The organism is Leptospira idonii, from assembly GCF_004770995.1.
GTDB classification, from domain to species: Bacteria; Spirochaetota; Leptospiria; order Leptospirales; family Leptospiraceae; genus Leptospira_A; species Leptospira_A idonii.
On record NZ_RQHW01000028.1, the window covers coordinates 57,672 to 173,014 of the forward strand.

A 115,343-nucleotide genomic window follows, 5' to 3' on the forward strand; every position below is an offset into this window, starting at 1 on the left:
CTTCACATATTCAGGTTTCTTTTCTTGAGAGGGTAACTTGTATTGGTTCATAAAAGGTTGTTACATCCATGAATTGGACATTTTCCGTTTCGGCAAATTTCATTTTAATTATTTTATTCACTTTTTCGGTATCTTCCCTTGCCATTTTTTTATTTTGCCTGAAAGAGCTGAAGGCGCTTTCTAAAAAAACCGATGTCCCTTTGACGGAAGAAAAATTGGATCTGTATCTTTCCGGGATCGAACGATGGTCCAATTGGCTTCCTACTTCCGCCTCCTTATCTATGTTACTCGGTCTTTTGGGAACCGTTATGGGAATTTATTCCTCATTCGGAGAAATGCAAAGTTCAGGGAAGGCAACGATCGAAGTTTTAGCGGGAGGGATTAAGGATGCTCTTGTCACTACCATCGTGGGATTGTCCGTTGCCATTCCTTCCCAATTTTTTCATCAGATTGTGGAAAATGCGGTTCAAAAATTATCAGAAACTTTCGTGGAAAAAAATCTGAATCGCTAAATGAAAGTTAGAAGACGCAGAAAAAATAAACAGATAGAGATCAGCAGTCTCATCGATATCTTATTCATTCTTCTTATTTTCCTGATGCTTTCCGTGCGTTTTACGGAGACTAGATCCTATCTGGAATTGGATCTTCCCGATTCCCGTCTCAGCCAAGTAGGGGATTTCGAATCGGTCGTTACAATTTCTTCGGACTCTCAAGGGATTTGGTACTGGAACGGTAAACCTGAATCGAAAGATTCGGTTCTTTCTAAAATCGAATCTTTTTCCGAAAAGGAAAAACAAACAAAGATTATATTGGATCTGGATAAAAAATCGGAGTTCGGACATTTTTTTCTGATCACTGAAAAACTAAAGGAAAAGAAGATCAATCAGGTGGAGATTGCCACGAAACTAAAACGTTAAGTTTAAGTTCCTTGGATGAAATCTATCAGGAATTTGAATTTTTTATCCTGCGCTTTTTGTAAAAGTATATTTCTTCCTTCCAACTCCGATTCGTTTAATTCCAGCGTGGAGATTAACTTTTGGAAATTTTGGATTCGAATCAATCGAAGTATTTCCAATCTTCTGTCTTCCGGAAGCGAATGAATGTAATCCGATATCTTTTTTTCTTCGTTTTGATCCGACTGTTCCATTCCTACCAGTTCTTTGGAACTGACAGGTCCCAATGTATGAATTTGAGAAGGAGAATCCTCGTTCATTTTAACGACTGCTAGTGGAATCTTAAATGAGAATGTGGAACCTTTTTGTAGTTCACTTCGTACGGAAATATTTCCTCCCATAAATTCCACCAATTGATGGGAGATAGCAAGACCAAGTCCAGTTCCTTCCTGGTATGAGGAACCTTGTTCCGTTTGTTGAAACGCTTCAAAGATGATATCCAATTGGTCTTTAGGGATTCCTATTCCTGAATCGGACACAGTGAATTCCACCAAATCGAAAGGAAGAGAGGAGTAAGGATTCGATTCAATGATCACTTCGAAAGACACTTCCCCTTTCTCCGTGAATTTCAATGAATTTGCCAAAAGGTTCACCAACACTTGCCGGATCTTTTGAATGTCTCCCTGGTAGTACTTTCCCAAAATCGCTTTCGGATTGGCAAGATGGAAGGTTAGTCCTTTACCCAAAAATCTATAGGCGAACATAGAGAACAGATTGTCCCACAATTGAACGAGAGAAAACGTCTCTTTGCTTTCCGTCATTTTTCCCGCTTCAATTTTGGAAAGATCCAATATGTCGTTGATCATACTGAGTAGATGCACTCCGTTTTGGTGGAGTGAATTCACATAACCTTTCAAGTGACCGGGAAGATGAGGATCTTTTTCCAGAATTTGAGAGAATCCTATGACTGCGTGCAGCGGGGTTCTCAATTCATGAGTGATTTTGGAAAAGAATATGGATTTGGATCTGTTTGCTGACTTCGCTTCTTCCACCGCTTTCTGTAACTTTTTGTTTTGCTGTTCTATTTTTTGAGAATAGTCGCTTAATTGAGATTCGGCGGCTTTTCTTTCCGTGATGTCGAAAATGGTAGCTCTGCTGACTGTGAAGTTTCCTTCCTTATCGTAGGATGCGGTCGAGTTCAAACTGATGATAAAAACGGAACCGTCTTTGCGTATGTATTCGTATTCGATTCCACTGACAGAACCGTCCCTTTTGAAATTTTCATATAAGGAGTGATAGGTTTTTTTGCTTTCCCCAGTAAGAAGAGTTTCGAATTTCATTCTTCCGATCACTTCGTCTCTTTCATAACCTAACCAAGACAATTCGGTATCGTTCATGGAAACGATGATTCCGTCTTTATCCTGCGAATGGTAACCGCAAGGAGCGTTATTGTACAAATCTAAAATTCTTTCGTAAGACTTCAGTAGATTTTCTTCCGCTACTTTTCGGATTGTGATATCGTTCCCTATGGAAAGCACTTCGAAAGGATATCCGTAGTCGTCTTTTAGGATTCGATTCGACCAGCTGATGGTTCTTCTTTCCTGATTGGAAAGGAACACATCGTACTCTTGCCGGATGAATTGTTCCGGTCTGTGGAATATATTCCACAACTGAGACTTCATCACATTGATCTCGTCTCCTTGCAGATGGAATAAATCGATGACTAAGTCTTTACCTTCCAATTCGAATCGATTGACTCTGAAAAATTCTTCCGCATAAGGATTGATGGAATGGATGACGAAGTTGGGGCTCCATCGTATGATGATCGAGTTTGCAGTATCGTAGATGTCTTGGTATTGTTTCTCTTTTTCGATGAGAATTCTTTCGATTTCGGTCGATTTTTGCAGGTTTTTGGAAAATAGAATGAGCCTTAGTTTTTTTTCCTTTTTGTAGAGGAAATACCAAGCGATGGAGAAAAGGCCGCAGACGAAACAAAAAACTAAATATAAAAAATTCATGATTCTATTTCTAAAAGCAACATGGTCATATCGTCCGCAATTTTGCCTTTAGAATGTTCCAATACCTTCGTTTGAATTTGATCCAGAAATTCCCTTCCTTTCAAATCGGAAAACTCCTTAGTAAGTTCATAAAAAGTATTTTCTCCCAGATAGTTCTCTTCCTCATCCGGAACTTCGAACATTCCGTCCGAAAACAAAAACAAACGATCTCCTTTTTGAAGAAATACTTCCTGGTTCTCCGTCATCAATTGTGGAAACATCATTAAACAAAAACCTTTCGTGCCGAGGCGAATCAATTCTTTGCCTCTCAAAAGAATCATACAATGATGTCCCGCCATGGAGAAGGAAAGCAGTTTGTTCTGAGCATTGTATCTCATATAAATGCCGCTGATGAAATGAGTGGAGATCATGGGACTAAGAGTGTTGTGAATCCAATACAAGCACTCGCTAGGTGTTAGAAACGATTTGTTCATCGTTTTGAACGTAATGATCGCCATCAAGGAAACCATCGCTGCGGCAATTCCGTGCCCTGTTACGTCTCCGAACAATATGTCCAAATCACCTGAAGGGAGCAGATCGAAAGTGATGAGGTCTCCTCCCACCAGATCCATAGGTTTATAAGAGGAATAAATTTTATATTCGGGAGAAGGGGGGAAGTGGAAACTAACAAGGTTTTGTTGATTGGCTCTCGCCAATTCAAGGTCTTTTTGGATCGAATGCAGAAGATTGACTCTTTCCCTTTCCAATTGTTTGATCGTGATATGAGTTCGGATTCTTGCTAGAATTTCAGCTTCTTGGAAAGGTTTGGTGATATAGTCGACTGCTCCTGTTTCCAAACCGGTAACGATGTCTCTTGTTTCGTTCAAAGCGGATAAAAAAAGGATGGGAATGTTCTTCGTTTTATCTTGGTTCAGAAGTTTTTTGGCAACATCCAAGCCGCTGATGCCAGGAAGAAGGATGTCCAAAAGGATGAGATCTAGATCGAGTGCCTCCGCAAGTTCCAGTGCATATTCTCCGTCGTATGCGACTGCGACTTCGTAACCTTGTTTCAAAAGAATATGAGTGATGATTTCTACGTTGGTTTCATTGTCATCGACTACTAATATTTTCGAGGCAACTTGTTTCACCTCTGAGTAGGTTAATTCCGAAAAAACATTTGGCAAGATATTTTTAAGAACGTTTATGGAAGAGGCCGAGGGAATTTTTTTTGAGAAAAATCATCCACATCGACATGGACGCTTTTTATGCTTCCGTGGAACAAAGAGACCACCCTGAGATGAGAGGAAAACCCGTTGTAGTAGGTGGTCCTCCGAATTCCAGAGGAGTGGTCTGTGCTGCCAGCTACGAAGCGAGAAAGTTCGGAGTGAGATCCGCTATGTCTTGTTATCAGGCGTTTCAACTTTGCCCGGAAGCGATTTTCACTCCTCCTCGTTTCGATGCCTATCGAATGGTATCCTCCGAGATCAGAGCCATCTTTCACGAATACACCGATTTGGTGGAACCTCTGTCCCTGGATGAAGCTTATTTGGATGTCACTGAAAACAAAAAAGGAATCCCGCATGCAAGTGTGATCGCCAGAGAAATCAGAGAAAAAGTATTTCGCAAAACAGGAGTTACTTGTTCTGCGGGGGTTGCAGAAAATAAATTTTTGGCAAAAATGGCATCCGAAAAAAACAAGCCGAACGGGCTTTTTGTCATTCTTCCTGAGGAAGGTGCCGCCTTTTTGGAAAATCTAAGTTTGGATAAGTTTCACGGAATCGGAAAAAAGACTTATGAAAAGATGTTGGCTTTGGGTTGGAAAACGGGAAGAGATCTAAAACAATCCAAGGAAGAAGAACTCACCAAACAATTCGGTAAAATGGGAAGGTATTACTTTCAAATGGTGAGAGGTCTTGATGAAAGACCTGTGGTTTCTTTTAGAGATCCTAAATCCATCGGAGTAGAGACCACCTTCGAAAAAGACAGCATGGATTTGAATCATCTCACTTCCGTTTTAGAATCCATTGCGGAAGAGGTGGAAGAAAGGCTTGGTCGCAAAAATAAAAAAGGAAAAACGATCACTCTTAAAATCAAATTCGCCGATTTCACTGCGAAGTCCAGAAGCGTTACAGTAGAAAAATTTTTATTCTTGGCTTCAGATTTATTGGAACAATCTTCGATTTTATTGACAGGTGTTTGGAAAGAGAACATCAACCCCGTCAAAAAAGTAAGACTCATAGGCATCTCCGTTTCCAATCTGGATCTTTCCAAAAAAGAGGACGACAACCAATTGAGTTTATTTGCCGAATAGGAATTATATATGTTAGATGACGCTGAAGATCAGTTAGAAACTTTAGGACCTCTGCAGGTTCTGCGTGTGAAGGGAGATCCCGATGCTCCTACCATCGTTCTTTTTCACGGATATGGAGCTAGTGCCTTCGATTTATTTCCCATCCACGACGTTTTAGTTACGGATCAAAAATTCAACTGGATCTTCCCGCACGGACATCTTCAAGTTCCGATTATGCCAGGTTATACGGGAAGGGCTTGGTTTCCCATCGACATGGTTGCCTTGCAGGAAGCGATTCGTAACAACGACTTCCGTAATTTCGCAAACAGGGATCCGGAAGGACTGGATGTAGCAAGGGAAGCATCTCTTCTTATGCTTCAGGCTTTGGGAGTCCCTTGGGACCAGTTGATTTTGGGAGGTTTCTCTCAAGGGGCTATGTTATCTACTGACATTACTTTAAGAAATGAAAAGACTCCCAAAGGGCAAATCATACTTTCCGGTTCTTTGGTGAATGAAGCCTTATGGAGCACTCTCGCTCCCCAAAAATCCAATCTGCGTTTCTTCCAATCTCACGGAGAACAAGACCCTATTCTAGGTTATGCGAATGCCAAAAAATTGGAAAAGCTGCTTCGTGATTCGGGGTTGCTGGGGGAATTCATCGGATTCCCGGGCGGGCATGAGATCCCTCATATAGTGCTGCAGGGAATGAGCAGATATCTGAATAGTCTGTCATAAATCTTTCCGAAAACAAAAAGATAGGCGGGTAAAATGCTTGCCTGTTTTATTTTTCGAATGTATGTTATGGGATTGAATTCTTATGAAACGATCCCTATTGATTTCCGTCTTTTTTTCTTTCGTGACCGGAAGCGTTTTGGCGCAAGGGTTCGACCATTCTCATAAGACCTGGGACAGTTTGTCCCATAAATATGTTGTGAACGGGCTTGTTTCCTACAAGGGGATTGCTTCTTCCGACCAATCGGTTCTTAAATCGTATTTAGATTCTCTCTCCCAAGTTTCCGAAACAGAATACTCTAAATTTACAAAAGAAGAAAAATTAGCCTTTTTGATCAATGCCTACAATGCGTTCACTGTGCAGTTGATTTTGGATCATTATCCTTTGAAGAGCATTACCGATATAGGTGGTCCTTTTTCCAAATTGAACCTTCTTCGGGGTCATCCTTGGAAAAAAGAATTCTTCAGCTTACTGGGAAAAACGAGAACATTGGACTGGATCGAACACGAAAAATTAAGGAAAGATTTTTCAGAACCTAGAATTCATTTTGCGATTGTATGTGCATCTATAGGTTGTCCTACTTTGATTTCGGGAGCATACATTCCTTCTAAATTGGAGCAACAATTACAATCCGCAAAACTGGGTTTTTTAAAAAACCCTTCTAAAAATTCCTATGACAAAGAGAAAAATCTTTTGAGGTTAAGTCCCATCTTCCAGTGGTTCCAAGAAGATTTCACGAAAAAAACCACATTGATTGAATTTATCCAGGAAGGGTTTTCTGAAAAAGTCCGCCCGGATGCCCTCATCGAATACAGCGATTACAGTTGGAAACTGAACGAACTAAAAACGAATTAACAAAAACTAGGCGATTAACTCGAACTCGTAAGTGATGGTCGCTGTTTTTTCCAGGGTTTTGGCAACGGAACAATATTTTTCCAAGCTTAAATCGATCGCTCTTTTTACCTGATCCTTCTCAAAACCTCCCTTCACTTTGAACTTCAGATGGATGTTTTTAAATAGAGAAACCTGATCCACCTTTTCTCTTTCCGCATCGACTTCCACGGAATAGTCCAAAATTTCGATTTTTTGTTTCTGAAGGATCATAATCACATCGATGCTGCTGCATCCTGCAAGACCCATAATCAAAAGTTCCATAGGTCTAGGTCCAGAATTAGCTCCACCTATCTCCGGTGAGGCGTCGATAATGATTTTATTTCCGGATTCGTTTTCCGTTTCCAATACGAAAGGAGGAGTGACTCGTTTGAGTTTGATCTTCATTCAGGCCTGCACTTAAAATTTAGGGGAATAAAAAAAGGAAAGGCGGGAAATTTCCCGCCCGATTCACAGAATCAAATTACTTATTCGGTTGTGGAGTGTAACGCAAATAAGGTTTAATTGTGCGGAAACCTTTTGGAAATTTTTTCTTTGCATCTTCATCGGAAACGGAAGGAACGATGATTGTATCTTCTCCGTCTTTCCAGTTTGCAGGAGTTGCCACGCTGAAATTGGAAGTAAGTTGGAGAGAATCGATCACTCTAAGAAGTTCGTCGAAGTTTCTTCCTGTAGAAGCAGGGTAAGTAAGAGTTAATTTTACTTTTTTATCCGGACCGATCACGAAAACGGAACGAACTGTAGTTGTTTCGCTTGCGTTCGGGTGGATCATATCATAGAGATTGGAAACTTTTTTATCAGCATCCGCAATGATAGGATAGTTGACAGTTGTGTTTTGTGTTTCGTTGATATCGGAGATCCAACCTTTATGGGAATCGACCGGATCAACAGAAAGTGCGATCACTTTCACATTTCTTTTTTCGAATTCCGGCTTAATTTTGGATACATAACCAAGTTCAGTTGTGCAAACCGGAGTATAATCTTTAGGGTGAGAGAAAAGGATTCCCCATCCGTTGCCTAGGTATTGATGGAAGTCGATTTTGCCTTCTGAGGTTTCGGCTTGAAAATTGGGCGCTTCATCGCCAAGTCGTAGTGCCATGTTCTTTCTCCAATGGTTGATTAGGTCAATCTTTTAGAATCCCTATTATCATTTCAACAATTATTTCAATTTATTGGACAAGTAGTTTATCTTAACGAATATATGCCGAAGGAATTGTGCAAAATGGTCAATCTTTTCGCAGCCGCAGAGCATTGAGAACTACTGTCACAGAACTCAATGCCATGGCGGTTCCTGCCACCCAGGGAGCTAAAAATCCTGAGGCGGCGACCGGAATTCCTATGATATTGTAGGCAAAGGCCCAAAATAAATTTTCTCGAATGTTTCGAACTGTCGCCTTTCCAATGTGGATCGCTTCCGCCAAACGGAGAAGATCTCCTTTTACGAGTACAACTCCCGCAGTTTCCATAGCGATGTCCGTGCCGTTTCCCATCGCAAAACCGACGTCAGCTTGAGCTAATGCAGGAGCGTCGTTGATTCCGTCTCCCGCCATTCCTACTTTTTTACCTTCATTCTGCATCGATGTCAGTTTTTTGAATTTATCTTCGGGGAGTAGGCCGGATAAGATTTCAGTGATTCCTAATTCTTTTCCTATTTTCTCTGCAGTTTTGCTTTTATCACCCGTGAGCAGAACCGTTTCCAAGTTCATGGATTTTAATTCATCAATCGCTTGTTTTGTGGTGGATTTTAGTCTGTCTTCTAAAGCAATCAGGATCCAAGATACGGTTTCCCCTTCCATTCTTCCCCAAACAACGGTTTTTGTTTCTTCCCATGTTTGGGAAAGCAGAGAGAGTTCTTCCGGTAGAATCGCTCCGCTTGATTTTAAAAATTCTGAATTTCCCAAGAGGATCAATTCCTCTCCTACATGAGCGCGGATTCCCCCTCCCGGTTCCGCTTGCAGATTCTTTAAAGGAAGAAGTGATAATTTTTGGGATTCAGCTTCTTTCACGATCGCTTTTGCCAAAGGATGTTCCGAACCCGACTCTGCACTTGCCGCCTTTTGCAGGATTGTTTCCGCTTCTCCGCCTAACACTTTAATCTCGGTAACGAAAGGTTTTCCTTCCGTAAGAGTTCCGGTTTTGTCGAAGGCGATTGTATCCAAGGATGCGGTTAACTCTAAACTTGTGATATTTCTAAATAAAATTCCTTTGGCTGCCGCTTTTCCGGTACCTACCAAAAGGGAAACGGGAGTGGCAAGTCCCAACGCACAAGGACAGGCAATCACTAAAATGGCGATTGCTTTTTCCAAAGAGGAGTTTGTGTTCCCTGGCTCTAAAATAAAATACCAAAGTAAAAAATCGAAAAAAGAAATGGCAACGACTGTAGGCACAAAAATAGAGGACACTTTGTCCGCAATTTTTTGAATCGGCGCTTTCGTGCTTTGCGCTTCCTCCACAGTGCGGATGATGGAGGATAATACCGTATCGGAACCTGTTTTTTCCGCCTGCATAATGAGGATTCCGTTTCCGTTGACGGTGCCTCCCAAAAGAGAACTTCCTTTTTGTTTGTCTACGGGGATACTTTCTCCGGTTAACATAGATTCATCGACAGAACTGAAACCTTCCGTTACGATTCCGTCCGTAGGAATTTTTTCTCCCGGACGAACTCTGACGATTTCTCCCGGTTTCAGGTATTCACTGGGAACTTCAACCCAATCGTCTCCTCTTTTTACTGTTGCCAAATTGGGTTTCAATTGAAGAAGAGCTCTGATGGATTGGGAACTTTTTCCTTTTGCAATGGTTTCCAGCCATTTCCCACCTAAAAGAAAAGTAAGTAAAACCGCAGAGGTTTCGTAATAAAGAGGAGGGAAGTGCGTATGAGAGGAATGAATCACTGAACCGGAGGAAGTTTCCGTCCACCATCGGATGCTTACCGCCAAACTATAACCAAACGCAGCTGAGGTTCCTAAGGCCACAAGCACGTCCATGTTCGCGGCTCCATTTTTCAAAGCTCTGTAAGCGCCTTTGTAAAAAGGGAAACCGATTCCGAATTGGATCGGTGCCGCCAAAACGAATTGCCAAATAGGATGCATCAATAAATCGGGAAGAGGTAAAAAGGAAAGAAATTGGAAGTGAGAAACCATCGCATACAAAAGTGGAAACGAAAGTAGTGAAGAGATTAAAAATCGGATCTTTAAGTTTCTATTTTCCCGTTCGTGTTCCTTTGTTGTTTCTTCCGCATTGGAAGAAGTTTGTTCCGTAGCTTTGTATCCTAAGGATTCTACTCGATCCAGAAGTTGATTCATATCTACGGAAGGTTCGTATTCTACATACGCAGTTTCCCTCGCAAAGTTCACTCTCGCTTCCTTCACACCTGGAACTTTATTTAATCCTCTTTCGATCCTCAGTGCACAATTGGCACAAGTCATTCCGAATAAATTTAAGGTAGCTGTATCCGTATGTGAACTTTCCATAGAACCATTCCTAGTTTCTGAACTATTTCTGTAATGAGTAACCTTCTTCCGAAAGAAGATCTCGGAATCGGTTCCATTTTTCCTCGTCTAACGGAACTTCCAGTTCCACAGATTGGGAGCTGAGATCTGCTTTGGCGGAGATCCCTTCGTTTGCGAAAATTTTTTGCACTGTGAGGACACAATGTCCGCAAGTCATCCCATCTAATTTGTATGAAGTCATATATACATCTCCTTAAGGAATCTTGATGAAATCGAAACGAATAGATGCATCGTTTGTGATTGTTTCGAAATCCAAAACCTCTTCCATATAAAAAATTCCAGTATCGTCTCTAAAGAACACTTCTTTTGCAGCCAAAGCAGTGATTTTTCCTGTCATTTCTCCTTCTTTGGTTCCTGCAACGATGGCTTCTTTTGTTTCGGTACCTTCTTCTTTTTGGACGTTGATCTTTACATGTAAGGCGTAGTCTTCCGAGCCTATATGAATGTTTTGGAATAGGAATACGAAAAGATTACGAATCCAATTGATTCTAAGAATCGAAAAAACTCCTAATTTCTTCAGCACTGCGATGGAATTTGTGATGAATCCAGAATCAAAACTCAATCTTGTGGAAACGGAATCCAAACGCAAAGTTTTAGGAAGTATATGTTGGTCGCAGAAATCAAATCTGTAAGCGGTTTTTGTTCCTAATTTTGCTCCGAAGTCCGCTTTTTTCGGGTCAGTGAAACTGGAAACCTTTTTGGGAATTCCTTTTTCTAATACGAAATAGTCTTTATTCAAATTATCTATCGTCCATTCGATGGCGGCTTTCCCGTGATTTTCACCTAATCCAAGTAAAACGGAAATATCTACGGAGTCGATTTTGCCGGTAGAGGGTCGTATTAAATGTTTTGTAAGTAAATTCGTAAGACCTGGGGCAAGCCCCACTCCTAATACGGCAATAGAACCTGGAGTTTTCTTTTCCGTTCTATATTTTTCGGCAAGAGAGATAAAGGAAGAAGAGGCGGAAATATCCAAATAACGGATTTGGTTTTCCATACAATAATTTAAAAAATCAGTATCGTTTTGGTCCAGGCAAACAACGACAAGGCGAGTGTCGGAAGGAATTTTGTTCCAATCCTGCTTATTTTTTATGTTTAGGGAGATTCTTTTTAAGTCGGGATAAAAACTTTCTTTTTTCTCAATACTTCCGGAGGATCTGCTGGCAATCATCAATTGGTTTTTGAATTCGGGATACAGTCTTTCAATGACAACTTTTCCTACCTGTCCATTCCCTCCCAAAATCAGTATTTTATCTTTTGCATACATATCGATCGGTACTTTCATACTTCTATTCTAAACCTTCCAACGATTGGAAGGTCAATACCCGATTCCGAAAAAAGCGAAAGAATAAAAAAAATATTTCCATAACCTTCTCATCATGTTAAGGTTGAAAAAGATGAATATCGGAGAAATCGCAAAAGTTTCAGGGATCAACGCCAGGCTGGTTCGACATTACGAATCCATAGGTTTGATTCCCAAAGCCTCCCGAAAGGATTCGGGTTACAGAGTTTATACGGACACGGATGCAAACGTATTGAAATTCATCAAAAGCGCAAGAGGGTTGGGGTTTTCTTTGGGCGAAATCAAACAATTAATAAGCCTTTGGAGAAACAAAAACAGATCCAGTGAACAGGTGAAGTCTCTTGCAAAAAACCATCTGAAGAGGCTGGAATCCAAAATCCAGGAATTGGAAAGTATGGCATCCACTCTCAGGCATTTGGCAAAATGCTGTCAGGGAGACAAACGACCGGAATGTCCCATTTTGGATGAATTAGAGAAAGGATAATCTCCCTTTTTTAAATCGGAGCTCCCTCATTTTTCCTTCGCAAAAACAAAAGAACGGGGAATTTTACTGAATTGCTTGTCTTTCCTTCTTTTGTTTGGGATAACGTAGTAACAAAGATTTCTCACACCTATGTCCATCAATCGATTCGATATCATTGCCATCGGCGGCGGTCCAGCCGCACAAAAATGTGCCATCCAGGCAACAAAAATGGGGAAAAAAGTAGCCCTCATCGAAAAAGACCCTTATTTGGGAGGAGGGTGTGTCCACTACGGAACCATACCTTCCAAAGCTCTGCAAGAGACGAGCAGGTTCTATCGAAATCTGAATCTTTCCACTGTGCATGGACTTCAAACCCCTCATATTGACCAGCTCACCTTATCCGAGTTAATGCATAGAGCTTCTACAGTCATCGAAAAAGAAGAAGATGTAACTAGAGAACAGATGATCCAAAACCGGGTGACGACTCTTACTGGCTGGGGAAAAATTTTAGACCCTCATAAAGTAGAGGTTACTGACTCCGGTGGGAGAAAAAAAATCTACGAAACAGACTACATTTTGGTCGCAACAGGAAGTTCCCCTAGACGACCGGCTAACGAGAATATTCCCTTCGAAGATGGATTGATCTACGACAGTGACGGTCTTTTTTCCATTAAAAATATGCCATCTTCCATTGCAGTGATCGGAGCGGGGATCATCGGTTCCGAATATGCGACTATCTTTTCTCATATAGGAATCAAAGTTCATCTTTTCGATTCCGCAGACCGCATTTTGGGATTTTTGGACAGAGAGATTTCGGAAGCTATGACCGGTTATATGAAACATGCCGGAATTCTAATCTATACGGGAAGATCCATCCAAAACTACAATAAGCTTCCTGACGGGAAAGGAATCGAACTCACAACCAACAAAGGGGAACAGATCACAGTGAATCAGGTTCTAATTTCCAGAGGAAGAGTGGGGAATGTGGACAATCTAGGATTAGAAACGGTGGGAATCTCTGTCAATGACCGCAAACAAATCGTGGTGAATGAAAATTACCAAACGAATGTTCCCAATATCTATGCTTGCGGAGACGTCATCGGATTTCCTTCCTTAGCCTCTGTGTCCATGTACCAAGGAACTTATGTAGCCAAACATATATTTGGTGGAGCTCCTCATCCTGTGGACTCCGATGATTTCCCTATCGGAATTTACACACTGCCTGAAATCGCAACCATCGGTCCTTCCGAAGAAGTACTGAAAGAAAGAGGAATCGATTACGGTGTGGGGATTGCCAAATTCGATACAATCACTCGGGCGCAAATCAGCGGAGATTCCGACGGAATGGTGAAAATTCTATACGATAAACCTACCAGAAGAGTGCTAGGAGTGCATATTATTTCCGACAAAGCCACGGAACTCATTGCTCTAGGGCAGTGCATCGTCAACCTAAAAGGTCCGATTGAGTATTTTACCGAACATATTTTCAATTATCCGACGATGATCGGAGCGTACAAAAATGCGGCATTTGATGCACTTCATAAAGAAAAATAGCATTTTTGTGAGAAAAGCTCTCTTCTAATTTGTCATCATTCATAGAGAAGAAAATAGATTTTACTTGTCAGAGCATCGATTCCTGAAACACACTTACCTTGTGTCAGAGAATCAAATCTCTATGAGCCAAATTTATGAAAAAAGTCATAAAAGGATTTATGACTTTCTCTATAAATACACCCAGAACGCGGATACGGCAATGGATTTGATGCAAGATAGTTTTCTTAGCTTTCACAAACATTATAGCAACTCCGGACTTTCGGAAGAAAAGTCAGTGATGGTTCTGTACACAATTGCACGCAATCTTTCTATCAACTATGCTAAAAAGTTTTCTACAACCAAGGAGATTTATTCGGAAGATATAGATCTACACAGCCACAATCCTAAATTGGAAAAACAGGCGGAATACCAAGATTTGGAAGACCGTCTTTACGGTTTTTTAGGAGAATTGAAAGAAGACGAACGATCTGCACTCCTTTTGAAGAATGTGGAAGGGTTCCAACTTTCTCAAATTGCGGAAATTTTGGATATTTCCGTCTCGACTGCTTCGCGTTTGGTGATACGCGGAACGGAGAAAATCCTTTCGATCGCCCAAAGAGAGAACTTGATTCCGGACTAACACATGAACGAAAATTTTGATTCAGAAAAACTCCGGTCTTTAGAAGAAAGGTTGGCCAAACCGGCAAAAGCCACTCTTCAACAGTCGTTTCCTTCTTGGGAAGAAATTTCCAAAAAACAAATGAAGTATGAGGATGTACCTCCTCCTTCTGCAAAGCCAAAAGTCATTTCTTTTCCTTATCGCATTCCTGTAGCAGTGGGGGCGGCAGTTTTAGCGGCGGCGTCTCTGTTTTTCGTATTTCTTCCTGCCCAAAAAGAGATGCCTTCCGGGGAAGAAGTGGCGGGGAAAAAAGGAAATCTTCCCGCACCTATTTACGATATTTTAAAAGGAACCGTACTTGCCGTCCAGGGAAACAACTTCGTTCTTCCAGTAGGTGGGACGGACAAAAAACCTCTGCAAAAAGGCCAATCCATCGCAGAAGGGGATCAAATCCTGACTGCATCCAACGGAAGCGTTGATATTGATTTTGAAAACAAAACATGGATTCGAATCGCAGGCGGTTCCGAAATCGAGATAGGAGAAATTAAAAAATCAAATTCCTCCTCCCGACAAATCCTGAAAGTCGCCAAAGGCAAGTTACTTGCTATGATAGGCAAATTAAAAAAAGATTCCCTCTTCCAAATCGCTTCCGGCGATGTTGAAACAACAGTTAGAGGGACCACTTTCAGCGTAAGTTATGACGGATCCCAAAGTATCGTTGCGGTGAAAGAAGGGGAAGTTGAAGTCAAAAGAATGGAAACTGCGGCAGAAACATCCATAATAAATGCAGATCATCAATTGACAGTTCCTCAAACGAAAATAGAGGGAAATCCCCAAATTCTTCCTTTGGAGAAAAAGACATTTAAAGAATTAGAATCAATGCAAATACAAATCACTCGCAATTTGGAGAACCTTCTTTATCAAGAATTTTCCCGATTGGAGCTGGTTCGATTAGAGAATGGAAAGGAATTAAGAGGAGTCATCTTAGGACAAACCGATTCTCATATTCAATTACAAACGGCGGAAGAGGGAATCATCGAAATTCCTATCTCTGAAGTATTAGAAACAGAAAAAATTAGATAAAAATAAGAAGTTTTTTGACATTTCTGTCTTGTATGACAGTCTTTCCTGAAGAGAAATTCCAGGAGAACGCTCCATACATGTCGAACGACTATAAAAAAGCATTTCGGTTTCGATACATTATCGATAAAGAGTTCCAATTTAAATTTTTACTGCATTATTCACTTCTTTTCATCTCCGGCGTGGTGGTGACTCTGGGATTTCTGTATTGGCTCAATAAATCGAAGTTTGACGGAGGTGCCGTTTTCCGTCTGCGCCAAGATGCACAAACAGTCTATTGGAAAGTAGAAAACGACGAAGCCACTACGGAAGAAGAAAAATTCAAATTTGTTCCTAGAGAAATTTATCTGCCGAATTACGATCATCAGTTGAATATGTATACGATTCAATTCGATGCGGTCGTTACTTTATCCGTCCTTTATTTAGCTCTCATCACTATCTTTTCCATCTTTAAATCCCATAAAATGGCGGGACCTATATACAGCATCAAACGTTCTCTTCAAAGGCTTGCTTCCGGAGATCCGATCGAAAAAATCCGCATCCGCAAAGACGATGAATTTCAGGAATTGGTGGAAGTTCTCAATGAAGTGATTCAAAAAAGAATGGCTTTGGTGGGAAAAGAAGCGAACGACAAAAAATAACTTTTTTTAAAAACCCTCCTTTTTAAAGCCTTGCACATCTTCTTCGTGCAAGGCATCATTATCTCTGAAAATTCTAAATTTATGAAACTCTTAAAAAGATTTTTGATCGTCTTTTCTATTCTTCTTATCGGCGGACTTGCAGTCGGTTTTTTCTGGCTTCGTTCTCTGTTTCAAGAACAGAGCGCATCGGAAGTGTTCTCTTTGAACGAATCTCTATCTTCTCGAAGAATTTTAGGAGTATTTGCTCATCCGGACGACGAACAATTGGTAAACAGTGTTTTCGTACGGGCCAAAAAATCCGATCCGAACACATTCACTGCCTTAGTGACCGCAACGAAAGGAGAAGCGGGAGAGCAGGTTCCGGTAGTCGCCAGACAAAAGGAATTAGGAATCATCCGCAAAGCGGAAGCGCTTAAAAATGGTTTTGCGATGGGAATCGATGAGCAGGAAGTTTGGGACTATCCGGACAGCGGTGTTCCGGAAGTTCCTATCCAAGAACTGAAAGAAAAAGTGAAGGCTTCCTTCGAAGCCTATCGTCCGGAAATTCTAGTTACTTTCTGGCCGGAAAGCGGTGCTACAGGGCACAAAGACCACAGAAGAATGGGACTTGTTGCCACTGAAGTCGCAAAAGAATGGAAATTTAATTCCAAAAACAGAAGTTATCCGGGGCCCAGATACATCGCTTATGTGATTACCCCCAGAAAAGCATTTCTTACGTTAGGCGGAGAAATCGGAAAGTTCGTTGCTGAAAACCAGCCGGATCCAACTCATTCTTTAGGAAGCGAAACGGACTCCAAACTGAAAGGTTGGGAAATCCATGCATCTCAAGGAGACTATGTTCGGGAAGCGTATGGAATTCCCGCAAGAATCCTCTATATGATATGGGACAAAGAGTTCTATTACGTTGTGGATTTGGAAAAACAATAAATGTTTCGTTTTGAAATAAATTTTAAAATATTTAAATAAATCCTTACTGCTTGGGCTGCATCGTACCCAAAATCTCCTTCTTCTATTACAGTTCTAAAATTATAAACCAGGCGGATCTCAATGCAATGGGCAAAAATCCCGTTTATACGGTTCAAAATTCCTGTTCGCCAAATCCGTAATCACTCCCAATCTCTATTCCTTCTGGAGTGATGGATCAATTTGCCCTTTTTATCGTAGATGATATTAGTCAAGGTGTAATTACAGAACTAGAAATTGTTTTCGAAGCTCACTTAATCAATGATTTAGGATTAACAGAACAGCAAATCCTAGATTTAATTTATTGCAAATGATCGCATATAAAATTGCTTCTTCATAAGAGGTAGATAAAGTCCCGCCATAAGCGGACGGAACCTCAAATAGTGGAATGGAATGTAGTGTTACCTATGTGACTTGCCATACAAAACGATAAATTCGCAATGCGACATAATGTGAATTATGGGAAGTAGCATATTGCCTCATAATAGATAGTATCTGAAATCAAAATAAAGCTTCAAAAGGAAAAGTATTCGAAACCATAGCCCCATTGCATCCTTGTAGGCACATTGCAAGATTCACAGATAAGACCTGATTTATTTGTAGTGAAATACAAATGATTTAAGAATATTTCCTTTGTGAGTTCTTTCGTAAAAGAAAACTATCCGATCCATTCGTCTCTTCCTGAAATTTTATCCTCTCTTCAAAATCATTCTCTTACCATTCTGGAAGCTCCTCCCGGGTCCGGAAAAACCACCGTGTTGCCTTTGGAAATTCTAAACACTGAATTATTGGGAGAAAAGAAAATACTCATTTTAGAACCGAGGCGGATGGCTGCAAGAAACGCTGCCTTACGTATGAGCGGTTCTCTCGGCGAAGAAGTCGGCCAAAAGGTTGGATACCGAATTCGTTTCGAAACAAAAATCAGCAAAAATACTCGTATCGAAGTCATCACGGACGGGATTTTTTCCAAAATGTTATTAGATGATCCTGAGTTGAAAGATTACGGTTTGGTTTTGTTCGATGAATTTCACGAACGAAATTTGGATTCTGATTTTTGTTTCGCACTCTGCAGAAGAACTCAGGAATTATTTCGACAGGACTTGAAATTGATGATCATGTCCGCAACCTTGGACGGATTTTCCCTCCCAACCCAAAATCAGGAACATTCCCAAGTAAAGTCTGAAGGAAAGATGTTTCCAGTGGACATACGTTATCTGGGAGATTCTTCCAAAAGGCTCAGTGAAAGATTGGCGGACATTCTTCCCAAAGTGGCCGACCAAACGGAAGGCAACATCCTTGTATTTCTCTCCGGCGTGGGAGAGATTTTGGAAGCGGAAAACCTATTGTTCGGAGAAAGAAGTAAACTCTCTAAAGAAATCAAAGTTCTCAAATTGTACGGAGAAATGAATTTCGAAACGCAGAAAGAGATTTTCATTCGCTCTCCGGAAAGAAGAATCATACTCTCCACAAATATCGCAGAATCTTCGGTAACCATTCCGAATGTCAGAGTCGTGGTAGATTCAGGATTTTGTAAAAGAGCCGTGTTCGATCCAGGATCGGGACTGACTCGCTTGGAAAGAAAAAGGATCAGCCTTGCATCCGCCAAACAAAGGTCAGGAAGGGCAGGGAGAGAAGCGCCAGGAATTTCCATTCGGATGTGGTCTGAAGAGGAGGAAAAAAATTTCATCACTTCCCACCCTCCCGAAATCCTGGAAGGAGACATTTCCAAAGCGGTTCTTATGTCCAAACAATGGGGAGAAGAAATCTACGACCTTCCCTTAGTCAGCAAACCTTCTTTAGGTGCAATCAAAGAGACGGAAAAACTTCTGACTCTCTTGGGATTACTAGATGAAAAAAATAAAATCACCGAACTGGGAAAATATGCACTGAAACTGCCATTGCATGTTCGTTTGGCGGGAATGTGCCTTCTTATGAAAGGAACAAATTCTGAATTTTCCGTCTCCGAACTTGCTACTTTGATTTCCGAAAAAGACATACTCGGATCCGGTTCAGAAAACCCCGATTTTTTATTGAGATGGGAGAAATGGAAAGAAAAAAGAAGCCTCCCCTCTTCCTTAGTTTCCAAAATGGAGCAGTCTTCCCGACAATTGGATTTACTCCTCAAAGATATACCTTCCATTTTCGATCTATCGAACAAATTGTCCGGTTTTAAGATCGGGATTGCAGGCGTTCTTTCTCTCGCTTATCCCGATAGAATCGCCAAACAAAGAATCAGCGGATCAGGCAGATACAAATTGTTCAACGGCAAAGGAGGGTTCTTAAAAGAAGGAGTCCTAAACGATTATCCCGAATACATTGTAATATTGGATTCGGACGGACATCCTGTAGATGCGAAGATTTACTCTTATCTTGCCGTATCGGAAAAAGAACTTCTAATGCTTCATTCCGAAAAAAGAACCAAACGAACCGTAGCTGTTTTAGAAGAAAAAGAAAAAAATCAAAAGGTTCTGCAATACTTCGAAGAGGAAACTTGGGGAGAAATTTCCATTCAAAAAAATAGAATCTCTTCCCCTTCCGATTCGGAAAAAGAAAATGCGATTTTAAATTTTTGGAAATCTTACGGAATTTCGCGTTATCTGAAAGAGAACGATTCTTTGAAACAACTGGTGCATCGAATGGAGCTTTTGATTCAAAACGGTTTTGCTCTCCCTTCTTTGGAAGAAGATGTTTTGATTGCCGGTTTGAAAGAATGGCTTCTTCCATTTTATTCCTTTAACTCAGGGAAATTGGATCTTTTCGGAATCGATTTCAAAGAAGCGCTGCTTTCCCGTCTCAACCATTCGGAAAGAGAGATCTTAAACAAAGAAGCTCCTTCCTTACTCATTGTACCCAGTGGATCTTCCATTCCGATTTCGTACGAAGATTCGGGTCCTGTTTTGGCAGTGAAACTTCAGGAAGTTTTCGGGATGAAAGAGGTTCCTAAGATTGCAGGAAAAAACGTGGCAATCACATTACATTTATTATCTCCTGCCAAACGCCCCGTGCAGGTAACTAAGGATTTAAAGAATTTTTGGGACAGTACGTACCATGAAGTCAAAAAGGAACTGAAAGGAAGATATCCGAAACATCCTTGGCCGGACTCCCCTTGGGAAGCTGTGGCAAGTAAGGGAACCAAAAAACAACAATTAAAGTAATCGTTCGTATGTGGAGATCCATCCCTTGTAATTGACTGCGAACTTAGCTTGGCAGCTTGGGCAAGAGTGGTCTCCTTTGCTTTGCCAACGAAGAGTCTGTCCGCATTCCGGACATCCGATCCTTTTTTCCCCTTCGATGGAAACATCTCTCATTTCATTGGCAGGATTTTCCGTGCTAAGATGAGTTTCCAAGGCCAGTTTGGCTTCCAAAATATCGGAAAAAAGAGAAAAGGTGTCTGCCATTTGGTGGCTTTCTAAAATTTGTTTCCATTCGGGTGAAATTCCGGAAAGAGCCACTTTAGAACCTGTGGCTTTGGCACGGTTGGAGATTTTTTTGAGGTATTCTACCCCTACTTCATCAATGGAAGCAAGCTCGGAAAAATCCAAACAGAATAAACTAGGTTCGGAACTGGTCTCTTTGATGTTTAAGTATAAATCGGAACCCATTTCCGCAGAAAGATGACCTGAAAGACGAATCAAAAGAGACTTCAATGAGCTTTTTCCTCTTTTCTGATCTTCGGTAGAGATTCTGTATTTACAAGGAATTTTGCAGAAATTACATTATTTCTTAGGTATGAATTTTATCCCGAAACGTTACTGGGTTTTTCCTGTAGACATCAGCTTTATGGTGCTGTCCTATTTTCTAGCACATGTGGTACGTTTTGAAGACTTTCGATTTTTAGACAATCGGGAGGAATTCTGGACTTGCACCGCTATCGTTGTGCTCAGTAGAACAGTCGTTTTCTATTATTCTGGAATCTACCGCTCTCTTTGGTCTTACGCTTCCTTACATGATCTTTTGGAAATCATCAAAGCGACCCTTCTTTCTTCCTTAGTCGCTACCATAGCCATTTTATTCTACAATCGTTTCTCTCAGTTGTCCCGTATGGTTCCTATTTTGGACACCTTAATTTTGTTAGGTTTTCTTTGTTTGAGAAGTTTAAGCTGGAGAATGATCCGGGACCAAATCTTTCAATCCAGAACCAAAGACGGAACCCCTATCCTGCTGGTCGGTGCAGGGAAGTTAGGTGCTACCTTTCTTTCAGAAATCAGAAGGCACAATGAATTGGATTTAAATCCGATCGGCTTTTTGGATGACAACGATTCCAAAGTAGGAGGATACATCCAAGGGATTCCTATCCTTGCCGTATCTACGGAAGCGGAAGAAATCATATACAAATACGGTGTGAAAAAAGTCATTATGACCGCTTCCCAGCCTGACGGGCGTGTGGTGAGCAAACTGATGAAAGTCTGTGAAACTGCGGGGATCGAATTCAAGATTCTTCCTTCCTTCGGGGAATATCTTTTGGAAAAACCGAAAATCACCCAATTGAGAGAAGTGCAGGTAGAGGATTTATTGGGAAGACCCACTGTGGATTTGGAAATAGAATCCATTCGATCCTACTTGGAAGGAAAAGATATTTTAGTCACAGGTGCAGGCGGATCTATCGGATCCGAAATTTGCAGACAAGTGGCGCTCTTTCGTCCCAAAAGTTTAACTCTTTTGGATGCCGCAGAAACTCCTCTCTATGAAATCGATTACGAACTTAGGAAAAATTTTTCCAATCTAGGCATAGAATTCAAACCTGTCATTGCGGACGTAAAAAATCTATCCCGCATTTCCGCAGTGTTCGAAGAACACAGACCTTCCGTAGTCTTCCACTCCGCAGCATACAAACATGTTCCTATGATGGAGATCAATCCTTCCGAGGCCATCCTCAATAACGTAATGGGAACAAAAAACGTAGCAGACGTTTGTCGATTGATCGGAGTAGAACGTTTTGTACTCATTTCCACGGACAAAGCGGTGAATCCAGTGAACGTAATGGGGGCTACCAAAAGAGCCGCTGAAATTTATTTACAACATATCTCTCAAAATTCAAGAACCAAATTCATTACGGTTCGGTTCGGAAACGTTTTAGGATCGAACGGATCCGTCATTCCCAGATTCAGGGAACAAATCAAAAGAGGCGGTCCGATTACTGTAACCCATCCCGAAGTCATTCGTTACTTTATGACCATCCCTGAAGCGACCCAGTTGGTGTTGCAAGCTGCCTCTATGGGAGAACACGGAGAAATTTTTATTTTGGATATGGGAGAACCTGTGAAAATTCTCTCTTTGGCGGAAGAAATGATCCGGCTGTCGGGATACACTCCTCACAAAGATATTAAAATCGAATTTTCAGGTCTTCGTCCCGGAGAAAAACTCTTCGAAGAACTTCTATTAAACGAAGAAGGGATCAAAAAAACCCATCATCCTAAAATCAGAATCGCAGCTCCTTTGGAAAATTATAATTTGCTTCTTTTCCAAAACAAAATCAATAAGTTGTTCTCATTAGCGAAAGCGAATAAAAATAGAGAAATATTCCCTGCCATCAAAGAGATCATTCCCGAATACAAAATTCACGACGAATATTTGGAATGGGAAACCAATGCAGGAAAAAGGAATTTATGAGTCAGTCTTTAAGCCCGGAAGAAATTACCACACTGAGAGAATTTAAAAGGGATCTTTTCAATTTATATTGGGAAAAATTCGGGGTGTTTTATATCCATGTGATGCCTCATCCCAAATTGGAAATCGGAAAAAGAGGTCTCATCAATGCGGAAAAAGAATCTGGAATCGTTTTGGTATTCGGAGACAAAGCTGTAAAGGTTTTAGACAGCCAGCCCGATTACCTATTCGCCGAACTTCAATTCGGTTCCGCTTGGGAACCTACCATCATTCCTTGGGATGCGGTGTTTCGCATCTACGATAAATACCAAAACTCCGCTTCCCAATTGAGATTTTTACAATTGGATTCGGGACTTGATGTGGCAGCGGGCAAAGATCCTGCGAAACCTAAGGAAAAACAAGAACATTCTAAATTAGATTATTCTGAAGAAGGAAATGTAATACGGGTCGATTTCGGAGGTAAAAAACAAGAATGAACTATTTTTCAGTCACTCGCGGAGATATTGACGGCTTTTTCGGGCTAATGGTGGACAATCTCATTCAGCTTCTTGTTCTTACAGGTTTATGCATCGGTTTATGCGGCTTCCCTCTCGATTTCATCACTTCCGTAGTGCTTCCCGGAGCTGCCATTTCCCTTTTGGTAGGAAATTTATTTTACTCCTGGCAGGCTTATAAATTAGGAATTCGATTCCAACGAACAGATGTTACGGCTCTTCCTTACGGAATCAATACTGTTTCCCTATTCGCTTTTTTGTTTTTCATTATGCTGCCGGTGTACCAATCCACCGGAGATTATAAATCCGCTTGGAAAGCCGGTCTACTTGCTTCTTTCGCATCCGGTTTGATCGAAGTTTTAGGTTCTTTTTTTGCCGAAAAAATCAGAAAGTCCACTCCTAGAGCGGCACTTCTTTCCGCACTTGCGGGAATCGCTGTCACTTTCATCTCCATGGATTTTCTATTGAAAACCTTTGAACATCCATTAGTTGCTTTTCTTCCTTTAGGAATCATTCTTTTACAGTATTTCGGAAAGGTAAAATTCCCTTTCGGAATTCCAGGAGGACTCGTTTCCATTCTTTTAGGAATCGGTTTATCTTATTTATCCGGTCTTTTGGGAAGTCCCATTTACCAGGAAGGGGGTTTGGAAAGAGGAGTTTCCACGATCGGTTTTTATCTTCCCTATCTAGCATTAGGTGATCTTATCGATGTTTTAACTCTCACCAATATAAAAGCATATTTCGCAGTCATCCTACCTATGGGAGTCTTCAATGTGATCGGTTCCCTACAAAATATAGAATCTGCGGAAGCTTCCGGAGACAGTTTCGATACGAAATCCTCCCTTCTTGTCAACGGACTGGGAACCTTGGCAGGGTGTTTATTCGGATCCCCTTTCCCTACTACGATCTATATCGGTCATCCTGGATGGAAAGGACTGGGGGCCAAACACGGATATTCTGTGTTAAACGGAATTTTTATCACATTCATCAGTTTGTTCGGACTGATGGGAATTTTACAGGCTTTGATTCCGATTGAAGCGGGAATGGCGATCGTACTTTGGATCGGTATCATCATTGCGGCGCAGGCCTTCCAAACGACACCGAAACATCACTCTCCTGCTGTTGTCATCGGGCTTCTTCCTGCTTTTGCAGGCTGGGCGGTGCTCATCATCCAAAACGTATTTATGTTTCTGGACGGAAAACTGCAAGGTATCTTACAAGAATTAGGTGCCGCAAAATCGTTCCATTTTTATCTTTCCGATCTTTCTCCTCATCTTCCTTTTTTGCCCTATGCACTGGGAGGGATTCTCTCTCTTTCCCAAGGATTTTTACTCTCTTCCATGGTTTGGGCTTCTATGGTGGTTTTTCTATTGGATCGAGAGTTTGCAAAGGCGGGAATTTGGGCGCTTATCGGTGCGGCTCTTTCTTTATTCGGATGGATTCATGCGTATGAATTGGCAGGCAATGCGATTTTAAATCAATTCACTTCCATCGCCTCTTGGCACTTCCCTGTCGCTTATGCAAGTTTAGCAGCATTGTTTTTTCTCACTCATTTTCTGCAGAAACCGCAGAACCGGGCCAATCCTTCTTAAAAAGGGTTGTAATATTTAAGAAAATAGGCACCGTAACAGGTCTAAATAGAAAAGAGAAATCGATAAAACCCGGTTTCTCAAGGAGAACGTAGTTTCTATGACTTGGATCAAACGTATCGGTTTTTTCCTACTCACAAATATATTGGTGATGGCCACCTTTTCCATAGTAACGAACATTGCCGGTTACTTTGGATTCAGCTTACATGCATTCGGATTAGACTTAGGTAGACTTCTGATCTTCTGTTTTACATGGGGTATGTTAGGGTCTCTTATTTCCCTATTCTTATCCAAGTTCATGGCAAAATGGATGATGGGTGTACAAATCATCGATCCTAAAAAAGCTTCCGCAGCGGAAATGGAAGTATATCGTAAAGTTGAATCTCTTGCACAAAGAGCCCACTTACCGATGCCAGAAGTAGGGATTTATCATTCAGAAGAAGTAAACGCATTCGCAACAGGACCTAGCAAATCGAGCGCTCTAGTAGCGGTTTCCAGCGGCCTTTTGAACAGAATGAACTCTCAGGAATTGGAAGGAGTGTTAGCTCACGAACTATCTCATATTGCCAACGGAGATATGGTGACATTGACTCTCATTCAAGGTGTGATCAACGCCTTCACAATGTTTATTGCTCGTATCATTGCCATGTTGGCCGCCAATGCGGTGCGCGGAGGAAGTGATGATAGAGAAGGCAATCATGGGACGGCTGCCATCGTACAGTTCGTCGTGACCATCGTTCTGGACATTGTGTTCTCTATCTTGGGATCAATCGTTGTCGCTTATTTCTCAAGACAAAGAGAGTTCCGTGCGGATGCAGGAAGTGCAAAACTTGCAGGAAGAGAATCCATGATTCGTGCTTTGGAGAGTTTGCGAGGTTTGTCGGGACAACCTGAAGATGAAAGAGGAGCGGCGATCGCTTCCTTCAAAATCTCCTCTCATAAAGGAGGATTCTTCTCTTTATTTGCAACCCACCCTCCTCTGGAAGAACGAATTGCAGCCCTAAAAGCGGCAAGATAAACCTCAAATTTCCAGATTCCTGAATGAAAAGGCCGGATTCTTCCGGCCTTTTTGCTTGTCATATCCCAGCGAAATCAGATTCCATTCTCTTATGTCGATTGTAAAATCCAAGATCCGAACCATTCCCGATTACCCGAAACCAGGCATTCTCTTCAGAGACATCACTTCCCTTCTTATCGATCCGGAAGGCTTTCGACTTACCATTGGAATGTTCGTAGAAAGATACCAAAAAGAAAACATTCAAAAAATCGCAGCAATTGATGCGAGAGGGTTCATCACAGGAGCCGCACTTGCTTTTCAATTGGGAGTTGGATTCGTTCCCATCCGTAAAAAAGGAAAACTTCCAGGCACTACAATCTCTCAATCTTACTCTTTGGAATACGGAGTCGACCATGTGGAGATCCACGTAGATGCGATCGCTCCAGGAGAAAAGGTTTTGATTATGGACGATTTAGTGGCGACCGGAGGGACTTTGGAAGCTTCCATCAAACTGGTGCAAAGTTTGAAAGGGGTGGTTCATGAATGCGCAACAATCATCGACTTACCGGATCTAGGCGGAGCCAAAAGAATCAAAGAACAATTCGGAGTGAATGTTTACTCCATTTGCCAATTCGAAGGCCATTAAGATTCACTCACTAAGACAAAGTTAGGGGAAACTTTTCCAGTTTTCCCCTTTCGTCTTATCCACTCGGATACTCACTTCATTTCCCAAAAAATTCCAACGAACCGTAAATAGTTTCTTTAAGATGTGAATTCCTCTTCCAGTAGGAATGAGTTTGCGATCCATCTCTAAGGGACTAGGAACTGCTCTAGGATTAAAACCTTTCCCTCTATCGATCACATAAACATCTATATAACGGGAAGATTCGAACACATGTACCGTGATGGTATCATCGCCTCTTTTCCCTCCGTGCTCCAGCGCATTGTCTAAGGTTTCATCCACTAAGATTTGAAACCAAAACGAATCCATAAGTTGTTTCCAATCCCTCTGGTCGTACAACTTCCAAAGTTTTTCCTTCAACTCTCTCGAACCCTGCATGGTGGCGACATTACTCGATTCGAAAATTTTCTGACTCGATTCGAAGATATAGGAAAATGGATGTGTCAGATATTCACTTGCAAAAGAAAAATGAATCAGAAAAGCGAAAAAACAAAGCAGGAAATACAAATCACTGAATACTAGAAAATGCAGATAATAACGTTTGAAGTTGGGAACCCATGTGTCCGACTGAAATAAGAAGATAGATATAAACAATGTTAGCAGGATGCATCCGTAAACACTGTACATAAAATCTTGGATGGCGGGAAAACTAAACTTGAGTTTGATGGAGATTACTGAAATTAAAATGATGAACGAAACAGTATAAAAGACGGGATAAAAATATTCCAAAAGAATTTTACTCGCAAGAGGATTCATTTCGTTGGAAAGACCCCAGTCGATGAGAAGAAGCATCGAACCGGCCCCGAAAACAACCGCTACAAAAATGGACAATAGGGGATAATTTCTGAAATAAGTGGGGAATTGAAGTCCGAAAAAAAGCAAAGAATAGGTGAAGAATACAAGAAAGGTTGGTACTGTGTGAGGGTTTTCCAGAGAATGGAAATGAAAAAAAGTAGAATCCACGAGAAAGCCGAGATTCCCTAGAAAAAAGAACCCTGCCAGGATCGAAAAACTAGTCTTCATCGGTGTGCGCGGGTTTTTGCTGAAAGATACAATCCCTGCGATGGCAGAAATCAGTGTGGTCAAAACAACAATGCACGACTCAAAGAAACTCATAAAGATTCAATACAAAAGCTTCCTAATTAGATTTGCCATTGCCAGCATTATTTTTCAAACTTCCGTTTTTGTTTTTCCGAACGACTTGGGTTCCGAAACGACAAAACAACCGAGTATGGATACTGTCAGAAAAGGAGTCGTACAAATCAGAGTTTTTTCCCAAGCGAACGATCCCTACTCTCCCTGGCTTTCTTCCAATATTTCCGGCTCCACAGGAACCGGTTTTTTAATCGGTAAAAACAGAATATTAACAAACGCTCATGTTGTTTCCAATGCCAAATTCATAGAAGGGCAAAGGCACAACCAAACCGAATGGTTTCAGCTAAAAACGGTCTTTGTCGCCCATGACTGCGACCTGGCCATTTTGGAAGCGGACTCTTCGAGCTTTTATCAGGACAGTTATGATTTTACGATCGGCTCCATCCCCGAATTAGGATCCCCTATCGACATCATCGGTTATCCCATCGGAGGAAGTAAAATTTCGATCAGTAGGGGAATCGTTTCCAGAATCGAACAATCCACATACGCCCACTCACAGGTTGACAGCCATTTGGTGATCCAGGTTGATGCGGCGATCAATCCGGGAAACTCTGGAGGTCCTGCCTTACAAAACGGAGAAGTTGTAGGAGTCGCTTTTCAGGCAGCCACCAAAGGAGAAAACATAGGTTATATCATTCCCACAAAGGTAATACAACATTTCATCAAGGACGTGGAAGACGGGCATTATGACGGTTATGTGGAACTGGGAGTCCATGTTCAGCCTTCTTATTCCAATACGCAGAGAAAGTTCAAAAAAATCCCCAAGGATTTAGAGGGAGTTTTTGTAACTAGTGTGATCCGAGGAGGATCTGCGGAAGGTTTTCTGCGTCCTGGAGATTTTTTGGCTTCCATCGACGGTCTTTCCATAGGTAAAAACGGAACGGTGAGTTATGATTCCGAATCCAGGATCGATTTCGTAGAGATTGTGGACAATAAGTTCGCAGGAGAAGAGATCAAATTCGAAGTGATCCGAGATGGAAAGGAAATCACAGTGACTTTCCCCGCCAAAAGAATGACCTCCATGGATTTTATGCGTTCCAAATACGATGAACCCTTCCCCTACTTCGTTTTCGCAGGATTAGTATTTCAACCGATGAACCGAGATGTATTGGAATCCTGGGTTCGCACGGGACAAGCGACAGGGAACAGTCAATTTCTATACCGGTTTCAATACTTTCCTGAGATCAGGGAAACAGAAATAGAAGATGTGGTTTTGTATAGGAAACTTTCTCATCCGATCAATTCTTCCTTGGACTATTTTCTGAATATGACCGTAGATTCGGTGAATTTCAAAAAGATAAACAGTTTGAACGATCTCAAACAAGAACTCACAAATTCTAAATCCAAATTCATCACAATCCGATTCAAAGACTTGAACCTTCCTCTGGTTTTAAATAGAGAAGAAGTTTTGGCAGCCAATCAAGAAATTGCAAACGGTTATCATCTTGTAGGTAAAGAATAATGAATCGTAATTCTTCCATATCCCTTATCACTCTCTTTCTTTGTTTCGTTTCTTTACCTATATTCGGAAAAACATCCGCAGTAGAGAAAGAAGACAACTCCATCGTACAAATCAAATCCACAGTGCAATACCCCAATTTTGCAGAACCTTGGAGATACAAACATCCGGAAACAAGAACCTCTTATGGAGTCGTGATCGGAGAAAATCTAGTTCTCACTACCGCTCAAACAGTCTATTACCAAACAAATATAGAGATTCAAAAATTCGGATCTTTAAAAAACTTTTCAGCAAACATAGTTAAGTTGGATCCGGATCTGGGTTTGGCCATTCTAAAGGTGGGGGATTCCGAATTCTCCTCAGGGCTCAAAGCAGTCAGTTTTCCTTCGGAAGTATTTCTTCCCTCTTCCGGACTTGTCATCGAATACCAGGAATACCGAAACCTATCCGAAAAAAAGATCAGAAGCATCAAACTGGACATAGACCAATATACGAACGGTTATGTGGAACTTCCTTATCTGGAAGTTCAATCCGACGAAAAGATGGACGGAATCGGAGAATTGGTCGTAGAGGAAGCATCCCGCATCCCTCAAGGAATACTCATCCAATTCAAAGATTCCAGTCATTCGGGCAAATTGATACCCAGCTTCACCATCAAACGATTCATTGAATCGACTGAAAAAAACGCATTCTCCTACAAGGGATTTCGTTATCGCTCATTAGTCGATAAAACCTCCAGAGAATTTTACGGAGTGAAAAAAGAAGACCAAGGGATCATTGTCGCAGAAATTTATCCTGGCACTCCCGCATCTAAACTACTGAAGTTGGAAGACGTAATCGTGGAAGCGGGTGGATACAAAATCGATCCGAAAGGATACTTCGACCATCCAAAATACGGAAAGATATCTTTGGCTTATCTATTTCACTCAGGAGATGATTTAGGTTTTAAATCAGGGAAAAAGATTCCTCTTAAAATCATCCGAGCCAAAAAAATGGTACAAGTCCAAATGGAACTTGCCCCCTTCCCCGAATCCGCAGTTAAAATTCCTTACGGGAATACCAGATACAGAATTCCGAATTATATTATGTTAGGTGGAATTGTTTTTCAGGAACTGACAGAACATTTTCTTATGGAGCAGGGAAATCAATGGAGAGCAAGAAGCAATAAAGAGCTACTATATTTAAACGACTACCATAGAATTCAGAAAGAAGAATCCGAAGAGAAAGTTCTTTTATTGTCTCATGTATTTCCTATTCCGGGAAATCAGGCTTATCATTCCTTACGTCAATTGATTCTTAAATCGGTAAATTCCGAGAAGGTGAAAAATTTAGCGGATCTTCAAAGAATCGTTTCCGCAAACCAGAAAGACTTTCTGGTTTTGGAAACGGAAGATGGAACCCAAATCGTATTCGGCAAGGAAGAACTCGGAAAACTCAATGAAGAGGCAATGAAAATTTTCCGAATCGCTAAGTCTACGAATCTATAAACTAACCGAGTCCGATCTGATAGAGCATAGGCTTTGTAATAAACAAAGCCTTGATCAGAAATAACCCAAGTAAGGCGATTGTAAGAAGAATATATTCTTTTTTGATAAGAGATCTATCTTCATCTGCCAGTAAAATCAACGCAGGCAGAGAAAGAGTGAACATTCTGGAAACGTTTTCATACACGGACCAAAAATGATAAAACCCTGCCGTTCCGATCATAAACATAACCAGTAAAAAAGAAATCCTAAACTCCCAGCCTTTTTTGATCTTTCCGGTAAAAGGAAGAAAACTCCCTAACATGAATAATACGACCAAAGGAAATCTGGACAAAAGTCTTGCCGATTCCTTCCAAGAAATTTGTGCGGAAAAACTTGTAAAAATGGATTCGAAATAACGAATCATTCCTTCAAAAGGGAGAATAAACTCGGTTAAACGAGCGGCTCTCCAATTGGGGAAACGATAAGATAAATACAAATGCCAGGCAACAGGAATGACTAAAGTAGCCGCAATCAATGCCGCTTTTTTAATGTCTTTCTCCCAAACGGCTTTTAGGCCTAAAGGGAATAAAAAGAAAAGCGCAGGTTCTTTCGTTAGGATCGCCAAACTGGAAAGCAGAACGAAAAAAAGATTTTTCTCTTTTTTAAGACAGTAATAGGCTAAAATCACAAGAGATACCATAACGGAATCGCTTACCAAAACATAATAACTTCCCAAAGCGAACGGACTTAACAAGTACAATACGGATAGATGTTTTGAATCCTCCGAAAGCAAATTTCTAAGCGCAAAAAAAGAGAGAAGAATCAAAAACAAATTCCAAAAATACATCCCTAAAATCGAAAAGTATTTACCGAAAAATCCGAATAAGGAAATCAAAAAAGGATAACCGATACGAGGAGCTCTGTAGGATTCGTCGAATCCTTTCGGCCAATTCAATGTTAGGTTGGAAAGAGAACGAGAAAAATAATAGAAGATTTGCCCGTCATAACCCGCACCCAAATCTCCTTCTTCTCCTTTGAATAGAATTGCGGAAGAAGGAGTTTCTCCCTGATTTTGAAGAGCGAACTCTTTTCCGAAATTCACCATGGACGTCGGGTTCCATTCGTATTTTTTCCAATAACTGAGGGTAGTCACACCCCAAATGACTGCAAAAACGATCATCAAAACTTTTAAGTTTTTATCTAGGAACTTAAAACCGAACTCGACCTGGCTGTACAGTTTTTGCATAAAGAAACTCCTAACGATTCAGAGAAGATGAAATGATTTGTTCGAGTGTAGGTTGAAAAGCGTACGCACCGTCATACGTCATATGATGAGGATCGAAGAACATTTGTTTTACGGAAGAAAAATCCACTTCATTGTGGAAATTCTGACCGTTGGATTCTATATGAGTGCGTAAATGAGTCGTCATGCCCTGAAACCATTCACTTTTCGTATATAAAACGGATTCTACGGGGTTTTCGGGAGCAAGCACCAAAACGAAAGGAATATTTTTTTCCTTAAAGTAATCGGAGATTTCAAGAACTCTTGTGTATTCCATCCATGCTTCGAATTTGGTGGTACCGATTTTCTTTTTATTTTGCCTTAGTACATTCAAACGATACAATTCGTTCCTTTGATCCGCTGATTCCAACATCCTTTGGAAATAATCTTCATCGTATTCCTCGGAGGTCATTTCCGTAAACCGTACCTCATCATAGTAAGGTTCTCTCAGATAAGAACGATCCGCATAACTAGGTTCTTTGCAGAAATAATGGGACAACCGAACCCCTACAGGATAATCTTTTCCCGTTCTAAAAAGGTCGGCAGCTTTGGCGGTAGTATCCCCTTCCAGAACTTCTAATTTCAAAAAATAAGATTGAGAAGAAGGAAGAGAAAAACTTTTCCAAGCGATTCCCACCCAACCAGATTTGGAAAAAATGCGTTCTTCCGAATGAACGAGAGGAAGTTTTTTGAATGCATCCTCTTCGGTTTGATAAAAGGAAAACTTAATTTTAGAATGATTGCGTGAGAAGAAGATAGAGTCTTCTTCCTTTTTAGAAATATCACACTGCATAGATGCGGAAAGTTTTGTCCAACCTTTGGACCAAATCCCTTCTTTAGGAAGAGACCCCTGGTATTTATTATAACTTCTTCCGCTTCTGAAATGATTTTCTATATAAGTATCGATGGGATCCCAGAAGAACACTCTGTATCTACTGGCATAAAACAAAGATTTTGCGGCCAATTTAGAGATTTTTTTGCGGCCAATATCGAAAAAATAATCTTTTAGAAACTCAAGAGGATAAAACAATTTTGCAGGATATCTATCTGCGAACTCATCGATCCAAAGTTTTTTCTCAAAACGGAATTTTCCATTTTCGATAAACACATATTCCCATTGGAAGTCGGCAAGATTCAAAACATACATCACCATTTTAGGATTCGTTTTGACGATATCTTCCTTATAGTAGTACAAATCGGAAGGAGCCATTGCCACATGGGAATAAAAATCAACATTGTACGAGCCGTTCGCTCTTCGATTCAATACATCCGGCAGAACGGAATAAAGAGCAACGGAGCTTCCTGTCACAATGACTTTGTTCGGCGAAGAATCGGCTTTCAGATCTTTTCTTTTTTTCTCGAAATTGTACCAAGGAGAGGTATCCCACTCCATCTCATTCGGGAGATAAAAATAAAGCTGATTAAAAACCAAATAATCCAAAACGAGTGTTGCACCGAATAACAACACGAATAGAGCGAAAGCTCTTGCTTTGAGTGAAGTGCGGAAAAGATTCACGGGTATTTAGGAATGAATTTCAGTTTACGATAGAGTAATTTTTTAGCGAAGTCGATCGCGAGTTTCAAAACTTTAGAATTAAAAGAACTGTTAGAGAACACATAAGTGATCGGAAGCTCCTTAATGGTTCCGCCTTGCAGAGACACGATGGAAAGAGCTTCCATATGAAAGTCGAATGCTACGGATTCCAAAGGATAAGATGCGATTTTCTCAAAAGCCCATTTTGAATATCTTCTGTACCCGGAAGTACAATCTTTGATATTAGGCCCGATGATATTAAAAAGACCTTTCGACAAACAATAATTCATTGCTCTTGCCGCCAAAAAGGAAACCACTTTACGATAAAACGGCACGTTCACGGTGGATGTTCTGCTTCCGATCACCAAATCGCAATCAGGAAAGGCGATGAAGTCTTTCAAACGATTGGCATCATGAGAAAGACCGGCATCCATAGTGATGACCCAATCGTATTTGGAGGCGACGGCATATTTCATACCGTCCTGAATCCCTCCGGGGATATGAGTGTTCTTTTCATGGCGGATGACGTTCAGTCTTTTGCCGAACTCCGATTGCAATTTCTTCAAAATTTGAGGAGTTTGATCCTTCGATGCATCGTCCGTAACGGAAACATCCGCATATTGGATGGCTCCTCTTACGACTTCCTCAATCGTAGATTCTTCGTTATATGCAGGAATTACAACTAGAGTTTTGGCTGCCATATTATTTGCCGGCGATGTTGAATACTTCTTGGTTCGCCTCAATCCACTTCAGAAGTCGAGTAACGCCTTCTTTCGGTTTGATGGTAGGAGCGAAGCCGAATTTTTTAGCTTCCGTAATATCGCAGATGAAATATCTCATATCTCCAGGTCTTTCCACTTCGAACAATATCTCTTGTTTTTTACCTAAGATCTCTCCGATCAATTGGATACATTCCAAAAGGGAGATTTTATGAGGGCTAGCTCCTCCGATATTGTAAACTCCAGGAATCGGATTTTTGAAATAAGCCAGATAGGATTGTGCTCCGTCTTGCGCATGTAAGATGTCTCTTGTTTGTTTTCCCGTACCGAAGATACGAAGAGGAAGGCCGAAATGAGAACGAATTGCGAAATTCGCCACCCAACCGTGATCTTCTCCACCAAACTGACGTTCTCCGTAAATTCCAGTGAATCGAAAACTTGCAGCCTTGATTCCATACATATCCGTATAAGCTCTTACATAATGTTCCGCACTCATTTTAGAAGCATGGAGAGGGGAAATCTGACCCACCATCGTAGGTTGTGTTTCGGGAATCTCTACGGGAGATCTTTCGTATGCGGAAGTGCCTTCTTTCAAACTGTCGTTGATCGAGTTTCCGTAAACGTGAATGGAAGAAGTATTAACTACAGGGATCTTTCTTTTTCTGGCAACTTCCAAAACATTGAAAGTCCCGAGCACATTTGTGGAATAATCGAGTTCAGGATCTTCCCAAGAGATGGTCATCGCAGGTTGAGCCGCAGTATGAACGATATAGTCGCATCCTTCGGTTCTATCGGTAAGATGTTCCAAATTACGGATATCTCCCTTCACCATAGTCACACCAAGTGACTTCAGATAATTCCAGTTATAGTCTCTAGTTGCATCCGTTCCGTAACCGGTTCTTTTCAGTTCGTATTTAGTCATGCTGTCATAACTAACCACGTCCCAACCTTCTTTTCTGAATAACTCACAAACATGAGATCCCAAAAACCCACAACCACCAGTTACTAAAACCTTATTAGCCATTACGCTCTTCTCCTAGAAAAAACTTCTTTGTAATAATTAATTTATAAATGCTGAAAGCGTCCCGAACCATATCTGCAAAACTGTATTTTTTGCCGGAAACAGGTTTGAAATAAGAAACAGGAATTTCAATGCATCGCATATGGGAACGAACGATCTCGATCATCAGTTCCACCACGTACTTTCTGTCCTGAGCTCTTAATTGTTGTTTGGTTTGAGCATAAGACTCTTTCCAGATCGAAAAAAAGTGACAATCCGCATCCGTGAATCTAGGCTCTTGCCCCCACCAGAATATCTCCACCATTTTACCCATAAACAGATTCACCAATCTATACAAAGGACTTAGGTTGGAGCCTTGTTCGATCATCTGTCTTGTGGTTCTGGTACCGATCACCATATCGGAATCTTTCATGTATTCCAAAAGTTTCGGGAAATCTTTCGAACGGAAAGACCCGTCCGGAGAAACAACAACGATGATATCACCTGTTGCTTGTTCAATGCCTCGGCGAACCTGCTCTCCCAAACGACTCGCATCTCCGTCTCCCGGAAAAGTATAAACTTTTACCTTTTCCTTTTTACTCAAAGCGACAGTAGCGTCCGTTGACTCATTGTCGATCACAACGATTTCATGGAATTTATCCTTAAAATCGACAATCACATCCGTGATCGATCTTTCGTTGTTATTGGTAGGAATCACTAGAGAACATTTAAACTTGGAAAAAAGATCGTTTCTTACTTCATACACCGCATGATAGTAATCTTGCATGGAGTTGATGTTGAAATATTCGCATGTTAGGTGAGTTGCGTAAACTCCGCCTTCCGATTCTTTTGCCATCTTGTCGATGACGTCCGTGATTTCGATCACTCCCGATTTGGCGGCAGGAGGAGTTTGTTTGAAATATTCAAAATAACGAGGAGTGAAAAGATAGGATCCCAATCCCAATAGTTCGTTAGGCGGATCTTCCGGTTTTTCCACAAGATTGAGGATTTTATCCTCTTTTAATTCCACTGAATAATTCTTTCTGATGCGGGAAAGAAGAGAGGTTTTCACGATCCCGATGGAGGCGCAAAGTTTAGGATGCGTTTTTAGAGTTTTTAGAAATAATTCGTGATCGGTTTTATAATAGAATTCATCACCGAGTATGGTTAAAAAAGGTTCATTGATGAATTTTTCCAAACTGGCGATATCGGAAGCCAAACCTTTTTCCGTCCAGTGCGCAGGTTCGATGACGATTTTAGGCAATGCCTGACGGATGACCGCAATCTCCTCTAAGATTTGTTCCTTGAGGTGACCTACCAGAATGTATACTTTTTCCACTCCGAAGGTTTTGTACAATAACTCCACATTTCTATGTAGGATGCTTTTTCCTTCGATGACAAATAGAGGTTTGGGGATGAAACTAGTTCGCGGATAAGCGCGGGTGCCTTTTCCGGCAGCGGCGATGACCCCGATTCTGATCTTTTTCAATGTAAATCGAAGGTCTCGGCAACTAGGTTCTCGGTCAATTAGAAAAGGTTCTTCTCCACCTATAGATAGAGTAATCAAAATCCGGTTCCGGTGCCATAAACCGGCTCCAAATCGCCCAATTTTGCTTCTTGTGGTCCCAAATTTGGATCGGGTTTTTGTTCCCTAAACCGTTCAAATGGAACCCCCAAATTCCCTCTTCTCCGCTCGGCAGCGGGAAAGAAATTCCGATCGGCTCCCCGGAAACCCCCTCTAAAAAATAAGGAAGGGGAACATTCGTAAATGTTCCGAACAAACTGGAGGAAAGATTCCGATTTTCTCCCTTTCCATGAATTTGAAACGAAAGATGTTCACAATCGAACCGACGGAGCAGCCCTTTTTTCGTCTCAAATAATAAGCTGGAACGGACTTGGCAGGATTTAGGAAATAAATTCCAGATCTCTTCCTTCTTTTCCGCTCTTCCGGAAAACAATACCTCTTCCCAACCTCTCTCGGAATGGTATCTCAATTCCTGGGCTAAAAAAGAGGATTCTTTTTGATTGGAAATCAAATCCAAACCTAAGATCAAAAATCCATGTTCCGTTTTCATTTTGGAAGAAAGATAAATTCCGGAAGAAGGATTAGCGTTGATACTAATAGTGGAAAAAAGAAATTGAATTCCCCAGATAAGAAAGAGAAGGTTTTTCATAGAATGGTTCGTGATCGAATTCCTAAAACTTGGATCTCAGGTTGGTTTTTGTCTATCTGTTTCCTCTTGCCTTTTTCCTTCTGTAATATCATCCCTGGCCTACAAAAGCAGGAATCGAATCATAACAATCTTCTTCTTGGATTAGCCGCCTATACCTATCTCACTTCAGGCAACTGCGAAACGGGAGGAGACATTTGGGCCAGGAACATTCAAACACAAACAAGCTATTGTGTTCCTGTCGAACTTGTGGCATCCCAACCCAATGTGGAAGTGTACAGACAAAAAAATCTATCGGTTAACTATGATCTACAGGCTTTCGCAGTCGAATTCAACGACCAAACCTATCCTAAGTTAGTTTCCGCATTCGGAGCGCCTTCCGATGTGGACAAAAACGGTAAAATTAAAATCTTAGTATTGGATATCATCGACGGAGCGAAAGCAAACACTTCTTATGTGGCAGGTTTTTATGATCCTATCAATTATTTTCCGGATCAAAAACAATCTTCGTTACGTTCCAATTATGCGGAAGTTCTTTACTTAGACGGTAAGGAACTCATCGACAGCTTGGTCAGGGATCCTACAGCATTTTCATCCACAGCTGCGCACGAATTTCAACATTTGATCCGTTATCCTTTTATGGTGGAAACGAGAGCCACCGATGATCTTTGGATCAACGAAGGAACCAGCGAAGTCGCAAGTGATATCGCAGGTTTCGGGCCGCAGAAATACAGGATCGAATGTTATAGAGGAACCGATTCCGCACGTTGTCCGAACGGAGCGAACGGGGTATCCTTACTCAATTGGTCCAATCAAACCAATTCCAGCACAATACTCAAACAATACGCACTGGCCTATGTCTATATGAGATATATTTACGATATCTCGGGAAGCACGGATGCGGAACGAAATTCCTTTTTCAAAAAAACGGTACAAGGAAACAGCATAGGAATCAGGGCGGGGTATGCAGGCCAGCTTATGACAGTTTTGCGAGATATGCCCGCTTATAACTCGGGTTTACTTGGCGCAACGGATACGGAAGCTTTTTTCAGAACCTTCATTCTTCTTATGGGACAGACAAGTGCAGCGACTAACTTTTCTAATGTGGAAAGAGTTACTGCTACCAGCCCGATAACAACCAGCATCGTGGACCTATCGGGAGCATATACAATGTATCCTTTGGGAAGCAACTTGGCAGATCTTGCCACCACACCGATCGTTCCAGTTCCTGTCGCAAATTCTGTTCTTACCACAGGTTCAGCAAATAGCTATGCAATTAATTTTTCCAATTTCTCTACCTTGCCATATATGAACATCGCAACTGTCAAAAATTCGGGGAATACTAGAACTGTTCTTGCTTGGGGTGCCTACTCCGCAAGTTCTACTTCTTCCATCAGGGAACTTACCGCAACGAAAGAAAGCGCGGAAAGCAGATATAAAAGTTTGATTACGGAAGGAGAAAGATCGGAGAAAGGGGCTTTACCCCTTTGCGGAACAGGATTTATAAACGATGAGTTTCATAACGTCGGAAGTATTCCAGTTGAACCGCCCGCATCAAAGAATGATAACACTCCTTAGCGATATGGCCTCCGTCTGCGAAAGCATTACAAGAATAATTAGGATCTTCCTTTAATTTCAAAATCGACTGATCGAACTTCCCCGAGACGGATCCGATTTTTTCTTCCCAAGCGGAAACAGCCTTTTCTTTGCTAATCAAATCTTCAAAGTTAGGTGAAGATGTCGGCCAAACGATGATGGCACGGATATTGTCCGACTTCAATCGAGTTAGGATTTTTTCATAGAACCCGTATTGCATTTCACTGGGAACATAAGAAGCAAACAGCCAATCTAAAGTCCTGTGACTCGTCAAATCCAGAAGATTCGCATCTTTCTCCACATAATTATCAATAGGCGAAAGACCGTGCCCGTTGTTTTGGACGATAAAATCGAACGTAGTTTGGTTCATGGAAACGAAACTTTCCAAATTCGGATTTTTATAATTTCTCCACATCTGATCCAGATAGGGTTTGTATGTTCCCACTGCGAATATCTTTCTACCTAAGAAAAAACTCACATTGTCTTTCCCAAACAGCCAAGCATTGGATAAAACATAAGGAAGATCGAAACTATAAGTTAGGTTGGAGATTTTAAAGATGGAGTTTTGATTGAATTGATTGGGATCTGTCTCCATTAAAACCAAATCGGGACGAATGCCTGCATCCAGAATGCGAGTGAGTTGGTAATCGTAATAAGCGGGGGTCGTGACCGCAGAAGAAAGATTATAAATTTCCCAGTCAGGATAAAAAGACTTCAAATCTTCCGCATCGAAATAAAGAAGTCTGGAAGATCCTAAGATCAACATCAGTTTTTTATCAGACTTTGTTTTCTTTTCGGAGATTAAATTCTCCAATAAGGTTCTTTTTGCAGAATAATTAACAGCAGTTAGATCGAGTTTTGTGAGAAGCTGAACGAAAGGGATACGAAAGATGGAATCGACTAAAAGTAAAAATCCAAAAAGAATGACCGGATAAAATAAAAAGGGTTTCCCTCGCATAAGGTAAAAGGAACAAAAACGGGGATTAAAAGTAAAGCCAATTGATCGGCATGAGGAACCTCTCTGGGATTTTCCCAGAGAGTAAAATTTAAGCTACTTGTGTTCTAAGTATCTTGCGGCGTTTTTTTAGATTGAGGAACCAGTCGTCTGCTTGGCGCGTATGGCTGACCAATTTTTTGACATATTCCCGATTTTCAGGATTTAAGATTTCTCTCGCCTCTTGAATGATTTCTTCTACCGTCTTTACGTGGAATGTGAAGTAACTGGTAAACAGATCATAATATTCTCTTTCCGTCGTTTCCCAAGAGTATTTTTGAATGTCTTCAAAAAACTCATATAACATAGGAATGTCGGCTTCCGGAGTCGCATCGAAGTGATTATTCATCATGGCAACTCTATCAGTGATGTCTGTCAGTTTTTGAAAATAGGTTTCTAGTGCAGGAAATTCCAAATGACCCCTCCTTATAACCCTTACTTTTACCAGGATTTTAGAAGGAGTCGAGAGATCAAGTTTTTTTTGCAAATTTTGTGAAGTCCGGATTTTCTTTTAGAAAGGAAACAAGATGAGTCACTTGTTCTTCCCAGCCCTCTTTGGCACCGTTCATCCAAACATCGAAGGCATCCGAATTGGGATATCCCCCATTAACCACAGTTAGCCTGGATTTCCCGGGAGCAGCAGATTCGAATAACAACTGCAAAAAAATATCTCCCGCAGGATGGTCTTTCCATTCCATAATCAACTCTTTGCCGGGAACGATTTTTTTATAGGTTCCGTGAGTGGTAAAATCCCCTTCGATTCCCAATTTCCAAGTCCAGGAGAAATCTCCTCCTTCTTTCGGCCTGCCACGAACCTCGTCCGCAAGCCAGTGAGTTAACACTTCATAAACGGTAATGGCAGACCAAAGTCTTTCAATTGGTTCGTTGAAATCAAAAACGGATCGAGTTTCCCTCATACGTCAAAGGTTGGGGCCTCTACGATCCTTTGGCAACCCGTTTTTCATAAAGACAGATGGACAGAAGAAGATGAAACTCTTATCCTCGTTATTTAGATTCTGACAACATAGGACGGATACATGCGTTCCCTTTTTATTTTTCAATTTATTTCCTCCGTCATTTGTATTTTCACTTTAGGGGCGCAATTGGCCTTGTCTCTCACGGTTGCGGAAGACAGAGGGAGTTCTTACGGTTTAGCGGTCATAAATTATTTCAGTTATATGACGATATGGACCAATATATTAATTGCTGCCTACTTTTTCCTGCCTCTCACCTTCCCTAAATCTAAGTTAAACGAATTCCTTCACAGATCCACGGTAGAGACAGGAATATTAGTATATATTCTAATTGTGGGGATCGTGTATCATCTTCTTCTTTCCGGAGTCTGGAATCCTCAAGGTCTACAATACATCGTAGACATCAATCTTCATTCCACGGTGCCCCTGCTTTATATCGTTTACTGGCTGATGTATATAGAGAAGGGAAATCAAGTTTATAAGAACGCTTTTTTCTGGCTTTTATATCCGATGATTTATGCAATTTATATATTTATCAGAGGGGAAATCATACATATTTACCCTTATCCTTTTACGGACGTTCTAAAATTAGGGTATGCGGTTTCTCTTCGAAATTTTCTATTTCTAAGCCTTGCATATTACATTCTTGGAATATTTATCGTTGCAATAGATCGGCTGTTTTTCAGGCTGAAAACAAGACATGGACGCTAAAGAACATTTACTCACTCTGGCTCGTTATCACCAATGGGCGACAGGTCATTTATTTCTGCACATCCAAGGAATTCCGGATGAGGATTACAAAAAAGATTTCGGTCTATTTTTTAAATCGATTCACGGAACTCTCAATCACTTGTTAGTTGCCGAAAGACTTTGGTACAATCGGTTCGCAGAAAATTTTTCTCCCGTTGTTTCCTTGGACAGTGAAGTGGAACCGGATAGATCCCGTTTGAAGGAAGTCGCCATCAAAGAATCTGGAAAATGGGAAACTTTCATCAAATCCCTGAAAGAGATTCCCGATAAACTGGAATACAGTACAATGAGAGGGTTTCAGGCAAATCTGCCCTATGTTTTGACTTTGGCACATGTATTCAACCACGGAACCCATCACAGAGGACAAATCATAGCTGCCATCACTGCAATGGGTTACTCTTCACCCGAGATAGATTTGGTTTATATGCTCCAAGCGGAAGAAAGGATGAATACCACCTAATTAAAGCTATATATTTAGATTGTTCGGTCTCACATAAACCGCTTGCACAACACTGATGTTTCTCATTTGAAACGCAGCGGCGCAATACGCCAAATAGTATCTCCATTTACGGATGAATGTCTCATCGTAACCTTGGTTTCTCACTTCGGATAGATTCTCTTCGAAAGCCTTAAGCCAAAGCCGTAGAGTTTTCACATAACTGAGTCCCATATCTTCCAGATGAAACAAATGCATATTTCCCGTTTTATTGATCGCCTCGTTCATTCTTCCTATGGAAGGAAGAAGTGAACCTGGGAAAATATGTTTCTGAATGAAATCGATTCCTTTGCGGAAAGATTCGAAGCGGGAATCGGGAGATGTGATCACTTGTAAGGCGAGAATCCCGTCCTGAGGAAGAAGTTCTTGGCATTTCTGGAAAAAAGTTTCGTAGTATCTTTCTCCTACCGCTTCCAACATTTCCACGGAGACGATTTTAGAAAAAGAACCGGAAAGATTACGATAGTCTTGGATTCGGATCTCAATTCGATCGGACAAACCTTCCTTCTCGATCCTTTCCTTTGCATATCGAAATTGTTCATCGGAAAGAGTAACAGTAGTCACTTTGCATCCGTATTTTTTCGCAGCATAGATGGAAAGATAACCCCAGCCGCTTCCGATCTCCAAAAGATGGTCTGTTTCGTTTAACTTCAATTTTTTGCAGAGAAGATCTACCTTTTTCTCTTGCGCCTCTTCCAAAGTTTGATCCAGATCAGTAAAATAAGCGGAACTGTAGGTCATGGAAGGATCCAAAAATAATTTATAGAACCGATTTCCCAAATCGTAATGTTCCACAATGTTTTTTCGGCTGCCTTTCAGGCTGTTTCTGCGTAGAAAATGAAGAATTTTATTTCCGATGCTGAATAGATCGAGATGAAACTTCTTTTTGTTCGAGCCGGAAAGACTGGGAGAATCGTCCACGTTCAAAATGAACCAGGAAATCACATTTTCGATCGAATCGGTCTGCCAGTCTCCGTCTATGTAAGATTCGGCAAATCCGATATCACCATATAACACTGATTTTTTGAAAAAAGAATTTGCCTTCACATGAACCAGAGCGGAATGAAACCTAGATTCTTGTCCCGAGTCGGGATTCCCTAAAAACGTTTGCGATCCGTCAGGAAGGATCATCCGCAAAGAACCTTTTTTCATGGATTTCATCGCTTGGAAAAAGATTTTCTCGTAGATGGGAAGTGATTTTGTATTTCGTTTTTGTTCTGTAAAAAGGGTCGGTTCAGTCGAATTTTGCAATAGAGACTGGTTTACTGACTTGTCCAAGGGAGACTCCTGTTTGTTTATTTAAATTATCTTTTTTATTTATGTAAGGGATTTGTTTGAGCCAAAGCTTTAGTGCCTGCCAATGGATCAAAACTATTATTTTGACTGTTACGAAAGGAAAACGGGCAAATAGAAAGCCAAGGTTTTTATTACGAAATGGAATTTTTTTTCCAAAAAAGGATGTGGTTAAAATTCGTTTTCCGTTCTCCCAGGAATCCACTCCGATTTTCAAATCTTCTTCCGGAAAATTCAGTCGAAATTCGAATTCGGAATCGAGAGAAATAAAAGGAGATACGTAAAAATCTTTTTTCACTCTGATATGAAATTGAGGATTTGCAATCGTTCCTTTGTTATTCGGTATCACTAAACCGACATAAGGTTTAATTTCCCCGAAAGTATTTCCTACTTCCTGAACAGAACACAATAAATTTCCTTTTTCAGAGAAACAAAAATAAAAACTGACCGGATTAAAGACATAACCTAAAACTCGTAGATTGGTGAGAAGATACACCTTTCCTATCGTTTCAGATACCCCCGATGCGGATAAAAAAGCTTTCAGGTTACTAAGAGTGTCTTTTTCTCCGAATCGGATGTGATCTTTATCATAAAAGGAAAAAAGTGAAAAAGAATTTCTAGCAAAAAAAAGATGTTCCTTGTCCAGTTCGTCCAACTCCTCCAAGTCGAGCAGAAAGGTACAAACATTGTATCTAAAGCTGTTCTTATGCGGTGAGGTTCTCGTATGGGATACAACCGCATCGTAGATGCGGGAGTTCATGACCAAGGATCTCTTTTTAATATGGATCTAGAGACATTCACTGCAGATAAAAAACCGTCCTCATGGAATCCGTATCTAAAATAGGCTCCTGCATAATAAATGGGACCTGTTTCGTTTAAGAGAGGCAGTCTGCTTTGAGCCAATGAGGAAGGAACGGAAAACAAAGGGTGTTCGTATTCGATTTCTTTGAGAATATGTTCTTTTCGGACTCTGCCAGGATCGTTGATGGTAACGAAATAATTTTTTTTATCGGAAACTCTTTGTAGGCGGTTCATCCAATAGATGGTATAAGGAAGATCTTTGCCGGAATCGTTCCGAATGATTTTATAATTCCAGCTAGACCAACAAAGTTTTTTGCGAGGCATATCGGATGCATCCGTATGCAAAGTGGCCGTATTTTTCTGATAGGCGAAGAGAGGGAGAAGCTCCCGTTCCAAAGGCTCTGGATTTCCCAAAAGTTTTGCAGAAATGTGTCCGTGAGTCGCAAGAACCGCCTTATCAAAAACTTCGGAACTTCCGTCTTCCAAAACGACCCTGACTTTTCCATCTTCACGAAGCACTTGTTTAACGGAAGAGTTCAGGCGGATTCGATCAGAATAACCTGCAGTGATTCGTTTCACGTATTCTCTCGACCCTCCGTCCACAGTCCACCATTGATGTTGAGTATTGAGACCTAAAAAACCGTGATTATAAAAAAATCGAATGAGAGACTTTGCAGGGAAAGACAACATCAAATCAGGAGGAGTGGTCCAAACTGCGGAACTCATGGGAATCAAATAATAATTGAGGATATCTTCTCCGTATTTGTTTTCTTTCATGTACTTTCCCAAGTCCCAATCATCGTATTCGGGATCTTCCAAAATGGAAGGAGCGGTTTTGTTGAAACGATCGATTTCCAAAAGCATCTTAATGAATTTAGGTTTGAAAAAATTGCTTCTTTGCGCAAAAAGTCCGTTCAAACCTGAACCGCAGAACTCTAGTTTTGTGGGATCAAATTGAACACTGAAAGACATATCCGACTTTTTGGTAGGTACATTCAGAACTTGAAATAATCTGAGTAAGTTGGGATAGGTCACATGATTGAATACGATGAAGCCGGTATCGATGGGGATTTGTTTCCCATCTTCGGGAACATCCACAGTATGAGTGTGTCCCCCGATATAATCCGCCTTTTCAAATACTGTGAGATCGTAGTCTCTGGATAAAAAATAGGCACTTCCTAATCCTGCAATGCCTGTCCCGATTACAGCGAGTTTTTGTTTCACTTATTCCTCTGGTCTTTTCTTAGACAAAAGCCCGAAGAATCTCGGACTTAAAAAATATAGGACGAAAATTTCAGCCGAAAAGGCGGCTCATCTGCGTATGAATTTCCAAGGCTTTTTTCTCCGCAAGATCCGCAAAGTTATCTTCCTTGGTGAGAAGAGTGATCCCTCTCGAAGAATTGATGACGGAGTTCTTACCTGCTGCCGCATAAATCTCCTCCAAACTTCCCCCTTGCGCTCCGAATCCGGGAATCAGAAAGATAAGAGACGGGTGCCTGTCTCTGATTTTTTTCAGTTCTGCAGGATGAGTGCCCCCTACTACGATCCCCACTTGCCCGGGGTATTCGGACTCAAGCCTGGCCGTAAAATCGGAAACTTCTTCGTACAAAAATTCTCCTTTCCCTTGGATAACTAACTTTTGTAAGTCGGAGGAGGAAGGATTGGATGTAAGACCCAAAATGAAAATAAAACCTCCCACATCCAAATAAGGAAGCAAAGTGTCTCTTCCCATATAAGGATTTACGGTAAGCGCTTCCACTTGCAAGGTTTCGAAATAGTATTTAGCGTATTCTTTGGCAGTGTTGGCAAGATCTCCCCTCTTCGCATCGGCGATGATCGGAACTTCAGGACAGATTGCGCGGCATAGATCCACATACATCTCGAATTCACGGAAACCTTTTGCTCCGAATCTTTCGAAGAAGGCAAGGTTCGGTTTCCAAGCCGTAGCATAAGGATGCGTTTTTTCCACGATGGATTTGGAAAAAGAAAACAAAGGAGTTTCGGAAGAAAGACAAACGGAAGGGAGTTTTTCCCATTCAGGATCCAACCCGACAGAAAGAAGAGAAGAAAGTTCCTCTCTTCTTTTGGTGAATTTTTTTAAGAAAGAAGATGTTCCCAAATCATTTGCCTCTTTTTTTTCTGGCTTCCCATTGTTCGTCGATGCTTCCCTTTTTGTACCATCCGTAGATATGACCGGGGATCACAGTAAGAACCGTCACGGGATTCGCTTTGATGTCTCCTACAGCGCCCCCCACATAAGTGGAGTAAGCCGGGACAAGAAGTTCGTAAGATTCTTCCAATTGTTTTCTATCTTCTTTTTCCGCAAAATAATTAAAAGCATCGTCGGAAGCGCGAGCTTCATGGTACAAAGCACCCACTACCGGAATCGCATACATGCTGGCGTATAAAGTTCTGTATTTTCTTTGGGAAAAATCCTTCGCATGGGCTCCTTCATGGATGACCACGGCAGGAAGGTCGGAATAGATATTGATCGTGTTTGTGAAAGAATTGTAGTGATCTCCTCCTATCAATCCCGCAAAAAGACGATCAGGCAACAGAGTGTAGGAGATAAGAGAGATGGATCCGAAAAAATATTTCACAATTGGGTTGATGTTTTCGTTTTTACTCAACCTTCTCCATTCGGAAAGCGGAGCATATTGATTGAATCTAACCTTAACATCTCTTAGGTTATTCTCTTTGATATAATTGATCAGATATTGTTTCGTTTCAGGAGAAATATCATGATTGTCAGCCTTTCGGTTCCAAAGAATGAGTTTGGAAGGGAAAGAAAGTATGTTACCGATTTGATCCAAAAGCCAAACAGGCTCTCCTTCTTCGAATTGAGGATCTTCCTCTTCAAAAGCGGGCGAAGGAAGATAAGGATTCCCATAATTGTATTTTTTTTCAATCGAATAACAGTTGATTATCGAAAATAGAACAGAAATAAAAAGAAGGAACGAATATTTCATAGACTATCCAGGATTTCCTTCAGTTTGGGATCGTTTACAGGCTCTTGGTTGTGCTGCCTTTTCAGAAGTTTAGGGCTCGAATTAAATCCGCTTTGGTTTTCCAAAAACAGAAAAAATTCTTCCATCACATTTCTGCCCAATTGATTGATTTGATCTTCTCTGTTTCCCCTGTAGCCCATATAAGGAACATACCAAAGCAAAGGAACGAGAGTAACCGTTGAAAAAACATGAAAACAATTCGTAACATGGGATTCGATTCTATCCTTATAGTCGAATACTTCCGGTTTTTCTTTACCGATTTGTACGGAAGCACGCAGCCTAACTTGCACCAGGTTGGAAGAACAATCGTCTTTCGATTCCAATAAAAAATCGGTCACTTGGATTTTTCCCCCTTCCCGAATCAAACGAGGGAATCTTTCGCCGCGAATGGAAAGATCTTTTCGGATCAGATAAGAAAGATGACCGTATTCATTCACCAAGTCGTCCGGATTGAAAAAATAACCGTCATAGATTCCCAGTTTTGTTTCGTATCCTGCTGGAACAGTTACTGTGACATTGGGAATCGGACGCACTCGTTCGAAAAGAATCTCTTCAGGGAAAGGACGATAGACTCTTAAAGAAACACCGCACTGTATCAGTAGCAGACAAGATACGATGGCGGAGGTGATTTTTCTTTCAAAACGCATAACTGTACCCAAAATAAAGATTCAGCACACTGAAATAACGAGAGGTTCTTTTCCCGGTTCCGTCCGCTTCGTAAATTGCGGACGATTTGTACCAATCCATAACGCCCGCTCCCAAAGAATCGACATTCACTGCTGTGAATCTCGGCATCTGACTTTCGTTAGCTTTCCAGGTATAACTGGTGGATTGAAATCCGAAATTTAATCTATGTTGTTTCAAAAAAAGAAAGGAGTATACGAAGTGAAAGTCGAATCCGCTGAGATTCATCTGCAAAGGTCTGCCGGATTCGATGGAATAATATTGGTTTAAACCGGAAATCGCTCCCTCTGCACCGTACATCGGATCTTTTAAGACGGTTCTTTTGTAATCCAAAGTTCCGAACGGAGTCAGAAAGATGTCGGCACCTAACTCTAGTCTCATCCCCAAAGGAAAAGACTGGTAGTAACGCATTCCGGCGCTAGGTGCCACGAAAGAAACATTTTCCCGAATCGCACCCGCTTGGTTCAAAGTGGAGGAATAATAAGCGGAATCGGTTCTCCATCCTCCGGTTCTAATTCCGAAATCCCAACTGAACCATTTGTCTTTTCGAAACTCTTCATAAATCTTCAATACGAGTCGATGGTCCAACATTCTGAATCTGGTTTCGTACTGAGCGGTTTGGAAACCATTAATCAAACCGAAAGTATTATGAGTATAAGAAGTTTGGAAAGGAAGATTGCTGTATTCGATTCCCCATTTTTGATTTTCTCTTCTGTAGGATAAAGTGATAGAGGGAACTATTTGTCTGGAAGAGAAAGACTTAGGTTCGTCAGTGAGAGGAAGAACGGATTCATTCTGATAAGGAATGGAACTTCTGGGAAAAAAAGGAGAGCCGGATTGGAACCAAAGTCTTGCGTTTTTATCCTGCCAATCTTCCCCGCCACCGAATGCGGCAAAACTTCTGTTTCCTCGGATTCCTATTTCCCAAAACCCTCCCCAAAATGAAACATTTCCCGAATCGAAAGGTCTGGTTTTATGAACGTCCGAAACGGGAGTTTCGTAGTCTTTTCTGAATTGAAAATCTTTTCTTCTGATTTGGGCGGCTTTGATTCTTTTTTCTTCCGCCGCATTCGGGTAACCGTTGGACTCGTAATATTCGGCTTCTAACTCAAGTTTTACGGCCTCAGATTCTTGGGCGAACAAAGACCCGCCCGAGAACAGGATAAAGATTAAAAAGAAACCGTACCATTTCTTCATAAATGTAAAAAAAAAGGACGGCTTCAATTTCAAGCGGATCTACCCTTTTCTTTTGATAAAGGATTTGGCGAATTCTGGCAAGACAAAAGCTGCCTTGTGAATCTCAGGGCTGTAGTATTTTAAACCTTTCGGTAAACGACTGATATCCGGCGTTACTTTGTAAGGATCAATCGCATTGGAAAGGAAAGTGAACCCTATGATCCCGGAAGGATACGTAGGGATAGTCGTATAATAATATCCGTATTCCGGGAAAATTTTAGGAATAAACTCGAAGAGAGAAGAAATCACATCTCCATGGTACCAAAAAGATTCCGCTTGAGTCGCAATGATTCCCGTAGGCTTCAAGGCACTCGCCATATCTCTGTAAAATGGTTCCTTGAAAAGAACTTCCGCAGGACCAACGGGATCGCTGGAGTCTACAAGGATCACATCGAATCTGCCTTTGTTTTCTCTGGCAAATTTAGCTCCGTCATCGTAATGATGGATTACTTTTTTATCCTTCATGGCATCCGCACATTCCGGAAAATATTGATAACTGATATCTACGACCGCTTTGTCGATTTCGCAGAGAACCACTTCTTTCACGGAAGGGTGTTTCAGAACTTCTCTTACGGTTCCTCCGTCTCCTCCTCCGATCACAAGAACGGATTCAGGGTTCGGGTGACTCATCATGGGAATATGGGCAATCATTTCATGATAAGAATGTTCATCTTTGTTCGTGACCATAGTCACTCCGTCCAAAGTAAACATACGCCCGAAGGATTGGGTCTCAAAAATATCGATCTTTTGAAAAGGAGTTTGGATACTATCTAAGGTTTTAGTCACTCTGTAACTGACCGCTCTTCCTTTTTCTAATTCCAACTTTTCCGTATACCAAATCTCCATTCCTCTGCTCCTTAGTTTTTGTACGAATTCATTTCGTTTTTTGCCAGATTTAGGGTTATGGATGGGAAGTGTAGTTTTTTTTACCCATTGAAAAAGTTCTTTCCAGATTCTCAGCCAGGAATAAAACCTTGGCTTTCAGCCAATTTTGATTAGAAAAGGGAGATTCTATGCTCGGAAATTTTACTGAAAGTTTAAAAGGAACATTGGGCGGAGTGGTGCTTATCATCGTTTCTTTTCCCATTTTGTTTTTGAACGAAGGTCGATCTGTAGATGTTGCAAAAGGTTTGGAAGAAGGGGCGGCTCTAGTAGTGAGCATCAATCCTACCCAAGACTTAGGAAAATACGATGGAAAACTAATTCATGCATCTGGAGAAGCAAAAGCCGGTGCTAAAATAAAAGACTCTGATTTCGCAATCGATGAAGCAGGACTAGGACTCTTCCGTACAGTTGAGATGTACCAATGGAAAGAGGAAGTTACCGAAGATTCAGAGAAAAAATCAAAAAAAGAATATACTTATCATGAAGAGTGGTCTTCTTTCAAAATCGATTCCAGCAAATTCAAAGAGAAGTCAGGGCACTCAAATCCGAACTTTCCGTACGAAGCGGAAACTTTTTATGCGGATTCCGTAACTTTGGGAAATATCGATTTTTCGACTCCTCTCATTCAAAGCATTCCAACAAACGATGAACTTACTTACGACCAAGCAACTATCAATCGATTGAAAGCTAAATTCGGTGCGAAAGCGAAGATTCATGACGGCCAAATCTATTTAGGAAAAGATCCTGCTGAACCGGAAATCGGTGACATTCGTGTGTCTCATAAAATCGCTCCGGAAGGAACTGCTTCCGTAATCGGACTATTGGACGGGAACAGCTTAAACGGATACCAAACGAAAAGAGATACTACAATCTTAGTTTTCAGCTACGGTAAAAAAGATGCAGCGACTATGTTCCGTGAAGAACAAGAAGCGAACACTTTCCTTACTTGGATTCTGCGATTGGTGGGATTTCTAGTTATGTTCTTCGGATTCAAACTTTTGTTCGGACCGATTGCTGCTGCAGGCGGATGGATCCCGATCTTAGGTGGTATTTTAGAAATGGGAGTGAGTTTGGTTGCGGGAATTCTTTCCTTCTCTCTTTCTTTCACAACCATTGCGATTGCATGGATTTTCTTCCGTCCGCTTCTAGGAATCGGTTTACTGCTTCTAGGCGGAGGCGCTTTCGCTTTCTTAATGTATCAAAAAGGAAAGTTCGGAAACAAACCTCCAGTTACAAATTAATCCACACAAAAAACGAAAAGTATCTCCCTAAAAAGAGATACTTTTTCGCTAAAAAAGAGGAACTTTTGGGAAAAAATTCTGTCTCTTATAAAAGACCGAACTATGAAATTTTTTTCCAGCAAGTTCCTTTTCTTTTTATTGCTGATACCGTTTCTTATATTTCCGATTTCTCATTGTACAGTCGCAGAAACGGACAATCGCAAAGAACTGGGCTTTTACGCACTTCTCTATCTCTCCGATTACAATAACCCGGACAAACCGTCCGTTTATTTCTCTACAGTCAGACAGGTGGAATTGGAAATCGCTTACGAGACGGGAGCAGAACCGGAAGCCGGAAATTTTGCGTTAGGCGGAAGTCCGTATTGGTCCGTTACGGAAGATAATCTAAAAGCAATTTTCGCAGACAGAGATTATACGGTAAACGTTGTGATTCCCACTTCCTCCAGCGAAATGAAAAACATTCCCAAACAGAACAGATCCACATGGACGGTATCTCAAATTTTGGATTTAGCAAGTCGTTATCAATCGAGAAGATCCGACTTTCAAACGGCTCGTTTTTTTCTGGTTTATGTGAACGGTCATTTGGACAACAACGGCTCTCCCAATACGAGCGTGGTCGGAGTGAACATAGGAGGAACTCCCGTCACAGTGGTCTTTAAAGACGTAGTCAAAGATTTCGCAGCGAACATGAGACCTATCGCCGAACAAGTCACAGTCGTTCATGAATTGGGACATGCTTTGGGTTTTGTCAATAATGGAATCCCTCTCACTTCCCAACACCAAGACATCCCTAACGGAAAACATTGTACAAACACAACCTGTGCGATGTACCACCAGATCGAAGGCAAAACCAGTTTAAATAATTTCGCACAGTCCTATTTTTCCACCATGAGCAGAGTCGTGATCAAATCGGAGTGTTTGGAAGACGCTAAAAAATACAAACCTTAAGCAGGAAGTCCCTTTCTCGTCCCTTCTTTTTTACTATACATAAGTTATGTATGACAAATTTTTGACAGAATGAAATTCCTGAATCCTAAAAACACGCGCACTGCTGCCGTAGGTTTTATTTTCGTCACCATCCTGATCGATTCCATAGGGTTTGGGATCGTAATTCCCGTCCTCCCCAACCTTATCGTAGAACTCACTGGAGACAGTATCGGCCAAGCCTCCTCTCACGGAGGGTTTTTGATGTTCGCATACTCCCTAGTTCAGTTCGTATGTGCTCCTTTTGTAGGAGCCTTAAGTGATCGTTTCGGAAGAAGACCGGTTCTTTTGGCAGCACTCTTCGGATTCACCTTGGACTATTTATTTCTCACATTCGCCCCTACTTTGTTTTTCCTTTTCGTAGGAAGAATCATCGCAGGGATTATGGGGGCCAGTTTCACGACTGCAAGCGCCTATATCGCAGACATCACTCCTGCCGAAAAAAGGGCGGAGAGTTTCGGGCTCATCGGAGTCGCGTTCGGTTTGGGCTTTATCATCGGCCCGTTAGTGGGAGGTCTCTTGGGACAATTCGGATCCAGAATCCCTTTTCTAGCAGCCGCAATACTTACATTCGTCAACTTTCTCTTCGGGTTTTTCATATTACCCGAATCCTTATCCCAGGAAAATAGAAGAGCCTTCGAGTGGAAAAATGCAAATCCTTTGGGAGCTCTCTATAATCTAAAACGTTACCCTTTGATTTTGCCTCTTGTGTTTGTTTTCTTTTTGGTCAGCATAGGATCTCACTCGGTTCAATCCAACTGGGCCTTTTATGTGATCGAAAGATTCAAATGGGATGAGAAGATGATCGGAATTTCTCTAGCAGTCGTAGGAGTATTGATCGCAATCGTACAAGGAGGTTTGATGGGAATCTCTATGAAAAAGTTAGGAGCGAAAAACAGTGTGTATCTGGGTACCGCACTTTTTTCGATCGGTTATGCGTTATACGCAATGGCAAACGCTTCTTGGATGATGTTCGCATTCTCCATCCCTTATTGTTTGGGAGGGATTTCAGGGCCTGCTTTGCAGGGAATCGTTTCTTCTCATGTCCCAGCCAACGAACAAGGGGAACTACAAGGAACTTTAACTAGTTTGATGAGTGTGACCTCCATCTTCGGACCGCTTCTGATGACGAGCGTATTCACTTATTTTACTACAGGAGGGGGAATCTATCTTCCCGGAGCTCCTATGTGGCTCAGTGCAGTCATCACTCTAATCGCACTTGCAGTCGCTTATTTCACTTTGGAGAAAGAGACGGAAGAAACAACAAAAACCACCGCCTAAGTTTCATCTGCACCTCTGGAAAAGAAAGGGAGTCACTTCCCTCTCTTTTCTTCCCATTCCAAAGTGATCTTTTGAATTCCATAATCATTTAACAAAGATTTCACTTTCTGTTTTGTTTCCGAAAATTCATCTTTTGTGAGGCCATCGAAAGATATATGGGCTGTAAATACATGAATCTCTCCATCTAACGACCACAAATGAGAGTCGGATATGGACTCCACTCCTTTCAAAGATGTGATCTCCTCTTCGATCTTATGAAGAGAAAGCCCTTGCGGAACATACTGTAGAAAAATTTTTCCTATCTGAAACAGATTTGGGAGAGCTCTACTGAGCACGAAAAGATTGATTCCTATGGAGAGAAGAGGATCCAACCAAAACCAGTCCTTAAAATAAAGCACAATGCTCATCACTAGAACCGCGACCCAACCCAATACATCTTCCAGAAAATGAAGTTTCACTGCTCTTTCATTCCAACCTGAATTCGATTTGAGACGCATGAACCCGATCCCGTTGATCAAAATTCCGAATAATGCCAAAAAGAACACTCCTTGATCATTGACAGGTTCCGGTTCCAAAAACTTAAAAATGGAATGATAGATCAATGCTACAGAGCTAACGATCAATATGGAAGAAGTCAAAAACGCGGATAAAAGCGAAAATCTTTTGTAACCATAACTCAAATTTTCGTTTTTACCTTTATTGGATTTCCTTTCCAAAAAATAGGCGAATCCCAATGCGAAAGAATCTCCCAAATCATGAAAAGCGTCCGAAACGATGGCGGTGCTATTCGTCCAGAGGCCACCAACTAACTCTATAATGGTGAAACTTGCGTTCATGCAGAATGCGATTGCGATATTTTTCGTTCCTTCCGGTGTTTTATGAGAATGATGATGGTGGTGATCGGAATCTTTGTGGTCGTGGGAATGATGAGAGTGATCGTGCATGGTGTTTTCCTAATGAATGGTTCGAAAATAATTGTCTATGGAAGACATGAATTCTTTCAAATCCTCCGTAAGTTCCGGATCTTTCGTTTGCGCCAGAATGCAATGGGAAAAATGATCCTCTATCAGAAGTTTGGCTACCTTGGAAAGAGCTGCCTGCACTGCCGCAATTTGGTGGATGACGTCGTTGCAAGGTTTCCCCTCCGCCACCATATTTCTAACAGATTTCAAATGCCCTTCCAAGCGTGCGAGGCGGTCCTGTATTTTTTTGGATGCGATCGTCGATTGGTCCATACAATATCCCTATCCCCCGGTAGGGGATAAGTCAATTAGAAAATTGGCGGAAGGAGAATCAATTTAAAACTTTCAGAGTGTTTAGTTCTCAGAGTGAAGGTTGGATTGAGAGCGGTTTTGGAAGATTTAGGAAAAATATCGTTTAAGATAAGGATGCAGGATTTGGCTTACCGACACGGTTCAGATACAATAAGCCAAGTTATAGGAAAGATTATTCTGATTCGTTTCGAGTGTTTCTTTCGATAGCCAATAAAACTAAAATCAAACATAAAAGAATCGCAATGATAAAGGAAAAAACGGCCAATGAGATATAAACTGCTTTGAGAACTTTCTCAAAGTATTTCTCAAATTCGCTTGAAGCAAACTTCGGATATTTCAGCTCCTTGTATCGATTGATGATGTCCGTTGGATCTTCATTATTATCTTTAGCTTTCGTAATGACTTTAGAAAGATTGTTCAAAAAATCTTGTTTTTTCTCATCATCCAGCGGGTTTAACCATCCGTAAAGAATGGATAAATTGTCTCCTGTAAAAGTTTCCTTAATGTTATCAGGAATGTTGATGCCTGGAAGAGTATCTTCAATTTTCGGTTGCGCATCTGAAGTAGCGGGAGCCAAGGATTGTTTCACTTCTTCGTAAGAAACATAAGTATCTTTTCCTGAAGTAAAAAATACGACAGTAGCGATGATTGTAACGATTAAGAAAAATAGAATTCCAACAGTTGTGAAAACTCTGGTTGCAGAGAAGAGAGATTTTTCTAGATTACTTGTTTTCAAAATTAAGTCCTTTCCTCATATATTTCCGAGAAACTAACATTTATTGCCGAAAATCAGAAATAAATTCTAATTCCCCGGAATCCATAGAGGAAGCTCAAATGATAATTTTTGTCTTTGCGTTTCAAATCTAGCTTTAGGCTAATTTATTTATATTTGATTGCAATGCCTATAGCATTAAAGGCAACACCTTGATTTTGAATCATATTTAAAATAATAACAGCATCTGCACCTGGATAATATTCTAGAGTATTTTCTCTCAACCTATCCAATGCGTCCTGGCAGAGTTCTGTATTCCTTTTATCTATTGCTTTTTGCCTGAAAGCCATTTTTGTATTGGAACTATTACTAGAGGCGGAAACAATACCTAATTCAGAAAATTGAATCGAATTTGCAGTCGCCATTGTTATTGCAGGAATGGACATTTATTTCTCCTTCATTTTTAAGTTATTCTATTTTCGACTAACTTTATTTATCTGCAAAATACTTCCAGATCAAAAAAACAAGTCAATTGAATTTCAAGTATAATGGAACTTTTGATCCGCTGATTCCAAATTTTGATTTTACAAAATGAATTCTTATCCACAATTCAAAAACTTCCCGTCTCTACCCCACCCGCTCTTTTGTAATTTACAATGATGATTCCGTTGGGAGAGATCCGACTTTCCGTTACTTGAAAAGCTGCGGGGATCGTGCCGGAGGTGAACAACCGTTTGCCGCTTCCCAACGTCAACGGATATATCTTTAACCAAAACTCATCGACTAAATCATGTTTCATAAGTGTCTGAACTAAATTAGCACTTCCATAAACGTGTAGATCCGGACCATCCTCTTGTTTGAGTTTTTTGATTTTCTCCACAATATCTCCGCTTAAAAACATGGAGGGTTTCCATTCACTGGAAGTGAGTGTATTTGAAGCAACATATTTAGTTGCAGACATGACTCCAGGCCAAAAGTCGGAATGTTTCGGCCAATAAGGCTCCCAAATCTCAAACGTTTTGCGGCCTAAAAGCAGATCGAATGGCAAACTCATCTGCTTCTGCATGACTGTCCCTAGCGTCTCGTCGGAATAAGGAACCTGCCACCCTCCATACACGAATCCTCCGCTAGTATCTTCTTCCGGCCCTCCTCCTGCTTGGATCACTCCATCAAGAGTTAGAAATTCGAGTACGATGATCTTTCTCATAACCAGGTTCCTTATGAAATCAATTTCGATCCAATATTGAAGAAAAATTTTTTGCCAGTCAATTGCATTTATTACTGCCTTCTTCCTTCCTCCAACTTTCGCAACATTCTATGAAAGTCGAAAAAAAATTTACTAGACTAAAGAAAGAAAATCCGACCTATCATTGCGAATGAAACTATTTACAATCGGTTTTACGAAAAGAAAAGCGAAAGACTTTTTTGAAACCTTAGTGGCTTCGAAAGTAAAAAGAGTCTTAGATGTGAGATTGAATAATGTATCTCAATTGGCGGGGTTTTCCAAAAAAGAAGATCTTCAATATTTCCTCAAAAAAATCGGAAATATCGACTATGAACACCTAACGTTGTTTGCCCCTACCCAAGAGATGCTGGATCAATATAAAAAAGAAAAAGGTAGTTGGGCGGATTATGAAAAACTATATCTAAATTTGATCAAAAAAAGATTCAATGAGATCAAATCCCAAAAATATAATTTTGAAGATTCATGCCTATTATGCAGTGAAGAAAAACCTCATTTCTGTCACCGCAGAGTTGCTGCAGAGTTCTTGAAAAAAGAGTACGATCAAAATATAAATATCGTTCACTTATAAATTCACTTAGGAAAGCCCTTTTTCATTTTCTATTTCTTTCTCAAATTGATTGTACAAAAAGCCCAAATATAAAAAAAGCCGTTCCCTGATTCAAGGAACGGCTTTCGTGCAAAATCGACTTAGATTCTGATTAGAAACGGTTGCAAACGTTGATTCGCATTCCTTTTCCTTCAAAGAATTTTCTAGTGAACTCTGCCGCTACTTTAGGCTCGTATCCTTTGCAAGAAAAGATATCGATATAAGCGATGTTCGTTTCATTTGCGAAGTGAGCGGAGATACAAGATGTTTCGATCAATTGAAACATGGAGTATCCTGCAACTCTTTCATCTTCTCCGAAATGAACCACATGAGTCTCACCGAATCTTTTCATATCGATGAGTTCACAAAGCTCAACCACATAACGTTTGATTGCTTCCGCATCGCGGATCAATTCACCGTTACAGTCGATTACGTCCAGAGAAGTTAAAAGTCCCCAAGCCCCTTCCTGAAACATAGGGAATACTCTTAGGTTGGAATCGGAATCGATTTGACGTTGGATGAAAGTTGCAAAATTTCCGTTGTATCTTTTACGGATGGATTCTGCAAACGCATCACCGGATTTCAAAACGGCGCCGTTTAACATATAAGAATCGTAAGTGATCTCTTCTCCGGAAGCGATGTCTCGAAGAGCCACAAGTTCGATTTGACCTTGGAAACCGCAATTCGGCTCGGAGCTATGGCGGATCAAATGAACCGCATCCGGACCATCATCGTGGATGGGATTTACGAGAAACAAATTCTCGGATATGGGAAGTGCGAATACTTCTTGGCCTAGACTAGAAAGCCCTGAGCTAGGAACAACTTTTCCACCGAATACAGCGACTGTTTCGCCTTTTTTGATGTTAGAGTTGGTATGGACAACAGCCTTTCCTGCCTCATCTTCTAAAACTTCCAGATCTTTGTGAAGATAGGAAAACCGATTCACGACTTGGTTTCTTGATTTAAGTTTCACGATGTGAAACCTCCAGCAGCAAATTTTTTGTTTTTGAGTTCACAGATCCAGCGAGGTCGTAGGAAGGAAAAACCTCTAGGTTGGAGGATGCTATGTTCTCTCGCACGTAAAAGTGCGAATTAGCCCCAGAGAGACCGAGTGAGTTGGTCTCCACGAAAGTGTCCGAGAAAAGAGTTACAGAGACTGCAACATTACCTTTTCCAGAGACGATCTGGTTAATAAAGTTTTGAGGAAGGGAACGTGGTTTGGAACTCTTTCCGTAGGCGGATCGCCCTGGAGGTTCCTCTTCGACGTCATAAGTTACCTGTTCTGTCATTAAGCGCCGACTGGTTTCACTCGGATCTGTTCAACAGGAAGGTTGAGCAATCCTCGCTTCATTTCGACCACAGAGATTGATTTCGCAGCAAATTTCTCTTTCATGTACAAAAGAGCTTTATTGTTGTCGATCAAATCACCACAGGTAAAGACATCGATAGCAGCATATCCGTATTCTGGCCATGTATGGATGGTAAAATGTGATTCACTAATCACAACACAACCACTGACGCCGTACGGGTTAAATTGGTGGAAAGTGGAGTTCACAACTGTTGCTCCCGACACATCTGCTGCTTCCAACATGATGGTTTCGACAAGCTCATGGTTGTTGATCATTTCCGGATCGCACTCATAAAGTTCTGCTATAACGTGTTGTCCCAATGCTTTCATTTTTTCTTCGTCTAAGACCTCCTACGGTACATAATAAGAATGAGACTTGACCATAAATTCAGATTGGCGCAAGGGTAAAGAAATTTTTCTCTGTTTATATTAAAAAATTAATACACTGCACCAATCATTCCCTTATGACTCATCTTTCGGGAGGAATGTTGCAAGCTTAACAAAAAAAATGAAACAATACTCAAAAATCTTTTACCTAGTCGGCTTTATGGCAATGCCGCTTTTCATTCTGATGCTCGTCAACGGCTACCTCTATCTAAACCAATTGGCGAGTGAAGACGTCATCTGGGGGCATAACCGTTCTTTTGCGTTTTCACAAGCAGGCAGAGAAGGGAAATTAGTACTTCTCTCAGTAACTCAAAGACGCTGCGATTTTTTGAAAGGATTGGAATGTGGAGAAGGAAAACCGGATCTTTCCAGCTTTGTTTTATTGAATGTGAATCCTGCGGACACTGATTTTCAAGGTTTAATCTTAGATGATCGTTTTGCGGAAATCAAAAAGGGAGAACTTCCCAGATATTATTTATTGAATTCTACAGGAGAGATCCGGCATTCCTCTAAAGAACTTCCCAGTGTAGAGGAAATGACAACCCTAAGAAAAACAAAATAGAAAAACGAATAGAAAGAACCCGGGGAAATGTTATATTGAAAGTTATGGAAACTTCACGGCTCTATTCTCCACTTCGTTACGTTTCTTTCCCGGTTCTTAGTTTGATTTGTTCCTGGGTTTTCGTTTCCCATTGTTTTGCGAGCAGCGCCAAAATCCCGAATCCGAATACGGATCAGGAAAAATCGGAACTTTCCTTCATAGGATTTTATCTCTATTCCCCTCGTCCTACCAATTATTCCTTCTCTGAACCCGCTTATTACGGTGTTCCCATCCAAGGAAGAAGTGTGCTCCTGGAAACAAAGCCGGGTAAGGAAGAGATCACTCCCTACTCTTTAGATCATTATAATGTACTTATTCTACAACCGAACAAGGAATATTCTTTGCATCAACTGGAATGGGCGGAAATCTGCGGGGACAGATGCATTTTAAAGCGTAATTTGAAAGTGGATCCTGCCGATTCCGTTTTGAATTTCAAAGGAAAGCCGGGAGAAATCGTATTTTTGGGAGTCTTTCAAGTGACTGACAAAAATACGAAAAACAATAAGTCTTCCTCACAAGATCCATCGATCGCTTTTTTGGAAGACGGATTCAAAGCGCTGGCCAATCCGAAATTTCGATGGGACCCTGAATTCAAACGCAAAATCTCGGACAATACAGAAGAAATCAGTTTTCGTTCTGCAGAGATTCGATTTTTGAAAACAATCCTCCAAGAACAACCGGATGGCTATTGGAAAGAAAAAGCAGAGAATCAATTGAAACTTTTGACTCAGGAAAAGAATTAAAGAGGTTTCTTTAAGATGCTTCTTCCGCCTGTTTCCAGGAAGATTGCCGCACCACTTCCATAATCGCAGAGAATAGAATCATACCTCCTCCCAGCCAAATCCTTTCCGGAGGAAGTTCTCCTAAGATAAGCCAAGCCGCAAAACTGCCATACAGCGGACTCAAGGTGGAAAAAACTCCCGCAGTTGTTACGGATAAAGCGGAAAAACTGCGAATCCACATGGTATGCGCTAAAGAAGTAAATATACCCGCTAGCAACACTTGATAAAGAAGGTATTTGGGTTCGGAAATCATATCAATGAGTCCGTCCGCAAAAGGAAGTAAAATAAGAGAAGTGGCGATCAACTGGATGAACAGAAGAGAAGAGCTCGAATAATGAGTGTGCATCTGTTTGGTGAGAATATTTCGTAAAGAATACAATACGGCGGAGATCAAACCCCAAACCACTCCCTGAAATTGGGAATTGTTCCAATCGAACTCTGGCACGATGAAAAAAAGTCCGCAAAAAGAAAATAGAATCAGAAAGATGGAATATCTATCCGCTTTGGTACCAGTAAACATAGGTTCCAAAATAGCAGTGAACATAGGATAGGTGAAAAGGGAAAGCATTCCGATCGCAACGGTAGAAACCTGTATGGAATGGAAATAAGTCACCCAATGGACTCCGAATAAAATCCCTATCCCGAAGATTTTAAATGCGTCAGAAGGTTTTTGAAACCGAATCTCTTTTTTTCGAAGAAGTAAAAATGCGGCCAGAATGATGACGGAGAAGATGGCCCTGCCCGATATGATGGTCGAAGCAGGGAAAGGAAGTAGTTTTGCGAAAAGAGTCACATTCCCCATGATGAGGATGGACAAATTCAACTCTAAGATGCTTTTGAGACGGGAAGAAGAATTCACTTCTTCCTTAACTTTCGACTCCCAAAAATTTGGCTATGGATTTTCTGTCCTTTTCCAAACTATGTTTGTGAATTTCCTCAATCGCCTTTTCTACGATGGGGGAAACGAAAAGCAGGCTGGAGTGAACTTCTACATCGTACACTCTTTCCGAACCGGCAGTCGCTTCCCGATAGATGCTTTTGCCCTTAATCACAAATACATTGTCTTTTCCAGGAGGAGCGATTTTGAATTCGTGAGTATTCGTAGTCACATCAAAAGTGGATTCTTCCAAAAGAGATAGATCGTTCAATGCTGCCGATAAAACGGCAGGCATAGAACCATCCAAACTTACCTTTCTCTTTTGAGTGATGATGTTTCCTTCTTTTTTCTCTTCTACAAGAGTCACATTTTTCAGATCAGGAAACTGATCCAGATGTTTGTATCTCTCTTCCCTTGCATGAAGCAATTTAGCAAGAGGAACCGGGAAGTTATGAGTCACTTGGTATTTCACTATTTTTTCTTTCCTTTCTTTTGGGCAGGTTTCGCTTTTTTCTTAACTGCCTTTTTTACCGGTTTCTTTACGGCCTTTTTCGCGGATTTTTGAACCGCTTTCTTTTTGACTACCTTTGCTTTTTTCTTAGCAGGCGCTTTCGTTTTGGAAGAAACGGATTTCTTTTTGGGAGGAGCGACTGTCTTTTTCTTAGGTGTGGATTCGGACTTGGTAGTCGTTTTTTTAGCGGTGGGAGTCACCTGCGCTAAAAGCTCTTCGTCTTCCCAATAAAATACTTGCTCAGGATTGGATTGTTCCATCGCTCTTGCCTGTGCTTCCAACAAAGAGTTGTTTGTCTCACTGAAGTTGGATAGTTTTTGAAAGAGAAGATTGATTTTCGGATCTTGGAACTTATTACGGATTTTTTCGTAAAAATCGCGGGCGTCGTCCCCTTCTCGAATCGCAAGTTCCAAAGCCTTACGTTCGTCCATGTTGACTTCTACGGATTTGTTTCGATCCAACTTATCCATTAACTTCTGTATAGTGGAAGAATGGAACTTTTCGATTTCGTTCAGTTGTTTGAGGTTGGGAAGTTCTTTCCCTTCCGCGTTTTTATAAACTTCGCGGATGTATTTTATATGTTCATCACCATCTAACGCAAGTTGGCTGAAAAGTTCCCTCACGGGACCTTCCGCCAAACTTTCGGATGTTTTGAGATAAAATTGAAAACATTTTACTTCATGATCGATGGCTGCGGCTACGGCTTCGAGAAATGTAGTTTTTTTGAGTGATTTCATTGTCAAGATATTCCTTCAAGAAAGCGCTTATATTCTAGCGGATTCAATGCGAGCTTCAAGTACTTTTCGGATCTTCTTTCAGGATCAATTCCTCTACCTTGACGGATTCATAAAGAAGCGCCTGGGCAAGATAGTAAGTGATCATGATGAGCATGGAAGCGAGCAATCTGTCCATATGAGGATTCAAAAACATCGAATAGGCGATGATGGAATCGGAAGCCATAAACGTGATCGCTCCGATGAGTCCACAGCGGTATGCATGCGCTTGAGAGACGCGAGCAGCAGCTCTCCAACCCATTAGACAGATGGCTGCGATATAAACCGCTACAGGAATCAAAAGAACCCCTAGCTTAGGAACTAGAAGTGCGAAGAAAACCCCGCCGAATGCCAAGAAAGGCAGAGACAATTTCAATTTCAATGTAGAGCCGATGGAAAAAGCATACGCATAAATCAATTGCGCCAATAGAAAAGAACCCAAGCCCGGAACGAAAAATTTCTCCCCTGGCAAAGCCAAGAAAGAATCACCGAAAGCGGAAAAAATCAGTGCCAAAACGACCAATTTCCCTCTTTTTTGGAGTTCACCCCAAAATCGGACAAGGGATACAATCAAAATCAAGATAGGGATGATTTTGGAAGGAAGGAAGAAGTAACTCTCTTTTGTGATCGTTAAGATTGCTAGAAGATGAACGATCGAGTACAAACCAAATAAAACAATTTCTTTTGCCATAATTCTTACTTTACAATAGGGACTCGAACGATTTTATCATTGAGAGAACCTTTGAGTCATTAATATATGAAAGCAAACCGTCCCCTGTCCATCCTTTTCTTAATCTTCTTTTTTTCCTTCAGCTCTCTTTCCGCAAGGGAAGTACCTAGTGGAGGCGAAATGTTGTTAGATATGGCAATCGCAAGACCGGTGGGGCTCGCTGGAACCGTACTAGGCATCGGAACTTTTATCGTAGCCACTCCTTTCACTCTTCTTTCCGGAACATGGAAACAAGCGGGGAAACGTTTGGTGGTTTATCCTGCCAAGTTCACATTTGTACGCGGGTTAGGCGACTTTCCCGGCTATATGGAAGAATACGAAATCGTAGAGGATTAATTTGGAATCATCTTTATTTGCGGAATTTCCGGAAACCAGCACAGAAGACTGGAAAAACACAATCATCAAAGACCTAAAAGGTCTACCTTATGAAAAAATCCAATGGGAAACAGAAGAAGGTTTTTTAATCGAACCTTTTTACCGAAAAGAAGATATCTCTTCTGAAACTCTGCCTCGCATCCATCGCAAAGATAGAGGGTGGAAAATCACGGAAGGAATCGTTTCTTCCTCGGTAACACTTGCAAACGAAGATGCGAAAGCTCTTCGAAAGAAAGGGGTAGACTCTTTCGTATTTTTCTCTCATGAAGAAAACGGAGCTACCTACGGAATTCCTCTTTCTCAACCGAACGATCTTTCCAGACTCGTTGCCGATCTAGACCTAAAAGAAATTCCTGTTTTATTTTCTCTATCCGGCCGCACTCCCGACTTTGCCAAAGAGATTCGTTCCCTGGCTCAAGGTGCAAAACAAGTTTTGGCCGACTACGATCCTTTTGGAAACGCCCTTCTCTGCGGAGACTTGGGAGCTACGGAAGAAAAAACGAAATCAAATTTAGCTTCTCTCGTTTCCGGTGCTTCGAACGAAAAATTCATCTGCGTGCATTCCTATTATTTAAGAGAATCGGGAAGTACCGTTACACAAGAGTTAGCTTATGCACTTGCTTGGGGATTGGAATACCTGAACATTCTTATCGAATCGGGAAGAGACCTGGATTCGGCTGCGGAATCTATCTGGTTCTGGACGGGAATCGGTTCCGACTATTTCACTGAAATCGCTAAATTCAGAGCACTTCGCATTCTTTGGGCTGAGATTTTGAATGCCTACAAACCCGGATTAGGCGAAGCACATCCCATCCATATCCACGCAAGCACAACAGAATGGAATTTTACGGCTTACGATCCCTATGTGAATATGCTGAGAGGAACTACCGCAGCCATGTCCGCAGTGATGGGAGGTGCCGATTCGGTTTCCGTTCATTCTTTCGATAAAGTCTATAAAGATGGGAACGAATTCGGATCCAGAATCGCCCGTAATTCTCAACTTCTTTTGAGACACGAATCCCATCTGGATAAAGTGGAAGATCCTTCCTCCGGATCTTACTATTTGGAAGTTCTCACTAAAAAGCTCTCCGAAGTCGCTTGGGCCAAATTCCAAGAGATAGAGAAAGAAGGAGGGTTCCACAAATCTTTGTTAAATGGAACAATCCAGTCACAAGTGGATCTTTCCGCAAAGAAAAAAAGAGAATCTGTTTCCACAAGGAAACAAACTCTCCTAGGAACCAACCAATACCCTCTTTCTTCGGAAAGACAAATCGAATTGAAACATTCCATTTCCAAAACAGAAAAAAAAATCTCAGTTCCGAATGAAGGTAAATACAAAAGATTGAACCCTCTTCGGGTTTCCTACGATTTCGACCGATTGAGAAATGCGACTGATGTTTATTTTGAAAAAAACAAATCCGTACCGAAAGTGTTTTTACTTACCATCGGAAATTTGGGAATGAGAAAGGCAAGAGCCGCATTCGGACTCAATTATATCGGATGCCTAGGTTATGAGATTATAGACAATTTAGGATTCACTTCCGTAGAAGAAGGAGTTCAGGCAGCGAAGAAAGCAAATGCGGATATCGTTGTATTATGTTCTTCCGATGAAGAATATGCTGAATTTATCCCTCAGTTTGCAGATTCTATGAAAACCATCCTTCCTAAAGCTTGGAAAATCGTTGCAGGATACCCCAAAGATTTGATCTCGATTGCCGAAGAGAAAGGAATCGAAGATTTCATTCACTTAAAAAGAAATCTGGTCGAATTTATGGAGAAAGCGCAAAAGAAACTGGGGCTTATTTAGTCTCGGTTTCCCAATCCAATCCCATCATAGCAAGAAGATTCATCGGGAGAGCCACTTGAAATTCGGTGCGACCCGGTTTCGAATCCAGATGAATTCTTCCTTGGTGTCTTTCCACAACTCTTTTCACAATCCCTAGACCCATCCCGCTCCCTTCCCCTGCGGCCTTCGTAGTAAAAAAGGGCTGAAAGATTTTTTCTCTAATCTCAAGAGGAATCCCAGGCCCGGAATCAATCACGGAAACGATTAGATATTCTTTGTCGATAAAGGTGCGGATCGTAAGATCCCCTTTAAAGTTCATCGCCTGCAAGGAGTTAAAGATTAAGTTCGTCCAAACATGAATTAAATCATCGGGATAACAATAAATCGTAGGTTCCGCTTCGAAAAGGCGGATCACATTCACTCCCCTTTTGATTTTATCCTGATAGATGGTAAGAACCGTATCGATTCCATCCGTGACTTTGCTCGGCATAGCCTTGCCTAACTGATCGAAGTGGGAATAATTTTTGAGGGCGTATATGATTTTGGAAACCCGATCCACCGCAACTTGAATGGTTTTACTCATGTGCAAAGATTGGATTTGGCGGAATATGATTTCTAAAATTTCGGACGCATAACTATGATTTAAGATTCGTCCGTATTTGAGAAGGATCTCGTGAATTCCCAGATCAATTGCGGAATCGGCGATGGTTTCTGCATCTTTGACGGATGCATCTTCCAATTTTTGGATGAGAATCTTTTTCTGCCGCCTCGCTTCCAATCCGGATATGAATTCCATCGTATCGTAACTTTCCCGGATCAGCTCCATCATTTCGTCTAATGTATCGTAGTCGATTAGGGAATAAATTTCTTTCAATACTCTCATTCTTTGAGGGAAACCCATTTGAGCGCTTCTCAAGTTCTGATTGCTTGCTTGAATGGCACCGATTGGATTATTGATTTCGTGGGCGATCCCCGCAATGAGTTGCCCTAAAGCCGCCATTTTTTCGGAAAGAACCAGTTGCTCTTGTGCGATCTGCAAACGATCCAATGCAGAAACAAGTTCTTCCTTTTGTTTTTCGATAAGTTCGTTTTTAGCGGTCATCTCACGATTGTATGTTCTGAGTTCGTTGATTTCCCTTCTATGACTGACGTCCTGGATACTGATCGCAACCTGCACCACTCCCTTATCATGGATGATTTTGGATTTGGCGCTGATAGGAAAAAGGTTTCCATCTCTCTTTTTTGCGATCAAATCTATCGGAATTTGATCGGTTAGATTTCCTGCCAAAATAAGTTTCCAAGAATCTTCCGTAAACAGATCGATATTTTGCAGAGAAGAAATTTCGGAAGAAGTATATCCGAATTTTTCGAAAAATGCGCGGTTTGCATCGTAGATTCTATGTAAGTTGGCATCCGTGATCCAAATGGCTTCCGTAGTAAGCTGGTAAAATGCCTGGAATCTGGATTCCGATTCCCTTAATTGTTTTTCCTGTTCTATTTTATGAGTGATATCGGATATGAAAAAAATCACATATTCGATTTCTCCCCCTTCCTTATCCTTAAAGCTGGGAGCGCCCGAAATAGAGATCACTTTCTCTTTTTTTCCCTCCCAACTGATCGTCTGAAGAATCTCTCTTACCGGTTTTTTCGTTCGTATAACCACAGCAAATGGTTGATCGTCGGGAGAAAAAATCCTTCCGTCTAAGGTTCTATGCATGAACTTGGGGGAATTGTATTTTAGTTTGTATTTTTCATCCTGAGTGAATCCTAAAATCACTTCCGCAGATTTATTTGCATAAACGATTTCTCCATCAGGGTTGAGAATGGTGATCGCCTCTTCCGAAGTTTCCATCACTTTGGTGAGGAAATCTCTTTCTTCTTTCAATTCTCTCTGGAATAAGATGCGATCCCAAACCTTGGAGAATAAATCCGCAAATAATACTAGATAAGAAACATAAAGATGCAGAGGGACAAGAAAGTCGTCTGAATAAAAGGAAAGAACATGGGTTGTATTTCCATGTTTCTGAATGGGAATGAGCACCCAGTTCGGTTTGTAATCGACCAAAGGAATCTCAGTGATTTGGCTCCCTGATATCTTCACCACCTGATTTTCGCATAACTTATCTTCGATGAGTCGCCAGTTCAAATCGGGAAAAAAATCGGATCTGCTCGATTTGAAAAAATTTTCCTCTCTGTATTTATATTTCGAACGGAGCATAGTGACTTCATTCAGAAATCCGGGGAAGTCGAAAATCATCCCCAATCGAGCACCTAAAAACTGAGAGAGACTCGCTAAACTTCTGTTTACCGGAATTTCCCAATTCTCCTCTGAGAACTGGTTTATATCTCTGGAAAAGGAATATAAAATAGATTCGAGAGACGTTTGGATTTCCAAAGTTTCGCGAGCGGTGATCTCATCCGTTATGTCAGTCCCAGTTCCCAGAACCAATTCCAAGTTCCCTTCTGCATCCGCTATGTAGGTATTTTCCCAGCGAACGATGATTTCTTCTCCGGCTTTCGTAAGCCAAATGTTTTCGAAACGATGCCCTTTCTCTCCCTCTCCTCCCGGACGGATCTTTCGAAATTCAGATTGAAGTAGGGATTTTTCTTTTTCAGGAATCAAAATGTCCCAAAAAAACTGGCCTTTGACTTCTTCCCAAGTGTATCCGGTTTTGGACTGACATTGTTTGTTGAATACCAGAATGCGCCCTTCCGGATCCAGTGCCAGAACAAGAGAAGAGACAGTGTCTAGGATGGTTTTTGCGAATAAGGGATCGTTCAGCACAGAAAGGTATTTGAGTTGGAATGCAAAAGAAACCTAGCCTTGAGAAGCAGAATTGCAATCGAAAAACTGCTTTCTCTTTGGTTTTGTCTTTGTATCCTTGTATTAGACAAGATCCGTATGCGACCTGATTTTACAAAAATTCCACTTCAATTCAAAAAATCATCTACCAATTCGAAATCCACATCTCTTTGGCAGACTCCGGAAGGAATTCCCATCCAATCTCAATATTCCCAAGAGGATTTAGAAGGTTTAGAACACTTAAATTATGCGGCTGGAATCGCTCCTTTTTTAAGAGGGCCCTATTCCACAATGTATGTGAATAAACCTTGGACCGTTCGTCAGTATGCCGGTTTCTCAACCGCAGAAGAATCCAATGCATTTTATCGTAGAAACTTAGCTGCAGGGCAAAAGGGACTTTCCGTCGCTTTCGACCTAGCCACTCACAGAGGATACGACTCCGACCACGAACGGGTGGTAGGTGATGTAGGTAAAGCGGGAGTTGCCATCGATTCGGTTCTGGATATGAAGATCTTATTCGATCAAATCCCATTGGACCAGATGTCCGTTTCCATGACGATGAACGGAGCGGTCATCCCCGTTCTTGCCTTTTATATCGTAGCTGCAGAAGAACAAGGAGTCAGCAAAGACAAGTTATCCGGCACGATTCAGAACGATATCCTCAAAGAGTTTATGGTGCGTAATACTTATATTTATCCGCCTAAACATTCCATGAAGATCATCGCAGATATATTCGGATACACTTCCAAATATATGCCTAAGTTCAACTCTATCTCCATCTCAGGCTACCATATGCAGGAAGCGGGAGCTACCGCCGACTTGGAACTCGCCTATACTTTAGCGGACGGCTGGGAATACATTCGCACAGGAATCGCATCAGGCCTGTCAGTTGACGAATTCGCACCTAGACTTTCTTTCTTCTGGGCCATAGGAATGAACCATTTTATGGAGATCGCCAAAATGAGAGCGGGAAGACTGCTCTGGGCCAAAATCGTAAAACAGTTCCAACCCAAGAGCACAAAATCCCTAGCACTCCGAACTCACTGCCAAACCTCGGGCTGGTCCCTTACGGAACAAGATCCTTTCAATAACGTAGGAAGAACTTGTATCGAAGCGATGGCTGCGGCACTCGGCCACACTCAATCGCTTCATACGAACGCATTGGATGAAGCGATCGCACTTCCTACCGACTTTTCCGCTCGAATCGCAAGAAACACTCAGATCTATCTTCAAGAAGAAACGAATATCAATCGAGTGATCGATCCTTGGGGCGGATCCTTCTATGTAGAAAAATTAACGAACGATTTGGTTTACAAAGCTTGGAATTTGATCCAAGAAGTCGAAAAGTTAGGCGGTATGGCTGCCGCCATCGAAACGGGAATTCCTAAAATGAGAATCGAAGAAGCGGCTGCCAGAAAACAAGCTCGCATCGATTCGGGAAAAGACGTCATCGTAGGCGTGAACCGCTATCGACTCGAAAAAGAGGATCCGATCGATATTTTAGATATTGATAATACTGCAGTAAGAGAAGCGCAAATCAACCGTCTCAATCAAATGAAAAGAGAAAGAGACTCTGCTGCGGTCACTGCCGCATTGGAAGCGATTACGAAATGTGCGGAAACAGGAGAAGGAAATCTTCTGGAACTGGCAGTAGATGCGGCTCGTAAAAGAGCTTCCTTGGGCGAAATTTCTTACGCAATGGAAAAAGTTTTCGGGAGATACAAGGCAGTGATTCGATCTATTTCAGGTGTTTATTCTTCTGAAATTTCGGAAGACAAAGGTTTTGTGGAGGCTAGAAATCTAGCGGACGAATTCTCCAAACTGGAAGGAAGAAGACCTCGTATCATGGTGGCTAAGATGGGTCAGGACGGACACGATCGAGGCGCCAAAGTCATTTCCACGAGTTTTGCGGATATGGGGTTCGACGTTGATATCGGGCCATTATTCCAAACTCCTGCGGAAGTCGCCAAACAAGTGGTAGAGAATGACGCTCATATTTTAGGTGTATCCTCTCTTGCGGCAGGTCATAAGACTCTTGTTCCTCAAGTCATCGAAGAACTAAAGAAACTGGGCGCAGAAGACGTGTTAGTTGTTGTCGGAGGTGTGATCCCCGCGCAAGATTACGACTTCCTCTATCAGTCCGGGGCTACTGCGATTTTCGGGCCGGGAACGGTTATTTCCGAGGCAGCAAAACAAATCTTAACGATTATGCTGAATGAGCGGAGAGCCGCTTAATCCCAAGGAGGAGAAAAACCCTCCTCCCTCTACGACTCCCAATGTGATGCCAGGGGTGAAAGACGCCCCTTCCATCAATCCTTATATCCTAAAACAAAGGGAAAATTATAAAAGGAAAGAATACTCGGTAGAAGAAATCGCCAAAGGAGTATTAGATGGCAATCGAACCTTTCTTTCGAAAGCGATCACTCTTGTGGAAAGCAATCGAGAGGATCACAATGATCTGGCTCAATCCATTTTGGAAAAAATCCTCCCTCATGCTGGAAAATCGATCCGTATAGGAATCACTGGCGTTCCTGGAGTGGGGAAATCCACATTCATAGAAGGTTTCGGTTCTTTCCTACTTTCCCAAGGATACAAACTTGCTGTGCTTGCCATCGATCCCAGCAGCCAAAGAACGAAAGGAAGCATCTTAGGGGACAAAACCAGAATGGAAGTTCTGGCGAAATCTCCCAATGCCTTTATCCGCCCATCACCTAGCAGTGGTTCCCTGGGAGGAGTCGCCCGAAAAACCAGAGAATCCATGTATCTCTGTGAAGCGGCGGGTTTCGACGTCATCATTATAGAAACGGTAGGAGTGGGTCAATCGGAGACCCAAGTTCATTCCATGGTTGATTTTTTTCTTCTTCTGATGCTTGCCGGTGCGGGAGACGAATTACAAGGAATCAAACGAGGGATTATGGAAATGGCGGATCTCATCGCCATCAATAAAGCGGATGGACCGAACGAGCCTTATGCGACAAGAGCCAGATCCGAATACGAATCCGCACTTCATCTTTTCCCTCCTGCCGAATCCAAATGGACTCCCAGAGCCACCGTCTGCAGCGGATTGGGAGGGAAAGGACTGCCTGAAATTTGGAATTTGATTTCGGATTATAAAAACACCACTCAAGAGAACGGTTATTTCGAATCCAACAGAAAACAACAAACCAAACTTTGGTTTGACGAAACACTGCAAGAAGCGGTGTTAAATCGTTTTTTCGAAAAACAAGGAATGACGGAAGAACTCAAATCTTCGGAAGATCTGGTTATGAACGGTAAATCTTCCGTTCTAAAAGAAATCAAAAGGCTGATGGCCGATACGAATAAGATCTAAATCGGCCAATCCTGCTTCTTTCAAGGGAATGCTTTGAATATGGATTCCGATTCGTTCATGGAACCATTACCTGCGGTTAAACAAGTGAATTGTGCATAAGAAGTTTGAAATCCGTTTCCATAATAGGTTCTGGTAGTGATCCCTCCTGTGGAAGGATAAGTGCATTTCCCAGTTCGATTCGCCACATCTGCCGCATTGATCACATCGCAACTGCCAGCGACATTAGCACTGCCTGTTCCTAGAGAATCGTAACATAAATACGAACCGGCGCCGTTTGAATTCACGTTATTATTCGTAGAAGTGGCAACCACTCCGTCACTGTTTGCGATACTCATTTTATAACTCACGTTGCCTCCTGAAATATGTTTCACTTGGAAGTAATAAGTGCCTGCTGCCAAAGGAGTCACTCTTTTGAATTCAGTATCGGTTGCCGAGGAAGTTGCAACTGTTGTGACAGAGGAAGTCGGTGAAGTCAGATAATAAAAATCAAGATTAGCTCCTGCATAACCGTATGCGTTGAAAAGGTGATCTGCGGAAGAACCCACTACTACCTTGAAGAAGCTGCTAGTATCCCTGGAAGAAAGAGCGCGAACGATACTATTCGGTTGATTGACAGTGATCTCAACCGCAGGACGATAGCGGATCGTTTTAGAAAGAAGAACTGTTCCCGAGCGAGTGACCGTGATGTTTACAGTCGTATTGTCATTGTATCCGGAGAGTTCGGGCATAGTGAACTGGATGGTGCTTGCATTTACAGGAGTGATGCCTGTGGCAGAAATTCCGCCCACAGTGATCGTATAATCGGAAGCGGAACCAATGAAATCACTTCCTGTTATGGTAGTTTTGGTTCCAGGAAAACCAAGCTCAGGATAAAAATCCGCAAAATCTGCATTACTTTGCTGATAAAGATACAAAAGTAAAAACGTAGGTGTGGTATCATCGCTTTTAGATTTTTTACAATTCGAAAAAACGACGAGAAAAAGGAAGATCGTTAGCATAAGTTTGGTGATTTTCATACAACCTCGATGTCCATATCCCGAAAGAGACATATACAAAAATCTTAAACAAGAACAATATATTTACAACATATAATTTGCGGAGATAAACTAAGATTATGAATGCGAAGAAAGAAATATTGCCAACTAACTACGAATAAATACTTAGTTTTTGAGAAAATTCCGTAGAACTACGGAAACCTACCAAAATAAGTGCAAAAAGGTGAACAAAAAAAGATTTTTTTTCGAGCTAACAGGAAACAGGTTGTGGCAAAAGGGGGATCATGATAAGGAAAAAGGTGCGCTGCCCACGAGCCACTCCCCTCCACCCTAACTCGGGCGGGGCGCCCCTCGGCCACCTAACATAAATTACTCTAATCTATGAATATGTTCTAAAATTAACTTCTTTTCGTCTTCGAACATCTGATTGAATTCCAATCCAATCTCATAGTATTCCCCGTCCTTGAATTCCTCCAGGCGGACTACCCTAGCTTTGGGGTACAATACGTACTTTACGTCGGGGAAATGCAGTTCTAATTCCAATCGGGTGCCCAAAGGCATCGGCTCTTTCGTATGGAACAAAAGCCCTCCCTCGGATATGTCTTGGGTTTCTCCTTCCCCCTTGTCCTTAGGAAGAAAAAGCTGATTGGATCCCCCCTGAATCACTCGATAAGTCAGGTGGATTTTTTCGGAAATGCGTTTATATACCCTTCTCTCTTGCGACATGGAACCCAACTAACCTCTTTTTACGAAAGAGAGCAAGCCCATTTTTTACCGGGAGGGACTGGTTCTATTTGGTCAGTTCTGGCTTGAGAATACGGAATTCCTGTAGGCAGGCAATCCCGCTTTTTTCTCGAAATGTCTTCACCAAGGTAGATTCAACAGAGAGTTTTTTGGATCTGGACTCGAACTTTTCTTCCACAAAAGGATCCGGGCAAACATCGCTCAAAAGTAGAATCGAGTCGAATTCGGACCAACTTTTCCATTTATAAGCATGATCATTTCGAACAGCGCCTTGTTTATATGTTTTCAATTTCATTGCCAAATCGAAATCGGAAGCGAGCAGTCGCCCTTTGGTTTCGTATTTTTTCAAATCATGAAATGCATTGATTAGAATATAACGTTTATCATCCTCCAATTCCGCCGCAATTTCTCTTGCCGGCTGAAAATCGGAAGCATTCATTCCTCGATAACAAAACGGTTTCGTTTGAAAAAAGGATCCCGCCAAAAGCCCTTGGGTATAAAATAGATTCCAACCCACTAAACCTATCACCGTCGCAAGACCCGCATAAGCTGCGATTCGATTCTTTTGAGACTCGGCATATTGCACGAATCGCAACGCCCAAGTAAAAGATAAAAACCCGAAGGCAGGTATAAATTGTAGAACATGCCTAGGCTGTTTATTCCCGGTTGTAAGTTCTAAGATCAATAGTTCCAAAAAAATCACGATCGTTGCCGCAAGAAGAGGATCTTTTCTTTTTACATTTCCACTTTCGTGTTTTCTAACAAAAAAATAAACAATGGATGTAAACGCAAACAAAGTCAAAATGCGAAATCCCCAAACGAAATCAAACACTCCAGGAACATTAGGATCAGCACCAGGCTCCGTCCAAAGAGTGAGAAAAAAGCTTCTAGTGTATTGATTTACAATCATCTGAGCATCTATAAGAGCGTTGACTCGATCCGGATTGAGGAACAGCCAGAAAAAAGCGGGGAAAATCGCATAGGCCCACAAAACAATCATTGTGCGAGGAACGACTTTTACCAATTCTTCCCTTTTCCTAAAGAAATATACGGAAAGATCCAAAAATAAAATCAAACTGATTCCGTACATAAAGACTTTGAACGGCCTTTGATTCAGATTCAAATCGGTCACCACTCTCAAAACGGGGAGAGAAAGTATCATCAGAACCACGAAAATCAGATACACAAGTCGTACATTCTTCGCATAATTCTTATATAAGTGAACTACGACTTCCTTATACTGAACCGGATTACGGAATAATTCGTATGCGAAACAAGCCATAAAGAACAATATTCCGTAAGGATACTTAGTAAAATAAAAACCGAACAAGGAAAATGCGACCAACCATTTCGTAGAAGCGGTGATTTTTCCCGTGTTATCGTCTTCATACAAACGGTACAATGCGTAACCGGACCAAAGCAGGAAAAACATGGATTGGGTTTCCAACATGGAAGTCAATGAATAGGCGGGAACTTCTCCCGTCTGAATCGTAAGAACAAATCCGAAAAATGCGATCACACTTCCCCAAAACCAAGATTGAGATACCTTTCCTGCGATATAAAACAAAGTGGGGAAAACCAAAATCAAAAAGAACAAACCTTGGAAAGAATCCCGGAATGTTACCGGCCAATCCGTAGGAAAATAAAGTGTGAGAAAACTGGTAAAGGAACGAAGGGGGGGCCAGGTAGGAGATTCCAGAAAAGGAAGAATTCCTCTGAAAAAATGCCCGTCTCTAAAATCGGTATATTGATCTAAAACATAGGAAAGGCGGATATTCTCATCCCAAGACAAAAAATCATGATTGGGACACACTTCCAAAAAGACCTGCCAGGCGCGCACAGAGTAATAATACACAAGTACCACACCCAAAAGAAAAAAAGGAATCCCTGCCAATTTTTTCATCATTCCTAAAACCCTCTCTTTTCCGCCTCAAACGCTAAAAGGCACTGAGGACAGATTGTCTGCTACAGCCCAAAATGACAGTTTTTTCCACATCTGAACAAAATCCTTTTGTTATCATTTTTCATAGAATTTTTCACTTTAATTGCTATCCATTCTCAAAATTCTGTCTGAAAGAAGAGGGATTCATGCAAGAGTTCGTAGAGATTGGTGAAAAAATTATCTTTGTAGTCATGCTTCTGGCAAGCATTGCTGCCGTTGCCGTTTTTATAGAAAGGTTCGTGATCTTTCACCGCAACTTAACTAAAGAATCCTCTTCCTTTATCGATTCGCTCACGGTTTTGCTCCGTCATAAGGACATCAAAGGAGCTGAAAAACTGCTCCACTCTCAAGAGTTGGAAACATCTTACACTCGTTTTACTTATTTTGCTTTGGAAAGAGAGAAAGAGAACCACAAAGGTCTGCAGGAGCTGATGGAAGGAAAAATCCTCAAAGAAAGACTTCTTCTGGAAGAAAGACTTCCTATCTTAAACACTCTTGGCAACAACACTCCTTTCATCGGGCTTTTAGGTACCGTACTCGGTGTCATCAACGCATTCCACGGATTAGGAACTTTAGGGAGTTCCGGAGCGGAAGTGGTGATGAAAAGTATCTCCACAGCGCTTCTAGCAACTGCTGCCGGTTTGGCGGTCGCAATCCCTGTCGTAATGGCAAATAATTATTTCACTAGAAAGATGAAAGTGATCCTTTCCCATTTGGAGATTTTAGCGAAAGAATTTCATGCGAATTTGGTGACTAGTCCCAAAACGATTCCAAGTCATTCTCATACGACTCATTCTGCTCATTCGCATCAATAGGAGATTCCCCATGGCCGGTCAATCAGGCGGAAACGAAGAAGAAATAGGATCGATTAACATCACACCGATGGTGGATGTAATTTTGGTTCTGCTGGTGATCTTTATGGTCACCGCCAACTTTCTAAAAAAAGAATCGATCAATATCAATCTACCTAAGGTGGCTGCGGCAGATCCGAATGTCGCAGAATCGACTCAAGTCGCATTGACTAAAGACGGAAACATTTTATTGGAAGGGAAAGAAGTCACTGTGGAGTCTTTGGTTCGTCAATTGGAAAGAGAAGCCAAAATCAAACCGAACACTCGACTTACACTTTCTGCGGATGAAAGACTTCCATACGGAAAAATCACGGAAACCATGGGACTCATTCGCAAAGCGGGCATCACAAGGATCGCACTCTCCGTAAAAAAATAGAATGAAAGATCTCTTCCGTAGATTCAAAATCTGGGTATTCACATTCGGTCTGTTTAAATTCAGTCTACTGTTTTCAGTCGGACTGCACGGATTCGTTTACCTCAGTTATGTGATCTACAATCTCCCCTGGTGGGGAGGAAGTTACGAAGAAGTAATATTAGATGATGTCGAAGTGGATTTTCAGGAATTCCCTCAGGTAAGTTCCACTTCCAGCCCTGCCCCCGTCGAAAAACAAGAATGGGTGGAAGGTTCCAATAAGGATCAAAATGCGGAAGTCCCGGACAATACGGACATCAACCCGAATCAGGTTTCCGGCAACGGAACCGACAAAGACGGGTATCTTCTCTATTACAACGGAGACAGACCTCCTACTCCCATCATAGATTTCGATTTAAAACAATATTTCCCGGAAGCTGCCAAAGCTGTGAATATCAGCAGAAAGGTAGTCGTGGTAATGATTCAAGTGGATGAAACGGGGCAGTTGCAAGGTGCAAAGATTGTCTCCGGCCGAGCGGGTTACGGATTCGATGAGGCTGCACTGAAAATCACCAGAATGGCACGCTACACCCCCGGATATAACGATGGTAAGCCGACAAAAATGGCATATCGTATGCCGATTCTTTTTGATTTAGAGGATGAATGACGATGAAAAGGAAAAAGATCGCAATTTGCAGTTTTTTCGCCGTTGGATTGATCGCACTGATCGGTTTTCACTCCCGACCAATCACGGGAAACAGTGAAGGCAAATCTTTCAGGTTCCCTTCCGGATTATTGCCGGATCCTTACGAATTGTACGAAAGTATTCCCAAATTACAAGCACTAGACGACATCAAACCCCCTAAAAGTTTCGATCTTTCCGAATCTTTTCCTCAACCGGGAGACCAAGGAACGCAAAAAAGCAGCGCAGGATTCGCAGTCGCATACGGACTTATTTCTTTTCTAGAAGCGGAAAGAACCAATAAAAAAGACATCTCAGAATTGGATCCTCTTTCGGAAGAAGGCGGAAAAAATTTATATTCCCCTTCCTTTCTATACAATCAACTGAACGGAGGGAAGGATACGGGAGCATCGCTGCTGGAAACACTGATTCTAGCACAAAGCAGAGGTTCGGTGACTTGGGAACAGATGGGTTATAATCCTTCTCAATTTAGAAACAGACCGGGTGCGGGCCTGATCGAAGAAGGAAGAAAAACCAGAATCTCCCGCATCTTTAAAATCGATCCAAGCGATTTACAAAGCATCAAAGCAGCCATTTCCGAAAAAAATCCGGTCATCATTTCTTTTCTAACGTATGAAAATTTTTTATCCGCCAAAGGAAGTTCCGTATATCAATCCGAATCAGGAAATTTGGTAGGAGCCCAATCTTTGGTGTTAGTCGGATATGACGACGGCCAAAAAACGTTCCGAGTTTGGAATTCTTGGGGAAAAGAATGGGGAGACAAGGGATATCTTTCGATATCCTATCCTATCATCCAAAAACTGACTCGTTCCGCTTATATCGGTAAACCGACGGAAGATATGGAGCTTTTAACCGAAAAACAAGTGTTTAATGTTCTTAACAAAATCCCTTCCAAAGGAAGAGACCTCCGTCCTCCTTCGGAAGTTTTCGCTTCCAAAGGAGAATTTAAGGACAAAATCAGAATCGTTTGGACAAAAGATTCGAAAGCCATCGGTTACGAAGTGTACCGTAAAAGAAAAGGCGAATCCAAATTCCAGATGGTGGGGCTTTCCAGACAAAGTTTTTTCGAAGACGCAGGTGTTCAGAAAAACTTGGCCTATACTTACAGAGTCGCCAGCTTAGACGAAACAAGAATCTCTCTTCCTTCTTCCGACTCTAACGACGGATTTGCGAGCGAGGAAGTTAAGATCACGGACATCCTTCCCATCACCAACCTAAAAGCGAATGTCGCTAAAACAAACGACAGAATCGAATTGGAATGGGACAGCCATATCACTGCGGACCAATATTCCGTTTACAAATGGAATCCTGCCATTAAAATCTTCCGTTTTCTTGGCAAAACGAACAAACCAGTTTATATCGATTACAAAGCTTCCCGCAACGGAGACAGCGAAATCTACAGAGTGTTTCCTCACGGCAAAAATAGAAACGGGGAAGGAAGTTCCTATGTTTCCGCACATTTGGATCCTTCCGAAAGTGTGAAGCCGAAACCTACCGGACTTGCTGTGACCAAAGGCGTTTATATCAATAAAGTTCTGTTAGAGTGGGATGGTTCTCCTGCGGCGCATGAATATGCCGTCTTCCGAAGAAAAAATGCGGATGAAAATTGGGAAAAAATCGGCAATACGAAAGACACAAGTTTTGCGGATTCCAACCCTCCTCTTACGGAAAACGATTATTCCGTTTCCGCTATTTTCAGCGAACAAAGATACAGCCAGCCTTCCGAAGTAGAAACCGGATTCGCTTCCATTCTTTCCAAAAGAGCGGAACTTTCCAAAACTCCTGAGCTCACTCGCATTGTAGAAAATCTTTCCAAAAAAGAAGTCACTCTTGTTTGGAAGAAAAATCCTTCCGTAGAACAATACACAGTCTATTCGCGAAGAAAACAAGAAACAGAATGGAAGAAGGTAGCGCAAGTTCCCGGATCCGCTTCCGAAGTATCCGTACCCGGATTGGAGAAAAATCAGTTTTATTTTTTCATCCTGAAGGCGAAAGAAACAGGCAAAGAAGAAAGTATCGCTTCACAACCGTTTATCGCAGTTCTAAGTGATATCGTAGCCGATCTAAAAAAGATCAAAACTTTCGGAGAATCCACCATTACTAAGTTCGTCGGTCCTTGGACCGCTATGTATTGGGACGGAAAATCTTCCGTAAAACAAGTTCGTCTGGAAATTCAGCCGGAAGAAACGGAAGACAGCTACATATTGAAATGGAACAACCAAGAATTCTATAGAGGGAAGAACATAGTAGACTCCAACCTTCTCGAAGAAAAAGGAAGATGGAGAATCAAACTCTCTCCGAATCAGGACTCCCTTTCCGGAGAATTTTTGGAAAAAGACTTATTGCCTGAAAAAGGATATTTGTCTTTCGTAAGAGAGTAAATCAATTCCACTTCTCAATAAAAGAATCGGGTAATTTCCAAGGTCTCTGTTTTTCGAAATCGAAAAACAGGGAATGAAATACCGCCTTACAGACCACAGCTCCATCCGACATCCGTTTCATCGTTTGGAACACTTTGCCTTTCGCTTTGGAAAGCTCTCCGAAGCTGGTTTCTATGGCGACCGTATCCGGATGACTCACCGGTTTGCTGTATTCCAACTCCGCCTTGTAGATGACAGGACCGATCTTCTTGGCTCTCATTTCCGCAAGGGAAAACCCTTCGTTTTCCAAAGCCTGCATCCTGGCTTCGTCAAAATAAAACTGATACACTCCGTTATTGACATGGCCGTTGGAATCCATCTGGCTCCACAACACTTGAATTTCAGAAAGAAACGGTTCCGTTGCAACTTTCATCCTATCCCCCGCGAGATTCTATCTACTTGAAGCTTTTGACAGACCGGTCTGTCTGTCAAATCCAAAAAACAGACAATTTGGTCTGTTTTTCTTGACTTTCCCGGAAAAAGGAGCATTCTAGGAGGTGGTAGATTTTCTTTCGGTAGAAACAATGAACTCTTTGGAAACACAAGAATCCCCTTCCCTTTCTCCCAAATTCAGGATTCTGTCTACCGCCAAACGTTTATTCTATGAACAAGGGTATTATCATACGGGGATCAATCAGATCATCAAAGAATCGAAGTCCGCAAAAGCTTCTTTTTACGATCATTATCCTTCCAAAGCGGATTTAGGAAAAAGCGTAATTCAAAACTATTCTTTGGAAATCCAGGTATGGTTTCGTGCCATTCTAAAAAAAAGCAACAACCCGGAGGAATTCGTAAATCACCTAGCGGATGCTATTTTATTACAAACTCGTTCCTCAGAATCCATCTATCACGGCTGTCCTGTTGCGATTTTTTCCTGTCAATTTCCCAGTTCGGAGGAACCTTTCGCTACTGAATTTCGCCAAGCAATCCAACAATGGGAATCCATGTTCTCTCGTTTCTGGGAGAAGATGAAATCGGAAGAATGGATTTTGCCGAATACGGATGTCTTAGGGCTTTCCAGAGATTTGATCACACTTTACGAAGGAGCCTTGATGAACTGGAGACTTTCACAAAACATGAATTATTTGGAAAGAATGAAAGAGTCTATGCAGGAAAGAATCGGAAGAGTTAGAAGATAGTGCTGCTTTGGCAATTGTCTCTGCATTTCCTTTCCAAACCGATACAAGTTCCCATTAGAATGGAGAAATCCTGAGAGGAATAGGAAGGAGAAGCAGTCACTCCTTTAAAGAGCACATCGTTTTTTAAAAAACATTCCCCTTCGATCGTGGAACATTTATTTCTTTCATAACAACTGCTTCTCGGAGAAAAAGGGGCGCCGCAATCCGACAGCCAAACAAATAAACTTAGAATAAAAAGTTTTTTCATAAAACTACTGTTTCATTCTCTAACACGGATCTACCGAGAGAGGAAATTTTCTTTTTCTGACCAGATCGATTTTCGATGTTCACTTTGCCGATGATTCGGACAGTTGCGTCGAACTCCACCTCTCCTTTCACGTTCAATTCTTCACAAGACACGATGGAAGGATATTCTAGAAACAAGGAATCGAAAGCGTTGATCTTTTTATAGAATGTTTCATCCAAACTTACGATGACTTCCCCCAAACCCTTTTCCTTTCTTGCCTTGGACATAGTGAGTGAAAAATCTTCGTTCAAAGTGTACGCATCCGATCTTCGAACCAAATAATCCTCCGTTTTTTTCACAGGAGCGAAACGGTCTCTGGGAATGATAATTCCTTTGAATTTGGGAAAGTTGCCGACTGCGGAACCCATCGCAGTTTCCAATTGGATCACATCTTTTCCTTCCACTTGTTTCGGATTGACGATCAAAGAAAGAGAAAAATTCCCTTCCGCAAAACGTTTCTTCAGTGAACGAAGATTGATCCATAAGTTATTTGTGGAAAAGGTTCTGAATTTTCCAAGACCGCTGAACTCGTGTTCGTTTTCCTTAGGTACTTGCGCCGTTTCTAAAAGTTCGTATTTTACGAAACGACCTCCTACCGTTTTACGGTAAATGGCTCCCCCTTTTTTATCCGCAAGGGTTTTGGGAGTCATTTCCATAGCGAAGTCGATCCCTTCCTTTAAAAAATAGGAAACGATATGAGGATCTACCGTCGCACCTAAATTGTCTCCGTTCGACAGAAAGGCCACTTCGTATCCTGCGGTGAGAAGCTCATCCAAAATGCCGGTCTCTACCAAAGTAAAGTAGATGTCTCCGTGGCCGGGAGGGCACCATTCTTCTTTGGGGTTGGATAGATGAACGGGTGTTAAATCTTTTGAATTGAGTCTTGGTACTTTATGTTGCAGAAAACTGGTGGGAAAGTTTTGACGGAACCCGATTTTATTTAATTCCTCTGCGGAATCTTTCTGAGTGTTGTAAGAATCCATCAGAAGCAATGGAACTTCGATTTGATGCCTGGAACGAATGTATTCGATTTGTGCGGCCATTACCGCAAGAAAAGACTTACCGTCTTTCATAGGAATGAGGGACTTTGCTTTTTCCAAACCCATAGAGGTTCCTAAACCTCCGTTCAATTTGACCACAACCAGTTTGGATAGAGCTTGAGGATCTGCCGGATACTTCTGCTGGATTTCGGAGAAATCGATTTCATCCTCTTTCGGATTCAAATCTCCTACTTCTTCCCAACGGACAATGCCTGTTTCTCCTTTGCGGACAGAATCAACTTTTTCTAGGAAATCTTCGATGAAAGCTTTGCTCAAACCTTCTTTTTCCATGGTTTCCCGAACCAATTGTTCCGCTATTTCTTTGGAAACTGACATTTTCCCCCCTAGAGATTTTCATTCCATTCACCTAAGTGAATGCGATAAGGTTCCTCCAAATTTCCAGGCTCCCAGAGGAAAAAAACAAGAATTTCACGACCTTCCTCCCTCGGGACAGGAAGATTTTCCACAAGATCGTATTTTGTCATAAAAACGTTAAAATTAAAGACCCAAACCTTTCGGTTGTCCTTTCTTTTTTGCAATTGAATCCCCTTTTTCAGGGGATCGGTTTTGGTGATTTTTTGAAATGGGAGAGGATACAATCTTTCCCAGGCAATGGGAAGTTCTTTGTATGCTTTGTCGTAATTAGGCGACTCTGCCGCAACCGGCAAAGCCGCTATCAAAAGTAGAAGGATCGATAAACGCAAAAATCTTAATTCCGAGAGCTCACCATAATATAGAGAGAATGAGCACTATATTCAAAAGATTGAGAAAGCGAATTGGGGTCAATTCGGGAATTTCCGGATCCGACTTCTCGAATATAGGTCAATGACAGTGCCGACTTGGAAGTGACCCAAGAAACGCCCAAACTCAAACCTCTGTTGCGGGAATATTCATTTCTAGGATCTGTCCCGGAACGAGCATTTTTATAAACCAATGTGGTATCTCCGGAAGTAGCTGCCACTTGGTTGTTGAATGCACTTTGAAGATATAAATCCACTGCCGATTGGGTCCAAGAAATAGGCTTCGTATTCGGCTCGTTTGTGAAAAAACCGGCCCGAACGGAGAAAGTATCCATTACGTAGTATTCCATCCCGCCTGCAAAGTTCAATGTAGCTTCCCGAGTTAGTTCTCTCACTTCTCTATCGTTGACTGTATATGTGGCTCTTCTTCCCAAGTAACTCACTTCGTCCTGAGATCGGCTCATTTTATAACCGGAAGTATAGATCATATCAAAAGCCGCAAGAAGTCTTGAAGTAGGGAAATATGCAACCCCCCAGCGGATCTCTGTCGTCTGTGGGATAGAGCCGATCAATTTCGGTTTTTGAGTGATGGCTCCGTTCTCTACGGAAGAAAATCCTGCATCGGTTCCTTCGATAAAATCCACTGCTGCGGTTCCTCTGGCACGTGCCGAATCCGTATAAACTTCGTTATAGAGACGATTTCCCCCTGTTACGAAGATACGTCTTAAACTTACCCCGAAGGATAATTTTTGTACAGGTTGGTATTGAATTCCGATCACAGGCATAAAACCGGTGGTCTTTCGATTGTCCACATAGTTTCGCATGACATAGGTAAGATCATTGAACTGTTGAAATTGGGATCTAGAAATTTCCTTAGTGTCGCTGAAATAATAAAGAGTTGCGCCGAAGGATAGTTTGCTGCTCAATAGATAAGCGAAACTAGGACCCACTAGAAGTTGGGAATATTTTTCTTTTACATAGTTTCTAGTCTGGTTGATGGTAGGAGAAACCAAAGGATAGTTCACCTGATCCGCACGATCGTAAGAGTAGTTATAGGTGTTTACGATCGAAAAACCGAACTTCCATTTGTCGAAGTTCTTCAAAATTCCGATAAAGTTAGGATTGTATCCTTCGTGAGTCTGATTATATACCTGACCGGGAGAATCTATATTGATATAACTTCTTTTTGCGTTTTTGAAATTACTCGCAGATACGGAGATTCCGTCGTTATAGGCGAAACCCAATCCTGCAGGATTATAATAGGCCCCGGATGGATCGTCGGAGATTGCGGTAAACGCGCCTCCTAGACCTGCGGCTCTTTCTCCATAAAACCCTTGTATGTTGTTAAACGGCTCCGATGCGAACAGGGAAGCAGGAGTCGCTGCTATTAAACTGAAAAGAATTCTTTTTTTTATTTTTTGTTTCATATATTTTTTGATTTATGGCGCGACCACTACGCTCGCTGTGGGCAATAACACATATAACAAGTCGTCGGTGACAGGATCAAATGTCATCCTCCAAACCTTCAAATTAGGAACGTCCGTGTCTTCTCCCCAATATTCGATATAAACTTCTCCCGAATTCACAATGTTATTCGAGTTGGCATCTTCGTATTCGCCTTCTCCTAAAATCACTTCTTCATCGTCATTCGGATCCTCTCCTGCAGGAACCACTACGAAAGCATCGTAATCGGTGAATCCCGCTCCGATTCCCACACCTAGAGGAGGATAAGAAGGAAAATCCAATTTCACTTCTCCTTCGAAATCGAAGTCTCCTCCGAACCCGTAGAGATCGGCTAAATCAGCATCGAAGTCTCCGTAAACATAAGTGCTCACTCCGTCATCGACACTCAACCAAGTGATGGTTCCGTCCGGATCGTATACTTCTTCGATCACATAATTCTGCGATTCTGCAGGGTTTTTGAATTTAGTTTTTACATAACCGCCGAAATCATCCGTTCTTCCCTCCACCGAACTAGTCAGTTTGGAACCGTTTGCTTCGGATGTTGACGCATAACTGAGAGTAGTACAATTTCCCGTATTTGCATCGCTGTCTTGGCTGCATTGTTCCATAATGAATCGAGTGGATCCTTTGCTTTTTCCCGCTTGTCCGAAACTGCTGACCTGGCTTGTTTTCAAAATCGCTTTGTCTTTTTTGCCGTTTCCTCCGATATAGGTTATGTTGCCGTTAATTTCCAAGGAAACATTGAATATCTTCAGACTTTTTTCTACGGAAGAATAAATTCTGGATTTGTCCGCCTTCCAACGAATTACCTTTTGAAACTTGTTATTCGAAGGGCAACCTTGCGAAGCGCTGATGGTTTCTCCGAAAGAAAATGAAACTTGATGATCGAAGTCAGGGTCACTCGGAGAACTATATACGATTGCGGGAGAAGGAATGGACTGCCCAACTGTGGGCAGTGTTCCCAACTGCTGCAAGCGAGCCACTTCCGCCTTAGCTTCATCCGCAGAGAGACCTAAATTTTGCATCCCTTCTTCGAACTCTGTAATCGCTTCCGGAGGAATGGAAACGGAACTGGTTCCTCCGGGAATACAAACTCCAGGTTTTGCCTTTGCGGCAGCATAGACACCTGAAATTAAAAACAAATCTCTTTTGGATTCTTGCAGGATGTTGGCGACGATCGAAGTTCCTTCTTGTAAAATCGCAATCCCTGAGTCGCCTCCGTTGATCACATCCTCCGCATCTTTTGCGAATCCACTTCTCACGGAAGCGGAAGCACTAGGAGATTTACGAATGGATCTGGGAACGGGAACGCTCAAACTGGATGGAAGCTCCGGATTGATAACGGAACTTCCACTGTTTCGAATGAGAAATCGAATGAGTAAACTTTCAAATGTATTACTTTTGTCCTTTCCGGTTTTGCAATCAGCAATCAAGAACATAATGAGGAAAGGCAATAACAAGGCTCGTTTCATTTCTGCAAGATTCGTGGGTGAGGAAATAAATTGTCAACTGCAATCGTAAATTGTAAAAAAGAGTTTTCAAATGCAATGTTCGTCCTCTTATATAGCGTTTAATGAAACGCTCCCTTCTGTTGTTTTTTTTGTTCGTATGCTGTTTCTTTGAAACATTTGCTAAAGGATTGTTCTATGTTCAAAGTCCTAAGGCAAAACTATTAGCCCAACCGCAGTTAACCGCAGAAGGAAGTCCTCTTAATTTAGGAGAAAGCCTCACTCCTATGGACGAACAAGGGCTGTTCGTTCAGGTTCGTCATGAAGATAAAACGGGGTGGGTTTCTAAATTATTTATTTCCCCTATTCCTCCCGGATCCAAAATCAAATTGGGAGTTTCTTCCAAATCTTCCGAAGCAGTTACAGCCAGACAAAGAGCATCCGACTTCACCAAAACGGCCGCAGCGAGAGGTCTATCGGAAACGGAAAAAATGAGAGTGAGAGGTGGAGCGGATCTTTACGATTTCGAATCCTTGCGCTGGCTGGAATCGGTAGGAGATGTATCCAACCAGCCGAATCAATACAATTCCGTTACGAAACAATCGAACAAAACCAACGCTTCTACGGAAACAACGGTTCCATCTTCCGAACCGGTTTCGGAAGAAACAAAAAAAGAAGTTAAGATAGGAAGAGCTTTAGCGGCAAGGCTCATTCAAAAATACGGACTGGTGCAAAACGAAGAATTCACACGTTATCTGAATCGTCTGGGAAACAAAATCGCATCCGTATCTTCCAGAAGCGAACTCAGTTTTCGTTTCGGAATTCTAAATTCGAACGAAATCAATGCTTATGCCTGTCCGGGGGGATTCATATTCATCACTAAGGGAAGTTTGGCGAAGATCCAATCAGAATCGGAACTGGCGGGAGTTTTAGGTCATGAGATCGGACATATCGCACTCTTTCACAGCGGAAAGTTTCCTTCCGAAAACGTATTTTTAGAAATCATCTCAAGCATGCTTGCCCCTTCGGGAGGAGAAGTGATCAGCGCTGCCGCATCCGCTACGTTAGATGAGTTGGAAAAACAATTGTACGAAACGGGAAGAGACGCTTCTCAAGAATGGGATGCGGACGAAGCAGGAGTGAGTTTGGCTTCCGAATGGGGATACACCCCTCAGGCCTTGGGCAACTATCTTGCCAGAATTGCAAAAGACGAACATTCCAAACATCTGACATCGACTCATCCGGATACCTCTTCCAGAATCGCCAAACTTGTGAAAGCTGAAGCAGGTGCTGCCGTCAAAGGAGTGATCCCTCCCAAAGAGGAATGGACACAGATGAAAAAATTAATTCCATGAACCAAAAAAAATACCTTCTTCCTTTTTCTCTCAGTGTTTTCATCCCCGCTTTGTTACTTGTCGGTTTTTCCTGGATCGGGCTCATCGAATTCTGGAACCGCAAACTGACGGATTCCTTTTTCAGCATATTACCGTCTCATCATCGTTTTTCAAAAGACGTAGTCATCATCGACATCGACGAACACAGTTTAGCCAGATATGCGAACGATCCTGAATTGGGACGTTGGCCCTGGAAACGTTCCGTTTATCCTTTGATCTTCGATTTTTTATATAAGGGTGGGCCTAAGCTGGGAATGGTGGATATCCTATTCACTGAATATTCTCAAGACGATCTTTCTTTGGCGGAAGCGAATCTGGCATTTCCTTTCGTATCTCATGCGGTTCAAATGAGAGAAGATAGAGAAGCGGGAAACGAAGAACCCAGAAACATAGATCTCATCTCCAAACATCTCATCCATCTTCCTCCAGAAACTCCCTTCCCTGTTTTCGAAGCAGTTTCTTTTCCGAGCGGGGAAATAGGAGCCACTTCCCCTTTCATTCACGCAGTCAATGTCATCCCGGATGCGGACGGAGTTCTAAGACGTTTTCCTCCCGTTATGCGGGTAAAAAATTACCATCTTCCTACCGTGGCTCTGCAAGGGTTCTCAAAAGGGGAACCTATGGAAGTCGGTTGGGAGGAAGATCAAATCACCGTAAAAAAAGAAAACACGAGCACTTCCTTTCCTCTAGGAAAAGGAGGACTCATCCGTTCTTATTTTTATTCCAAAAAAGATTTATCCGAGATCCCCAGATACTCCGCAGGAGGAGTTTTAGAATCTCTCACCAAACTGAATGAAGGTGTAGATGAGTCGGAACTCATCGTCTCTCCTTCCGTATTTACGGATAAAATAGTTCTCATCGGAACTTCCGCAGCGGCCACTCATGACGATGTGGTCACACCTTTCGGATTGTATCCGGGTGTGATCGCACAAGCTGTTTTCATTTCCAATCTGCTGGAAGGCCATGTTTTGGAAGAAATCGAAGACATCTACGGATTTATATTCGCATTGGTCCTTCTTTTGATCAGTACCTATGTTTTATTTTTCAGCACACATCACTGGCTGAGAATCGCCTGCCCCGTTTTCGCAACGTTAGTTTTTCTTATCGCATTTTATATTTTTTTCAGGAACGATTTTATTCTGCCTCCCGCTCCTTTTGTCGCTACCTTCCCTGTTTCCTATCTGTTGGGTTTCGCTTATTTGAATTATATAGAAGGGATCGATAAAAGAAAATACAATAACATCTTACGGAACTTAGTCGATCCGGAAGTAGTATCCCATGCCTTGGAAGATTTGGAATCCTTAAAAAAAGGAGGAGAATGGGAGATCACTGCGTTCTTCTCGGATGTGGCAGGATTCTCTTCTATCAGTGAAGAGTTGTCCGCAAGCGAACTGGCGCGACTTCTCAACGAATATCTTTCCGCAATGACGGTCATACTGAAATTCAACTCGGGAACTTTGGACAAATACATCGGAGATGCGATCGTAGGTATCTTCGGCGCTCCTCTCAAAAACGAATCTCACCCTATCCTTTCCTGCCAAGCTAGTTTGGAGATGATCTCCAAACTGAAAGAATTGAAGGCGCAGTGGAAAGAAAAAAACGATTATTCCGAATCTGCCAGAAATATGAAAATCCGTATCGGACTCAATTGCGGACCAGCTAAGGTCGGTTTTATGGGAACGGACAGTTTGGCCTCTTATACGATGATGGGAGACACTGTAAATTTGGCCTCCCGACTGGAAGCTGCTGCGAAAGACTATGGAGTGGATATTTTAGTTTCCGAATCCATCGAGGAAAAAGGAAGAGAACATTTCCATTTCCGTTTTTTGGATCGAATCCGAGTGAAAGGGAAAGAGGCGCCCGTCAAAATCTACGGACTCATCGGAAAAAAATCGGATGTTTCCGAAGCGATGATTCACGGAGAAGCGCAATACCGTAAAGCATTCGACTTTTATTCGAAACAAAACTGGAAAGACGCCCTGGAAGCATTCGAAAAAGCGATGACTTACTTCGGAAAAGACGATGCCGCTTGCCAACTGCTCATCAAACGATGCGAAGTTTTGTTCCAATCCCCTCCTTCGGAAAACTGGGACGGAGTCTACACAAGAACATCCAAATAATCTCTGATTTTCCTAGACAAGAATCGCATCCAAGATAATTCTCTTTGTATGTTTCGATTTTTAGAAAGTTTGGAAAGACTCTGGGCAAGGATCTCCTTTTATTTTCCCGGTCATGTACAGCCGGAAAACTGTGTAGGCAGAAATATTCTGATCGTTCCAGGTCATCTGGCGGGTAAGGCGTTTTATTACCGATTGAAGTCCAATTTGGATAATCTGGGCTTTCATGTTTCCGTTTTGTCCACAATTCGCAATCCTAAATCCATCGAAGAAGCAGTCCTTCATCTATCGAAACAAATCCTAACAGCACCTAACGACGTTACAGTGATCGCCCATAATTCGGGAGGGCTTCTTTGTTTGGTTCTTCCCGACGAAGCCCGCAGAAAGATCAAACGACTCATCACTTTAGGAACTCCTTTTCATGGAGCGGAAAACTTCAACAATACGCGTTATTCTTATTGGGGCTATGAATCGGATTGGGTGAAGCAGAACTACAAAAACGCTTTGTTTTTTCCTCTTTTCCAACCTCTCTCCGCCATTGAGGACTTTTCCTTCACTCCTCAAGAAGGTACTGAATTCGGCCAAGGAAGAGATTTATGGTTCGATATTCCCGGAAATTATAATTTGGTTCGAAGACACGAAAACTTACGTACTTTAAGAGAGTTTTTAGGGACTCCTAAAGATCCTCAAACAGAATTCGGAACTGCGAAAGCGGGTCCTGCACTTGCGGTTCCTAAAAAGATCGAAGTCGATTTTTCGAAATACGAGCCTTCTAACTATAATAAGGCGAAGAAGAAAGCCGAATCTTCCTCCAAAAAGCCAGTTAAGAAAAAACAAGCGGCGCAACCTTCCCGAAAAAAAGCGGCCTCCCCAACCAGGAAGGCCGCCACGAAGAAAAAAAGAAAATAATCATAGAACAAAGCCTCTCTCCTGAAAATCCAGGATCAAAGAGGCTTTGGTTTCTATTTAAACCTTTGCCATCTCTTTTGCGCAGGCAAGGCAGCTATCCAAACACTCTTTACAAACCTTGTGGTGATCCGCATGTTTTTTGCATTCTTTCGCACATGCTTCACAGATCTCCAAACACAATGCCGCCGATTTTTTAGTGAAAGCGGACTCTTGGCTTGCCAAAGAAATAAAAGCTTCGCAGGCTGCGATGACTTCTCTTGTGGACTTTGCACAAGCGCCTAAACTTTTATCTCCGTTACCAAGTTCGGTGATACAATGTCCCAAACAAACTTCAGCTGCCAACTTACAATGAATTGCCGACATCAACGCTTTTGCGTATTTGGAAGAGGACTTGCCTCCGCTCATTTCATGTTTAGTATGATCTTCTGCGAAGAGATTGGAAACGGCTCCTACTGTAGTGAGAGCGACTGCGGTTTTGGTTACGAATTCTTTACGGTTCATATATAATTCCTTATATTCTAATTTTGAAACAAAAACTAAAAAAACAAATGAGGCACCTCATTTGCGGAATTCTAAATCAAAAGCCGTACAGATTGTAAAAAATGATCCGAAGGATCGAGAAAATCGAAAGAAAGTAAAGAGGATGCGGAAACAGGCTCCCAAAAAGGAGGAAGATCGAAAATGAATGCGGAAATCAAAAGGCCGGCAAAATAGATCTCTAAGGATTTTTGCAGGCTAACGGAGGAATCGGAATCACGAATTTCTTGGAAAGCAAGAGGACATTGGCAACCGGAATCCTGAGCAGGTAGTTCCGAAGAAGATGTCTCATGACATTTGGGAAGATGAGAAACTTCCGTTTGTGCAGAACTTTTTTCCGAAGGAAAAAGATTTGGGCATAGATCGAGCAAAGCCGATTTGCATCCTACAAAAAGCAGGAATGCTAAAATCAGTGTACTCGAAATATGCCTCTGAAAAATTGTTTGCACTCTGGATTTTAGACGATGGGTTTTTTCATTTTGTCAAAAAATTTGTTGGAAACCCTTCCATGCGACAATAATACTCCCGAAACTGGAGCCCAATTGGGGGAGAAGGAAGACCAGGAAGATGTGAATCACTCGATTTTTCCAAAAACCGGAGAAAGTTTCCGTATCCGTAGCGATATTTTCGAAATCTTCCACATAGGGTTTTCGCAAATACGACTCGGACAAACCTGCCACCCAACCCGCTTTCAGGATGGGGATGAAGGTTCCGATGGGAGCCACCACAGCCGCAAGCAAAATGGAAAGCGGATGCGCAAATGCAATCAAAGCTCCCAATGCGGCAAGACCGGCTTTGATCAAAACAAGCTGATACAAAAATTCCGTTCCCGCATCCCTTCCTTGAGACCAAGTGATGGATGCGAATAATCCTGCGAAAAACAAAGGATAGGCGATTAGGCTCACTGTATCTTGCCATTTGCGTTTAGGAACTTCATCCAATACCGCTAAATCATGTTCATGTTGGATATGATTGATGATTCCCTGTAAATGCCCTGCTCCCACAACAGCCACCACTTTTTTTGCCTTAGGATCGGAGGCGGCTCTTCTGATTTTTTCCGCCAGGTATTGATCTCTTTCGTCGATGATCACATGTTTGATGGATTCGTATTTTTTAGGGATCTGAGAAAAAAGATCTTTGAGGATATCTTCGCTTTTCATCTCTTCGATTTTTTCGGAACTCACATCTTCTTTTACGAACAAAGAAGTGATGAGAGCGGAGAACAGATACATCTTAGAAAAAAAACTCACATTGCCCCAAGCGCGTTTCAGAGTGGTTTGGATCTCTCTGTCGACGGGAACGATTCTACTGTCGGACTTCCGTCCTAATTGAATCGCCTTTCTCATTTCATCGCCGGGACGCACGGAACCATGTCCCATTTTTTTCTGAAAGGAAGATAGGATCAGACTGGAAAGAAGAAGCCACATTTTTCTTTCTTTGAACACTTTGAAGATATCCAATTTCTTCATATAGTCCGGATCTTCCACAGACTTCATTCTAGATTCACATAACTCTATACAAACGGTATCAGGATGAACGGCATCGATTAGATCTTCTACCGCTTTGACACTGATTTCGGAAACATGAGCGGTTCCCAAAATATGAACTTCCGTTTTTCCCACATATTCCAGGCGATACGGTTCTTCCGTGACAAAAGGAGTTTTTCTCGAGGTTTTTGGTTTGGATGTAGTTTTTTTGATTGAAGCCATTGCGTATGATTTCTATAGTTTAAACCTAAGAAACGGTTCCATTCTCCAAAAACAAGTAGAATGTCTATAAAATCAAAAATCATCAATGTAGGCATTGCCGATATCAAAGTAGGAAGAGGCACAGATGTGCTGAGAACCACTTTAGGTTCCTGTATAGGGATCGTTCTTTACGATCCGGAACAAAAAATCGGTGCCATTTCTCATATCATGCTGGCGAAGGATCCTACCGGAAAAGATTCCATCAAATTCCCTCATAAATACGGAGAGACCGCACTCCCGGAACTCATCAAAATGATGGGCTTTGCAGGTTCTTCTATCGGTCAGTTTTCCTGCAGAATGTTCGGCGGGGCTTCCATGTTCAAAGGAATCAATTCCAATTTTTTGCAGAACATCGGAGAGCAAAACATCGCAATCGTCAAAAAATTTATGGAAGAAAGAAAAATCCCTATCATAGTGGAAGATATAGCAGGCAATGAAGGGAGAACCATCAGTTTATACTGTGACGATGGAAGAGTCTTATTGAAAAAAGCGGGTATGGAAAAATACCTTTATAAGGTGCGTTAGGCGATTTATGCAAAAGGAAAAAGTTGACGAAATACTCAAAGATGTAAACAAACTTCCAGCGATTTCGTCCGTCGTAAGTAAAGTTCTGGAAAAACTCCAAAAGCCGGACGTGAATATCGCCGAGCTTGCTTCCGAAATTTCGAAAGACCCTGCGATCACTGCTTCCGTCATTAAACTTTCCAATTCCGCCTACTACCGTGCGGCCAAACCCATCCGTACCGTACAAGAAGCACTCATGACTTTGGGAACCAAAACGGTCAAAGAGATCGTTTTACTCACTGCAGCCAAAGGAATTTTGTCTCAAGATCTAAGCAGTTACCAATTGGAAGCTGCACAACTTTGGAGTGCCTCTCTTCTTGTGGCAGACATGTCCAGCAAAATCGTAAATCATAAAAAGCTAAATATAGACAAAGACTTAGCATTCACATCCGGTCTGCTTTGCAGCGTAGGTAAAATCGTACTCGCTCAATTCTTTCAACCCATCCTGTTCCAATTGAAGAACGAATTGAAAGAGAACAAAGAACCGTTCCCTAATTTGGAAAAAAAATATTTCGGATACACTCATATGGAAGTTTCCGAAAACCTATTGAAGCGTTGGAATTTTCCTCCCGAACTTGTAGATGTAGTCGCCAATTATTTGAATCCTGAAAACTCAAAGGTGAACCCTCTTCTCACCAGCGTAGTGCACATCGCAAGCATCCTTATCGTCGTTTCAGGAATCGGAATCGATATCGGAGGGGAATCCGTTCCTATCTCCCCTTTTGCCTTGTCTCAAACGGGAATCACGGAACAAGACATCGAATCTTACTTCGTTCATATCCCCGATTTACAAGCCGGGCTTGCCGATCTTTTAAACGTTTAGATGAATATCATTTTAGTCGGCCCCAGAGGAGCGGGAAAATCGAAAGTTTCCAGAACCTTGTCCAAACAAATCCAGTTCCCAGTGGTATCTACGGATTCCGTCATCGTTTATGAAAACGGAGGAATCCCCATTCCTAAATTCGTGGAACAAAAAGGATGGAAGGCCTTTCGTGATTTAGAATATTCTATTTTATCAAAATTACAGAATGCGGACGGAATCATTCTCGATTGCGGCGGTGGAATTCTTTTCGATTTGGATGAGAATGGAAACGAAATTCCCAGCGAAAGGAAACTTTCCATTTTGCGTAAATTAGGACGAATCATCCTTCTGGAAAAGGACTTCAACGAACTTGTCGAGAAAGTGGAAGGCGATAAAACAAGGCCGGATCTAGCGAAAAACAAGGCCTATGCGGAGATACTCAAAAAAAGACTCCCTGTTTATTACGAATCTTCCCATTATAAAATCAATATGAGCAAACTCTCCAAAGAAGACGCCGCAGATAAAATCAAAGACCTTCTGGGTTTTCCCGACTAACTAACAACTAAGAATTCTTTTTAAACAGATACTTTCGGATCAAATCCTTCAAAAGAGTCCGGTCGATCGGCTTCGTTAAAAAATCGTTCATTCCCGCTTCCAAACATTTTTCCCTTTCTCCTTTGACCGCACCGGCCGTCAACGCAATGATGATCCCGTAAGAGGAAGTGAGTTTTTCATACTTACGGATGTGTTGCGTGGCAGTGTATCCGTCCATCTCCGGCATTTGAATGTCCATCAAAACCAGTTCCGGATGATTGGCCTGGTATTTGGACACAGCTTCTTTCCCGTCCCTTGCCTCCACAATATGAAGGTTAGGAAACGTTTTCGCCAAAATCGCCTTAGTCAGCTGCATATTCACATCATTGTCTTCCACAATGAGAACTTTAGAACGTAAAGAGGCGTCGTCGTTTTGGTTCTTTTTCTCAGAAAGGTCTTTCGCCGCAGTTCCCGCATGACCACCTAATTTTTCATAGGCGGAAGCCGCAAAAAGAAACAAGTTAAAAGAGAACCGGCTCCCTTTTCCCACTTCGCTTTCCAAGTCCAGACTGGAACCCATTTGATTGAGGATCTTTTCGGAAATAACAAGTCCTAAACCGGTTCCTCCGTATTTTTTAGTGGTAGAGGCATCCGCTTGACTGAATGCCTGGAACAATTTCAATTGGTTGTCTCTGGAAATTCCTATTCCGGAGTCTTCAATGGAGAAATAATATTTCACTCTTCCGTCTTCGTCTTGTTTGCCGGCAGTAAGATCCAATTTGATCTCTCCTTTTGCAGTGAACTTCACGGCATTGCTGACAAGATTCAGAATCACCTGTTTGAGCCGGATCGGATCCGTGAATACATATTGTTCCTTCTCCGGTAAAGAAACAGAGATTTTTAAGCCTTTGGAGAGAGCTTGGGGTTCCGCAATGGCCACTGCGGATAAGATGAGAGAATTCAGTTCCGTTTCTATCTCATATAACTCCAGTTTGCCTGCTTCGATTTTTGAAAAATCTAAAATATCACTGATCACATCCATCAAAGATCTGGCCGATCTAGTTACGTTTTCCATATAGGATCTCTGTGTTTCATCCAGTTCCGTCTGTAGAACCAATTCGGAAAAACCGATCACACCGTTTAAAGGAGTTCTGATCTCGTGGGACATGTTCGTTAAAAATTCCGTTTTCGCCTTATTTGCGAATTCGGCCTGATCTTTAGCAGTTTTGAGTTCCGTTTCCGCTCGTTTTCTCTCCGTTATGTTTTCCGTGTACATTACGATTCCTCCGATCGCTCCATCGGATGCGGTCCAAGGCCTCACTTCCCATTTAAGCCATTGAACGGAGCCGTCTACCCTGATAAAAGGGTCTTCCTCACATCTTTCCGTGGAACCCGCCAAACAACGATTATGAATGATTTTCCATTCGTCGGAGATCTCCGGAAAGATCTCGTAATGGGATTTTCCTATAATGTTTCTTCCTGTAAGACCGTAATCGCTCTTCCAACGTTCCGAACAAGCGATATAACACATATTATGATCCATCATCGCAACTGCGGCGGGTGCATATTGCACGAAAGCGGAAAGTCTTCCTTCCGTTTCCTTGATGGCTTCGTCCGATTTTTTTCTTTCCGTGATGTCTATGATGTACCCGCTCCAAATCACAGCGGAATCTGGACGGACCAAATTAGGGAGGGAGGAAAATTGAATCCACTTTTGTTTTCCGGAAGGAGTGATGACACGGATTTCCGTACTGAAAAGTTCACCCGTCCTTCCCACTTTAAAAACTTCTGATCTGAGTTTGTTCCTATCATGAGGATGAATCATACTCATAAACGCCTTGAAATTTCTTTGTATCTGTTCCGGTTTGACTTCGAAGAAGTCGTAACATCTGGGGCTTAAATATAAAAACTCGCTCTGACGATTATTGTACATTACGAAATCATAAAGAACGAACGGGATCGTATTCGCCATTCTTTCGAATCGTTCCAAACTTTGTTTGTATGCCTCTTCCGTGATTTTTCTGATATCACTCGTTTGTTTTGCCGCAATCAGTTGACCCAGAGTGACTACCAAAGGTTCCAGAAAGTCTTCCCAAGTTTCCGAATATCCTCCTTCTCTACCGGAAATGGCGATCACAGCCACCAATTTGTCCTGCACTTTCACGGGAAGTCCCAAAAAGGATTTGAGAAAAGGGTATTCTTTCAATGGGTTCGTTTCTTCTGAATTTTGATTCAACCGAACGCATTGTCCTTTTTCCAAATAGGAATGAAAGAAGGAGTTCAAATTCAAGGAAATACAATTCTTCGAAATTTCATTTCGGGAGGATTCAGATAGATCCGCACTCCAAACCGCTTCTTCGATTCCCGATTCTTTCAGATAAGGAACTTCCTCGCTGGTATGATGTACATAACTGATGTATCCGAATTCGCTGGCAGTAACGGATAAAAGATCGTCCAATAACTGCTGAAATGCGGAATGATAATCCCCGGTGATGAAGGTAGACTGTGCCTTGGTAATGGCGCCTAAAAGTGCCACATAACTGGGATCTAATTGACTTCTTTCTAACATAATCGATGTTACCAGCTTCCTGAGGAACCCCCTCCTCCGAAACTTCCTCCGCCTCCGCTGAATCCACCACCGGAAGAGCTTCCCCCGCTACTAAATCCTCCTCCATCGGAAGTCCCCCCCGATCCTTCCGAATAAGATACGTTATCTGTAACTTTATCGGAAATTTTGCGAAGCCAGGAGATTTTATCTCTTCCCCATCGAACAAAAGGGAAGCCGATCAGATACACTAGGTTGGATAAGAGCCATCCCCAGAATCCGTAAAACATAGAAGGGACCCATTGGAAAAAGATAAGTAAGAAGAAAAACATAAACCAGGAGGAGCTGTCTCTGTGAAAGGCGCCTATGAATGCGAATATAAATATAATCGCAACAAAAGGAAGGCCGAAAAGATAGAGCCAATATTCTCCCTCTTCCGCACCAACTCCGTGAAAACTCACGAACTTTTCCCAAATACTTTGTTCCTTAGGAGGCTCCCCCCCTTCTAAAACTTCCATCAGTGCAAGAACTCCCTTTTCCAATCCTGCTTCGTAATTCTCTTTTTTAAATTCGGGAATCATCACTTGATTGAGGATTCTATTGCAATAAACATCCGTTAACATCCATTCCAGACCGTAACCTACTTCGATCCTTGCCTTTCTTTCCGTAACCGCCAAAAGAATCAATATACCGTTGTCATGTTTTTTCTGGCCTAACTTCCATTCTTCCACGACCTTGATGGAATATTCCTCTAGATTTTCTCCTTCCAGAGAATAAATTGCCAAAATAGCGATTTGGTTGGTCGTCTCTTTTTCGTGTTTTTCCAATAACGCTTCCATCTTATCTGCAAACATAAAGGACAGAAGGCCCGGCTCTGCAGTCACTCTTCTCGTTAGAGGAGGAACCTCCCTTGCGAACGTACTTTGCCAGGAAACAAAACAAAATAAAAGGAAAGCAAGAGATTTCATGCGAATACCTTAGTTGACAATCGGAAAGGAATAAAGTTATTTTTCCCCATGAATGTGGAGTTTTTATCGCACTGGATTCTCATCCGAGAAGGGCAAATAAGTGAGTACGTTTACCTAATCGGTGTGTTTTTTTGGATTTTGATTTCCCTATCGGGACTTTTGGTATTGAAATCGAATCGTCCTCTTGCGACCCCCACCACCCTTTTCACTCTTATCTCTTTTCTGCCCTTCAGTTATCTTTGTTACGATTCGTACAAAACGGATCGCACGGACGGTTATACTGTTAAAATCGATTCAGAAACTAAAACGATACGTTTCGGAGACTCCTCCCGAATAAAGGATACAGTTGTCCCTTATTCCGAATGGACCTCGTACAGAATCACATCCAAAACAAAATCTGAAAAAGAAAAAACCCGTTATACGGATACGATCGAACTAGAACATCGTTCCGGTTTTTATCTGGGGTTAGGTTCCGTCTCGGTGACCGATTATTTTAACGAAAAAGAACCTTTTTCTCGTTATGCGGAACTCAACAGAGAGATGCGGAAATTCGTTAGAATCCTGCCTTTGCCCATACTTGCAGTGTATGGAGGGAAACATCAGGGAATTTTATTGAAAGACATGGAAGAAGAAAAACACGAAGAAACGACTTCTTCTACTCCTGGCAGCTTCAAAGATATTTCCTTTCCTCTGCGCTGGAAGTACACTGTGTCCAATGCGGCTTATTCCTTTTTTGCGGCTCTTTTGGCCTGCGGTCATTTGGGAGTTCTGCTTCTCTGGCTTGCTTTCCAAGGGAACCGATTTCTTTGGAAACGAAGCCTTCTTATCGGTTTCGTATTTTATGTTTTAGCAGGATTCGATTATTTACATTACATCCACGGCAAAGACGGAGCTGAATTCCAAATAGAAGAAACAAGTTCCGGTTTCCGTCTTACATCTTTCAGCAAAGGAAAACCTCCTCACTTGGAATCGGAAGTGATTCGGGGAAAATCGATTCTGCCCGTCTTACATCTTCCTGAAAAAAGAATCACATTTATCTCCAAGGCCAGTTGGGAAAAAACACTTCGTTTAGCGGAGCAAATCGACAAAGGAAGTGCAGAAGGAACTCTCTCAGCCTTGGGAAGTTCGATGGAAGGAGATTGGGATTCAGTGATTTGGGACGTCTCCGATTTGCCTATGGAAGAAGTAACTTCCCTATTTTTGAAGCTAAATGCTGTGAAAGAGTAAAATCGGAAAATGTACATTCATAGGTCATATTGAATATATAAAAGGCATATCGTACTCGTACTGTACAAATCAACAATTTCGATTTTGCGTAAAAGTCTCACAATTTGCTGATTTCAAAAGGATTCGACAGCATAGCCTTTTTCAAAAACAAGGTACATTACTTGCTTTAGGATAGGATACTCATGCACACAGAAAGAAATCCCTTTACACTTCCCTCCCTAGGACCCCAAGCGCAAGGTATGTACGACCCGGCCGAAGACAAAGATTCTTGCGGGGTGGGTTTTATCGCCAACTATAAGGGCAAACGTTCCCGAGACATCATTGATAAGGGAATCAAATTGATGTGCAATTTGGAGCATAGAGGTGCCGAAGGTGCCGACCCGAAAACGGGAGACGGTGCGGGGATCATGATCAATATCCCGGATGCTTTCTTTAGAAAGGTGCTCCCCTTCACTCTTCCGAAAGAAGGAGATTATGCAGTCGGAGTTTTATTTCTTCCTCAAAATAAAGACGTAAGAGAAGCCTTGGAGAACGTGATCGAGAAGATCATCGTAGACGAAGGAGAAGAATTCTTAGGGTTCAGAGATGTTCCCATTAACAAAGAATATGCGGGGGTAGTCGCATCCAAAACCCTTCCCGTATTCAAACATGTATTTTTCGCTAAAAAATCCAAAAAGATCAAAACGAACGATGAGTTCGAAAGAAAAGTATTTTTAATCAGAAGACTCATCGACAGAAGGATCCGTTCCGAATACAAATTGGATCGTTCCCAATACTACGTTCCTAGCTTTTCTTCCAGAACCATCGTTTACAAAGGGATGCTTTTAGGAGACCAAGTCAAAAAATTCTACGAAGATTTGAAATCTCCCGATTTAACTTCTGCGTTCTGTTTGACTCACACTCGTTTCTCTACAAACACCTTCCCTACTTGGGACCTGGCTCACCCTTACCGACTCATCGCACACAACGGAGAGATCAACACTCTTCGTGGAAACATGAACTGGATGGCTGCCAGACAAATGGTGATGGAATCTCCAATTTATGGAGACGAACTGAAAAGAATGCTTCCTATCGTTATGGAAGGTCAGTCAGATACGGCAACTTTCGATACGGTTTTGGAACTTCTAGTGATGGGAGGAAGAAGCCTTCCTCACGCTGTGATGATGATGATCCCGGAAGCTTGGTCCAAAAACAAGTCTATGGATCCGGACAGACGTGCGTTTTACGAATATCATGCGACCATTATGGAGCCTTGGGACGGACCTGCTGCCATCGCATTCACAGACGGAAGAATCATCGGCGCCACTTTGGACAGAAACGGTCTTCGTCCTGCCAGAGTCGTCATCACAAAAGACGATGAAATCATCATGTCTTCCGAAGCGGGAGTTTTGAATCTCCCACCGGAACAAATCCTGAAACAAGACAGATTGAAACCGGGAAGAATGCTCCTGATCGATATGGAAAAAGGGCAAATTCTGGACGACGAAGAGATCAAAAAACAAATCTCTACTCAAAAGCCATACAAACAATGGGTAGACGAGAATATGATCCGTCTGCACTCTTTGCCGGATCCTGAGAACGTAAAACAACCGCAACACGAAACAATTTTGGAAAGACAAAGAGCTTTCGGATACACTCATGAGGACGTTTTTACCATCGTCAAACCGATGGGAGTCGCAGGAGAAGAACCGATCGGTTCCATGGGCGTGGATTCTTCCTTAGCGGTTCTCAGCGAGAAACCGCAGCCTCTTTTCCGTTATTTCAAACAAAACTTCGCACAGGTAACCAACCCTCCTATCGATCCGATCCGTGAAGAGTTAGTGATGGAACTCACCACTTACATCGGCCCGGAAGGGAACCTTCTAGACGAACAGCCGGAACACGCTCATCGTTTGGAATTGGAACATCCTATCCTAACGAACGAAGACTTTGAAAAGATCAAACAAATCTCAGAAGGTCATTTCAAAGCGAAGACATTCGAAATTCTTTTCGACCCAAGCAAAAAACACGATATGAGAAACTCTCTCGATCGAGTTTGTAAAGAAGCGGCCAAAGCGGTTCGAGAATTGGGAGTGAATCTGATCATTCTTACCGACCATGGTGCGAACGAAAAGAAAGCAGCAATCCCTTCTCTTCTTGCAGTTGCAGGCCTCCATCACTTTCTTATCAGAGAAGGTTTAAGAACCAGAGCGGGAATCGTACTTGAATCGGGAGAACCGAGAGAAGTAGCCCACTTCGCCTTGTTATGTGGTTATGGAGCGAATGCGATCAATCCTTACCTTGCTTTTGAGACCTTGGCGGATCTTTCCCAGCAAGGGCTTCTTCCCGAAGTAAAAGACTACAAAGACGCTAAGAAAAACTATATCAAATCCATCGGGAAAGGATTGTTCAAAGTATTCTCTAAAATGGGAATCTCCACCTTGCAGTCATATTGCGGTGCGCAGATTTTCGAAGCGGTAGGTCTGGATTCGGAATTGGTGAACGGTTATTTTGCGGGAACTCAATCCAAAATCGAAGGACTCTCTCTGGAGATGTTGGAAGAAGAAACAGTAAGAAGACACAAAGCTGCTTACGATCCTACTTACTTTCCGAACAATTTGGAGCCGGGCGGAGTGCACTATTTCCGTAAAAACGGAGACACTCACCTTTACACTCCTACTACAGTTCATAAATTGCAAAGAGCGACTCAAACGGGAGATTATAAAATCTTCAAAGAGTTCTCCTCTCTCATCGACAACCAAAACGAAAAGGCGATCACTCTTCGCAGTTTGTTCCAATTGGACTTCGACAACTCCAAAGAAATTCCTTTGGAAGAAGTGGAATCCGTAAAATCCATCCTAAAACGTTTCCAAACAGGTGCGATGAGCCACGGCTCTATTTCCTGGGAAGCACATACCACACTTGCCATCGCAATGAACCGTATCGGTGCGAAATCGAATACGGGAGAAGGCGGAGAAGATCCGATTCGTTTCAAAACTCTTCCGAACGGAGATTCGATGCGTTCCTCCATCAAACAAGTGGCTTCCGCTCGTTTCGGTGTAACGATGGAATACCTCACCAATGCGGATGACATCCAAATCAAGATGGCGCAGGGCGCAAAACCGGGAGAAGGCGGACAGCTTCCTGGTCATAAGGTAGATAAATACATCGGATGGTTGCGTTATTCCACTCCGGGTGTGACTTTGATCTCCCCTCCTCCTCACCACGATATTTATTCCATCGAAGATTTGAAACAGTTGATCTTCGACCTCAAAAACTCGAACCCTCGTTCCAGAGTGTCCGTAAAACTAGTATCAGAGTCCGGAGTAGGAACCGTGGCGGCGGGAGTTGCAAAAGCTCATGCAGACCACATCCTCATCGCAGGTCATGAAGGTGGAACGGGAGCAAGTCCCATCTCCTCCATCCACCATGCGGGAACTCCTTGGGAATTGGGGCTTTCTGAAACTCACCAAACACTTGTTGCTAACGGACTTAGGGACAGAGTGTATCTGGCTGTGGACGGTAAACTTCTCACAGGAAAAGACGTAGTCATCGGAGCCTTATTAGGTGCCGAAGAATTCGGATTCTCCACATCCGCACTCGTAGCGGTGGGATGTATCATGATGAGAAAATGCCACTTGAACACATGCCCTGTGGGAGTCGCCACTCAAGATGAATTTTTAAGACACAAGTTCACCGGTAAACCGGAGTATGTTGTGAATTTCATGACTTTCGTTGCTGAAGAAGTCAGAGAGATCATGGCAAAACTAGGTTTCAGAACTTTCGAAGAAATGATCGGACAAGTTGAAAAAATCAAATTCAAAAGACCTCACCACCACTGGAAGGCTCGCGGACTTGATTTCACAAAAGTTCTCAACAGACCGACTCCTATCTTCCCTACCGGTCTTTACCGTTCGAAAGAACAAAACCACCACTTGGACGAACAGATCGACAACGAACTCATCCGTCAGTCCAGAGCGGCGGTGGATCACAAACAACCTGTGAATATCAAAACGAACATAGTCAACCTGAACCGTTCCGTAGGTACAATGTTATCTCACGAGGTAACTAAAAAATACGGAGTGGAAGGATTGGAAGAAGATACGATCCAAATCGAGTTCACGGGAACCGCAGGACAGTCGTTTGGTGCTTTTGTCACGAAAGGTATGACCTTCCGACTTGTAGGCGAAGGAAACGATTACGTAGGAAAGGGTCTCTGCGGAGGAAAACTCATCTTCCAAACTCCTAAAAACGCTCCTTACAAAGCGGAAGAAAACATAGTGATCGGAAACACTTGTTTCATCGGAGCTACGAGCGGAATCGCATATGTAAACGGGCTCGCAGGAGAACGTTTCTGTGTGAGAAACTCAGGAGCGACCGTCATTGTGGAAGGAACAGGCGACCACGGCTGTGAATATATGACAGGCGGCCGAGTGATCGTTCTGGGAGGAATCGGAAGAAACTTCGCAGCAGGTATGTCAGGCGGGATCGCTTACATCTGGAATCCTAAAGGAACGGCAGAAGCTCTCATCAACAAAGAGATGGTAGATTTGGAAGCGGTTTCGAAAGAAGAAGCGGATGAGATCAAAAATCTAGTTCTGAATCATAAAAATTACACCGGATCCGACAGAGCCGGAGAAATACTCAACTCTTGGGATAAGGAAATTTCTAATTTCCTAAAAGTGATTCCGAGAGATTACAAAAAAGCTCTGGAGAAAATGAAAGAAGAAGCCAAAGCAGCGGATGCAAACGGCAAAAAAGAGGGAGTGGGCGCACGTGGGTAAAGCAACAGGGTTTTTAGAATATAAAAAAGAATACCTTCAAAAAATCGCACCGTCGGAAAGGTTAAAGAATTACAAAGAATTCGAAAAACCTTTTCCAGAGAACACTGCGAAAGAACAAGGCGCACGTTGTATGGACTGCGGAATTCCCTTCTGCCACGGAGAGACCGGTTGTCCTGTAGACAACTTAATCCCGGAGTTCAACGACTTTATCTATAAAGGTCGTTGGAAAGAAGCTTGGGAAAATCTTTCCAAAACAAATAACTTTCCCGAATTTACGGGAAGACTTTGTCCTGCTCCTTGCGAATCCGCTTGCACACTAGGAATCATTGAACCTCCCGTTTCGATCAAATCGATCGAAAGAACCATCATAGACAGAGCCTGGGAAGAAGGTTGGGTCATCCCTCAGCCGTCTTCTTTCAAAACGGGCAAAAAAGTCGCAGTGGTCGGTTCAGGACCTGCAGGTCTCAGCGCCGCACAGCAGTTAGCTCGTGCAGGACACTCCGTCACATTATTCGAGAAAAACGACCGCATCGGCGGCCTACTCCGTTACGGAATCCCCGATTTCAAAATGGAAAAATGGCATATCGACAAAAGAATGAAGCAGATGGAAGCGGAAGGTGTAGTTTTCAAAACCAACGTAAATGTTGGGAAAGATATAACCACAAAACAACTGCAAGCCGACTTTGACGCTATCGTTCTTGCTTGCGGCTCCGAAGTGCCTAGAGATCTTCCTGTTCCTGGAAGGGAATTCAAAGGCGTTCACTTCGCTATGGATTTCCTCACCAAAAACAACAAACAAGTTGCAGGTGATCATCTGGAAATCATTTCCGCAAAAGACAAAAATGTGATCGTGATCGGAGGAGGAGACACCGGTTCCGACTGTGTGGGTACTTCCAACCGACACGGAGCAAAATCAGTCATTCAAATCGAACTTTTCCCGGAACCTCCTAAAGACAGAGATCCTTCCACTCCTTGGCCTTTGTATCCTAAGATGCTCAGAACCTCCACTTCTCACGAAGAAGGAGTCGAGCGCAGATGGGCAATCTCCACGGTAGGATTCAAAGGAAACGACAAAGGCGAGGTCACTGCAATCTACGGAAACGAAGTGAAGGAAGAAAACGGAAAGTTCGTTCCTGTTCCCGGAACAGAATTCGAATGGCCTGCCGACCTAGTTTTGCTTGCGATGGGGTTTGTGAACCCGATCCAAGAAGGACTCATCCAAGACCTTCAATCCCAAGGGATGGAATTGGATCCGAGAGGAAATGTAAAAGCGAGTTTCGGAACCAAAGCAGGATCTTTTGCCACAAGTCTGCCAAAAGTATACGCTTGCGGGGATGTAAGAAGAGGACAATCGCTGATTGTTTGGGCAATTTCAGAAGGTAGAAAATGTGCTGAACAAGTGAACCAATTTCTTCTACAAGAGGTGGAAGCTTAGTTCCTAGACCTCCCCGGAGAACATTTAGAGCACACTTCTTCATAACAAGGGTAAGAAGTGTGCCCGAGGGGATCGGAGGGAACATTCGATTTGGCAAAAAATTTCTTGCAAAGCTCCCAAATAAATCGGATCATAGGGAGAATTAATTTTATAAACGCTAACCCGACTAAAATAAGTGTTAGATAATACTGAAACATAAGAGAAAGCCTTGAAATCACTATCTATCCGTCAGCAATCATTCACAATAATTTTACTGGTTTTATTTATCCCCTTTTCTCTTTTTTCTGAAAACATACTTCTGAAAAAAGGAGGAACGATCAAAGGGAAAGTCGTAGAGCAGGATCAAAACAAAATTAGAGTAAAAAAAGAAGACGGTTCTCTAATCACCATCTCAAAATCGGAAATCTTAAAAGTAGTTTATAAAGAGCACCTAACAGAAGCAGAAGAAGAAAAATTAAGAAAAGCGGAAGAAGCAAAAACCGCTGCCGCTGCCGAAAAAGAAAGATTAAAGAAAGAGAAAGAAGAAGCGGAGAAACTCAAAAAAGAGCTCGCTGAAAAAGAAAAAACGGACAAAGACTCCGCAGCACAAAAGTTAAAAGACGATGCTGAGAAAAAGAAAAAGTCAGAAGAAGCCGAAAGACTCGCATTGGAAAGTCGCAAAGACTTAACCCGAGGAGGAGCCGCTTGGAGATCCGCAGTTCTTCCCGGTTGGGGACAATGGCGCCAAGGAAGAAAAGTGCAAGCGATTCTTTATCCTTCTCTCATCGCAGTGGGTTTGTTTTTCACTTATGACAAAAACAGAATGTTCCTCAACGCAAAACGCGATTATAATAATTTAGACAATCCTTATACGCAGACAGGTTACCTTCGTACCGCTCTGGGCGGTAATACGATCACTACGGCTCCTGCGGATCCAGTGGCGGCTTATGCGGCCAATGAAGTGAGTCCTTTCAAAGGTCAAAGAGAATCCGTAGAAAAACACTACAGAGAATTACAATACATCGGAGGAGCAACCGCCCTTCTATATCTTTGGAATATCTTCGATGCGTTTTTCTTTCATCCCAAACAAGCGGTTGCAGATGCGGACGCTGTTCCCGATAAAGAAAATCAATTCTTTATGAGAACCACTATGGATCGTTTGGATGCAGTTCCCTACTCTTCCATGTTGGAAAGAAGATACGAAACGAAAACAAACGTAGGTTACGAATTTCTTTTTTAAGATCGGAGTCTTGAGCAGTTTTGCCGTAGCAAATCCCGTAAGGAAGAGCGGTAATCCGTAGTTATGCGTAATTGCGGGGAAAGACCGCCACATCCATGTGGCGGGGTGAAGAAAAAAGACATTTTCTCTCTATTGACAATATACAATTCTTGTATATAATTGCTCTATGAATCAAACGGTTAATATCTCTTTTGAAAAAGCTCTTCTTAAAGAAATTGATAAAATAGCTAAAAAAGAGCACAGATCCAGATCTGAATTAATTAGAGAAGCTGCTAGATCCTATATTGAAAAGAAAGCTAAATGGGCTGACATCTTCGCTTTAGGGGAAAATATCGCAAAAAATGCAAAGATTTCACAAGATGACGTTTTTGACGAAATCAGAATTACTCGTAAGAATTTAAAAGCTTCCTAAACTTGAAAGTCTTACTTGATACAAACATTTACATCTCTGCATTTCTATTTAAAGGCAAACCAAGATCTATTATAGAAGATTTAAGTGATGGAAAGTTTACTGCTTTCATTTCTAAACATATTTTAGAGGAATTAGAAGCCACTCTAATACGGCCTAAATTTAAGCTCAAAGCCAATGTTGTTTTTCATATTTTACAGGAAATTAAAGATATTACTTCAATTGTTATAAATAAGCCTCTTAAAAGTTATCACGACTTAAGAGATAGGAATGATTTTCATATCCTTGAAACTGCTTTTTCTGCTAAGGTCGATTATTTAGTCACTGGAGATAAGGATCTATTATCTCTACAGGGAATTGATCAATTTAAAATTATTTCTCCAGATCAGTTCGTTTCTATTTTATCAGAACATAAACCATAACTTGCGACGTCCGTGTCCTCCCCGCAAGCGTCGCGCCAGCTTAGCCAACGTCGGGTAGCCTAGTTCGTTATACGAAATAAGTCAAGATGCGCTAATATAGCGCACCGAAATCATTATATTCCTGAATTTTACTCTAAAAGATTTTCTAATTACGATACGGGCAAAATCTACAGATATATGAAGGTTCATGGCAGTAAAATTACTGAAGATGAAATATATCCAAAAGAAACTGGCTACTTAATAGATTCAACGTCATTCACATCGGATAAATATAAAAGTAAATTTCAAATAGATCACTTAGAAATAAATGGATATTCTAAGATTGATCAAGATGCAGCAAAATCACTCGAAAAACAATTAAAGCAAGGTTCAGAACATCTAAACATAGCCGAAAGAAAATCATGGGCATTATTTATTAATTCACTTTTACACAGAAGTCCCCAAAAAATACTCTTATTACAGGATACTATCAAAAAAGGTTACAATGAAGCCTTAAAAAAGATTACTGATGATCTAACACTTTTCCGTGACCCTACTACTCGAGAAATGTTCATTAAAAAAATCAAATCAAGATTTCCATTAGCAGAAGCAGAAGACGGAGGAAAACTACAACACTTAAATTACATTATTAAAAGCAATTTCACTCAACAAATATTATCTGCTCCATTGTGGGTTAATACTGAAGTTCCACTTAATGAATTTCTAGTAACATCAGATTATCCGGTAGTATGCATTGCTGACCCAGCAACAAAAAAAAATACTTTGTATGCAAATAGCATTAACACCAAAGATATTGCAAAGTATATACTTTCCTAGCGACTCAACCCTGGAAACCCATTGTTCGAATGCCCTGATGTTTATACAATATCATAATATATTGCAGATACAAGAAAAACCAAATTTCATTTATTCAGATCGTCGTTTAGATGACAGCACTAATATTAAATATACAAAAGCAATGAAACTTTACTTGAAAATTTCAAATCCGAAGAATCCAATCTGACTTACCTTGCATAACTACGGCTTACCGCTTCGCTGCGGGATCGTTATACGCCGTTATGAGATTTTAGATCACTGAGCAGTTTTTCTTTACCGCCAGGGTAATAAAACATATATCTAACAGTGCACTCACCATGAATTGACTTGCTAACTGTAATGTGAGGTTTTTTTATTAAAAGGTTAAGTTTGTAATACTCTTTTTCTATCTGGTCAGTTCCTACAAAATATTCAGAGAATTTAAAAACTTCAGAGGAAAACCAATCATTGTGCTTTTTCTGTATCGCACAGTTAGGATTGTTTGCATCATGATAAAAAGATTTTTCTACTTTAAAGAGGACTTTTGATCGACTATTGCAATCTGTTTTTGATTTATACAGCCAACCATCATTTAACTCGTATTCAATTGAATATGCCTTATATGTATTGAAAGAATCCCCTACAAAAATACTTATATATGCATAAGAAAACCCAACAACATATTTCAAACTTGAAGTGGCATTGATCGTAGTTATTAAATACCCTGTTCCTAAGTCTATAAAAGTGGAAGCGACAGCAAGAGTATCTGCAACTACTCGACTAAATTTAAATTCAGGCTCAATAACATTTTGCATGTCATAAGAGCATTTATTTCCGAATGGTAAATTATCACTTGATAGGAAGTTGGCAATTTCGTTCCTTTTGCCCTTAAAAAGTATGCTTGTACATTGAAAGTTAAGAATAATTATAACGAAAAAGAACCTGTTAATTTTACTCATTGAAATACTTAGAAAATTTTTGTTATTAATTGTTTTTCATAATGGCATAGAACTAACAACAACCCCCCGTTTCGTTCCCGAAAGAAAACCTTCCACCAAAAAAACGAAACCGATATATTTATGTTAACCCAATGACTTCCACAAAGCATCCGCTTTGGCTTGTCTGTCGGGAACGATCTGCCAAAGAAATTTAGCGATCGGATTGGCGAAATAAAAGACCTTACCATCCTTTTCGATTCTGTATTTGTCAGCTCCGGTCAATTTTTTTCCTAAACTGATTCCGAAAGCGCATTTTCCATTATATTCCGGTTTGCATTCACTCATAAATTTGCCTCATTTAAAATCAGGAAAGAACCAGAAAGATGTTCCAAACCGGGAAAAGATTCAATCTTCTCCCAGATGTACAAGCAGTCCGGAATTCATCTCTTCTATCACAAAACTTAGATCTGTAGATAAATCGTTGTGATCAAAGACGAAATCCCGAAACGTCCAGAGATTTGCAGCTACGAACAATGTGAACACAAAACCGGCCACGGTTCTGTTTCTGGTCTGTTCTTTTCTGAATCTGGAATGTACCTGATTCGAAATCTTAGTTTCGAAGCTGGCATCCTCTAATAGTTCTTCCCAACGTCTTTTTTGATTAGACTTCACCTGCGACCTCCCCTAAAAGATTTTCTCGTATCCAGGACTTTGCACGGAACAATCTGGATTTGGCTGTACCCGGCTGAACGGACAATTCTTTGGCGATTTCTTCCATCGATTTCCCCTCCAAATACAAAAGGAGCGGTTTTTGATACATATCTGGCACTTTGGTCAATAAATGGGATATGAGAGAAGTATTGTCCAAATCATTTTCTGCCGTATCGGTAATTTCTTTGAACATCCCTTCCCTCAGAAATTTTTTCGCCTTCTCTTCCTCTTTCAACCGCTTGGCATTCATTCGATTGGATTCGTTTTTTGCGATTGTGTAGATCCAAGTAGATAGTTTGGATTCTCCCCGAAATTGGTTTTTCCGCAAAGCCTTATAAACTCGGAAGTATACTTCTTGGAGGACATCGTCCGTACTTTCATCAAAACGATCGATGAGAGTTTCACCGATCGTTTTTAAGACAAGTAGTTTGGTTTCGTTTACGATGTTTTCAAAATTGGAAACATCGTTTGACTCGGTTCCCACTTAGTCTTCTAATTTGTGTTTACTTGCGAATTTTTCAATGAGTTCGGCGAGTTTGGTTCTTTGTTCCGGTTTTAATACCGCATGGAACTCGACCAATTTTTGTTGGAAGAACTTTCTCATCTCTGTGTGATGGCTGTCTCTTTCCGCACTCATCTTATCCAAAGCTTTGGTATCGATTTTGTCGTTTTTGATTTGAGCAGTCACTTCAGTGATCCAACCGTCATGTTTAGGTCGAACTTCTTTATGTTTTGCGATCAACTCCGCTTTGATGGATTCTAATTTGGCCTTTTGAGCATCGTCTAAGTCGAGTTTGGAGGTAAGTTTTCCTGCCACCCACTCCACTCTTTTTTCGAAACTTTTATGTCCTCGACAGTTGCTTGCGAAAACAAATCCCATAACCGCTACAAATAGGATAAGAACTGGTCTTGAAAATTTGGTAAAACTCTTCATCTAGGTAATCTCCTTTGGTTTTGCCAATATGACCTTTAGATTCGACGAAAGTTCCCGAAAGGAAAATTTTTTATGCGGATTCGAATCGACCTGTATCGATTTTATAGTACAGGCCGAAAGGGAAAATTTTCCCGGATTCTAATCTCCCACGACTAGGATTGTTATTTTCCATTGTTTTTTGCCTTTCTCTTCGAAGAAAACTCTGTAATCCAGAAAACTTCTCAGATACTGATCGCAAATATAACCTGTGCTTCCGTCCGCCAAACAAACCTTTTGCCAAAGACATTGCGGCGACTTAGGATCTTCTTTCACATCTTGGTTGTATTCCCCGATCGTTACCACTTGGTAGGATAATTTGGCGATGCTGGGGGAATCGATGTTTGGCCCCGAACGCACATTCACATTCGTTCCGGTCACCATGTAAGATGTGAAAGGATCGAATTCAGGAGGCATCGTTTTAAAAAAATAAGGGAACACGAAACGTCCTTCCGAAAAATGAGATCCGAATTTTAGAACTTTATCCAAAATATTCCATACACTTGAATGGTTCGGTTTCGTATCCAATTCATAGTATTGGATGAAGTTCTTTTTACCATTGTCGTCTCCGAACGTAAAACGGACGTCCTGATCGAGTGAATCCAATAGAAACTTTTTGTCTTTTTTGCGGATTGCTTCCGTCAGTTTTTTCTTGAACTCCAGAAAACTTTTGTCCTTCGAAGAATCGTCCTTAGGTGGTAAGGAAGTGTCTTTGAATGTGTCGCAAGGAAACAAAGAAAGGGTGGAGAATAATGCGGTCAATGCCGCTATGCGAAGATACATATATCGTGAATTTATCCTGCGATTGCAAGAAACATTCAACTCAAATTTGAGCACCTTTTAGTCCCTGGAAGGGCTACATCGATTTCGGGGAAAATATATTATTGCGACTCTTAATGTGTTTGCGGAAACAAAGAAATAAAAATACCCCATTTTAGAATATTTTTATTTGCGCTAGGGATCCGAAGGGGAAGCCCCGGAAAGGGGCCGGAGCGAAAGCGCAGCCAGGAGGAGCCCGCCCGAGCGCCCTGAATTTTAAAGAGACATAATTTTTTTCTTCAGTTTTCCTAAATTTCGGACGAAATGGAAAGTAGATGGAAATCAAAGATCTGCCTTCTCTCCAGTCCGTCTTTCGCAGGATGCAAGAACTGGAATCGATTGTGAAAAATCCCGCACAAGCGGTTTCTTTTCCTTCTCTTTTGGCGGAAGAGATGCATCGCAATCGTAAGACTGTTTCCGAGGAAACGCCTCAAAAACAGGAAGGGATTACAGACAAAGAGATTTCCCTCCCCTTCCCTGATTTGGCGGCTGCGGGAACACAACCTGGAATCTCTTCTCAAACGGAAAAAAATTTCCGATCCTCGTCGAAGAACAACGATTTGATGTCTTTTATTGAAAGAACTGCCGAAGCGAAAGGGATCGACCCGAACCTAGTGAAAGCGGTGATCAAAACGGAATCCGGCTTTCAAAAGGATGCAGTTTCTCCCAAAGGAGCCATGGGACTGATGCAATTGATGCCTTCCACCGCGGATTTGTTAGGTGTGGATGATCCGATGAACCCTAGAGAAAATGTAGTCGGTGGTGTGAGTTATTTAGGGGATATGTTGAAAAAATTCGGTGACACTGAAAAAGCTTTGGCCGCTTATAACGCCGGCCCAGGTGCTGTGAAAAAATACAACGGGGTTCCTCCTTATAAAGAAACCCAGGACTATGTGGAAAAGGTCAAAAAGAACTACAAAAAGTTCTCCGGGCTAATTTAACCCTAAATAATCGCTGAAAATCGCATAATAATCATCTCTTAACACTGGTTTTACGTAATATCCCGTGACTTCCGAATATTCCTTTGCTTTTTCTTTGTCTTCCAGACTATTAGAAGAAGAAACGATGTAGATCGTAAGTTCTTTTTTCTTCATAAACTGTTTTTCAGCGAATACATCCAAAAAATCCCATCCATCCACATAGGGCATGTTCAAATCCAAAAAGATGATGTCCGGCCATTCCTGTTCCGCTTCCTGGTTGGTTTCGAAAAAGTGGAGAGCTTCTTCTCCGTCATAGAACTGGATGACTCGATCGACCAATTCCGTCGATACTATGATCTGCTTCGCTAACAATTGATAGATGATATCATCATCAATGATACTGATTTTGTTTATTTTTTTTCTTTCTTCTACTACCATCATACAAACGCCACTGTGAAAATTGAACCTTCATGCGGTTTCGATTCCACTTGGATCGATCCGCCGAAAGTTTCTATTTGATTTTTGGTCATAAAGAGTCCGACACCGTTGCTGTCGAACCCCCGATGAAACACCTTTTTGTATTTAAAGATTTGGTCGCCGTAAAGCTTTAAATTGATTCCGATTCCATTATCTTTCACTGAAAGATAGGTTTTGTCATTTTTTTTCAAAGTGGTGACTGTAATTTCAGGGGGAATCCCAGGTTTTGTGTATTTGAGAGAGTTGTCCAAAAGATTAAACAGAATACTCTCAAGATACACTCTCGGATAAAGAAGATTTTTGATTTGAAAATCGATTTGGATTTTGGCGTGGCTTGTTTTTATTTTTCCTGACAAGGTTTTTAAAACCGATTGCATCACTTGATCGATTTGAAGTTCTTCGAACTCCACTCCCCGGTTGGCTCTCACCTCGATTACCTTTTGCAGGTTCTCCAGATTTTCCAAGACGGCTTTGCTTGATTCTTCCAATAATCCGATGACTTCTTCGGGATCGGGGCTGAGATTTTTGTCCTTCAAAAATGCGACTAAGGAAACTACGTTTCCGATGGAAGCTCTTAGATTGTGCGCTACGATTCTATTGAATTCCTGAAGTTGATCAATTTTTTTCTCCAGGTCGGAAGATGTTGCTTCCAGTAGTAAATTTTTTCTTTCCAAGTCTTGGATGAGAAATTTCGTCTGAGTGATGTCGATAAGCTGACTCACGAAAAATTTTGCTTCTCCCGAACTGGAACGAACGAGTGCTACGGATAATAAAGCGTGAACTGTTTTGCCGTCTTTGTGGATGTATCTTTTTTCGAGACGGTATGAGTTGATTTCTCCCGCCAATGTCTGGTTCAAAAGTTCCAGATCTCCGTTTAGATCTTCCGGATGGGTGATATCCTGGAAAGTGAGGGATTTTAATTCCTCATCCGTATAACCTAACATTTTTGGTATGGCAGCATTCACTTCCAGCCAATTTCCTGTCGTGGATACGAGTGCGATCCCTATAGCTGAATTATAAAAAGTTTTTCTGAATTTTTCTTCGCTTTCGTGGATTTGATCGCTGACTGCCAAATTCAAATCGTCTTTCGCGGAAATGATCGTCTGTAAAGGAATGAGGTGAATAAATAACAAACGTTTATTTGTGCTCTCTTCTAAATTCAGACTGACATAAAAAGATAGATTTTCGCCTGTTTTCGATTTGGTAAAATAGAAACATTGGTCCGGAGATTTGCTTCGAATGACTCTGCTAAAATGTTCTTCGTTGGAACCGGAACGATTGGGAGAAAAAGACTCTCCAAAAATGTGATCTAAAGGCTGCCCCGGAACAGGTGCTAAATGAGAATGAAACTTCCCTTCTCGATTTTCGAAGGAACCGACGTATTTCCCTTCCTTATCGATTTCCAAAACAGTATCAAACTGGCTGAGAACTGATTTCGATATTTCGGGAGATTTCGGCATTTTCTCTTTCCTTACTTATGAGACGCCAAAAAACACCTGTTCTCGTCTCATTCTCAAAAAAAGGACGGATAACCGAAGTAATTTTGCTGCTTTTGCAGATACATTTGGTATAAGGTGATGCCGGGAAGTTCTTCCCAAACTTCATACACTTTTTTGCCGATAAAGTCCAAAGCAGGGTAAGCTTTCAGCCTGTCAGAAAGGGATTTTTGTATGAGGATGGAATCTTCACCTAACGGAACAAGACCTGCCAATCTGCCCCCTCTTTTGCCGAGCAGAGTTTTTTGAATCAGCAGCACATCTTGAGGCCAAATGCCAGTTACATAAAGAAAACTCTTAGGAGACTCTTCTTTTGTTTTGTGATAAAACGATTTAGTATGAGTGGAAAAGTACAAAGCGTACGCAAATTCTTTAGGAAGATAGATCGGATCCGATTTTAAAAGAGCAGCTTGTCCGTAGGCTTTTGTGATTCCGGAAGAACGAACTTCCCAAGGTTCTTTTTCCGTTTTGGTGAGATCTCTATAGATGAAAAAGATAGACACCGCAATGAGAATCACCGCAACGATGGAAGCTGTGTAAGTATTGAGTTCTTTTTCGGTTTTAAGAAGGATATGCCCTACTCCCAAAATCAAAACAGGAAGAAACACTAATTTCGATTCCATCAGCCATTCTCCGAAAAGATAACGGAGAGAAGACGGACCGAAAAAATCGAAATAGGAAATCAAAAACAAACTGAGAAAGAAAAATACCAAATAAGAAGTTAGAAAGATAAAAGGAACGTTTCTCTTCTTATAAAATACGGAAGTTCTCTGTGCCTGTTTTCTGGCTCCTCTGATCCCGCTGAAAACAACGAAAAAAGAGAATCCCAAATAGAACATAGTGAAGCTGGAGAAAAAAGCCAGAAGTGTTAAAGCGGGGAAAACCAAAAGATCGGTCAGCTTTTCCAATCGGAAGGTCAAAAACACGAGTAGGATAAATACAAGCGCTACCGTTTCGGGGAAATAGGCAGTAGGAAATCCGTAGGAAAAAGGTAAAAATGCGGAAAGAAAAGTAAGTAAATAGTGATTTCTTCCCCAAGCCTCCCTTCTAAGCAAAAGAAGAAACAAATGAAGAAACAGACTGTA

Annotated in this window: 114 protein-coding genes (2 of these 114 cut by a window edge); 52 read left to right on the forward strand and 62 right to left on the reverse strand. The window is 41.7% G+C overall.

From position 1 onward, the window contains the following. On the reverse strand, nt 1-51 hold the start of the coding sequence (locus EHS15_RS07310; RefSeq protein ID WP_135759904.1) for a ubiquinone/menaquinone biosynthesis methyltransferase. The gene continues 675 nt to the left of window position 1, outside the view; 51 of the gene's 726 nt are visible here — the first part of the coding sequence; the start codon lies at nt 49-51; the stop codon falls past the left edge of the window. Nucleotides 52-68: 17 nt separating this feature from the next. Here EHS15_RS07310 and EHS15_RS07315 point away from each other — a divergent pair, with 17 nt between their 5' ends. Together EHS15_RS07315 and EHS15_RS07320 are read left to right on the forward strand one after the other, a co-directional pair. Then, on the forward strand, nt 69-512 hold the full coding sequence (locus tag EHS15_RS07315; protein WP_135759905.1) for a MotA/TolQ/ExbB proton channel family protein: 444 nt from the start codon (nt 69-71) through the stop codon (nt 510-512). Next, entirely contained in the window at nt 513-917 is a 405-nt protein-coding gene (locus tag EHS15_RS07320; protein WP_135759906.1) for a biopolymer transporter ExbD, read from the forward strand. 2 nt (nt 918-919) lie between these two features. Here EHS15_RS07320 and EHS15_RS07325 read toward each other — a convergent pair whose 3' ends face one another. Beyond that, nucleotides 920-2,911: a PAS domain-containing sensor histidine kinase gene (locus EHS15_RS07325; RefSeq protein ID WP_135759907.1), complete on the reverse strand. Its 1,992-nt coding sequence runs from the start codon at nt 2,909-2,911 to the stop codon at nt 920-922. After that, nucleotides 2,908-4,038 carry a PP2C family protein-serine/threonine phosphatase gene (locus EHS15_RS07330; RefSeq protein WP_210416314.1) on the reverse strand — a complete coding sequence of 377 codons (1,131 nt, stop codon included), beginning with the start codon at nt 4,036-4,038 and terminating at the stop codon, nt 2,908-2,910. Before EHS15_RS07330 ends, EHS15_RS07325 begins: the two co-directional genes overlap by 4 nt. A gap of 80 nt (nt 4,039-4,118) precedes the next feature. Between EHS15_RS07330 and dinB the strand changes: the two genes are divergently transcribed. The 3 genes from dinB (at nt 4,119) to EHS15_RS07345 (ending at nt 6,768) form a co-directional block, all read left to right on the forward strand. Next, nucleotides 4,119-5,201: a DNA polymerase IV gene (gene dinB, locus EHS15_RS07335; RefSeq protein ID WP_135759909.1), complete on the forward strand. Its 1,083-nt coding sequence runs from the start codon at nt 4,119-4,121 to the stop codon at nt 5,199-5,201. A gap of 9 nt (nt 5,202-5,210) precedes the next feature. Further along, entirely contained in the window at nt 5,211-5,915 is a 705-nt protein-coding gene (locus EHS15_RS07340) for an alpha/beta hydrolase (protein ID WP_135759910.1), read from the forward strand. Nucleotides 5,916-5,997: 82 nt separating this feature from the next. Then, the gene (locus EHS15_RS07345) at nt 5,998-6,768 is read left to right on the forward strand and encodes a DUF547 domain-containing protein (RefSeq protein WP_135759911.1); all 771 of its coding nucleotides are present in this window, start codon (nt 5,998-6,000) and stop codon (nt 6,766-6,768) included. 6 nt (nt 6,769-6,774) lie between these two features. Here EHS15_RS07345 and EHS15_RS07350 read toward each other — a convergent pair whose 3' ends face one another. The 5 genes from EHS15_RS07350 to EHS15_RS07370 all read right to left on the reverse strand — a co-directional run bounded on the left by EHS15_RS07350 (nt 6,775) and on the right by EHS15_RS07370 (nt 11,598). Then, nucleotides 6,775-7,191, reverse strand: coding sequence for an OsmC family protein (locus EHS15_RS07350; protein WP_135759912.1), 417 nt, complete (start codon nt 7,189-7,191; stop codon nt 6,775-6,777). Between the two features lie 76 nt (nt 7,192-7,267). Next, nucleotides 7,268-7,903, reverse strand: coding sequence for a peroxiredoxin (locus EHS15_RS07355; protein WP_135759913.1), 636 nt, complete (start codon nt 7,901-7,903; stop codon nt 7,268-7,270). Between the two features lie 127 nt (nt 7,904-8,030). Next, nucleotides 8,031-10,274 (reverse strand): heavy metal translocating P-type ATPase, encoded by a 2,244-nt coding sequence (locus EHS15_RS07360; protein ID WP_135759914.1) that lies wholly within the window; start codon nt 10,272-10,274, stop codon nt 8,031-8,033. Nucleotides 10,275-10,296: 22 nt separating this feature from the next. Next, the gene (locus EHS15_RS07365) at nt 10,297-10,494 is read right to left on the reverse strand and encodes a heavy-metal-associated domain-containing protein (protein ID WP_135759915.1); all 198 of its coding nucleotides are present in this window, start codon (nt 10,492-10,494) and stop codon (nt 10,297-10,299) included. A 12-nt stretch (nt 10,495-10,506) separates the two neighbouring features. Then, nucleotides 10,507-11,598 carry a saccharopine dehydrogenase family protein gene (locus EHS15_RS07370; protein WP_135759916.1) on the reverse strand — a complete coding sequence of 364 codons (1,092 nt, stop codon included), beginning with the start codon at nt 11,596-11,598 and terminating at the stop codon, nt 10,507-10,509. Between the two features lie 112 nt (nt 11,599-11,710). Between EHS15_RS07370 and cueR the strand changes: the two genes are divergently transcribed. The 8 genes from cueR to hrpB all read left to right on the forward strand — a co-directional run bounded on the left by cueR (nt 11,711) and on the right by hrpB (nt 20,070). Then, nucleotides 11,711-12,100, forward strand: a complete 390-nt coding sequence (gene cueR, locus EHS15_RS07375; protein ID WP_135759917.1) for a Cu(I)-responsive transcriptional regulator — start codon at nt 11,711-11,713, stop codon at nt 12,098-12,100. A 129-nt stretch (nt 12,101-12,229) separates the two neighbouring features. Next, a complete protein-coding gene (gene sthA / locus EHS15_RS07380; protein WP_135759918.1) occupies nt 12,230-13,633 on the forward strand; it encodes a Si-specific NAD(P)(+) transhydrogenase in 1,404 nt (467 codons plus the stop codon). A 121-nt stretch (nt 13,634-13,754) separates the two neighbouring features. Continuing rightward, nucleotides 13,755-14,252, forward strand: a complete 498-nt coding sequence (locus EHS15_RS07385) for an RNA polymerase sigma factor (RefSeq protein ID WP_135759919.1) — start codon at nt 13,755-13,757, stop codon at nt 14,250-14,252. 3 nt (nt 14,253-14,255) lie between these two features. Next, nucleotides 14,256-15,314, forward strand: a complete 1,059-nt coding sequence (locus tag EHS15_RS07390) for a FecR family protein (RefSeq protein ID WP_135759920.1) — start codon at nt 14,256-14,258, stop codon at nt 15,312-15,314. 77 nt (nt 15,315-15,391) lie between these two features. Beyond that, nucleotides 15,392-15,952 (forward strand): methyl-accepting chemotaxis protein, encoded by a 561-nt coding sequence (locus EHS15_RS07395; protein WP_135759921.1) that lies wholly within the window; start codon nt 15,392-15,394, stop codon nt 15,950-15,952. A gap of 81 nt (nt 15,953-16,033) precedes the next feature. Further along, nucleotides 16,034-16,879: a PIG-L family deacetylase gene (locus EHS15_RS07400; protein WP_135759922.1), complete on the forward strand. Its 846-nt coding sequence runs from the start codon at nt 16,034-16,036 to the stop codon at nt 16,877-16,879. Between the two features lie 209 nt (nt 16,880-17,088). Then, nucleotides 17,089-17,229 (forward strand): hypothetical protein, encoded by a 141-nt coding sequence (locus EHS15_RS19090; RefSeq protein ID WP_167884182.1) that lies wholly within the window; start codon nt 17,089-17,091, stop codon nt 17,227-17,229. 321 nt (nt 17,230-17,550) lie between these two features. Then, on the forward strand, nt 17,551-20,070 hold the full coding sequence (hrpB, locus tag EHS15_RS07405) for an ATP-dependent helicase HrpB (RefSeq protein ID WP_167884183.1): 2,520 nt from the start codon (nt 17,551-17,553) through the stop codon (nt 20,068-20,070). On the opposite strand, the gene EHS15_RS07410 is transcribed toward hrpB, so the two are convergent. After that, on the reverse strand, nt 20,062-20,562 hold the full coding sequence (locus tag EHS15_RS07410; RefSeq protein ID WP_135759924.1) for an STAS domain-containing protein: 501 nt from the start codon (nt 20,560-20,562) through the stop codon (nt 20,062-20,064). The two genes, hrpB and EHS15_RS07410, sit on opposite strands and share 9 nt — an antisense overlap. Nucleotides 20,563-20,644: 82 nt before the next feature. Here EHS15_RS07410 and EHS15_RS07415 point away from each other — a divergent pair, with 82 nt between their 5' ends. The 5 genes from EHS15_RS07415 (at nt 20,645) to EHS15_RS07435 (ending at nt 26,248) form a co-directional block, all read left to right on the forward strand. Next, the gene (locus tag EHS15_RS07415) at nt 20,645-22,525 is read left to right on the forward strand and encodes a polysaccharide biosynthesis protein (protein WP_210416318.1); all 1,881 of its coding nucleotides are present in this window, start codon (nt 20,645-20,647) and stop codon (nt 22,523-22,525) included. Continuing rightward, nucleotides 22,522-22,998 carry a ClpXP protease specificity-enhancing factor SspB gene (locus tag EHS15_RS07420; RefSeq protein ID WP_135759925.1) on the forward strand — a complete coding sequence of 159 codons (477 nt, stop codon included), beginning with the start codon at nt 22,522-22,524 and terminating at the stop codon, nt 22,996-22,998. The genes EHS15_RS07415 and EHS15_RS07420 overlap by 4 nt, the downstream gene beginning before the upstream one ends. Next, a complete protein-coding gene (locus EHS15_RS07425) occupies nt 22,995-24,608 on the forward strand; it encodes an NCS2 family permease (RefSeq protein WP_135759926.1) in 1,614 nt (537 codons plus the stop codon). The genes EHS15_RS07420 and EHS15_RS07425 overlap by 4 nt, the downstream gene beginning before the upstream one ends. 97 nt (nt 24,609-24,705) lie before the next feature. After that, a complete protein-coding gene (htpX, locus tag EHS15_RS07430) occupies nt 24,706-25,623 on the forward strand; it encodes a protease HtpX (protein ID WP_135759927.1) in 918 nt (305 codons plus the stop codon). 91 nt (nt 25,624-25,714) lie between these two features. Beyond that, nucleotides 25,715-26,248 (forward strand): adenine phosphoribosyltransferase, encoded by a 534-nt coding sequence (locus EHS15_RS07435; RefSeq protein WP_135759928.1) that lies wholly within the window; start codon nt 25,715-25,717, stop codon nt 26,246-26,248. Between the two features lie 21 nt (nt 26,249-26,269). Here EHS15_RS07435 and EHS15_RS07440 read toward each other — a convergent pair whose 3' ends face one another. Further along, the gene (locus EHS15_RS07440; RefSeq protein WP_246051937.1) at nt 26,270-27,247 is read right to left on the reverse strand and encodes an ATP-binding protein; all 978 of its coding nucleotides are present in this window, start codon (nt 27,245-27,247) and stop codon (nt 26,270-26,272) included. 130 nt (nt 27,248-27,377) lie between these two features. On the opposite strand from EHS15_RS07440, the gene EHS15_RS07445 reads away from it, so the two are divergent. Both EHS15_RS07445 and EHS15_RS07450 read left to right on the forward strand, forming a co-directional pair. After that, complete coding sequence (locus EHS15_RS07445; RefSeq protein WP_167884186.1) at nt 27,378-28,901, forward strand: S1C family serine protease; 1,524 nt, start codon at nt 27,378-27,380, stop codon at nt 28,899-28,901. After that, complete coding sequence (locus EHS15_RS07450) at nt 28,901-30,385, forward strand: PDZ domain-containing protein (protein WP_135759930.1); 1,485 nt, start codon at nt 28,901-28,903, stop codon at nt 30,383-30,385. The genes EHS15_RS07445 and EHS15_RS07450 overlap by 1 nt, the downstream gene beginning before the upstream one ends. 1 nt (nt 30,386) lies before the next feature. Here the strand turns inward: EHS15_RS07450 and EHS15_RS07455 are convergent, their stop codons facing one another. From EHS15_RS07455 to EHS15_RS07480, 6 genes are read right to left on the reverse strand one after another with little or no spacing between them, the layout of a single operon-like run. Continuing rightward, complete coding sequence (locus EHS15_RS07455; RefSeq protein ID WP_135759931.1) at nt 30,387-31,610, reverse strand: AZOBR_p60025 family cell surface glycopolymer formation protein; 1,224 nt, start codon at nt 31,608-31,610, stop codon at nt 30,387-30,389. A 10-nt stretch (nt 31,611-31,620) separates the two neighbouring features. Beyond that, the gene (locus EHS15_RS07460; RefSeq protein ID WP_246051939.1) at nt 31,621-33,162 is read right to left on the reverse strand and encodes a hypothetical protein; all 1,542 of its coding nucleotides are present in this window, start codon (nt 33,160-33,162) and stop codon (nt 31,621-31,623) included. Continuing rightward, entirely contained in the window at nt 33,159-33,881 is a 723-nt protein-coding gene (locus EHS15_RS07465; RefSeq protein ID WP_135759932.1) for a glycosyltransferase, read from the reverse strand. The genes EHS15_RS07460 and EHS15_RS07465 overlap by 4 nt, the downstream gene beginning before the upstream one ends. A gap of 1 nt (nt 33,882) precedes the next feature. Continuing rightward, nucleotides 33,883-34,923: an NAD-dependent epimerase/dehydratase family protein gene (locus EHS15_RS07470; protein WP_135759933.1), complete on the reverse strand. Its 1,041-nt coding sequence runs from the start codon at nt 34,921-34,923 to the stop codon at nt 33,883-33,885. Beyond that, nucleotides 34,916-36,388, reverse strand: a complete 1,473-nt coding sequence (locus EHS15_RS07475; protein ID WP_135759934.1) for a nucleotidyltransferase family protein — start codon at nt 36,386-36,388, stop codon at nt 34,916-34,918. The genes EHS15_RS07470 and EHS15_RS07475 overlap by 8 nt, the downstream gene beginning before the upstream one ends. A gap of 34 nt (nt 36,389-36,422) precedes the next feature. Beyond that, the gene (locus EHS15_RS07480; protein WP_135759935.1) at nt 36,423-37,073 is read right to left on the reverse strand and encodes a hypothetical protein; all 651 of its coding nucleotides are present in this window, start codon (nt 37,071-37,073) and stop codon (nt 36,423-36,425) included. Between the two features lie 3 nt (nt 37,074-37,076). Between EHS15_RS07480 and EHS15_RS07485 the strand changes: the two genes are divergently transcribed. Then, the gene (locus EHS15_RS07485) at nt 37,077-38,648 is read left to right on the forward strand and encodes a peptidase MA family protein (RefSeq protein ID WP_246051941.1); all 1,572 of its coding nucleotides are present in this window, start codon (nt 37,077-37,079) and stop codon (nt 38,646-38,648) included. On the opposite strand, the gene EHS15_RS07490 is transcribed toward EHS15_RS07485, so the two are convergent. From EHS15_RS07490 to EHS15_RS07500, 3 genes are all read right to left on the reverse strand, one after another. Then, complete coding sequence (locus tag EHS15_RS07490) at nt 38,572-39,624, reverse strand: DUF1574 domain-containing protein (RefSeq protein WP_135759936.1); 1,053 nt, start codon at nt 39,622-39,624, stop codon at nt 38,572-38,574. The two genes, EHS15_RS07485 and EHS15_RS07490, sit on opposite strands and share 77 nt — an antisense overlap. A gap of 88 nt (nt 39,625-39,712) precedes the next feature. Continuing rightward, nucleotides 39,713-40,075, reverse strand: a complete 363-nt coding sequence (locus EHS15_RS07495) for a PLU-1-like domain protein (RefSeq protein WP_135759937.1) — start codon at nt 40,073-40,075, stop codon at nt 39,713-39,715. Nucleotides 40,076-40,130: 55 nt separating this feature from the next. Further along, a complete protein-coding gene (locus EHS15_RS07500) occupies nt 40,131-40,577 on the reverse strand; it encodes an SRPBCC family protein (RefSeq protein WP_135759938.1) in 447 nt (148 codons plus the stop codon). A gap of 120 nt (nt 40,578-40,697) precedes the next feature. On the opposite strand from EHS15_RS07500, the gene EHS15_RS07505 reads away from it, so the two are divergent. Together EHS15_RS07505 and EHS15_RS07510 are read left to right on the forward strand one after the other, a co-directional pair. Beyond that, nucleotides 40,698-41,345, forward strand: a complete 648-nt coding sequence (locus EHS15_RS07505) for a Pr6Pr family membrane protein (protein WP_135759939.1) — start codon at nt 40,698-40,700, stop codon at nt 41,343-41,345. Next, a complete protein-coding gene (locus EHS15_RS07510; RefSeq protein ID WP_135759940.1) occupies nt 41,335-41,844 on the forward strand; it encodes a DinB family protein in 510 nt (169 codons plus the stop codon). The genes EHS15_RS07505 and EHS15_RS07510 overlap by 11 nt, the downstream gene beginning before the upstream one ends. Nucleotides 41,845-41,850: 6 nt before the next feature. On the opposite strand, the gene EHS15_RS07515 is transcribed toward EHS15_RS07510, so the two are convergent. From EHS15_RS07515 to speE, 8 genes are all read right to left on the reverse strand, one after another. Continuing rightward, nucleotides 41,851-43,158 (reverse strand): class I SAM-dependent methyltransferase, encoded by a 1,308-nt coding sequence (locus EHS15_RS07515; protein ID WP_425460633.1) that lies wholly within the window; start codon nt 43,156-43,158, stop codon nt 41,851-41,853. Further along, nucleotides 43,115-43,933, reverse strand: a complete 819-nt coding sequence (locus EHS15_RS07520; protein WP_246051943.1) for a DUF1365 domain-containing protein — start codon at nt 43,931-43,933, stop codon at nt 43,115-43,117. The genes EHS15_RS07515 and EHS15_RS07520 overlap by 44 nt, the downstream gene beginning before the upstream one ends. Next, nucleotides 43,930-45,198 carry an NAD(P)/FAD-dependent oxidoreductase gene (locus tag EHS15_RS07525; protein WP_135759941.1) on the reverse strand — a complete coding sequence of 423 codons (1,269 nt, stop codon included), beginning with the start codon at nt 45,196-45,198 and terminating at the stop codon, nt 43,930-43,932. Before EHS15_RS07525 ends, EHS15_RS07520 begins: the two co-directional genes overlap by 4 nt. A gap of 70 nt (nt 45,199-45,268) precedes the next feature. Continuing rightward, a complete protein-coding gene (gene pyrF / locus EHS15_RS07530) occupies nt 45,269-46,093 on the reverse strand; it encodes an orotidine-5'-phosphate decarboxylase (RefSeq protein WP_135759942.1) in 825 nt (274 codons plus the stop codon). Nucleotide 46,094: 1 nt separating this feature from the next. Beyond that, nucleotides 46,095-46,943, reverse strand: coding sequence for a hypothetical protein (locus tag EHS15_RS07535; RefSeq protein ID WP_135759943.1), 849 nt, complete (start codon nt 46,941-46,943; stop codon nt 46,095-46,097). Then, entirely contained in the window at nt 46,940-47,629 is a 690-nt protein-coding gene (locus tag EHS15_RS07540; protein WP_135759944.1) for a hypothetical protein, read from the reverse strand. The genes EHS15_RS07535 and EHS15_RS07540 overlap by 4 nt, the downstream gene beginning before the upstream one ends. Then, the gene (locus tag EHS15_RS07545) at nt 47,619-48,809 is read right to left on the reverse strand and encodes a hypothetical protein (protein WP_135759945.1); all 1,191 of its coding nucleotides are present in this window, start codon (nt 48,807-48,809) and stop codon (nt 47,619-47,621) included. The genes EHS15_RS07540 and EHS15_RS07545 overlap by 11 nt, the downstream gene beginning before the upstream one ends. A 93-nt stretch (nt 48,810-48,902) precedes the next feature. Beyond that, complete coding sequence (speE, locus tag EHS15_RS07550) at nt 48,903-49,748, reverse strand: polyamine aminopropyltransferase (protein ID WP_135759946.1); 846 nt, start codon at nt 49,746-49,748, stop codon at nt 48,903-48,905. A gap of 167 nt (nt 49,749-49,915) precedes the next feature. On the opposite strand from speE, the gene EHS15_RS07555 reads away from it, so the two are divergent. The 3 genes from EHS15_RS07555 to EHS15_RS07565 all read left to right on the forward strand — a co-directional run bounded on the left by EHS15_RS07555 (nt 49,916) and on the right by EHS15_RS07565 (nt 53,293). After that, entirely contained in the window at nt 49,916-51,028 is a 1,113-nt protein-coding gene (locus EHS15_RS07555; RefSeq protein ID WP_135759947.1) for a TMEM43 family protein, read from the forward strand. Nucleotides 51,029-51,130: 102 nt separating this feature from the next. Continuing rightward, nucleotides 51,131-51,976, forward strand: coding sequence for a hypothetical protein (locus EHS15_RS07560; RefSeq protein WP_135759948.1), 846 nt, complete (start codon nt 51,131-51,133; stop codon nt 51,974-51,976). A gap of 69 nt (nt 51,977-52,045) precedes the next feature. After that, nucleotides 52,046-53,293, forward strand: a complete 1,248-nt coding sequence (locus EHS15_RS07565; RefSeq protein WP_135759949.1) for a TCR/Tet family MFS transporter — start codon at nt 52,046-52,048, stop codon at nt 53,291-53,293. Between the two features lie 32 nt (nt 53,294-53,325). On the opposite strand, the gene EHS15_RS07570 is transcribed toward EHS15_RS07565, so the two are convergent. The 5 genes from EHS15_RS07570 to EHS15_RS07590 form a co-directional block, all read right to left on the reverse strand. After that, entirely contained in the window at nt 53,326-54,237 is a 912-nt protein-coding gene (locus EHS15_RS07570; RefSeq protein ID WP_135759950.1) for a cation diffusion facilitator family transporter, read from the reverse strand. Between the two features lie 9 nt (nt 54,238-54,246). Continuing rightward, nucleotides 54,247-54,528: a metal-sensitive transcriptional regulator gene (locus EHS15_RS07575; protein ID WP_135759951.1), complete on the reverse strand. Its 282-nt coding sequence runs from the start codon at nt 54,526-54,528 to the stop codon at nt 54,247-54,249. Nucleotides 54,529-54,739: 211 nt separating this feature from the next. Further along, complete coding sequence (locus tag EHS15_RS07580; RefSeq protein WP_135759952.1) at nt 54,740-55,303, reverse strand: hypothetical protein; 564 nt, start codon at nt 55,301-55,303, stop codon at nt 54,740-54,742. Nucleotides 55,304-55,446: 143 nt separating this feature from the next. After that, nucleotides 55,447-55,725, reverse strand: coding sequence for a hypothetical protein (locus EHS15_RS07585; protein WP_135759953.1), 279 nt, complete (start codon nt 55,723-55,725; stop codon nt 55,447-55,449). Between the two features lie 164 nt (nt 55,726-55,889). Continuing rightward, entirely contained in the window at nt 55,890-56,486 is a 597-nt protein-coding gene (locus tag EHS15_RS07590) for a dihydrofolate reductase family protein (protein ID WP_135759954.1), read from the reverse strand. A 169-nt stretch (nt 56,487-56,655) separates the two neighbouring features. On the opposite strand from EHS15_RS07590, the gene EHS15_RS07595 reads away from it, so the two are divergent. After that, nucleotides 56,656-57,093: a DUF488 domain-containing protein gene (locus tag EHS15_RS07595; RefSeq protein ID WP_135759955.1), complete on the forward strand. Its 438-nt coding sequence runs from the start codon at nt 56,656-56,658 to the stop codon at nt 57,091-57,093. A gap of 130 nt (nt 57,094-57,223) precedes the next feature. Here EHS15_RS07595 and EHS15_RS07600 read toward each other — a convergent pair whose 3' ends face one another. Both EHS15_RS07600 and speD read right to left on the reverse strand, forming a co-directional pair. Further along, nucleotides 57,224-58,084: an S-adenosylmethionine decarboxylase gene (locus EHS15_RS07600; RefSeq protein ID WP_135759956.1), complete on the reverse strand. Its 861-nt coding sequence runs from the start codon at nt 58,082-58,084 to the stop codon at nt 57,224-57,226. A gap of 315 nt (nt 58,085-58,399) precedes the next feature. Next, entirely contained in the window at nt 58,400-58,789 is a 390-nt protein-coding gene (gene speD, locus EHS15_RS07605; protein WP_135759957.1) for an adenosylmethionine decarboxylase, read from the reverse strand. Nucleotides 58,790-58,967: 178 nt separating this feature from the next. Between speD and EHS15_RS07610 the strand changes: the two genes are divergently transcribed. Then, complete coding sequence (locus EHS15_RS07610; protein WP_135759958.1) at nt 58,968-59,408, forward strand: hypothetical protein; 441 nt, start codon at nt 58,968-58,970, stop codon at nt 59,406-59,408. Nucleotides 59,409-59,443: 35 nt separating this feature from the next. Then, nucleotides 59,444-60,190, forward strand: coding sequence for a hypothetical protein (locus EHS15_RS07615; RefSeq protein ID WP_135759959.1), 747 nt, complete (start codon nt 59,444-59,446; stop codon nt 60,188-60,190). A 10-nt stretch (nt 60,191-60,200) separates the two neighbouring features. Here the strand turns inward: EHS15_RS07615 and EHS15_RS07620 are convergent, their stop codons facing one another. From EHS15_RS07620 to EHS15_RS07635, 4 genes are read right to left on the reverse strand one after another with little or no spacing between them, the layout of a single operon-like run. After that, complete coding sequence (locus EHS15_RS07620; protein WP_281277620.1) at nt 60,201-61,088, reverse strand: DMT family transporter; 888 nt, start codon at nt 61,086-61,088, stop codon at nt 60,201-60,203. Between the two features lie 7 nt (nt 61,089-61,095). Continuing rightward, nucleotides 61,096-61,578: a DUF2505 family protein gene (locus tag EHS15_RS07625; RefSeq protein WP_135759960.1), complete on the reverse strand. Its 483-nt coding sequence runs from the start codon at nt 61,576-61,578 to the stop codon at nt 61,096-61,098. Beyond that, the gene (locus tag EHS15_RS07630) at nt 61,578-62,354 is read right to left on the reverse strand and encodes a ferritin-like domain-containing protein (RefSeq protein ID WP_135759961.1); all 777 of its coding nucleotides are present in this window, start codon (nt 62,352-62,354) and stop codon (nt 61,578-61,580) included. The genes EHS15_RS07625 and EHS15_RS07630 overlap by 1 nt, the downstream gene beginning before the upstream one ends. 55 nt (nt 62,355-62,409) lie before the next feature. Next, nucleotides 62,410-63,081, reverse strand: a complete 672-nt coding sequence (locus EHS15_RS07635; protein WP_135759962.1) for a lysoplasmalogenase — start codon at nt 63,079-63,081, stop codon at nt 62,410-62,412. A 66-nt stretch (nt 63,082-63,147) separates the two neighbouring features. Between EHS15_RS07635 and EHS15_RS07640 the strand changes: the two genes are divergently transcribed. Together EHS15_RS07640 and EHS15_RS07645 are read left to right on the forward strand one after the other, a co-directional pair. Continuing rightward, nucleotides 63,148-63,456, forward strand: a complete 309-nt coding sequence (locus EHS15_RS07640) for a hypothetical protein (RefSeq protein ID WP_246051945.1) — start codon at nt 63,148-63,150, stop codon at nt 63,454-63,456. 1 nt (nt 63,457) lies between these two features. Further along, a complete protein-coding gene (locus EHS15_RS07645; protein ID WP_135759963.1) occupies nt 63,458-65,302 on the forward strand; it encodes a methylmalonyl-CoA mutase family protein in 1,845 nt (614 codons plus the stop codon). Here EHS15_RS07645 and EHS15_RS07650 read toward each other — a convergent pair. Continuing rightward, nucleotides 65,295-68,066: a PAS domain-containing sensor histidine kinase gene (locus EHS15_RS07650; RefSeq protein ID WP_135759964.1), complete on the reverse strand. Its 2,772-nt coding sequence runs from the start codon at nt 68,064-68,066 to the stop codon at nt 65,295-65,297. The genes EHS15_RS07645 and EHS15_RS07650 overlap by 8 nt on opposite strands. 117 nt (nt 68,067-68,183) lie before the next feature. On the opposite strand from EHS15_RS07650, the gene scpA reads away from it, so the two are divergent. After that, on the forward strand, nt 68,184-70,319 hold the full coding sequence (gene scpA, locus EHS15_RS07655; protein ID WP_135760092.1) for a methylmalonyl-CoA mutase: 2,136 nt from the start codon (nt 68,184-68,186) through the stop codon (nt 70,317-70,319). A 46-nt stretch (nt 70,320-70,365) separates the two neighbouring features. Continuing rightward, complete coding sequence (gene meaB, locus EHS15_RS07660) at nt 70,366-71,415, forward strand: methylmalonyl Co-A mutase-associated GTPase MeaB (RefSeq protein WP_210416319.1); 1,050 nt, start codon at nt 70,366-70,368, stop codon at nt 71,413-71,415. Between the two features lie 20 nt (nt 71,416-71,435). On the opposite strand, the gene EHS15_RS07665 is transcribed toward meaB, so the two are convergent. The 3 genes from EHS15_RS07665 to EHS15_RS07675 all read right to left on the reverse strand — a co-directional run bounded on the left by EHS15_RS07665 (nt 71,436) and on the right by EHS15_RS07675 (nt 75,060). Next, on the reverse strand, nt 71,436-72,431 hold the full coding sequence (locus tag EHS15_RS07665; RefSeq protein WP_135759966.1) for an IPT/TIG domain-containing protein: 996 nt from the start codon (nt 72,429-72,431) through the stop codon (nt 71,436-71,438). Between the two features lie 348 nt (nt 72,432-72,779). Then, complete coding sequence (locus EHS15_RS07670) at nt 72,780-73,136, reverse strand: PilZ domain-containing protein (protein WP_135760093.1); 357 nt, start codon at nt 73,134-73,136, stop codon at nt 72,780-72,782. 64 nt (nt 73,137-73,200) lie between these two features. Continuing rightward, nucleotides 73,201-75,060: a hypothetical protein gene (locus EHS15_RS07675; RefSeq protein ID WP_135759967.1), complete on the reverse strand. Its 1,860-nt coding sequence runs from the start codon at nt 75,058-75,060 to the stop codon at nt 73,201-73,203. 182 nt (nt 75,061-75,242) lie between these two features. Between EHS15_RS07675 and EHS15_RS07680 the strand changes: the two genes are divergently transcribed. From EHS15_RS07680 to EHS15_RS07695, 4 genes are read left to right on the forward strand one after another with little or no spacing between them, the layout of a single operon-like run. Further along, nucleotides 75,243-75,911: a MotA/TolQ/ExbB proton channel family protein gene (locus tag EHS15_RS07680; RefSeq protein ID WP_135759968.1), complete on the forward strand. Its 669-nt coding sequence runs from the start codon at nt 75,243-75,245 to the stop codon at nt 75,909-75,911. A 10-nt stretch (nt 75,912-75,921) separates the two neighbouring features. Further along, nucleotides 75,922-76,323 (forward strand): ExbD/TolR family protein, encoded by a 402-nt coding sequence (locus EHS15_RS07685; protein ID WP_135759969.1) that lies wholly within the window; start codon nt 75,922-75,924, stop codon nt 76,321-76,323. Nucleotide 76,324: 1 nt separating this feature from the next. Then, the gene (locus EHS15_RS07690; RefSeq protein ID WP_135759970.1) at nt 76,325-76,966 is read left to right on the forward strand and encodes an energy transducer TonB; all 642 of its coding nucleotides are present in this window, start codon (nt 76,325-76,327) and stop codon (nt 76,964-76,966) included. Between the two features lie 2 nt (nt 76,967-76,968). After that, nucleotides 76,969-79,383: a C1 family peptidase gene (locus tag EHS15_RS07695; protein ID WP_246051947.1), complete on the forward strand. Its 2,415-nt coding sequence runs from the start codon at nt 76,969-76,971 to the stop codon at nt 79,381-79,383. 1 nt (nt 79,384) lies between these two features. Here EHS15_RS07695 and EHS15_RS07700 read toward each other — a convergent pair whose 3' ends face one another. Then, nucleotides 79,385-79,795 (reverse strand): acyl-CoA thioesterase, encoded by a 411-nt coding sequence (locus tag EHS15_RS07700; protein WP_246051949.1) that lies wholly within the window; start codon nt 79,793-79,795, stop codon nt 79,385-79,387. A gap of 124 nt (nt 79,796-79,919) precedes the next feature. Between EHS15_RS07700 and EHS15_RS07705 the strand changes: the two genes are divergently transcribed. After that, entirely contained in the window at nt 79,920-80,561 is a 642-nt protein-coding gene (locus EHS15_RS07705) for a TetR/AcrR family transcriptional regulator (RefSeq protein WP_246051951.1), read from the forward strand. On the opposite strand, the gene EHS15_RS07710 is transcribed toward EHS15_RS07705, so the two are convergent. The 5 genes from EHS15_RS07710 to EHS15_RS07730 are packed head-to-tail and all read right to left on the reverse strand — an operon-like array spanning nt 80,551 to nt 85,563. Then, nucleotides 80,551-80,808, reverse strand: a complete 258-nt coding sequence (locus tag EHS15_RS07710; protein ID WP_135759972.1) for an LA_0364 family Cys-rich lipoprotein — start codon at nt 80,806-80,808, stop codon at nt 80,551-80,553. The genes EHS15_RS07705 and EHS15_RS07710 overlap by 11 nt on opposite strands. Next, nucleotides 80,805-82,223: a UTP--glucose-1-phosphate uridylyltransferase gene (locus tag EHS15_RS07715; protein ID WP_135759973.1), complete on the reverse strand. Its 1,419-nt coding sequence runs from the start codon at nt 82,221-82,223 to the stop codon at nt 80,805-80,807. Before EHS15_RS07715 ends, EHS15_RS07710 begins: the two co-directional genes overlap by 4 nt. 8 nt (nt 82,224-82,231) lie before the next feature. Further along, nucleotides 82,232-82,591, reverse strand: coding sequence for a hypothetical protein (locus EHS15_RS07720; RefSeq protein WP_135759974.1), 360 nt, complete (start codon nt 82,589-82,591; stop codon nt 82,232-82,234). Between the two features lie 5 nt (nt 82,592-82,596). Continuing rightward, entirely contained in the window at nt 82,597-84,054 is a 1,458-nt protein-coding gene (locus tag EHS15_RS07725) for an OmpP1/FadL family transporter (RefSeq protein WP_135759975.1), read from the reverse strand. Nucleotides 84,055-84,066: 12 nt separating this feature from the next. Next, nucleotides 84,067-85,563 (reverse strand): hypothetical protein, encoded by a 1,497-nt coding sequence (locus tag EHS15_RS07730; protein ID WP_135759976.1) that lies wholly within the window; start codon nt 85,561-85,563, stop codon nt 84,067-84,069. A gap of 167 nt (nt 85,564-85,730) precedes the next feature. Between EHS15_RS07730 and EHS15_RS07735 the strand changes: the two genes are divergently transcribed. From EHS15_RS07735 to EHS15_RS07745, 3 genes are read left to right on the forward strand one after another with little or no spacing between them, the layout of a single operon-like run. Further along, the gene (locus EHS15_RS07735) at nt 85,731-86,894 is read left to right on the forward strand and encodes a M48 family metalloprotease (RefSeq protein WP_246051953.1); all 1,164 of its coding nucleotides are present in this window, start codon (nt 85,731-85,733) and stop codon (nt 86,892-86,894) included. Continuing rightward, the gene (locus tag EHS15_RS07740; RefSeq protein WP_135759978.1) at nt 86,891-89,053 is read left to right on the forward strand and encodes a CHASE2 domain-containing protein; all 2,163 of its coding nucleotides are present in this window, start codon (nt 86,891-86,893) and stop codon (nt 89,051-89,053) included. The genes EHS15_RS07735 and EHS15_RS07740 overlap by 4 nt, the downstream gene beginning before the upstream one ends. 48 nt (nt 89,054-89,101) lie before the next feature. Continuing rightward, nucleotides 89,102-89,959: an esterase/lipase family protein gene (locus EHS15_RS07745; RefSeq protein ID WP_246051954.1), complete on the forward strand. Its 858-nt coding sequence runs from the start codon at nt 89,102-89,104 to the stop codon at nt 89,957-89,959. 57 nt (nt 89,960-90,016) lie between these two features. Here EHS15_RS07745 and EHS15_RS07750 read toward each other — a convergent pair whose 3' ends face one another. The 3 genes from EHS15_RS07750 to EHS15_RS07760 form a co-directional block, all read right to left on the reverse strand. Beyond that, nucleotides 90,017-90,460 (reverse strand): four-helix bundle copper-binding protein, encoded by a 444-nt coding sequence (locus EHS15_RS07750; RefSeq protein WP_135759979.1) that lies wholly within the window; start codon nt 90,458-90,460, stop codon nt 90,017-90,019. A 71-nt stretch (nt 90,461-90,531) separates the two neighbouring features. Next, a complete protein-coding gene (locus EHS15_RS07755; protein WP_135759980.1) occupies nt 90,532-90,867 on the reverse strand; it encodes a hypothetical protein in 336 nt (111 codons plus the stop codon). 111 nt (nt 90,868-90,978) lie between these two features. Further along, nucleotides 90,979-92,205, reverse strand: a complete 1,227-nt coding sequence (locus tag EHS15_RS07760; protein ID WP_135759981.1) for a TraB/GumN family protein — start codon at nt 92,203-92,205, stop codon at nt 90,979-90,981. Nucleotides 92,206-92,265: 60 nt separating this feature from the next. Here EHS15_RS07760 and EHS15_RS07765 point away from each other — a divergent pair, with 60 nt between their 5' ends. Genes EHS15_RS07765 through EHS15_RS07775 form a run of 3 tightly spaced genes read left to right on the forward strand, consistent with a single transcriptional unit; the run spans nt 92,266 to nt 94,165 of the window. Next, nucleotides 92,266-92,769, forward strand: coding sequence for a chemotaxis protein CheD (locus EHS15_RS07765; protein WP_135759982.1), 504 nt, complete (start codon nt 92,266-92,268; stop codon nt 92,767-92,769). A gap of 7 nt (nt 92,770-92,776) precedes the next feature. Next, nucleotides 92,777-93,631 (forward strand): HDOD domain-containing protein, encoded by an 855-nt coding sequence (locus tag EHS15_RS07770; protein ID WP_135759983.1) that lies wholly within the window; start codon nt 92,777-92,779, stop codon nt 93,629-93,631. Next, nucleotides 93,632-94,165, forward strand: a complete 534-nt coding sequence (locus tag EHS15_RS07775) for a shikimate kinase (protein ID WP_135759984.1) — start codon at nt 93,632-93,634, stop codon at nt 94,163-94,165. A 7-nt stretch (nt 94,166-94,172) separates the two neighbouring features. On the opposite strand, the gene EHS15_RS07780 is transcribed toward EHS15_RS07775, so the two are convergent. Both EHS15_RS07780 and EHS15_RS07785 read right to left on the reverse strand, forming a co-directional pair. Then, complete coding sequence (locus EHS15_RS07780) at nt 94,173-96,713, reverse strand: ATP-binding protein (protein WP_135759985.1); 2,541 nt, start codon at nt 96,711-96,713, stop codon at nt 94,173-94,175. Nucleotides 96,714-96,721: 8 nt separating this feature from the next. Further along, on the reverse strand, nt 96,722-97,657 hold the full coding sequence (locus EHS15_RS07785) for a TPM domain-containing protein (RefSeq protein ID WP_135759986.1): 936 nt from the start codon (nt 97,655-97,657) through the stop codon (nt 96,722-96,724). 138 nt (nt 97,658-97,795) lie between these two features. Here EHS15_RS07785 and EHS15_RS07790 point away from each other — a divergent pair, with 138 nt between their 5' ends. The 7 genes from EHS15_RS07790 (at nt 97,796) to EHS15_RS07820 (ending at nt 107,948) form a co-directional block, all read left to right on the forward strand. Next, entirely contained in the window at nt 97,796-98,884 is a 1,089-nt protein-coding gene (locus tag EHS15_RS07790; protein ID WP_135759987.1) for a hypothetical protein, read from the forward strand. Nucleotides 98,885-99,066: 182 nt separating this feature from the next. Then, a complete protein-coding gene (gene gltB, locus EHS15_RS07795; protein ID WP_135759988.1) occupies nt 99,067-103,647 on the forward strand; it encodes a glutamate synthase large subunit in 4,581 nt (1,526 codons plus the stop codon). Further along, a complete protein-coding gene (locus EHS15_RS07800) occupies nt 103,640-105,082 on the forward strand; it encodes a glutamate synthase subunit beta (protein ID WP_135759989.1) in 1,443 nt (480 codons plus the stop codon). Before gltB ends, EHS15_RS07800 begins: the two co-directional genes overlap by 8 nt. A gap of 208 nt (nt 105,083-105,290) precedes the next feature. After that, nucleotides 105,291-106,301 carry an LA_0442/LA_0875 N-terminal domain-containing protein gene (locus tag EHS15_RS07805; protein WP_135759990.1) on the forward strand — a complete coding sequence of 337 codons (1,011 nt, stop codon included), beginning with the start codon at nt 105,291-105,293 and terminating at the stop codon, nt 106,299-106,301. Between the two features lie 166 nt (nt 106,302-106,467). Then, complete coding sequence (locus EHS15_RS07810; protein ID WP_135759991.1) at nt 106,468-106,713, forward strand: CopG family ribbon-helix-helix protein; 246 nt, start codon at nt 106,468-106,470, stop codon at nt 106,711-106,713. A gap of 2 nt (nt 106,714-106,715) precedes the next feature. Then, nucleotides 106,716-107,132 carry a putative toxin-antitoxin system toxin component, PIN family gene (locus tag EHS15_RS07815; protein ID WP_135759992.1) on the forward strand — a complete coding sequence of 139 codons (417 nt, stop codon included), beginning with the start codon at nt 106,716-106,718 and terminating at the stop codon, nt 107,130-107,132. Nucleotides 107,133-107,249: 117 nt separating this feature from the next. Then, on the forward strand, nt 107,250-107,948 hold the full coding sequence (locus tag EHS15_RS07820; protein ID WP_281277624.1) for a DUF4238 domain-containing protein: 699 nt from the start codon (nt 107,250-107,252) through the stop codon (nt 107,946-107,948). A gap of 230 nt (nt 107,949-108,178) precedes the next feature. Here EHS15_RS07820 and EHS15_RS07825 read toward each other — a convergent pair whose 3' ends face one another. The 6 genes from EHS15_RS07825 to EHS15_RS07850 form a co-directional block, all read right to left on the reverse strand. Beyond that, complete coding sequence (locus tag EHS15_RS07825; protein WP_210416316.1) at nt 108,179-108,886, reverse strand: hypothetical protein; 708 nt, start codon at nt 108,884-108,886, stop codon at nt 108,179-108,181. 123 nt (nt 108,887-109,009) lie between these two features. After that, nucleotides 109,010-109,210: a hypothetical protein gene (locus EHS15_RS07830; RefSeq protein ID WP_135759995.1), complete on the reverse strand. Its 201-nt coding sequence runs from the start codon at nt 109,208-109,210 to the stop codon at nt 109,010-109,012. Nucleotides 109,211-109,270: 60 nt separating this feature from the next. After that, a complete protein-coding gene (locus tag EHS15_RS07835) occupies nt 109,271-109,537 on the reverse strand; it encodes a hypothetical protein (protein ID WP_135759996.1) in 267 nt (88 codons plus the stop codon). Continuing rightward, a complete protein-coding gene (locus EHS15_RS07840; protein ID WP_135759997.1) occupies nt 109,527-110,060 on the reverse strand; it encodes an RNA polymerase sigma factor in 534 nt (177 codons plus the stop codon). Before EHS15_RS07840 ends, EHS15_RS07835 begins: the two co-directional genes overlap by 11 nt. Beyond that, nucleotides 110,061-110,510, reverse strand: a complete 450-nt coding sequence (locus tag EHS15_RS07845) for a Spy/CpxP family protein refolding chaperone (RefSeq protein ID WP_135759998.1) — start codon at nt 110,508-110,510, stop codon at nt 110,061-110,063. 138 nt (nt 110,511-110,648) lie between these two features. Next, entirely contained in the window at nt 110,649-111,329 is a 681-nt protein-coding gene (locus EHS15_RS07850; protein WP_135759999.1) for an SH3 domain-containing protein, read from the reverse strand. A 311-nt stretch (nt 111,330-111,640) separates the two neighbouring features. Here EHS15_RS07850 and EHS15_RS07855 point away from each other — a divergent pair, with 311 nt between their 5' ends. Continuing rightward, a complete protein-coding gene (locus EHS15_RS07855) occupies nt 111,641-112,306 on the forward strand; it encodes a lytic transglycosylase domain-containing protein (RefSeq protein ID WP_135760000.1) in 666 nt (221 codons plus the stop codon). Here EHS15_RS07855 and EHS15_RS07860 read toward each other — a convergent pair. The 3 genes in view from EHS15_RS07860 to EHS15_RS07870 are tightly spaced (at most 53 nt apart) and all read right to left on the reverse strand, a layout consistent with a single transcriptional unit that may run on beyond the window. Next, on the reverse strand, nt 112,298-112,726 hold the full coding sequence (locus EHS15_RS07860) for a response regulator (RefSeq protein WP_135760001.1): 429 nt from the start codon (nt 112,724-112,726) through the stop codon (nt 112,298-112,300). The two genes, EHS15_RS07855 and EHS15_RS07860, sit on opposite strands and share 9 nt — an antisense overlap. After that, complete coding sequence (locus tag EHS15_RS07865) at nt 112,723-114,222, reverse strand: sensor histidine kinase (protein WP_135760002.1); 1,500 nt, start codon at nt 114,220-114,222, stop codon at nt 112,723-112,725. Before EHS15_RS07865 ends, EHS15_RS07860 begins: the two co-directional genes overlap by 4 nt. Nucleotides 114,223-114,275: 53 nt before the next feature. Beyond that, on the reverse strand, nt 114,276-115,343 hold the 3' portion of the coding sequence (locus EHS15_RS07870) for a hypothetical protein (RefSeq protein WP_135760003.1). Its footprint extends 141 nt past the window's final position; only the last 1,068 of its 1,209 coding nucleotides appear in the window; its start codon lies beyond the right edge, outside the window; its stop codon occupies nt 114,276-114,278.

What these genes read in the sequence shown, in the direction of transcription:
- EHS15_RS07315 (WP_135759905.1), top strand. Translation starts at nt 69, where the DNA reads ATGAATTGGACATTTTCCGTTTCGGCAAATTTCATTTTAATTATTTTA.
- EHS15_RS07320 (WP_135759906.1), top strand. Translation starts at nt 513, where the DNA reads ATGAAAGTTAGAAGACGCAGAAAAAATAAACAGATAGAGATCAGCAGT.
- EHS15_RS07325 (WP_135759907.1), bottom strand. Translation starts at nt 2,911, where the DNA reads ATGAATTTTTTATATTTAGTTTTTTGTTTCGTCTGCGGCCTTTTCTCC.
- EHS15_RS07340 (WP_135759910.1), top strand. Translation starts at nt 5,211, where the DNA reads ATGTTAGATGACGCTGAAGATCAGTTAGAAACTTTAGGACCTCTGCAG.
- EHS15_RS07345 (WP_135759911.1), top strand. Translation starts at nt 5,998, where the DNA reads ATGAAACGATCCCTATTGATTTCCGTCTTTTTTTCTTTCGTGACCGGA.
- EHS15_RS07350 (WP_135759912.1), bottom strand. Translation starts at nt 7,191, where the DNA reads ATGAAGATCAAACTCAAACGAGTCACTCCTCCTTTCGTATTGGAAACG.
- EHS15_RS07355 (WP_135759913.1), bottom strand. Translation starts at nt 7,903, where the DNA reads ATGGCACTACGACTTGGCGATGAAGCGCCCAATTTTCAAGCCGAAACC.
- EHS15_RS07360 (WP_135759914.1), bottom strand. Translation starts at nt 10,274, where the DNA reads ATGGAAAGTTCACATACGGATACAGCTACCTTAAATTTATTCGGAATG.
- EHS15_RS07365 (WP_135759915.1), bottom strand. Translation starts at nt 10,494, where the DNA reads ATGACTTCATACAAATTAGATGGGATGACTTGCGGACATTGTGTCCTC.
- EHS15_RS07370 (WP_135759916.1), bottom strand. Translation starts at nt 11,598, where the DNA reads ATGAAAGTACCGATCGATATGTATGCAAAAGATAAAATACTGATTTTG.
- cueR (WP_135759917.1), top strand. Translation starts at nt 11,711, where the DNA reads ATGAATATCGGAGAAATCGCAAAAGTTTCAGGGATCAACGCCAGGCTG.
- sthA (WP_135759918.1), top strand. Translation starts at nt 12,230, where the DNA reads ATGTCCATCAATCGATTCGATATCATTGCCATCGGCGGCGGTCCAGCC.
- EHS15_RS07385 (WP_135759919.1), top strand. Translation starts at nt 13,755, where the DNA reads ATGAGCCAAATTTATGAAAAAAGTCATAAAAGGATTTATGACTTTCTC.
- EHS15_RS07390 (WP_135759920.1), top strand. Translation starts at nt 14,256, where the DNA reads ATGAACGAAAATTTTGATTCAGAAAAACTCCGGTCTTTAGAAGAAAGG.
- EHS15_RS07395 (WP_135759921.1), top strand. Translation starts at nt 15,392, where the DNA reads ATGTCGAACGACTATAAAAAAGCATTTCGGTTTCGATACATTATCGAT.
- EHS15_RS07400 (WP_135759922.1), top strand. Translation starts at nt 16,034, where the DNA reads ATGAAACTCTTAAAAAGATTTTTGATCGTCTTTTCTATTCTTCTTATC.
- EHS15_RS19090 (WP_167884182.1), top strand. Translation starts at nt 17,089, where the DNA reads ATGGATCAATTTGCCCTTTTTATCGTAGATGATATTAGTCAAGGTGTA.
- EHS15_RS07415 (WP_210416318.1), top strand. Translation starts at nt 20,645, where the DNA reads ATGAATTTTATCCCGAAACGTTACTGGGTTTTTCCTGTAGACATCAGC.
- EHS15_RS07420 (WP_135759925.1), top strand. Translation starts at nt 22,522, where the DNA reads ATGAGTCAGTCTTTAAGCCCGGAAGAAATTACCACACTGAGAGAATTT.
- EHS15_RS07425 (WP_135759926.1), top strand. Translation starts at nt 22,995, where the DNA reads ATGAACTATTTTTCAGTCACTCGCGGAGATATTGACGGCTTTTTCGGG.
- htpX (WP_135759927.1), top strand. Translation starts at nt 24,706, where the DNA reads ATGACTTGGATCAAACGTATCGGTTTTTTCCTACTCACAAATATATTG.
- EHS15_RS07435 (WP_135759928.1), top strand. Translation starts at nt 25,715, where the DNA reads ATGTCGATTGTAAAATCCAAGATCCGAACCATTCCCGATTACCCGAAA.
- EHS15_RS07445 (WP_167884186.1), top strand. Translation starts at nt 27,378, where the DNA reads ATGCACGACTCAAAGAAACTCATAAAGATTCAATACAAAAGCTTCCTA.
- EHS15_RS07450 (WP_135759930.1), top strand. Translation starts at nt 28,901, where the DNA reads ATGAATCGTAATTCTTCCATATCCCTTATCACTCTCTTTCTTTGTTTC.
- EHS15_RS07455 (WP_135759931.1), bottom strand. Translation starts at nt 31,610, where the DNA reads ATGCAAAAACTGTACAGCCAGGTCGAGTTCGGTTTTAAGTTCCTAGAT.
- EHS15_RS07465 (WP_135759932.1), bottom strand. Translation starts at nt 33,881, where the DNA reads ATGGCAGCCAAAACTCTAGTTGTAATTCCTGCATATAACGAAGAATCT.
- EHS15_RS07470 (WP_135759933.1), bottom strand. Translation starts at nt 34,923, where the DNA reads ATGGCTAATAAGGTTTTAGTAACTGGTGGTTGTGGGTTTTTGGGATCT.
- EHS15_RS07480 (WP_135759935.1), bottom strand. Translation starts at nt 37,073, where the DNA reads ATGAAAAACCTTCTCTTTCTTATCTGGGGAATTCAATTTCTTTTTTCC.
- EHS15_RS07485 (WP_246051941.1), top strand. Translation starts at nt 37,077, where the DNA reads ATGGTTCGTGATCGAATTCCTAAAACTTGGATCTCAGGTTGGTTTTTG.
- EHS15_RS07490 (WP_135759936.1), bottom strand. Translation starts at nt 39,624, where the DNA reads ATGCGAGGGAAACCCTTTTTATTTTATCCGGTCATTCTTTTTGGATTT.
- EHS15_RS07500 (WP_135759938.1), bottom strand. Translation starts at nt 40,577, where the DNA reads ATGAGGGAAACTCGATCCGTTTTTGATTTCAACGAACCAATTGAAAGA.
- EHS15_RS07505 (WP_135759939.1), top strand. Translation starts at nt 40,698, where the DNA reads ATGCGTTCCCTTTTTATTTTTCAATTTATTTCCTCCGTCATTTGTATT.
- EHS15_RS07510 (WP_135759940.1), top strand. Translation starts at nt 41,335, where the DNA reads ATGGACGCTAAAGAACATTTACTCACTCTGGCTCGTTATCACCAATGG.
- EHS15_RS07520 (WP_246051943.1), bottom strand. Translation starts at nt 43,933, where the DNA reads ATGAACTCCCGCATCTACGATGCGGTTGTATCCCATACGAGAACCTCA.
- EHS15_RS07535 (WP_135759943.1), bottom strand. Translation starts at nt 46,943, where the DNA reads ATGAAATATTCGTTCCTTCTTTTTATTTCTGTTCTATTTTCGATAATC.
- EHS15_RS07540 (WP_135759944.1), bottom strand. Translation starts at nt 47,629, where the DNA reads ATGCGTTTTGAAAGAAAAATCACCTCCGCCATCGTATCTTGTCTGCTA.
- speE (WP_135759946.1), bottom strand. Translation starts at nt 49,748, where the DNA reads ATGGAGATTTGGTATACGGAAAAGTTGGAATTAGAAAAAGGAAGAGCG.
- EHS15_RS07555 (WP_135759947.1), top strand. Translation starts at nt 49,916, where the DNA reads ATGCTCGGAAATTTTACTGAAAGTTTAAAAGGAACATTGGGCGGAGTG.
- EHS15_RS07560 (WP_135759948.1), top strand. Translation starts at nt 51,131, where the DNA reads ATGAAATTTTTTTCCAGCAAGTTCCTTTTCTTTTTATTGCTGATACCG.
- EHS15_RS07565 (WP_135759949.1), top strand. Translation starts at nt 52,046, where the DNA reads ATGAAATTCCTGAATCCTAAAAACACGCGCACTGCTGCCGTAGGTTTT.
- EHS15_RS07570 (WP_135759950.1), bottom strand. Translation starts at nt 54,237, where the DNA reads ATGCACGATCACTCTCATCATTCCCACGACCACAAAGATTCCGATCAC.
- EHS15_RS07575 (WP_135759951.1), bottom strand. Translation starts at nt 54,528, where the DNA reads ATGGACCAATCGACGATCGCATCCAAAAAAATACAGGACCGCCTCGCA.
- EHS15_RS07585 (WP_135759953.1), bottom strand. Translation starts at nt 55,725, where the DNA reads ATGTCCATTCCTGCAATAACAATGGCGACTGCAAATTCGATTCAATTT.
- EHS15_RS07590 (WP_135759954.1), bottom strand. Translation starts at nt 56,486, where the DNA reads ATGAGAAAGATCATCGTACTCGAATTTCTAACTCTTGATGGAGTGATC.
- EHS15_RS07595 (WP_135759955.1), top strand. Translation starts at nt 56,656, where the DNA reads ATGAAACTATTTACAATCGGTTTTACGAAAAGAAAAGCGAAAGACTTT.
- speD (WP_135759957.1), bottom strand. Translation starts at nt 58,789, where the DNA reads ATGAAAGCATTGGGACAACACGTTATAGCAGAACTTTATGAGTGCGAT.
- EHS15_RS07610 (WP_135759958.1), top strand. Translation starts at nt 58,968, where the DNA reads ATGAAACAATACTCAAAAATCTTTTACCTAGTCGGCTTTATGGCAATG.
- EHS15_RS07630 (WP_135759961.1), bottom strand. Translation starts at nt 62,354, where the DNA reads ATGAAATCACTCAAAAAAACTACATTTCTCGAAGCCGTAGCCGCAGCC.
- EHS15_RS07635 (WP_135759962.1), bottom strand. Translation starts at nt 63,081, where the DNA reads ATGGCAAAAGAAATTGTTTTATTTGGTTTGTACTCGATCGTTCATCTT.
- EHS15_RS07640 (WP_246051945.1), top strand. Translation starts at nt 63,148, where the DNA reads ATGAAAGCAAACCGTCCCCTGTCCATCCTTTTCTTAATCTTCTTTTTT.
- scpA (WP_135760092.1), top strand. Translation starts at nt 68,184, where the DNA reads ATGCGACCTGATTTTACAAAAATTCCACTTCAATTCAAAAAATCATCT.
- meaB (WP_210416319.1), top strand. Translation starts at nt 70,366, where the DNA reads ATGCCAGGGGTGAAAGACGCCCCTTCCATCAATCCTTATATCCTAAAA.
- EHS15_RS07665 (WP_135759966.1), bottom strand. Translation starts at nt 72,431, where the DNA reads ATGAAAATCACCAAACTTATGCTAACGATCTTCCTTTTTCTCGTCGTT.
- EHS15_RS07670 (WP_135760093.1), bottom strand. Translation starts at nt 73,136, where the DNA reads ATGTCGCAAGAGAGAAGGGTATATAAACGCATTTCCGAAAAAATCCAC.
- EHS15_RS07675 (WP_135759967.1), bottom strand. Translation starts at nt 75,060, where the DNA reads ATGATGAAAAAATTGGCAGGGATTCCTTTTTTTCTTTTGGGTGTGGTA.
- EHS15_RS07680 (WP_135759968.1), top strand. Translation starts at nt 75,243, where the DNA reads ATGCAAGAGTTCGTAGAGATTGGTGAAAAAATTATCTTTGTAGTCATG.
- EHS15_RS07685 (WP_135759969.1), top strand. Translation starts at nt 75,922, where the DNA reads ATGGCCGGTCAATCAGGCGGAAACGAAGAAGAAATAGGATCGATTAAC.
- EHS15_RS07690 (WP_135759970.1), top strand. Translation starts at nt 76,325, where the DNA reads ATGAAAGATCTCTTCCGTAGATTCAAAATCTGGGTATTCACATTCGGT.
- EHS15_RS07695 (WP_246051947.1), top strand. Translation starts at nt 76,969, where the DNA reads ATGAAAAGGAAAAAGATCGCAATTTGCAGTTTTTTCGCCGTTGGATTG.
- EHS15_RS07700 (WP_246051949.1), bottom strand. Translation starts at nt 79,795, where the DNA reads ATGAAAGTTGCAACGGAACCGTTTCTTTCTGAAATTCAAGTGTTGTGG.
- EHS15_RS07710 (WP_135759972.1), bottom strand. Translation starts at nt 80,808, where the DNA reads ATGAAAAAACTTTTTATTCTAAGTTTATTTGTTTGGCTGTCGGATTGC.
- EHS15_RS07715 (WP_135759973.1), bottom strand. Translation starts at nt 82,223, where the DNA reads ATGTCAGTTTCCAAAGAAATAGCGGAACAATTGGTTCGGGAAACCATG.
- EHS15_RS07725 (WP_135759975.1), bottom strand. Translation starts at nt 84,054, where the DNA reads ATGAAACAAAAAATAAAAAAAAGAATTCTTTTCAGTTTAATAGCAGCG.
- EHS15_RS07730 (WP_135759976.1), bottom strand. Translation starts at nt 85,563, where the DNA reads ATGAAACGAGCCTTGTTATTGCCTTTCCTCATTATGTTCTTGATTGCT.
- EHS15_RS07740 (WP_135759978.1), top strand. Translation starts at nt 86,891, where the DNA reads ATGAACCAAAAAAAATACCTTCTTCCTTTTTCTCTCAGTGTTTTCATC.
- EHS15_RS07745 (WP_246051954.1), top strand. Translation starts at nt 89,102, where the DNA reads ATGTTTCGATTTTTAGAAAGTTTGGAAAGACTCTGGGCAAGGATCTCC.
- EHS15_RS07750 (WP_135759979.1), bottom strand. Translation starts at nt 90,460, where the DNA reads ATGAACCGTAAAGAATTCGTAACCAAAACCGCAGTCGCTCTCACTACA.
- EHS15_RS07760 (WP_135759981.1), bottom strand. Translation starts at nt 92,205, where the DNA reads ATGGCTTCAATCAAAAAAACTACATCCAAACCAAAAACCTCGAGAAAA.
- EHS15_RS07765 (WP_135759982.1), top strand. Translation starts at nt 92,266, where the DNA reads ATGTCTATAAAATCAAAAATCATCAATGTAGGCATTGCCGATATCAAA.
- EHS15_RS07770 (WP_135759983.1), top strand. Translation starts at nt 92,777, where the DNA reads ATGCAAAAGGAAAAAGTTGACGAAATACTCAAAGATGTAAACAAACTT.
- EHS15_RS07775 (WP_135759984.1), top strand. Translation starts at nt 93,632, where the DNA reads ATGAATATCATTTTAGTCGGCCCCAGAGGAGCGGGAAAATCGAAAGTT.
- EHS15_RS07780 (WP_135759985.1), bottom strand. Translation starts at nt 96,713, where the DNA reads ATGTTAGAAAGAAGTCAATTAGATCCCAGTTATGTGGCACTTTTAGGC.
- EHS15_RS07785 (WP_135759986.1), bottom strand. Translation starts at nt 97,657, where the DNA reads ATGAAATCTCTTGCTTTCCTTTTATTTTGTTTTGTTTCCTGGCAAAGT.
- gltB (WP_135759988.1), top strand. Translation starts at nt 99,067, where the DNA reads ATGCACACAGAAAGAAATCCCTTTACACTTCCCTCCCTAGGACCCCAA.
- EHS15_RS07810 (WP_135759991.1), top strand. Translation starts at nt 106,468, where the DNA reads ATGAATCAAACGGTTAATATCTCTTTTGAAAAAGCTCTTCTTAAAGAA.
- EHS15_RS07825 (WP_210416316.1), bottom strand. Translation starts at nt 108,886, where the DNA reads ATGAGTAAAATTAACAGGTTCTTTTTCGTTATAATTATTCTTAACTTT.
- EHS15_RS07830 (WP_135759995.1), bottom strand. Translation starts at nt 109,210, where the DNA reads ATGAGTGAATGCAAACCGGAATATAATGGAAAATGCGCTTTCGGAATC.
- EHS15_RS07845 (WP_135759998.1), bottom strand. Translation starts at nt 110,510, where the DNA reads ATGAAGAGTTTTACCAAATTTTCAAGACCAGTTCTTATCCTATTTGTA.
- EHS15_RS07850 (WP_135759999.1), bottom strand. Translation starts at nt 111,329, where the DNA reads ATGTATCTTCGCATAGCGGCATTGACCGCATTATTCTCCACCCTTTCT.
- EHS15_RS07855 (WP_135760000.1), top strand. Translation starts at nt 111,641, where the DNA reads ATGGAAATCAAAGATCTGCCTTCTCTCCAGTCCGTCTTTCGCAGGATG.
- EHS15_RS07860 (WP_135760001.1), bottom strand. Translation starts at nt 112,726, where the DNA reads ATGATGGTAGTAGAAGAAAGAAAAAAAATAAACAAAATCAGTATCATT.
- EHS15_RS07865 (WP_135760002.1), bottom strand. Translation starts at nt 114,222, where the DNA reads ATGCCGAAATCTCCCGAAATATCGAAATCAGTTCTCAGCCAGTTTGAT.